The 115,343-nt window shown below is 58.0% G+C and carries 99 protein-coding genes (2 of these 99 only partly in view); 57 read left to right on the top strand and 42 right to left on the bottom strand.

The features are described 5' to 3' along the window. On the bottom strand, nucleotides 1–1,026 hold the 5' portion of the coding sequence (locus FRH_RS10335) for a hypothetical protein (protein ID WP_139525270.1). Its footprint begins 384 nt before the window's first position; the window shows 1,026 of its 1,410 coding nt (coding positions 1–1,026); it begins with the start codon at nucleotides 1,024–1,026; the stop codon falls past the left edge of the window. A gap of 111 nt (nucleotides 1,027–1,137) precedes the next feature. On the opposite strand from FRH_RS10335, the gene FRH_RS10330 reads away from it, so the two are divergent. After that, nucleotides 1,138–2,127 (top strand): DnaJ domain-containing protein, encoded by a 990-nt coding sequence (locus FRH_RS10330; RefSeq protein WP_281996828.1) that lies wholly within the window; start codon nucleotides 1,138–1,140, stop codon nucleotides 2,125–2,127. A 31-nt stretch (nucleotides 2,128–2,158) separates the two neighbouring features. Next, complete coding sequence (locus tag FRH_RS10325; protein ID WP_139525268.1) at nucleotides 2,159–2,590, top strand: hypothetical protein; 432 nt, start codon at nucleotides 2,159–2,161, stop codon at nucleotides 2,588–2,590. Here FRH_RS10325 and FRH_RS10320 read toward each other — a convergent pair. Continuing rightward, entirely contained in the window at nucleotides 2,507–4,933 is a 2,427-nt protein-coding gene (locus FRH_RS10320; protein WP_281996827.1) for a mechanosensitive ion channel family protein, read from the bottom strand. The two genes, FRH_RS10325 and FRH_RS10320, sit on opposite strands and share 84 nt — an antisense overlap. 126 nt (nucleotides 4,934–5,059) lie before the next feature. Between FRH_RS10320 and FRH_RS10315 the strand changes: the two genes are divergently transcribed. Both FRH_RS10315 and FRH_RS10310 read left to right on the top strand, forming a co-directional pair. After that, the gene (locus FRH_RS10315; RefSeq protein ID WP_139525266.1) at nucleotides 5,060–6,067 is read left to right on the top strand and encodes an amidoligase family protein; all 1,008 of its coding nucleotides are present in this window, start codon (nucleotides 5,060–5,062) and stop codon (nucleotides 6,065–6,067) included. A gap of 46 nt (nucleotides 6,068–6,113) precedes the next feature. Then, nucleotides 6,114–6,797, top strand: a complete 684-nt coding sequence (locus FRH_RS10310) for a type 1 glutamine amidotransferase (protein ID WP_139525265.1) — start codon at nucleotides 6,114–6,116, stop codon at nucleotides 6,795–6,797. On the opposite strand, the gene tpx is transcribed toward FRH_RS10310, so the two are convergent. Then, a complete protein-coding gene (gene tpx, locus FRH_RS10305) occupies nucleotides 6,787–7,290 on the bottom strand; it encodes a thiol peroxidase (RefSeq protein WP_139525264.1) in 504 nt (167 codons plus the stop codon). The two genes, FRH_RS10310 and tpx, sit on opposite strands and share 11 nt — an antisense overlap. Nucleotides 7,291–7,402: 112 nt before the next feature. Between tpx and FRH_RS10300 the strand changes: the two genes are divergently transcribed. Continuing rightward, nucleotides 7,403–8,113 (top strand): glutamine amidotransferase, encoded by a 711-nt coding sequence (locus FRH_RS10300; protein ID WP_139525263.1) that lies wholly within the window; start codon nucleotides 7,403–7,405, stop codon nucleotides 8,111–8,113. Here FRH_RS10300 and nfi read toward each other — a convergent pair. Together nfi and FRH_RS10290 are read right to left on the bottom strand one after the other, a co-directional pair. Further along, the gene (gene nfi / locus FRH_RS10295; RefSeq protein ID WP_139525262.1) at nucleotides 8,110–8,814 is read right to left on the bottom strand and encodes a deoxyribonuclease V; all 705 of its coding nucleotides are present in this window, start codon (nucleotides 8,812–8,814) and stop codon (nucleotides 8,110–8,112) included. The genes FRH_RS10300 and nfi overlap by 4 nt on opposite strands. 133 nt (nucleotides 8,815–8,947) lie before the next feature. Continuing rightward, entirely contained in the window at nucleotides 8,948–10,660 is a 1,713-nt protein-coding gene (locus FRH_RS10290) for a DEAD/DEAH box helicase (protein ID WP_139525261.1), read from the bottom strand. A 519-nt stretch (nucleotides 10,661–11,179) separates the two neighbouring features. Between FRH_RS10290 and FRH_RS10285 the strand changes: the two genes are divergently transcribed. Together FRH_RS10285 and FRH_RS10280 are read left to right on the top strand one after the other, a co-directional pair. Beyond that, on the top strand, nucleotides 11,180–11,377 hold the full coding sequence (locus FRH_RS10285) for a CsbD family protein (protein WP_139525260.1): 198 nt from the start codon (nucleotides 11,180–11,182) through the stop codon (nucleotides 11,375–11,377). Between the two features lie 96 nt (nucleotides 11,378–11,473). Next, the gene (locus FRH_RS10280) at nucleotides 11,474–11,953 is read left to right on the top strand and encodes a PRC-barrel domain-containing protein (protein WP_219863009.1); all 480 of its coding nucleotides are present in this window, start codon (nucleotides 11,474–11,476) and stop codon (nucleotides 11,951–11,953) included. A 78-nt stretch (nucleotides 11,954–12,031) separates the two neighbouring features. On the opposite strand, the gene FRH_RS10275 is transcribed toward FRH_RS10280, so the two are convergent. Continuing rightward, entirely contained in the window at nucleotides 12,032–13,030 is a 999-nt protein-coding gene (locus tag FRH_RS10275) for a glutathione S-transferase family protein (RefSeq protein ID WP_281996826.1), read from the bottom strand. An 81-nt stretch (nucleotides 13,031–13,111) separates the two neighbouring features. Further along, entirely contained in the window at nucleotides 13,112–14,032 is a 921-nt protein-coding gene (locus FRH_RS10270) for a LysR family transcriptional regulator (RefSeq protein WP_139525664.1), read from the bottom strand. A 617-nt stretch (nucleotides 14,033–14,649) separates the two neighbouring features. Here FRH_RS10270 and FRH_RS10265 point away from each other — a divergent pair. Continuing rightward, nucleotides 14,650–16,344 (top strand): peptidoglycan DD-metalloendopeptidase family protein, encoded by a 1,695-nt coding sequence (locus FRH_RS10265; protein WP_281996825.1) that lies wholly within the window; start codon nucleotides 14,650–14,652, stop codon nucleotides 16,342–16,344. 88 nt (nucleotides 16,345–16,432) lie between these two features. Here FRH_RS10265 and FRH_RS10260 read toward each other — a convergent pair whose 3' ends face one another. Continuing rightward, nucleotides 16,433–18,064 (bottom strand): L,D-transpeptidase family protein, encoded by a 1,632-nt coding sequence (locus FRH_RS10260; RefSeq protein WP_153842225.1) that lies wholly within the window; start codon nucleotides 18,062–18,064, stop codon nucleotides 16,433–16,435. 170 nt (nucleotides 18,065–18,234) lie between these two features. On the opposite strand from FRH_RS10260, the gene FRH_RS10255 reads away from it, so the two are divergent. From FRH_RS10255 to FRH_RS10225, 7 genes are all read left to right on the top strand, one after another. Next, entirely contained in the window at nucleotides 18,235–18,963 is a 729-nt protein-coding gene (locus FRH_RS10255) for a murein L,D-transpeptidase catalytic domain family protein (protein ID WP_153842224.1), read from the top strand. Between the two features lie 154 nt (nucleotides 18,964–19,117). Next, nucleotides 19,118–20,215, top strand: a complete 1,098-nt coding sequence (locus tag FRH_RS10250) for a CZB domain-containing protein (protein ID WP_281996824.1) — start codon at nucleotides 19,118–19,120, stop codon at nucleotides 20,213–20,215. Nucleotides 20,216–20,299: 84 nt separating this feature from the next. Continuing rightward, nucleotides 20,300–21,319, top strand: coding sequence for a patatin-like phospholipase family protein (locus FRH_RS10245; protein WP_153842222.1), 1,020 nt, complete (start codon nucleotides 20,300–20,302; stop codon nucleotides 21,317–21,319). A gap of 336 nt (nucleotides 21,320–21,655) precedes the next feature. Further along, nucleotides 21,656–23,008 (top strand): NarK family nitrate/nitrite MFS transporter, encoded by a 1,353-nt coding sequence (locus FRH_RS10240; RefSeq protein ID WP_139525252.1) that lies wholly within the window; start codon nucleotides 21,656–21,658, stop codon nucleotides 23,006–23,008. Nucleotides 23,009–23,086: 78 nt separating this feature from the next. Then, nucleotides 23,087–24,352: a nitrate regulatory protein gene (locus FRH_RS10235; protein ID WP_153842220.1), complete on the top strand. Its 1,266-nt coding sequence runs from the start codon at nucleotides 23,087–23,089 to the stop codon at nucleotides 24,350–24,352. A 76-nt stretch (nucleotides 24,353–24,428) separates the two neighbouring features. Then, on the top strand, nucleotides 24,429–25,115 hold the full coding sequence (locus FRH_RS10230) for an SDR family oxidoreductase (protein ID WP_139525250.1): 687 nt from the start codon (nucleotides 24,429–24,431) through the stop codon (nucleotides 25,113–25,115). Between the two features lie 110 nt (nucleotides 25,116–25,225). Beyond that, nucleotides 25,226–26,218, top strand: coding sequence for an LLM class flavin-dependent oxidoreductase (locus FRH_RS10225; RefSeq protein ID WP_281996823.1), 993 nt, complete (start codon nucleotides 25,226–25,228; stop codon nucleotides 26,216–26,218). 10 nt (nucleotides 26,219–26,228) lie between these two features. Here FRH_RS10225 and FRH_RS10220 read toward each other — a convergent pair whose 3' ends face one another. Then, a complete protein-coding gene (locus FRH_RS10220; RefSeq protein ID WP_139525248.1) occupies nucleotides 26,229–26,861 on the bottom strand; it encodes a LysE family translocator in 633 nt (210 codons plus the stop codon). A 109-nt stretch (nucleotides 26,862–26,970) separates the two neighbouring features. Between FRH_RS10220 and FRH_RS10215 the strand changes: the two genes are divergently transcribed. The 4 genes from FRH_RS10215 to FRH_RS10200 all read left to right on the top strand — a co-directional run bounded on the left by FRH_RS10215 (nucleotide 26,971) and on the right by FRH_RS10200 (nucleotide 33,190). Beyond that, complete coding sequence (locus FRH_RS10215) at nucleotides 26,971–27,474, top strand: GNAT family N-acetyltransferase (protein ID WP_281996822.1); 504 nt, start codon at nucleotides 26,971–26,973, stop codon at nucleotides 27,472–27,474. A gap of 343 nt (nucleotides 27,475–27,817) precedes the next feature. Next, nucleotides 27,818–29,494 carry a methyl-accepting chemotaxis protein gene (locus tag FRH_RS10210; protein WP_281996821.1) on the top strand — a complete coding sequence of 559 codons (1,677 nt, stop codon included), beginning with the start codon at nucleotides 27,818–27,820 and terminating at the stop codon, nucleotides 29,492–29,494. Nucleotides 29,495–29,728: 234 nt separating this feature from the next. Next, entirely contained in the window at nucleotides 29,729–31,405 is a 1,677-nt protein-coding gene (locus tag FRH_RS10205; RefSeq protein ID WP_281996820.1) for a methyl-accepting chemotaxis protein, read from the top strand. A 129-nt stretch (nucleotides 31,406–31,534) separates the two neighbouring features. After that, the gene (locus FRH_RS10200; RefSeq protein ID WP_219863000.1) at nucleotides 31,535–33,190 is read left to right on the top strand and encodes a diguanylate cyclase; all 1,656 of its coding nucleotides are present in this window, start codon (nucleotides 31,535–31,537) and stop codon (nucleotides 33,188–33,190) included. On the opposite strand, the gene FRH_RS10195 is transcribed toward FRH_RS10200, so the two are convergent. Both FRH_RS10195 and FRH_RS10190 read right to left on the bottom strand, forming a co-directional pair. Beyond that, nucleotides 33,168–33,734, bottom strand: a complete 567-nt coding sequence (locus FRH_RS10195; protein ID WP_281996819.1) for a DUF1415 domain-containing protein — start codon at nucleotides 33,732–33,734, stop codon at nucleotides 33,168–33,170. The two genes, FRH_RS10200 and FRH_RS10195, sit on opposite strands and share 23 nt — an antisense overlap. A gap of 90 nt (nucleotides 33,735–33,824) precedes the next feature. Next, nucleotides 33,825–34,493 (bottom strand): FCD domain-containing protein, encoded by a 669-nt coding sequence (locus tag FRH_RS10190; protein ID WP_139525242.1) that lies wholly within the window; start codon nucleotides 34,491–34,493, stop codon nucleotides 33,825–33,827. A gap of 188 nt (nucleotides 34,494–34,681) precedes the next feature. On the opposite strand from FRH_RS10190, the gene FRH_RS10185 reads away from it, so the two are divergent. From FRH_RS10185 to FRH_RS10145, 9 genes are all read left to right on the top strand, one after another. Beyond that, entirely contained in the window at nucleotides 34,682–35,239 is a 558-nt protein-coding gene (locus FRH_RS10185; protein ID WP_139525241.1) for a chromate transporter, read from the top strand. Further along, the gene (locus FRH_RS10180; protein WP_139525240.1) at nucleotides 35,236–35,766 is read left to right on the top strand and encodes a chromate transporter; all 531 of its coding nucleotides are present in this window, start codon (nucleotides 35,236–35,238) and stop codon (nucleotides 35,764–35,766) included. Before FRH_RS10185 ends, FRH_RS10180 begins: the two co-directional genes overlap by 4 nt. A gap of 124 nt (nucleotides 35,767–35,890) precedes the next feature. Then, nucleotides 35,891–36,871, top strand: a complete 981-nt coding sequence (locus FRH_RS10175; protein WP_281996818.1) for a tripartite tricarboxylate transporter substrate binding protein — start codon at nucleotides 35,891–35,893, stop codon at nucleotides 36,869–36,871. Between the two features lie 69 nt (nucleotides 36,872–36,940). After that, nucleotides 36,941–37,411, top strand: a complete 471-nt coding sequence (locus FRH_RS10170; RefSeq protein ID WP_139525238.1) for a tripartite tricarboxylate transporter TctB family protein — start codon at nucleotides 36,941–36,943, stop codon at nucleotides 37,409–37,411. 16 nt (nucleotides 37,412–37,427) lie between these two features. After that, nucleotides 37,428–38,933 carry a tripartite tricarboxylate transporter permease gene (locus tag FRH_RS10165; protein ID WP_281996817.1) on the top strand — a complete coding sequence of 502 codons (1,506 nt, stop codon included), beginning with the start codon at nucleotides 37,428–37,430 and terminating at the stop codon, nucleotides 38,931–38,933. A gap of 32 nt (nucleotides 38,934–38,965) precedes the next feature. Continuing rightward, nucleotides 38,966–40,573 carry a gamma-glutamyltransferase family protein gene (locus FRH_RS10160; RefSeq protein ID WP_281996816.1) on the top strand — a complete coding sequence of 536 codons (1,608 nt, stop codon included), beginning with the start codon at nucleotides 38,966–38,968 and terminating at the stop codon, nucleotides 40,571–40,573. A gap of 106 nt (nucleotides 40,574–40,679) precedes the next feature. Next, nucleotides 40,680–42,518, top strand: a complete 1,839-nt coding sequence (locus tag FRH_RS10155) for an ABC transporter ATP-binding protein (RefSeq protein WP_281996815.1) — start codon at nucleotides 40,680–40,682, stop codon at nucleotides 42,516–42,518. A gap of 133 nt (nucleotides 42,519–42,651) precedes the next feature. Next, nucleotides 42,652–44,334, top strand: a complete 1,683-nt coding sequence (locus FRH_RS10150) for a methyl-accepting chemotaxis protein (protein ID WP_153842209.1) — start codon at nucleotides 42,652–42,654, stop codon at nucleotides 44,332–44,334. A 166-nt stretch (nucleotides 44,335–44,500) separates the two neighbouring features. After that, nucleotides 44,501–45,652 (top strand): EAL domain-containing response regulator, encoded by a 1,152-nt coding sequence (locus tag FRH_RS10145; RefSeq protein ID WP_153842208.1) that lies wholly within the window; start codon nucleotides 44,501–44,503, stop codon nucleotides 45,650–45,652. 78 nt (nucleotides 45,653–45,730) lie between these two features. On the opposite strand, the gene FRH_RS10140 is transcribed toward FRH_RS10145, so the two are convergent. After that, the gene (locus FRH_RS10140) at nucleotides 45,731–47,986 is read right to left on the bottom strand and encodes an ATP-binding protein (protein ID WP_281996814.1); all 2,256 of its coding nucleotides are present in this window, start codon (nucleotides 47,984–47,986) and stop codon (nucleotides 45,731–45,733) included. 25 nt (nucleotides 47,987–48,011) lie between these two features. Further along, on the bottom strand, nucleotides 48,012–48,518 hold the full coding sequence (locus tag FRH_RS10135) for a molybdopterin-dependent oxidoreductase (RefSeq protein ID WP_281996813.1): 507 nt from the start codon (nucleotides 48,516–48,518) through the stop codon (nucleotides 48,012–48,014). Between the two features lie 155 nt (nucleotides 48,519–48,673). On the opposite strand from FRH_RS10135, the gene FRH_RS10130 reads away from it, so the two are divergent. Beyond that, on the top strand, nucleotides 48,674–49,390 hold the full coding sequence (locus FRH_RS10130; protein WP_139525230.1) for a response regulator transcription factor: 717 nt from the start codon (nucleotides 48,674–48,676) through the stop codon (nucleotides 49,388–49,390). 99 nt (nucleotides 49,391–49,489) lie between these two features. Here FRH_RS10130 and arfA read toward each other — a convergent pair whose 3' ends face one another. The 3 genes from arfA to FRH_RS10115 all read right to left on the bottom strand — a co-directional run bounded on the left by arfA (nucleotide 49,490) and on the right by FRH_RS10115 (nucleotide 53,514). After that, entirely contained in the window at nucleotides 49,490–49,639 is a 150-nt protein-coding gene (gene arfA, locus FRH_RS10125) for an alternative ribosome rescue factor ArfA (protein WP_074210948.1), read from the bottom strand. Nucleotides 49,640–49,946: 307 nt separating this feature from the next. Then, entirely contained in the window at nucleotides 49,947–50,831 is an 885-nt protein-coding gene (gene cobA, locus FRH_RS10120; protein ID WP_139525229.1) for a uroporphyrinogen-III C-methyltransferase, read from the bottom strand. Further along, the gene (locus FRH_RS10115; protein WP_281996812.1) at nucleotides 50,791–53,514 is read right to left on the bottom strand and encodes a nitrate reductase; all 2,724 of its coding nucleotides are present in this window, start codon (nucleotides 53,512–53,514) and stop codon (nucleotides 50,791–50,793) included. The genes cobA and FRH_RS10115 overlap by 41 nt, the downstream gene beginning before the upstream one ends. Before the next feature lie 634 nt (nucleotides 53,515–54,148). Here FRH_RS10115 and FRH_RS10110 point away from each other — a divergent pair. Genes FRH_RS10110 through nirD form a run of 3 tightly spaced genes read left to right on the top strand, consistent with a single transcriptional unit; the run spans nucleotide 54,149 to nucleotide 58,402 of the window. Continuing rightward, on the top strand, nucleotides 54,149–55,456 hold the full coding sequence (locus FRH_RS10110; RefSeq protein WP_281996811.1) for an FAD-dependent oxidoreductase: 1,308 nt from the start codon (nucleotides 54,149–54,151) through the stop codon (nucleotides 55,454–55,456). A 17-nt stretch (nucleotides 55,457–55,473) separates the two neighbouring features. Then, nucleotides 55,474–57,999, top strand: a complete 2,526-nt coding sequence (gene nirB, locus FRH_RS10105; RefSeq protein ID WP_281996810.1) for a nitrite reductase large subunit NirB — start codon at nucleotides 55,474–55,476, stop codon at nucleotides 57,997–57,999. Nucleotides 58,000–58,027: 28 nt separating this feature from the next. Beyond that, the gene (nirD, locus tag FRH_RS10100) at nucleotides 58,028–58,402 is read left to right on the top strand and encodes a nitrite reductase small subunit NirD (RefSeq protein WP_153842204.1); all 375 of its coding nucleotides are present in this window, start codon (nucleotides 58,028–58,030) and stop codon (nucleotides 58,400–58,402) included. A gap of 88 nt (nucleotides 58,403–58,490) precedes the next feature. Here the strand turns inward: nirD and FRH_RS10095 are convergent, their stop codons facing one another. After that, on the bottom strand, nucleotides 58,491–59,327 hold the full coding sequence (locus tag FRH_RS10095) for an alpha/beta hydrolase (protein ID WP_058578652.1): 837 nt from the start codon (nucleotides 59,325–59,327) through the stop codon (nucleotides 58,491–58,493). A 46-nt stretch (nucleotides 59,328–59,373) separates the two neighbouring features. Then, on the bottom strand, nucleotides 59,374–59,928 hold the full coding sequence (locus tag FRH_RS10090; RefSeq protein ID WP_281996809.1) for a GNAT family N-acetyltransferase: 555 nt from the start codon (nucleotides 59,926–59,928) through the stop codon (nucleotides 59,374–59,376). 129 nt (nucleotides 59,929–60,057) lie between these two features. On the opposite strand from FRH_RS10090, the gene FRH_RS10085 reads away from it, so the two are divergent. Beyond that, nucleotides 60,058–60,996 (top strand): cation diffusion facilitator family transporter, encoded by a 939-nt coding sequence (locus FRH_RS10085; RefSeq protein ID WP_058578654.1) that lies wholly within the window; start codon nucleotides 60,058–60,060, stop codon nucleotides 60,994–60,996. Between the two features lie 44 nt (nucleotides 60,997–61,040). Here the strand turns inward: FRH_RS10085 and FRH_RS10080 are convergent, their stop codons facing one another. From FRH_RS10080 to FRH_RS10065, 4 genes are all read right to left on the bottom strand, one after another. Further along, complete coding sequence (locus FRH_RS10080) at nucleotides 61,041–62,537, bottom strand: alanine/glycine:cation symporter family protein (protein WP_058578655.1); 1,497 nt, start codon at nucleotides 62,535–62,537, stop codon at nucleotides 61,041–61,043. A gap of 90 nt (nucleotides 62,538–62,627) precedes the next feature. After that, nucleotides 62,628–63,395 (bottom strand): metallophosphoesterase, encoded by a 768-nt coding sequence (locus tag FRH_RS10075; protein WP_281996808.1) that lies wholly within the window; start codon nucleotides 63,393–63,395, stop codon nucleotides 62,628–62,630. Between the two features lie 43 nt (nucleotides 63,396–63,438). Continuing rightward, entirely contained in the window at nucleotides 63,439–64,242 is an 804-nt protein-coding gene (locus FRH_RS10070; protein ID WP_139525221.1) for an alpha/beta hydrolase, read from the bottom strand. 63 nt (nucleotides 64,243–64,305) lie between these two features. Continuing rightward, entirely contained in the window at nucleotides 64,306–66,018 is a 1,713-nt protein-coding gene (locus FRH_RS10065) for a thiamine pyrophosphate-dependent enzyme (protein ID WP_139525220.1), read from the bottom strand. 574 nt (nucleotides 66,019–66,592) lie between these two features. Here FRH_RS10065 and FRH_RS10060 point away from each other — a divergent pair. After that, complete coding sequence (locus FRH_RS10060) at nucleotides 66,593–66,715, top strand: hypothetical protein (RefSeq protein ID WP_255303821.1); 123 nt, start codon at nucleotides 66,593–66,595, stop codon at nucleotides 66,713–66,715. 54 nt (nucleotides 66,716–66,769) lie between these two features. Here FRH_RS10060 and speG read toward each other — a convergent pair whose 3' ends face one another. Together speG and FRH_RS10050 are read right to left on the bottom strand one after the other, a co-directional pair. Continuing rightward, nucleotides 66,770–67,324, bottom strand: a complete 555-nt coding sequence (speG, locus tag FRH_RS10055) for a spermidine N1-acetyltransferase (RefSeq protein WP_139525219.1) — start codon at nucleotides 67,322–67,324, stop codon at nucleotides 66,770–66,772. A gap of 124 nt (nucleotides 67,325–67,448) precedes the next feature. Next, nucleotides 67,449–68,807, bottom strand: a complete 1,359-nt coding sequence (locus tag FRH_RS10050; RefSeq protein WP_231125514.1) for an FAD-dependent oxidoreductase — start codon at nucleotides 68,805–68,807, stop codon at nucleotides 67,449–67,451. Here FRH_RS10050 and ltaE point away from each other — a divergent pair. Next, on the top strand, nucleotides 68,806–69,816 hold the full coding sequence (gene ltaE, locus FRH_RS10045; protein WP_239296462.1) for a low-specificity L-threonine aldolase: 1,011 nt from the start codon (nucleotides 68,806–68,808) through the stop codon (nucleotides 69,814–69,816). The genes FRH_RS10050 and ltaE overlap by 2 nt on opposite strands. A gap of 40 nt (nucleotides 69,817–69,856) precedes the next feature. Here ltaE and FRH_RS10040 read toward each other — a convergent pair whose 3' ends face one another. Both FRH_RS10040 and fhuB read right to left on the bottom strand, forming a co-directional pair. Beyond that, a complete protein-coding gene (locus tag FRH_RS10040; protein WP_054645171.1) occupies nucleotides 69,857–70,468 on the bottom strand; it encodes a LysE family transporter in 612 nt (203 codons plus the stop codon). A gap of 117 nt (nucleotides 70,469–70,585) precedes the next feature. After that, nucleotides 70,586–72,565 (bottom strand): Fe(3+)-hydroxamate ABC transporter permease FhuB, encoded by a 1,980-nt coding sequence (gene fhuB, locus FRH_RS10035; protein ID WP_281996807.1) that lies wholly within the window; start codon nucleotides 72,563–72,565, stop codon nucleotides 70,586–70,588. A 161-nt stretch (nucleotides 72,566–72,726) separates the two neighbouring features. Between fhuB and FRH_RS10030 the strand changes: the two genes are divergently transcribed. The 3 genes from FRH_RS10030 to fhuF all read left to right on the top strand — a co-directional run bounded on the left by FRH_RS10030 (nucleotide 72,727) and on the right by fhuF (nucleotide 75,002). Continuing rightward, on the top strand, nucleotides 72,727–73,284 hold the full coding sequence (locus tag FRH_RS10030; RefSeq protein ID WP_281996806.1) for a cytochrome b/b6 domain-containing protein: 558 nt from the start codon (nucleotides 72,727–72,729) through the stop codon (nucleotides 73,282–73,284). Nucleotides 73,285–73,350: 66 nt separating this feature from the next. Next, nucleotides 73,351–74,118, top strand: a complete 768-nt coding sequence (locus FRH_RS10025; RefSeq protein ID WP_139525215.1) for an ATP-binding cassette domain-containing protein — start codon at nucleotides 73,351–73,353, stop codon at nucleotides 74,116–74,118. A 110-nt stretch (nucleotides 74,119–74,228) separates the two neighbouring features. Next, a complete protein-coding gene (gene fhuF, locus FRH_RS10020; RefSeq protein WP_281996805.1) occupies nucleotides 74,229–75,002 on the top strand; it encodes a siderophore-iron reductase FhuF in 774 nt (257 codons plus the stop codon). Nucleotides 75,003–75,010: 8 nt separating this feature from the next. On the opposite strand, the gene FRH_RS10015 is transcribed toward fhuF, so the two are convergent. Beyond that, nucleotides 75,011–76,666: a multidrug ABC transporter permease/ATP-binding protein gene (locus tag FRH_RS10015; protein WP_281996804.1), complete on the bottom strand. Its 1,656-nt coding sequence runs from the start codon at nucleotides 76,664–76,666 to the stop codon at nucleotides 75,011–75,013. 156 nt (nucleotides 76,667–76,822) lie between these two features. Between FRH_RS10015 and FRH_RS10010 the strand changes: the two genes are divergently transcribed. Continuing rightward, nucleotides 76,823–77,689, top strand: a complete 867-nt coding sequence (locus FRH_RS10010) for a LysR family transcriptional regulator ArgP (protein WP_281996803.1) — start codon at nucleotides 76,823–76,825, stop codon at nucleotides 77,687–77,689. 160 nt (nucleotides 77,690–77,849) lie between these two features. Beyond that, the gene (locus FRH_RS10005) at nucleotides 77,850–79,646 is read left to right on the top strand and encodes a diguanylate cyclase (protein ID WP_281996802.1); all 1,797 of its coding nucleotides are present in this window, start codon (nucleotides 77,850–77,852) and stop codon (nucleotides 79,644–79,646) included. Between the two features lie 12 nt (nucleotides 79,647–79,658). Here FRH_RS10005 and FRH_RS10000 read toward each other — a convergent pair whose 3' ends face one another. The 3 genes from FRH_RS10000 to FRH_RS09990 all read right to left on the bottom strand — a co-directional run bounded on the left by FRH_RS10000 (nucleotide 79,659) and on the right by FRH_RS09990 (nucleotide 81,951). Continuing rightward, complete coding sequence (locus FRH_RS10000) at nucleotides 79,659–80,390, bottom strand: hypothetical protein (protein WP_281996801.1); 732 nt, start codon at nucleotides 80,388–80,390, stop codon at nucleotides 79,659–79,661. A 42-nt stretch (nucleotides 80,391–80,432) separates the two neighbouring features. Then, nucleotides 80,433–80,990 carry a cytochrome b gene (locus FRH_RS09995; protein ID WP_281996800.1) on the bottom strand — a complete coding sequence of 186 codons (558 nt, stop codon included), beginning with the start codon at nucleotides 80,988–80,990 and terminating at the stop codon, nucleotides 80,433–80,435. A gap of 88 nt (nucleotides 80,991–81,078) precedes the next feature. After that, nucleotides 81,079–81,951, bottom strand: a complete 873-nt coding sequence (locus tag FRH_RS09990; RefSeq protein WP_281996799.1) for a LysR substrate-binding domain-containing protein — start codon at nucleotides 81,949–81,951, stop codon at nucleotides 81,079–81,081. A 134-nt stretch (nucleotides 81,952–82,085) separates the two neighbouring features. Between FRH_RS09990 and FRH_RS09985 the strand changes: the two genes are divergently transcribed. Then, nucleotides 82,086–82,964, top strand: coding sequence for a DMT family transporter (locus FRH_RS09985; RefSeq protein ID WP_139525207.1), 879 nt, complete (start codon nucleotides 82,086–82,088; stop codon nucleotides 82,962–82,964). On the opposite strand, the gene FRH_RS09980 is transcribed toward FRH_RS09985, so the two are convergent. From FRH_RS09980 to FRH_RS09970, 3 genes are all read right to left on the bottom strand, one after another. Then, complete coding sequence (locus FRH_RS09980) at nucleotides 82,947–83,426, bottom strand: NUDIX domain-containing protein (protein WP_139525206.1); 480 nt, start codon at nucleotides 83,424–83,426, stop codon at nucleotides 82,947–82,949. The two genes, FRH_RS09985 and FRH_RS09980, sit on opposite strands and share 18 nt — an antisense overlap. A 138-nt stretch (nucleotides 83,427–83,564) precedes the next feature. After that, nucleotides 83,565–84,356 (bottom strand): RsiV family protein, encoded by a 792-nt coding sequence (locus FRH_RS09975; RefSeq protein WP_244992985.1) that lies wholly within the window; start codon nucleotides 84,354–84,356, stop codon nucleotides 83,565–83,567. Nucleotides 84,357–84,469: 113 nt separating this feature from the next. Continuing rightward, a complete protein-coding gene (locus FRH_RS09970; RefSeq protein ID WP_281996798.1) occupies nucleotides 84,470–85,912 on the bottom strand; it encodes a hypothetical protein in 1,443 nt (480 codons plus the stop codon). Between the two features lie 333 nt (nucleotides 85,913–86,245). On the opposite strand from FRH_RS09970, the gene FRH_RS09965 reads away from it, so the two are divergent. The 3 genes from FRH_RS09965 (at nucleotide 86,246) to FRH_RS09955 (ending at nucleotide 90,651) form a co-directional block, all read left to right on the top strand. Continuing rightward, on the top strand, nucleotides 86,246–86,638 hold the full coding sequence (locus FRH_RS09965; RefSeq protein ID WP_044629795.1) for a septal ring lytic transglycosylase RlpA family protein: 393 nt from the start codon (nucleotides 86,246–86,248) through the stop codon (nucleotides 86,636–86,638). 190 nt (nucleotides 86,639–86,828) lie between these two features. Continuing rightward, nucleotides 86,829–87,833, top strand: coding sequence for an NADP-dependent oxidoreductase (locus FRH_RS09960; RefSeq protein ID WP_281996797.1), 1,005 nt, complete (start codon nucleotides 86,829–86,831; stop codon nucleotides 87,831–87,833). A 274-nt stretch (nucleotides 87,834–88,107) separates the two neighbouring features. Continuing rightward, nucleotides 88,108–90,651: a glucose/quinate/shikimate family membrane-bound PQQ-dependent dehydrogenase gene (locus FRH_RS09955; protein WP_139525203.1), complete on the top strand. Its 2,544-nt coding sequence runs from the start codon at nucleotides 88,108–88,110 to the stop codon at nucleotides 90,649–90,651. A gap of 90 nt (nucleotides 90,652–90,741) precedes the next feature. On the opposite strand, the gene FRH_RS09950 is transcribed toward FRH_RS09955, so the two are convergent. Further along, the gene (locus tag FRH_RS09950; RefSeq protein ID WP_139525202.1) at nucleotides 90,742–92,784 is read right to left on the bottom strand and encodes a TonB-dependent receptor; all 2,043 of its coding nucleotides are present in this window, start codon (nucleotides 92,782–92,784) and stop codon (nucleotides 90,742–90,744) included. Between the two features lie 174 nt (nucleotides 92,785–92,958). On the opposite strand from FRH_RS09950, the gene FRH_RS09945 reads away from it, so the two are divergent. After that, a complete protein-coding gene (locus tag FRH_RS09945; RefSeq protein ID WP_044629799.1) occupies nucleotides 92,959–93,132 on the top strand; it encodes a YqaE/Pmp3 family membrane protein in 174 nt (57 codons plus the stop codon). Between the two features lie 102 nt (nucleotides 93,133–93,234). Here FRH_RS09945 and FRH_RS09940 read toward each other — a convergent pair whose 3' ends face one another. Together FRH_RS09940 and FRH_RS09935 are read right to left on the bottom strand one after the other, a co-directional pair. Beyond that, nucleotides 93,235–93,711: a nucleoside deaminase gene (locus FRH_RS09940; protein WP_139525201.1), complete on the bottom strand. Its 477-nt coding sequence runs from the start codon at nucleotides 93,709–93,711 to the stop codon at nucleotides 93,235–93,237. A 27-nt stretch (nucleotides 93,712–93,738) separates the two neighbouring features. Next, entirely contained in the window at nucleotides 93,739–95,004 is a 1,266-nt protein-coding gene (locus tag FRH_RS09935; RefSeq protein WP_139525200.1) for a dicarboxylate/amino acid:cation symporter, read from the bottom strand. 184 nt (nucleotides 95,005–95,188) lie between these two features. Between FRH_RS09935 and FRH_RS09930 the strand changes: the two genes are divergently transcribed. Then, nucleotides 95,189–95,404 carry a TIGR02450 family Trp-rich protein gene (locus FRH_RS09930; RefSeq protein ID WP_054641275.1) on the top strand — a complete coding sequence of 72 codons (216 nt, stop codon included), beginning with the start codon at nucleotides 95,189–95,191 and terminating at the stop codon, nucleotides 95,402–95,404. Between the two features lie 216 nt (nucleotides 95,405–95,620). Continuing rightward, complete coding sequence (locus FRH_RS09925) at nucleotides 95,621–95,827, top strand: cold-shock protein (RefSeq protein ID WP_054641274.1); 207 nt, start codon at nucleotides 95,621–95,623, stop codon at nucleotides 95,825–95,827. A gap of 106 nt (nucleotides 95,828–95,933) precedes the next feature. Here the strand turns inward: FRH_RS09925 and FRH_RS09920 are convergent, their stop codons facing one another. Continuing rightward, complete coding sequence (locus FRH_RS09920) at nucleotides 95,934–96,797, bottom strand: putative RNA methyltransferase (RefSeq protein ID WP_139525199.1); 864 nt, start codon at nucleotides 96,795–96,797, stop codon at nucleotides 95,934–95,936. Then, nucleotides 96,794–97,564, bottom strand: coding sequence for a helix-turn-helix transcriptional regulator (locus FRH_RS09915; RefSeq protein ID WP_139525198.1), 771 nt, complete (start codon nucleotides 97,562–97,564; stop codon nucleotides 96,794–96,796). Before FRH_RS09915 ends, FRH_RS09920 begins: the two co-directional genes overlap by 4 nt. A gap of 136 nt (nucleotides 97,565–97,700) precedes the next feature. Here FRH_RS09915 and FRH_RS09910 point away from each other — a divergent pair, with 136 nt between their 5' ends. Further along, nucleotides 97,701–101,165, top strand: coding sequence for an acyl-[ACP]--phospholipid O-acyltransferase (locus FRH_RS09910; RefSeq protein ID WP_139525197.1), 3,465 nt, complete (start codon nucleotides 97,701–97,703; stop codon nucleotides 101,163–101,165). Between the two features lie 58 nt (nucleotides 101,166–101,223). Here the strand turns inward: FRH_RS09910 and FRH_RS09905 are convergent, their stop codons facing one another. Further along, the gene (locus FRH_RS09905; RefSeq protein WP_139525196.1) at nucleotides 101,224–102,993 is read right to left on the bottom strand and encodes a mechanosensitive ion channel family protein; all 1,770 of its coding nucleotides are present in this window, start codon (nucleotides 102,991–102,993) and stop codon (nucleotides 101,224–101,226) included. 143 nt (nucleotides 102,994–103,136) lie between these two features. Next, complete coding sequence (locus FRH_RS09900) at nucleotides 103,137–104,084, bottom strand: pirin family protein (protein WP_139525195.1); 948 nt, start codon at nucleotides 104,082–104,084, stop codon at nucleotides 103,137–103,139. A gap of 229 nt (nucleotides 104,085–104,313) precedes the next feature. On the opposite strand from FRH_RS09900, the gene msrP reads away from it, so the two are divergent. The 6 genes from msrP to FRH_RS09870 all read left to right on the top strand — a co-directional run bounded on the left by msrP (nucleotide 104,314) and on the right by FRH_RS09870 (nucleotide 111,142). Beyond that, a complete protein-coding gene (msrP, locus tag FRH_RS09895) occupies nucleotides 104,314–105,330 on the top strand; it encodes a protein-methionine-sulfoxide reductase catalytic subunit MsrP (protein ID WP_054641270.1) in 1,017 nt (338 codons plus the stop codon). Further along, nucleotides 105,330–105,962: a protein-methionine-sulfoxide reductase heme-binding subunit MsrQ gene (msrQ, locus tag FRH_RS09890; RefSeq protein ID WP_139525194.1), complete on the top strand. Its 633-nt coding sequence runs from the start codon at nucleotides 105,330–105,332 to the stop codon at nucleotides 105,960–105,962. The genes msrP and msrQ overlap by 1 nt, the downstream gene beginning before the upstream one ends. Nucleotides 105,963–106,076: 114 nt before the next feature. Then, nucleotides 106,077–107,870 (top strand): S8/S53 family peptidase, encoded by a 1,794-nt coding sequence (locus tag FRH_RS09885; RefSeq protein ID WP_281996796.1) that lies wholly within the window; start codon nucleotides 106,077–106,079, stop codon nucleotides 107,868–107,870. Between the two features lie 95 nt (nucleotides 107,871–107,965). Continuing rightward, entirely contained in the window at nucleotides 107,966–108,184 is a 219-nt protein-coding gene (locus FRH_RS09880; protein WP_139525193.1) for a DUF1656 domain-containing protein, read from the top strand. A 40-nt stretch (nucleotides 108,185–108,224) separates the two neighbouring features. After that, the gene (locus FRH_RS09875; RefSeq protein WP_139525192.1) at nucleotides 108,225–109,109 is read left to right on the top strand and encodes an HlyD family secretion protein; all 885 of its coding nucleotides are present in this window, start codon (nucleotides 108,225–108,227) and stop codon (nucleotides 109,107–109,109) included. Between the two features lie 2 nt (nucleotides 109,110–109,111). After that, nucleotides 109,112–111,142, top strand: coding sequence for an FUSC family protein (locus tag FRH_RS09870; protein ID WP_281996795.1), 2,031 nt, complete (start codon nucleotides 109,112–109,114; stop codon nucleotides 111,140–111,142). 10 nt (nucleotides 111,143–111,152) lie between these two features. Here the strand turns inward: FRH_RS09870 and FRH_RS09865 are convergent, their stop codons facing one another. Next, nucleotides 111,153–112,079 carry a LysR family transcriptional regulator gene (locus FRH_RS09865; protein ID WP_139525190.1) on the bottom strand — a complete coding sequence of 309 codons (927 nt, stop codon included), beginning with the start codon at nucleotides 112,077–112,079 and terminating at the stop codon, nucleotides 111,153–111,155. A gap of 144 nt (nucleotides 112,080–112,223) precedes the next feature. On the opposite strand from FRH_RS09865, the gene FRH_RS09860 reads away from it, so the two are divergent. The 3 genes from FRH_RS09860 to FRH_RS09850 all read left to right on the top strand — a co-directional run bounded on the left by FRH_RS09860 (nucleotide 112,224) and on the right by FRH_RS09850 (nucleotide 114,536). Continuing rightward, on the top strand, nucleotides 112,224–112,616 hold the full coding sequence (locus tag FRH_RS09860; RefSeq protein ID WP_054641267.1) for a RidA family protein: 393 nt from the start codon (nucleotides 112,224–112,226) through the stop codon (nucleotides 112,614–112,616). 175 nt (nucleotides 112,617–112,791) lie between these two features. Continuing rightward, complete coding sequence (locus FRH_RS09855; protein ID WP_139525189.1) at nucleotides 112,792–113,220, top strand: hypothetical protein; 429 nt, start codon at nucleotides 112,792–112,794, stop codon at nucleotides 113,218–113,220. After that, entirely contained in the window at nucleotides 113,217–114,536 is a 1,320-nt protein-coding gene (locus FRH_RS09850) for a sorbosone dehydrogenase family protein (RefSeq protein ID WP_281996794.1), read from the top strand. Before FRH_RS09855 ends, FRH_RS09850 begins: the two co-directional genes overlap by 4 nt. A gap of 17 nt (nucleotides 114,537–114,553) precedes the next feature. On the opposite strand, the gene FRH_RS09845 is transcribed toward FRH_RS09850, so the two are convergent. After that, nucleotides 114,554–115,343, bottom strand: partial view of an SO_0444 family Cu/Zn efflux transporter gene (locus FRH_RS09845; protein WP_281996793.1) — the 3' portion only. Its footprint extends 236 nt past the window's final position; the window shows 790 of its 1,026 coding nt (coding positions 237–1,026); the start codon falls outside the window, past its right edge; the stop codon is at nucleotides 114,554–114,556.

Here is a 115,343-nt window from a genome sequence, read left to right as displayed (position 1 = left end):
GTCAAACCACTCAAGCTGCCGCCCCACCAGGGCATTGCGGGTAGGGTCGATATACTGACGTCGCCATTTGGGACGGCCACGACGCAACCAGCGCCATAGCGTGTTGCGCAGATCGTCTTTGAACACTTCCCGCAACGCATAGAGCAGCGCCATGGCCAGTACGAACAGGGCGGTGATATCGCCCAGGGCGCTGCGCAGTTGCAGCACGCCCAGCGAAACGAATGCCATCACCACCGCTGTTGCCAGGGCTTTCACTGCTTTCTGCTCGCCATTACCCAGCTCCAAAGCACGCTGTTTCAGGGTGATGGGATGCTCGATGAGACGTCGCAATAAACGCATTTTATTCGACATGCGAGTGGGGTCTTCCACCACTCGCTCAGCGTTGTACTCCTGCGTCTGACGATACTCCCCTTCGCGCTGACAAACCGTCAAGAAGCGCCGTTTGATGTCGCTAAATCGCCCTCCCCTGGGCATGTGCGCGATCAGCGCCAACAGCTGCTGCTCGGTGAACCAGGAGAGGTAGTTGTCGATATTGGCAAAGTATTTATAAAGACGATCGTCGCTGGGCGGGTTGCGCCGCAGGCGTTTGAGAATGCCGTCACTCAGGTCACTCATTTCCGCGAGCCGTTTGGTCAGTGCGTTGGCCTTCTCATCCCAGGCGTCTGGCTCATCGGTTGGATCGCGACGCAGCTTACGGGCGTCAGCCAGCAAGGCTTGGGTGGTGCGCTCCAAGGCCCCCACGTATTGATAGGCGTAAAGGCTGAGGCTCAAGCGGTAAGAGTCGCTGCCCAACTGGTTACGGCTAGCCAATCGGCTATGCACCAGCGGCAAGTGATACTCGTCGCTGTAGTAGGTGCGCGAGACACTGATCGCACCATGATAAAATGCCTCTTCGGAAATGACGTGAGTGCTCAACCCAAGCTCTTTGGGCACGAACAAATACACATCGAGCGTATGCGAGGTTTCTTCTTTTAGCCGCCGCGATAGGCGCAGTTGGAAGCTATTTTTACGCTCAACGTTGATCACCTCACGAATCTCCTACTTCATTGCCAAACACGATGATATACCATGGTGAGCTCGCCATAGTGGTCTGCTAAACAGAGGCTACGGTTTACTACTTCGCCTTGGAGCTAGGGAATGTCCATCGCCCGTTTTTCACCCTTTGAGCTGCTGCTGCTCAAAAGCCGCAGCCAAGTGGATACGGCCACACTACTACTGCTGGGCTGGGTGCTGGTGCACCGCCAGCACGTCTCGGAAGGCCAGCGGCGTCGCCGCTTGGCCCAGGTGACATCGCAGTTTCGCCACGGACACGAACTGGGGCCGGTGATGAGTATTGCCCACAGCCAAGACCTGCACGCCATTCAGCTGGCCGCCGAGGTGGTACGCAAAGAGTGTTCTAAAGAGCGTAGCCTGAGTGTGATGCACCAAGCGATTACCGTGGCCACGGACGACGGCGATATTTCGTTGGCTAATCATTACATTCTGCGGTTTTTAGCCGATTTGTTAAACGTGACGCCCACGACCCTGGGTACGCTGTTCCAAGAGCTGACCGGCCAGCCGCTGCGCCAGCCGGAAGACCCGAGCCGCGACGCCTACTGGCAAGCTCACGACCCGGACTACTATGCCCGCAAAGCGCGGGAAGAAGCCGAGGCTGCACAACGCGCCAAGGCATCGCAGGCCGAGCAAGAACAGCAGCAGCGGGCCAAAGCCGATAAGCAGCAGGAAAAAAAACAGAAGCAGCAGGAAAAAAAGCAGCAGAAAGAGGACGCCCGCCGCGCCAAAGCGCGGGCGGAACAGTCCAGCGCCGAACAGGCCCGAGCCGAACAAGCGCGTCAGGAGCAGGCACGCCAAGAGCGAGCACGCCAGGAGCAGGCGCGGCAAGAGGAGTCACGACGACGCCAGCAACGTAGCAGCCCACCGCCTCCCGATCGCACCACTCGCGCCCTCGCCGTCCTGGGGCTGACGCCAGGGGCGAGCAAAACCGATGTACGCCGCGCCTATCGCCGCATGGCCCAGCTTCACCACCCAGATCGCTTCTACTCCGAGAGCGAGCACCAGGTCGCTCTAGCGTCGGCGCGTTTTCAACGCATCAAAAATGCCTATGATTATTTGATGCAAACCTACTAATCACTACGCTTGGAAAGAGACTTCCTGGATTATGCGCGACCTGTACCAACGCCTCGCCCTGACACCAGAGGCCAACGACCAGCAGATCAAGAGTGCCGTGGACCGCTGCCCCAATAGCGCGCTACGCCAGGATGCCACGTCCGTGCTCGCCGTGCCGCCTCACCGGCAAACCTACGACACCCTGCACCATACGCTGAGCGACATTGGCCGCCTGCGCGCTCGCCTAGGCCTGACCCACGGTGCCCATTGGCAGGGCGACGTGGCCAACGACTTCTCTTTACCGCCGGATCATGCAATCTCTCGCCACGATGAACTGGTCGATCGCGTCAGCCATGCGGTGTCGCTCTACAACCGCTGGCGCCGCCTGCGCGGGCCATGGCTACTCATCGCCGTTTTCACCGTGGGGGCGAGTATAGGCCTCGCTCTGGGGTTTGTCCTGAGCATGGGGCTTGGCTTGGGCTGACGTGCCGTGGCGCTCCCGCTCGTCCTGACGGATTTCCGCCTGAGTGGGGCGTGGTGCGGGCTTCGGGGGCGTCGGCTTTTTGTGCGCCTCGTCTGCCGAAGAGGAAGCACTCTCCTCCCCTCGCTCCAGGCTTAGGTCGGTGCCGGAGGCGTCTTCCATACGCGACTCGGAGCGTGCCTCCATGCTGACACTCAAACGCGGCACGCCCAGGTCGATCTCTTGCGCTTCCATGCGCTGCTTCAGCAGCAGATTGAAGGCACGAGAGACATCCCACTGCATTTCCGGTGCGGTGCGAAAACGCATCCGCAGGATGGGGCAGCCCTCTTCGAAGCCCTGCACGCCCTGCATCTCTAGCGGCGACCAGATGTAGTGACGCATCATCGGGTCCTTGCGCAGCTCCTGGGCGGTCTCCTGCATCAGAGTAATCGCATCGTCGATTTTCATATCGTAAGGAATGCGAATACGCATCAGCGCAATACCGAACTGGCGAGACATATTGTGGATCGATTCGATGCGGCTAAAGGTGATGATGTGCACCACGCCATCCAGGTCTCGCAGCCGCACGGTGCGCAGCGTCAGACCTTCTACCGTGCCCATATGCCCGTTGATCTGCACGAAGTCGTCCACCGCTAGCGAGTCTTCGATCAGTATGAAGATACCGGTGATCAAATCCTGCACCAGGGTTTGCGCACCAAAACCGATGGCCAGACCGATCACACCGGCACCGGCCAGCAGCGGCGTGACGTTTACCCCAAGATTGGCTAGCCCTGCGATCACCGCGATGATGAGAATCGCTACGAAAATGACGTTGCGAATCATCGGCGTGATGGTTTGTGCACGGGCTTGATTTACCCGCCGCCCGCGTGAGCGGGCCGACGAGGTCAGCGCCCGCTGAATGGCCGTATCGGCAAAGATCCATACCAACCACGCCAGTAAGATCGTTGCCCCAAGGCTCACCAGTGCTTGCCCGATGCGGGCGCTGGCCACCGCCTGCTGGCCTAAACCAAACAGCGAACCGCCCCACACTTGCATAGAGAGCTCGGCGAACACCATCCACGCGCAAATATGTGCCAGCACGAACCCGAAACGTTCCAAACGCTTGCGGTACTGGCTGAAGCGGCGGCGATGGCGGCGCTTGTTGAGCCGCTCGGCTTGGCGGCGCAGCAGCCCGGTCACGACTAGCGTCAGCACCAGTAAACTGGCAGAGACAATCGAGCGCGCCAGGGCCGTCCCCACATCCCCCACGGTAATGAAAATCGCCAGCAGCGAGCCGCCCACCATCAGTAGTGCCGGAATATGCCATAGCCCGCCAAGCGCCCGTACCATCTCGACGGCGGTGCTGGCATCGCGTCGCTGTTTGTAGGGTCGGTTACAAATCAGATGACGGATCGGCCGCTGAAATTTGAAGATGAAACGAGCCGACAAGAGCGCTGCCAGCATGTTCGCCAATACCGATACGAGGCTGGAGAGCTCTGCCCCCAGCAGCTCCACCAGCCGCGTGGAGTTCACCGCATCGCCCAAGGCAATCAGCGCGCCGATGACGAACAGACCTCGTAGCGCTTTGTGCTGTAACACCTGCACTGCCGGGAAGCGGTGCCCATGGCTAAAGAAGGCAATGACGGTCTCGAAAACCACCGAGAGCGCCCGACCACATAGGCAGATGTACGCCACCACCAATACCACTGCCCGCCCGGGGCTATAGGGGAGAATTTGCCCGATACCGAGCGTAATGGCGAAGGCCAGCGTCCAGGGCAGCATTCGACGCAAAAAGTGCACTGCCAACAGCCACGCTTTGGGGTCCCTTGGCAGGTCCAGCGGCCAGTGACGTCGCGTGGCGATCAAGCGACCAAAGGCGATCATGACGACCAATAACGCGCTCCACACGAAGGCCAACACCGCGCCGTCGGCTATCGCGCGAATGGCTTCTCCTTGATCTGCACCATCGTTCAGGGCGCGTAAGTCCTCGACGCCCTGCACGAGCTGGCGGGACCACTCATCGATGGGCGAGTCGCCCGCTTGAGCCTGCTCGCCAATGTCGGTCAACGTGTCGGCCAGCGCGCCTAACAACCCCTGGCGAACGACGCCATCCTCCTCGGCGGCCTCGGTGCTCACCTGCAGCTCGCGCAGCGAGTCCAGTAGTGCGGTGCGCTGCTCCTCGTTTTCGAGCATCGAGATCACATCGCTCAGCGAGCTCTGAAACTCCTCGTTGCTCACCTCCGCCTGCTCCGACGACTCACTGCCGGTCAGGTTGGGCAGCGAGACACTTTGCGCAGACGCCGCAGAACCGAGCAGCAGGCTGAGTAAGATGCCGACGATGATCTTGGTTATCCAGTGCTGTCGCACGCATTGCTCCCGACATAGACCGGCCAAGGGAACCGGTGATTAACATTGAACACGCGGATGGCGCTCAGCCTCGACGCGTGATTATGATAGGCTGACGCTACAAACGTTCACCTCAAGGATACCGAGATGACGCTGCAAGCCCCACCCAAACGCGACAATAAAGATGGCCAGCGGCGCCGTGTCGGCGTCGAAATCGAATTCGCTGGTTTACCGCCACGCGAGACCGCCGAGCTGGTGCGCATGCTGTTTGGTGGGGAGCTTAACGTGGTCAGCCCTCATCGGCTACAGGTGGAAGGCACCCGTTGGGGAGAGTTCGGTATCGAGCTGGACACCCAATATGCCCACCCCGATAAAGCCCTGCTGGAAGAGCATCACGAAAGCGATAGCGAGTGGGCACGTCAACAGCATCAGCGTCGGGTCGAGTTCCATCAAAAAACCCGAGAACTGATTGGCGACATGGTGACCGGCTTGGTACCCACCGAAATCGTCTGCCCACCCATTCCATGGGACGAGCTGGAAACGCTGGATACGCTCTTCGAAACGCTGCGAGAAAAAGGTGCCAAAGGCACCGATGCCAGCCTGCTCTATGGCTTTGGCCTGCATCTCAATCCCGAGGTGGAGAGCGATGAGGTGGATTATCTGCTCGCCATGATGCGCGCTTATCTGCTGCTGGCCAGCTGGCTACGCGAAGAGATCAAAGTCGATATCACTCGGGAAATGCTGCCCCATGCCAACCCGTTTCATAAAGAGTATGCGCTGAAGGTGCTGGACGCCCGCTACCAGCCGGACCTGGATACTTTCATCGAGGACTACCTGGACCACAACCCCACCCGCAACCGAGAGCTGGATCTGCTCCCGCTGTTTGCGTATCTGCGTCCCAACCACCCGCACCCGCTGCTGCATGGCGAGTTGACCAAGCCGCGCCCGACCTTCCACTATCGCCTGCCCAATGCCCAGCTCTCACAGCCAGGCTGGGGATCGGTACTGGAGTGGAACCGCTGGGTCGAAGTCGAGAAGCTAGCCGCCAACGATGACGTGCTGCGAGCGCGCTGCGATGAATACATTGCCGAGCATGGCAAGCCTTGGTGGGAACGCTTGAAGGCAGCGCTATCGAGGCCGTTTGGCGCCTCATGACTCTCCCCTGCCTTCATTCATCACAGCAATAAGAGACGCTCGCCGCATGCCTCGACCGCTGATCGGAATCACCACCTCGGATCGTAAAAGCCAACTTGCCTGGTGCTTTGACTGGTTTGCCGTCTGGCGACATGGCGGCAAGCCGCTTCGCCTGTCGCCCTCTCGGGCTCTCCCTGACCACCTGGACGGTTTGATCATTGGCGGTGGCGACGACATTCAAGCGCACCTTTACGGCGGCGAAGTTCAGTTCGACGTGCGTTTGGACCCCGCCCGAGACGAGCTGGAGCTGAGCCTGCTCAACCGCTTCATCCCGCAAAACACGCCGGTACTCGGCATTTGTCGCGGTGCGCAGTTGATCAACGTGCACCTAGGCGGCACGCTGGATCCCGATATCTATACCACCCATGAAGGTTTGAAGCGGCGGCGTACCGTGCTGCCCCGTAAAACGGTCGATATCGTCGGCGGCAGCCAACTGTATCAATTGCTGGGCGTCACTTGGTGTCGGGTGAACAGCCTGCATCACCAGGCCGTCAACCGCGCGGGAAAAGGCATCCAGATCGTTGCACGGGATCGCGACGGATTGGTTCAAGGGATCGAATCAGAGGACCACGACTTTCTGATCGGCGTGCAGTGGCACCCGGAGTGGCTGATTTTCAACCGTCCCCAGCAGCGCCTCATTAGCGCGCTGGTGACGGCGGCCAAACAGAGCCGCGAACGGGCTAGCGCTTGAGGGCTGCCAGCGCCGCGTCGTAATCCGGTTCGTTTTTCAGTTCGCTCACTAGCTCGCTATGCAGCACACGGTTGTCCGTATCCAGCACGACCACGGCCCGCGCGCACAGTCCTTCCATGGCGCTATTGCAAAGCGCCACGCCCCAGGCCTTTTGAAATTCGCGATGACGAAAGGTGGAGAGCGTTTCGACATCGTCCAACCCTTCGGCGCCACAAAAGCGTTTGGCGGCAAACGGCAGGTCTGCGGATACGACAAGCACGATGGTATTCTCCAACTGGGAGGCCAGCTCGTTGAAACGCCGAGTGGACATCGCGCAGGTAGGGGTATCGACACTGGGGATGATGTTTAGCACCTTACGCTTGCCCTGATAGGTCTCCAGGGTGACATCTTCGAGGTCGGTGTTTGTCAGCGTCATCTCGGGGGCAGCTTGACCTACCGCAGGCAGCGTGCCCGCAACGTCCATCGGCGCGCCCGCGCGGGTAATCTGTTGCATCTACAGCTCCTAATGTATGGTAAAACGTTGGTCGAGGAAGACGTTTTAGCTTACAGCGGAATCACCCGATTCGGCTATCTTTCCACTGCCGCGATACGATAACGAGAATGCCATGGCCTCTTTAGTCATCATCAAAACCGGGGATGCCTTCCCTGAAGTGGTCGACCAACACGGTGATTTCGAGCAGCTGTTCACACGCCGATTGAACGAGGCGCTTCCTTCGGGAGTCACGCTCGAGGTATGGGATGCGCGGCTGACGTCGACCCCACCCGACGACATCGTCGGCGCCGTGATCACCGGTTCGCATAGCATGGTAAGCGAGCAACCCTCCTGGAGCGAGGCGCTCAAGCCGTGGCTGCAGCAAGCCCTTGCCGATGACCTGCCGCTGCTGGGCGTTTGTTACGGACATCAGCTCATGGCAGCGGCCTTTGGCGGCATCAGCGACTACCACCCTGCCGGGCGAGAATCGGGCACGCGCACGGTGCGATTGACCCAAGCAGGCCAGCAAGACCCACTCTTTCGCCAGCTACCCGAGCACTTTCCCGCGCACCTCACCCATGCCCAGTCGGTAATGCAGCTTCCCCATGGCGCCACGATTTTGGCCCACAACTGTCACGACGCTCACCAAGCGCTGCGTTACGGGCCACGCCAATGGAGCGTGCAATTTCACCCGGAGTTCTCTTCCCCGGTGATGCGTGCCTATATCGAGCGTCAACGCGCCGCCCTACGCGACCAGGGCGACGATCCTGATCGACTGCTGGACGACATTCGTGAAACGCCAGACGCCACCAGCTTGCTGCAGCGCTTTCTCGGCTTTATCTAAAGCAGCCGCCTTTGGCTCGCTTTATGGTCCCTCCGTGACGCCAGCCGATCGGCCAACCGGGTCGGCTCGGGCAGCTTGGTGCGTCCCAGACATCGCAACACCCACTCGAGCGACGTTTCCAGCGTGAGCCGATGCCCCGGCGAGACGAACACCGGCTTGACGTTTTCCCGCGAGCGCAGCACGGCACCGATCACCTCTTGATCCGCCATCAGCGGCACCCAATCACCCCGCGCGTCGCCTACCGCGCCATGCGTGCCGGTTAAGCGTGACTTGGCGATACCGATGGTAGGCAGATCGAGCCACAGCCCCAAGTGTGCTGCTACGCCAAGTCGCCTTGGATGGGCAATGCCTTGGCCATCGACCATAACCAGCTGTGGCCGCGTTTCGAGCTTGGCAAATGCGCCTAGCGCGGCAGGAATCTCCCGAAAGGAGAGCAAGCCGGGAATATAGGGCATGCGGGTAGGTTCGCGATGCACCACCTGCTCGACCACGGGCAACTGAGGAGCCGCCTCAGGTGACCACTTCAATACGACCACCGCCGCCCGCGTTACCGCTCCCTCCTCCTCGAAGCCAATATCCACCCCCGCGATATACCTCACCGGATCGATGCGATCACGGCTCTCCAACTGCTTGGCGAGCCGTGACTGCAGGGCAATCGCCTGTTTGGGTGACAGGTTCCATTCGTGTAGCGCAGCGTCCATGCAGGCTCCTTGTATCCAGGTAATGAATATTTAGCGTAGCCAAAAAAAATCCCCCTATGCCAGCAGGCACGGGGCCAGTGGCATAGGGGGATGTGACTCATCGGTTAGGCGCTAACCAGCGCCTAGCAATGAGTTATGCGCGTTCGCGACGGCGAACCGGGGCATCGCCATCGTCACGACGACGGCGCGGGGCGCGCTCCGGCGCACGGTCTTCGCTGATTTCCAGCGGGCGACCGGCCACACGGGCGCGGGCCATTTTCGCCAGAATCGTGGAGGGCAACCCGCTGGGCAGCTCGACCACGGAGAAGGCGTTACGGATATCGATACGGCCGATACGTGCGCCTTCGATACCACCTTCGTTCGCCAGCGCGCCGACCAGTTGGCCCGGCTTCACGCCGTCTTTATGGCCTACCGAGACGCGGTAGCGGGTCATGCCTTCGCTGGGCGCGCTGGAGCGCTCGCGGCGGGCACCACCCGGCTTGCCCGGTGCGCCATCGCGCGGGGCACGCTCTTTGCGCGGTGCCTGAAGACGACCAATCGGCGCTTCGTCAGCACGGGCCATGGCGGCAAACGCGCAGGCCAGCTCAACGGCGTCATGCCCCTCTTCCACCAGGCGCTCGACCAGGGCGCGCTGCTCTTCAGCGCCTTTGGTCAGTGCAGCCACCACGCGGTGATGGAATACGTCGTCACGGTGAGCGCGGATAGCGGCTTCGTCAGGTAGCGGCATTTCGGTCATTTTCTGACCGGTGGCCTGCTCCATCCAGCCCACTTTGCGACCTTCACGGAAACCCGCGAACGTAATCGCGATGCCGCTACGGCCCGCACGACCGGTACGACCGATACGGTGGGTGTAGGCTTCTGCATCTTGCGGTAGGTCGTAGTTGATCACGTGGGTGATACGCGGAACGTCGAGGCCACGGGCCGCCACATCGGTCGCGATCAACACGTCGACCTTGCCACGCTTCAAGCGGGTAATGGTGCGCTCGCGCAGGCTCTGATCCAGATCACCCGATAGGCCAGCGGCGTTGACGCCACGAGCGGTCAACTGCTCGACCAGCGTGGTACAGGCCGCACGGGTGCGCACGAAGACGATAGCGGCATCGACCGGCTCGACTTCGAGAATACGCGACAGCGCTTCCAGCTTGGCACCACCGTCGACACGCACGAGGCGCTGCTCGATGTTTTCACCTGTGGTCGTGCGCGACTCGATCGCCACCTTCACCGGGTTGACCAAATAACGGTTGACGATGCGCTCGATTTCCGTCGGCAGCGTGGCCGAGAAGAAGACACGCTGGGCATCTTTCGGGGTATCGGCAACCACGCGTTTGACGTCGTCGATAAAGCCCATGCGCAGCATTTCGTCGGCTTCGTCCAGTACCAGTGCGGAGAGACCGTCCAATTTCAGGCTGCCGCGATCCAAGTGGTCGATCACTCGGCCCGGTGTGCCAACGACCACTTGTGCGCCACGCTTCAACGCACCTAGCTGTTCACGGTACTCTTGACCACCGCAGAGGGTAGCCACTTCCAACCCCTGAAGGTTTTGGCCATAACGGCTAAAAGAGACGGCGACCTGTTGAGCCAGTTCGCGGGTCGGCGCAAGCACCAGTACCTGGGGCTCGCGACGCTGCATGTCGAGACGCGACAGCAGCGGTAATGCGAAAGCAGCGGTTTTGCCGGTACCCGTTTGCGCTTGGCCCAGCATATCGCGACCTTCCAGCAACGCAGGAATGGTCTGCGCCTGGATGGGTGAAGGAGTTTCGTAGCCCTGTGCTTCAACAGCAGACAGAACGGCAGGCAATAGAGCCAGATCGCCGAAGCTCGGCGAGGCGACAGAAGTCGAGGTCATTAATCACACCTTGGTAGGCCGGAAGAACCGGCAAAAAACATCGTAAGCGTCTCTGACTCTGTTTTCATGCAGCGCGTAACAGTACGCTGCAAAAGAACAAGGCTCCGCATCGCGGATATCGTCATCAGTGGAGTCGGAGACGCCGGTCGCACCTGGCATTCGGCTGGCAACACCGCATTTGCGGGCCAACCGCTGTGGCGACCTTCTGCGCCGATTTCACCCGTTTGGTGAAATACTGGAGGCGCGCCATCTTCACAGCAATGAACATCTGCAGTCAGTGAGATGTTCCCGCAAACGTTTCGACTGGCGTGGCACGTACTGCTCAGCGTCAGTGATGAACGTTTATCGTCGTGATGGAGGGGTCAACACATGCGAGGAGCGCGCATCCTAACACCCCCCACGGGTTCTGACCAGCCTTTTTGTTTTAACCCATATCAATACCCGAGCTTGCACATGTGCATATGTCGTCTAACCTGAGAAATGCCTGATGACGTTCACGAACTTCAAGGAGTGATAAACATGAACTGGGATCAAATCGAAGGCAGATGGACAGAAGTGAAAGGTAAAGCCCGCGCGAGTTGGGGTGAGATTACTGACGACGAGCTGGATCAGATCGGCGGTAAAAAGGATCAATTGGTCGGTAAGCTTCAGCAAAAATACGGCTTGGAGCGTGAAGAAGCTGAGCGCCGCGCGGATGATTGGGCCAACGGTCTCTAAACTCTGTCGTACGACGACCTTTCACTAAAGGTCTTAATACCGAATTCACCAAGAGTAGCATGACGCTACCTACCGATAGCCACATGGAGAGAAGCTATGCGTAAATCCATTCTAACGACTGCCATCACAACGGCCCTCTTAAGCGGCATGGCGTTTGGTGTTCACGCCCAAACCGAGCCTCAGGGTATGTACTCCGCTGAAGACATCCTCGATGCAGACGTCTTCTTTGCCAATGGTTCTGGCGAAGAAATCGGGGAAGTCGACGATATTCTGTTCGATGAAGAGATGCGAATTTCTGCACTTGTCATCGAGAGCGGTGCGGTATTGGGCTTAGGTGGCCGTGAAATCGTCGTTGACACGGACAATTTCACGCTCGAGACGCACACTGAAAGCGATGGTGAAACCGAACACCGCATCATGCTTGAAGCCACGTCAGAAGAGGTAGAATCCTTCCCAACGTATGATCGTGATTGGTGGGAACAGACCAAAGCCAATGCGCGGGATGCGTGGCAAACCACTAAAGAAGGCGCCCAGAGCGCCTGGCAGACGACTCGTGAAGCCGTGAACGACGAGTAATAGGTTCTAAATTCGTCCTGCTGTGACAAAGTCAAAGGCCATCCATGCGGATGGCCTTTTTATATTTGAAGCACGGGGTCAGGATGAGTGGCGACGTATTCCCTGGCCTGGCAAACGCTCACGGTCATGAGAACGAGTAAAGTCCAACAGCGGCCCAGCAGGTACGATACGGGTAGGGTTGATCGTATCGTGACTATAATAGTAGTGACGCTTGATGTGATCCATGTTGACCGTCTCGGCCACTCCCGGCCACTGATAAAGCTCGCGTACGTAATTCGAGAGATTGGGGTAGTCATCAATGCGTTTGAAATTGCACTTGAAGTGGCCAAAATAGACCGCATCGAAGCGAATCAGCGTAGTGAAGAGACGAATATCCGCTTCGGTCAGCCACTCACCCGCCAGATAGCGTTGCTCTCCAAGCCGCTTCTCCATGCGGTCTAGCGCATCGAACAGCGCCGTCACGTGCTTCTCATAGACCTGCTGATCCGTGGCAAAACCGGATTTGTACACCCCATTATTGATGTGGTCGTACACATCATCGTTTACGTCATCAATGACACTGCGCAAATCGTCTGGATAGAGGTCCAAGTCGTTGCCAGTCAATTCATCGAAGGCGCGGTTGAACATGCGCAACAGATCGGCTGATTCGTTATTGACGATGGCGCCGCGCTTTTTGTCCCATAAAACCGGCACAGTGACCCTGCCAGTGTACGTTGGGTCTGTCATGGTATAGAGCTGATGGTGAAACTCAGCATGGTTGATGGGGTCACCGCTTGACCCTTCGTCTTGATGATAGGTCCAGCCGTTTTCCAACATCAGCGGACTCACGTGGGACGCGCCGATCAGCGACTCCAGCCCTTTTAGTTTACGCATGATGAGCGCCCGGTGCGCCCAGGGGCACGCGAGCGATACGTAAAGGTGGTAGCGATCGGCTTGAGCCGGGTAGCTATCCCCGTCAGAGGCTTGGTCGCTACCCACCCAATCGCGCAGCTGCGCGGATTCGCGAACGAACTCCCCGCCATGCTTTTTGGTGTCGTACCACTGATCGACCCATTCGCCGTTGACTAACAGTCCCATCGGGCATCTCCTGCATTGAACGTTTTTCGATGTTTATACCGTTCAGCATACCCCCGACGGGATAAGGCTCAAGCGGATGTTTTACGGCTGTTCATTCGAGGGAATCGAACGTTGCTCGCATACCTCTTTCACTGCTCGCTTCAGCGCTGCCGCCATGGCATGGGCGGCTGGACCCGCACGATCACGATCACGAAAAATAAGCTGAACAGGGACCTCGCGAACGCCTCCCGCAGTGAGCGGCAGCGGCTTCAAGGCTCCGCTGGCCAGTTCGTCGGCAATACGGGTTTCCGGAATCCAAGCGAAACCGAGTCCGCGTCGCAGCATGTCCAATGAGGTGCCCACATGCCCGACGGTCCAGCGCTGCTCGGCTTTCAACCATCCCGCATTGGTGGACTGACGCAGCGCGGAATCGCGCACCACTAGCTGACGATGTTGGGCTAAATCACGCAAATCCAGCGAGCGCCCAAGTTGATGCAGAGGATGACGCGGATGTGCTACCGCCACGAAACGAATATTGACCAGCGGCTCTCCCAAAAACCCTTGGGCCTCGATACCTGAGACCACTAAGTCGGCACGGCCATCGTAGAGCATCTCGGTCCCCCCGTTAAGCACGCTCTCGTGGAGCTGCACGCGTACCTGAGGATAGGTTTCCGAAAAGCGTTCCAGTGCTTTGGCTTGCGCCGCTGCAGGAAAAATCTGATCGATCGCCACGACGATCTCTGCTTCAAGCCCCGCCGCCAAGCGCGAGGCGACGTCTTCCAGAGACGCCGCGCTTTCGATCAGCTGCCGGGCCCGTCGAAGCAGCAACTCACCCGCTTCGGTCAGCCGCACCTGCCGCCCGATGGGCTCGAGCACCTGGATACCCAACTGTTCTTCTAATTTATGCACCGCATGATTCAGCGTAGAGGGGCTTTTATGGATCGCCTCTGCCGCCCTTGCGAAGCCGCCATGATCCACCACGGCGGCCAGCATTTGCCACTGCGCTAGTGTTACCCGAGACATTTCGATTTCCTCGACGCCATACAGCGAAACCATCCGCTTCATCTTCGAAAAACAATCCTAGAATGCCAGGAAATGATGGTGAGTACTTGTTTGTTAGCGAATTTCGTTGACTCACTGCTCCATCTCACGGAGTCATAGTCCCCAAAAAGCCCCAAAGAAACTCAATGAAACATTAAAATACAAAAAATTACCCTATTACTATTAGCAACTCCGCTGGATACGCCTTGCACTCATACGATTGACGCGGCGTTGCATTTTTGAATCGTTAACCGGTGTTATGGATGTTATTAATGCGGGCTTACATGCTGATATGGGCACAAAACGCTCGTTTATTTAGACGCACGTTATATTTCCCTGTCACAAGACTTCATTTGCGTCTATGGTGAAGGTGAATACACCGTTTTGTTGGCTTTAGAAAGCTGCGGCCTTTTGGTTACTTTTGTTAGCAAACGGTGTTCATGGCTGAATAAGAACCCTTCATATTTGCGCTATTCAGCGGAAGTATATTTTGTGTATGAATGTACAGTCTATTCACCCCCTTTCCCTTGGGGTATGGTTCCCGAGTTTGCTTACTTTCATGTTACTTTTATTTCACGAACTCGGCGGCCTATTTACTCATGTTGCGAATCCTCCATTCGCTGCCTCGCACGCACAAATTATTACTGTTACCCGTGGCCACCATGGTCACCGTGCTGGGCGCACAAAAACTCATCACCACCTATCATGACCTGAATCAACCTCAAACACCGCTGGAGAGCGTGCTCGTTCCGCTACCCAGCGACTCAGCCCCCGGCGTCCCGTCGCTTCGTCAAGAGCGAACGCCAGTGGCAGAAGCGATCGACCGCGCTTCTCGCGCCCTCGACGCGACCCGCGAACACATCCCTTTGAGTGAACTCACCGCCACCGAGATCGTCGATCTCGATGTGATTCCCAGTGCCGAAGCGTCCATGGCAAGTGATGCAGCCTCACACGCTGCGCATCCTCGGGTCGCGCTGAGCGACAGCCCGTTGGATGATGGCGCGCTGCATATGGCGATCGTGTTAGGTACGATTACAAGCGGCATGCTCAATGTCGACGACTCCGTCGAAATCGCTGATGCCACTTCTTACGAGGATTATGGGGTCGAACTCTACGAGGACGATGTGTCGTTCCTGGAACTGGAGCTGGCAGCCGAAGAGCCGTTCGTTCCTGAGTGGGAAACTCATATCGTCGAGCCTGGCGAGACGTTTGCCGTGTTAGCGCAAAACGAGCTGGGCTTGGGGTACAGCGAAGTGCTCGCCCTGCTGGACGACCTACCCGATCCTCGTATGTTGACGCATTGGCGTGCAGGTCACAGCTTCGACTACCAGTTGGACGAAACGGGCCGGTTGTTGGCACTGCGCATGATGAAGAACACGCGCGAAGGCGTTCTACTAGAGCGGGATAGTGACCAATACGCCATTACGGCTATCGAACGTCAGGGTGAGCCCGTACAGCGCCTTTATGCCGGTAGCGTAACGGGCAGCTTTGCTCGCTCAGCCCAAGCCACCGGCTTGAGCAGCAGCTCCGTCACGGAGCTTACGCGCATCTTGCAAAAAAAGCTGGACTTCCGTCGTGACAGCCGCCGGGGGGATCAGTTTCAGGTCTTGGTCGAATCTGACATGATCGATGGCGAGACACTTGATTCGCGTGTACTGGCCGTTAAGTATGACGGCGAGCGTATGGACCTGACCGTCGTGCGCAATACCACCGACGATAATTTTTACACGCCCGAAGGCAGCAGCCTCGATCCGGCCTTTGCGCGTCGTCCTTTCGAAGGTAATTATCGTCTTAGCTCCAACTTCAACCCACGCCGCCTACATCCGGTCACTGGGCGAGTGAGCCCGCACAACGGCACCGACTTTGCGATGCCCATTGGTACCCCCATTACCGCGCCTGCGAATGGTCGTGTCGAGCGTGTCGGCAACCACCACGCTGCCGGTCGTTACATTGTCGTGCGCCATGACAACGGCTACCGCACCCGCTATTTGCACTTGTCGCAACCATTGGTCAGCCAGGGCGAGCGCGTCACGATGGGCGAGCGTATTGCGTTGTCCGGTAATACCGGCCGCAGCACAGGCCCCCACCTGCATTATGAAGTCATCGTCAATAACACGCCGGTGAACGCGATGACGGTCGAACTGCCCGAGAACACTAGCCTAAGCGGCGATACGCTTATCGCGTTCCAACGCCAAGCCGAGCCAATGTTGGCCGCGCTGGAGAGTGGCGAAACCGGCACCATCAGCGTGGCTAACTATGAGCGCAATAACGACAGCGACGAAAGCCTCCAATAAGCACTCTCCACGGCGATACAAAAGAGCCGCTCCACACGACGTGGGGCGGCTTTTTTGACACTACCAGTCCTGATGAATGACGAGCGACTTACACTGCCTCGAGCGCTGCGAGCAGCGCCGCATCGCGGTGATAGATATCCTCTCTGAACACTACGTCTCCTTGCCCGTTGGGCCAAGCAGTCAGGTAGTGCAGCGCTACCGGAATACGGTTAGGCAAGTTCACGTTTTGATCGCTGCGGCCATTCGCGATCAGCGTATCGAGCTGATAACGGCTGCCGCTGTCTTGCAGTAGGAGCTGGGCAAATTCCGTTACCCCCTCAACCCTCACACAGCCAGAGCTCAGTGCCCTGTGCTCACGCTGAAAGAGCCCTCTTGCCGGGGTATCGTGCAAGTAAATCATGTCGTTATTGGGAAAACGCACCACGACACGTCCCAGAGGATTGCTGCTCCCTGCCACTTGGCGAAGCATCACGCCTCCCGGACGCTGCCAATCGATCGTGCTCGCATCCAGCGTTTCTCCGGATAGGCTCACTACCTGAATGTTCTGCCGCGCCAGATACTGCTCGTCCTGGCGGATCCGTGGTAGCACATCTTCCCGCATGATGGTCGGGGGGATCGTCCAGCTTGGGTTGACGGTCAAGTGGCTGATCGAGGAGTGGATGATCGGCGTTTCACGACTGGGCGAGCCCACCACCACTCGGGTATCCCAATGCTGGCCATTGGGGCGCGTATAATGCAAGCGATAGCCTGCAATATCGACCCACACGTTGGGCGTGCGCTCCAGCGAAGGGCGAATCCAGCGGGCTCGCTCCAGGTTGATGCGCAGTTGGTTCACTCGTGCGGAGACGGGCATGTTCAGTGCCAGCCGTGTGCGCTCTCCCACTACGCCATCTTCTTGCAACTGGTGGCGTCGCTGAAAACGCATGACCGCTTGCGCTAACTCTCGGTCGAAGCTGCGAGGGTCAGCTCCTGACGCCTGCACGTCGACCATGGGGTAAGCGCTACTATCTGCTGCCAGCAGGTGGGGCTCGCCCCATAGCGTCAAGCGCTGGCGAAGCGTTTGCACGTCATCGTCGATATCGCCGGGGCGCAGCGACTCATCGCGTCTTGGTAAATAGGGCACGCTCATCTGATCGGCCAGCCGACGATAGTGCACCAACGCTTCACGAAGCTGGGCATAGGCCGCCATATTCGGCCTCGCCAGTGACAGCGCTTGCTCGACCCTCCCCTCCTCGACGGCTTGCACTACACGTGGCAGCGCATAACGCCGCTCAGGTCGCTGCAGATCCCAATTCGGCTCGACGCGTTTAGGATCCACTTTACCGATCGATAGATGATCCAACGCCAAGAGCAGGGCCCGAGTGGCTCGCACGTCGAAATTGGCCTTCGCACGATCGTCCAATTGCTGGCTTTGCTGGAAGTCACTCAGCAACGACGAGGCTTGATAGTCGTCGGGCGTCAACCCGTCATCGGGCAACGTGTTCAACGCGCTGACCAGCGACTGAACGCGTTGAAGCTCTTGCCACGCCGGCTGCCCACCGCGCAGTTCATAGAACGACGCGATGGGCAGCGACCCTTCATGGTGTTGAAGATGCTGCGCGAGGGCTTGCTGCAACGCGGCGCTGGCTGGCTCATTGGCATCGGCCATTATCGGGCCGCTCAGCGCCAGACAGAGCGCCGCTCCTATCGCCCATCGTCTTAGTGGCTGGTGGTCGTTCATCGCCTCTCCTTGCGTTACTATGCTGCGTTGTAATGTGGCTTCACTCTTTTTGCTTACCGTCGTATCAGTAGTTCCCGTTCTGATACACGTTTTTTATCATAGCCGCTTACGCTGACTCTTGATGTATCGACCTCGTTACGCTTTTGACTCCTTCAGCAGGATAACGCCCCATGCTTTTTCGATCACGCATGATGAATGTACTGTTTTCTTTATCCATCGTACTGTTTTCTTATCCTCTTCAAGCCGCTGGCTTTTTCTCTCAAGTGGCCGCCGCCCCAGCTGCGGGGGTATCCCCCCTTCATCATCAGTTACTGCAGTTAGCGCCTAATGCCACGCCAACTGCCCTCAGGTTAGCGGCCCAGGCATTGAGCTGTGCCGATCCATCCGCAGAGCGGCTGGCCGTCATCGATTACTCGCTGCCATCCACAGAGCCGCGCATGTGGGTGTTCGATCTTCACCAACATCAGCTGCTGTTCGAGGAATTAGTGTCCCATGGACAAGGATCTGGCGATGCCGTGGCCAACGCGTTTTCCAATGTTCCCGATAGCCATCAATCCAGCATCGGTCTGTTTCGCACCATGAACAGTTACTACGGCCGCAATGGCTATTCACTACGCTTGGATGGCCTGGAGCCTGACGTCAACGATCTGGCCTTCGAGCGAGCGATCGTCATTCATGGCGCGGACTACGTAAGCCACGATTTCATCACCCAAACCGGTCGCCTAGGGCGAAGCCATGGCTGCCCGGCGGTACGTGAGGACATCACTTACCCGCTAATCGACAGTCTAAAAGAGGACCAGTACGTCTTCGCCTACTATCCGGATGAAGAGTGGTTAGCCACGTCAGCGTTTTTACGCTGTGAGTCGTCGACGCCCATGCACCTAGCCGAGATGAAATAGCGCAGGCGAGTGGTATGGCGATGCTCCTTTTTTGCGATGACAAGAGGCTGATTTTCATCAGCTAAGGCCACGCTTCACAGGCAAACATAAAAACCTTCTGCAATACTTTGTGACAAAACATCACAAATTGCGTCATCACTGAAGGTACCGGTCAATGTTTGCCTTTATGCACCCCTATCAAACGATCCGCCGCCTGGAGCAGCAAGTCGCCGAGCTACACGCTCAATTGGCCGTGGCCAAGAGCACGCGGGGCTGCCGCACGATTAGCTTAATGACGCCCCTGGAGTCGGTGAGTATGCTTCAGTCCAAAGGCGCGGATATGCTCACATCCCTAGAAGAGGGCGCCGAACGGCACGCCGAACAGCTTGCCAGTGAACGCGCCACGCTCACCGACCTGTTTACCCGGCTACATGACGCAGAAAAAGCGTCTCAACATCTTCAACAGCAGTGTCAAAGGCACCAGCAGGCCGATACGCATTACGCGGCGCCACTCGCCAGCGACACGGCCCTTCACGAGCTGCGCGGCATGAGCGTCGAACTCGCCCGTATGGCTGGTCATACCCGAGCCTTGGCGATGAGCACGGCACTCGAAGCGGTTCACGTTCAGGAAGCGCCCAGCGGCCTCACCGCCGTGGTGAGCGACATCCAGCACCTGGCCGAGCGCACCCAGCAGTTGGCGCACCAGTTGGATCAATGGGTCGAGCAAACGGCTACCATGCTGAAGGAGGATGCTCGGGTCCTTGGCCATCAACGCGAAAGCGCAAACGCTTTGGCGCGCGCCGCGCAAGACGCCGAACAAGTGATCGAACAGCTCACCGACCAAGCACGCCATATGTACAAGGTGATCCACCACAGCACTACGACGGCCTGTCTACACGCGGCCAAAGTGGAACATGCCGTGTGGAAAAGTCGTCTTTACCAGCAACTATTATCAGCTTCCCAAGAAGTTCCTCTTACGGATCAGCACCACTGCGCGCTGGGTCGCTGGTACTTGGCAGGTGACAGTCGCCGCTATCAGCAAAGCGATGCTTACCGTGCACTGGCCGTGGCTCACCGCCGTTTCCATGAGAGCGGTCTAGAGGCCTTGCGCTATTCCCGACAGGGGGGCCTGACCGGCGAGCTGGCCTCGCTGGCGCTCATGGAAGAGGCCAGCGTGACGCTGGCCCAGCAGCTCGACCGGTTGATGGAGCATGCGGTGTACGACCAGCCGCTGCCCCAGACCCGTTCATCACCGTTGGCCGACGCTCCCTAGTCTGCGGGGTAGTTCCCCATTCTTCCGTCCGGCGACTTTTATGCCATGCTAAAGGCACTTCCATCAAAGACGGAAAGGATGACGATGGCACCGGTAAAAAAGCTCGACCTCGCGCTACAGGGCGGAGGTGCTCATGGCGCGTATACCTGGGGGGTGATCGACCGCCTTCTGGAAGATGATCGCATCGAGATCGAGGGCATCAGCGGCACCAGCGCAGGCGCCATGAACGGCGTGGTGATGGCTGATGCTTTGACTCGAGGCGGAAAGCGAGCGGCGCGTCAGGCACTGCGGGAGTTTTGGCAGGCCGTTAGCCGCGCAGGCATGGCCAGCCCCATTCGCCGCTCCCCTATGGATATTCTGACCGGCAACTGGAGCCTCGACCACTCGCCGGGCTATATCGCCATGGACTTGATGACGCGCCTGGTATCACCTTACCAACTCAACCCACTCAATTTGAATCCGCTACGGGATATCGTGGCGGCTCATATCGACTTCGAACGCGTACGCCAGTGCGACCAGCTCAAGCTTTTCGTCGCGGCTACCAATGTACGCACGGGCAAGCAGCGCGTCTTTCGCCGCGAAGAGATGAGTGTCGACGCCGTCATGGCCTCCGCTTGCCTGCCGTTCATGTTTCAAGCGGTGGAGATCGATGGCGAAGCGTATTGGGACGGAGGCTACATGGGCAATCCGGCGCTGTTCCCTCTCATGGAGGAGTGCAGCGCGCGGGACATCCTGCTGGTGCAAATCAATCCGATTCGTCGCGAAGAGCTTCCCACCTCCGCCTCGGCGATCATGAACCGCCTCAACGAGATCACCTTCAACGCTGCGCTGATCAAAGAGGTACGCATGATCGCACTACTCAAGCACGCTCTCGAAGAGCAAGGTATCGAGAACTGCTATCAGCAGGCCCTCTTTCACCGCATTAGCGGCGACCAAGCCCTGGATAACCTATCGGTTTCCAGTAAGCTCAACTCCGAATGGCCCTTCCTTTGTCACCTATTCGAGCAAGGCCGAGAGGCGGCCGAGCATTGGCTCGCCACGCATTTCGATGCCCTTGGCAGGGTGTCCACACTCGATATCGATGCGGTCTACCTACACGAATAAGCGCGCTCACGCCCAGCCACTGCCCCAACTTAGCGCACGCTGCCCAAGCAGAGTGCGCTAAACGAGCGTTAAGTGCTCTACTCTCCCCCGTCTTTGCCACTTGCCAAGCAGTCTCCTATCTAAGCAAAATCTTTAACCAACTGTTTTCACTGATTTAAAAGAGTGATGGCGGAGTATTTGCTTATTTTTTCTACATGGTGATAGGCGTGGACCAGGCCCAACAGGGTACGAGTGCGTCGGACCTGACCTTCAACGATGAAGGCATGTTCCCGTAACCACGTAACGCCTGCGCGTTGCGTCTCGACAAACTCGTTCGTACGCTGTGAGGTCACTCCCATGGAGATCCGCAACAAAGCCAACCGTATCCGGTTGCTCAATTTCTCGACGCCGCAAATGCGGGCCTTTCACCTCTCCTGGTTTGCATTCCATATCTGCTTTTTTGGCTGGTTCGGTATCGCACCACTCATGGCCGTGGTGCGCGAGGATCTCGCGCTAACGCAAACCCAAATCGGCAATACCATCATCGCCTCGGTGGCGATCACCGTGATCGTTCGGCTGCTGATCGGTGTACTCTGCGACCGTATCGGCCCACGCAAAACCTATACGGGCCTGTTGATGCTGGGCTCCATTCCCGTAATGGGAATTGGCCTTGCCGACAGTTTCGAGACCTTCTTACTGGCACGCTTGGCGATTGGCGCCATCGGCGCATCGTTCGTCATTACCCAATACCACACCACCTTGATGTTTGCGCCCAACGTGGTAGGCACCGCCAATGCCACCAGCGCTGGCTGGGGCAACCTGGGCGGCGGTACCACCCAAATCGTCATGCCGCTGATTTTCGCCGGCGTTCTGATGCTCGGCGTGAACGAAGCCCTCGGCTGGCGACTCGCCATGGTGGTGCCTGGTGTGGTGCTGTTCTTTACCGGTATTGCCTACTGGCTGTTCACACAAGACGCCCCCAATGGCAACTTCAGCGAGCTGCGCGCACGCGGTGAGCTGCCACCCGCTACCGGTGAGCACGGTGCCGCCCAAAGCTTCCTGGCGGCGGCGAAGGATATCCGCGTATGGGCACTGTTCGTCGTGTATGGGCTCTGCTTTGGCGTCGAGCTAACGATCAATAACATTGCCGCCATCTACTTCTTCGACAAATTCGATCTGACCCTGGCGACCGCTGGGCTCATTGCCGGACTCTTCGGCTTGATGAACATCTTCGCTCGCACACTGGGCGGCGTATTTTCCGATCTGTTCGCCAAACATGGTGGGCTCAAAGGGCGCGTTCGCTGGCTTTTCATAGCGCTGGTGTGCGAAGGCATTGCCCTAGTGGCGTTTTCCCAAATGCACGTGCTCAGCCTAGCCATTGGCATCATGCTGGTATTTAGCCTCTTCGTGCAAATGGCCGAAGGCGCCACCTTTGGCGTCGTGCCCTTTATCAACAAAAAAGCCCTGGGGGCCGTGGCCGGTATCGTAGGGGCCGGCGGCAACGTGGGCGCGGTGTCTGCGGCGTTTCTGTTTCGTAGCGAAAGCTTGAGCTACCAGCAGGGCCTTTTCTACCTGGGCCTGACCGTGTTGGTACTAGCGTCTTGCGTACTGGTGGTGCGTTTTAGCGAGGCCACCGAAGCCGAAGAGGCCAGCGCATACCGTGATGCCGTCGGCGACGATACGGGGGCAGGTGCTCTCTCACTACGCTAATATCGGTGAATATTGCCCCTGCCAGTGTGCTGCTGCGGGGGCGTTTGACTTTTGGCGGCGAGTATCAAGGAAATCACCATGTCTTCTGCCCAACAGCTTCTCTTTACTGCCCTGCGCTGCGACATCGATAACCTTCACCATCTCGCTACGACCGTGGATATCGTGAGCGATATCAGCCAGTTCATTCATGTGCTGCAGCGCGAACGCGGCGCCTCGACGATTTACCTGGCCTCACAAGGTAAGCGTTTCAAAACCCGCCGAACGACCTACGTTCAACATAGTCAATCGGCCGAAGCCTCGATGCGCCTGCGTTTAGAAACGTTCAGCCAGGAAGCTCGACCTCAAGCCACCGCACGCTTGCTGCGCCGCATTGCCAGCGTTTGGCTAGCGCTGGATGAGCTCGATGCCCTGCGTCGAGCCATCGATACCTTTCATATTTCACCGGACGCGGCCACGCAGGCATTCAATCACCTGATTAGCGGTTTATTGGCGATCGTCTTCGAGGCCGCAGACACGGCTGTCGATCCAGACATCACCCGCGCTCTGGTAGCCACGTTCCACCTCATGCAAGGCAAGGAGCTTGCCGGACAAGAGCGTGCCTGCGGTGCCTTTGGGTTTACCCTAGGCCATTTCGATGACGCTCATCGCACGCTGCTCAACGAACTCGTCGAGTCCCAGCAACGCTGCTTCGATACGTTTGCCGAATTCGCCACCCCAGAAGCACTGAGCGCTTGGGAACAGTCGCTTTCGCCCCGAACGCTGGCCGGTATTAGCCAGCTACGCGACATCGCCTGCCAACGCTCGGAACATCGAACGGCGTCGGGCAACACCTTGGGGGAAACCTGGTATGAGCTGACGACCCTACGAATCGATACCATCAAAACGGTGGAAGACACGCTCAACACGCAGCTCATGGCCCTATGCCACCATAAAATCGCCCACGCACAAGCGGCGCTGGATCACGCCTCGGCCACACCCGACAGACCACTTCCAGCCCCCTGCGAACAGTTGCTGGCGCTTAGCCCCTCTCAACCGCTGGGCGATTTGACCGCCACTGCTCTCCATTCGCCGCTGAGTCGTTCGCTGCTGGAATTGACGCATGCGCAGTCGAGTCGTCTGCAAGGACTCAGCGACGAACTGGAAAACACGCGCAAAGCGCTGCGGGAGCGGAAGCTGATCGAACGAGCCAAAGGCCTCATCATGGCCCATCAGTCGATGAGCGAGGAGGAGGCGTACCGTTTTCTGCGCAAAACGTCGATGGATCAAAGCAGAAGCATGGCCGATATGGCACGCTCGATCCTAGATCTCTCTGCCATGCTGCAACGACAGCAAGATACACCCTAGCGAGGGCGCTCGTTTGCAACCGCACTCGGTTTTGGCCATGCTGAAGGTTCATGTATGACAGCAAGGAGAGCCAACGATGCAAGACCGCGTACTGTTAATTACCGGCGCTTCCAGCGGCATTGGCGCGGCCACCGCCCGGGCAGCGGCCCGAGAAGGGTATCAACTGGTGCTGGCCGCGCGTTCTGCCGATAAGTTGACCTCCCTTGCCCAAGAGCTCGGCCCAGAGAACGTGCTCACATGCGACGTCGATGTCACCGACTTACACCAGCAGCAAGCCATGGTGGAGCACGCCATCGAAACGTTCGGCCGTATCGACGCGGTATTCGCCAATGCAGGCCGCGGGGGCTCGCCCGGCGGTTTTAGCAGCGCCGACCATAACGCTTGGCGGGAGATGATTTTGACCAACATTTACGGCGTTGGCCTAACCTTGCAAGCCTGCCTGCCGGAGCTGAAACGCCGTCAAGGACACGTGCTGTTGACCGGTTCGGCCGCGGGACGCACGACCATCCCCGGTTCTATGTACAGCGCCACCAAATGGGCGGTCACGGGCATTGGTTACAACCTGCGCGAAGAGTTGCGCGGCTCCGGCATGCGGGTCACATTGATCGAACCCGGTATGGTCGACACACCGTTTTTCGACGAGCCGCCCGAGTATGCGCTGCAAGACCGCGATATTGCCAATGCGGTGATCTACGCGCTCGCTCAGCCGCCACACGTCGATGTCAATGAAATCTTGGTACGCCCGACGCCCCCCAAAGAGTGACCCCAACGCCACGGCGGTTGTAATTGCACTTGGCCGCCCACATAAACGCTGCATTATGAAGCGTGCTAACAAAAATAGCCCGCTGACCATGCACGTTTATTAGGTGATTTATGAGCCAACTTGCGAGCACCGCCCTCTCCGTTCTGGATCTTGCGCCCATTCGTCAAGGCGGAAGCGCAGGCGAAACGTTCCGTGACAGCGTATCACTGGCCCAGCATGCAGAATCGCTGGGCTGTCGGCGCTACTGGCTAGCCGAGCACCACAACATTGCCGGTATCGCCAGCGCCGCCACCTCGGTCTTGATTGGTCACGTGGCGGGGCAAACGTCCACGATACGCGTGGGTAGCGGTGGCATCATGCTGCCCAATCATCCACCGCTGGTCATTGCTGAGCAGTTTGGCACGCTTGAGACGCTCTATCCTGGGCGCATCGACCTGGGCCTTGGCCGAGCCCCTGGGTCGGATGGGGCGACCATGCGAGCAATGCGCCGTCACGCCCATGCAGGTGTCGACGACTTTCCGGAGCGGTTAGAAGAGTTGCGCCGCTATTTAGACGACGAGGATCCCCGCCAAACCGTCAAAGCCGTGCCCGGTCAGGGCACACACGTGCCCATTTGGCTACTGGGTTCTAGCGGCTACAGTGCCCAGCTTGCGGCGAAGCTGGGCCTGCCCTTCGCATTTGCCGCCCAGTTCGCCCCGGGCTATCTGTTCGAAGCACTCCGTCTCTATCGAGACAACTTCCGCCCCTCCGCACATTTAGAGTCACCCTATGCCATGGTCGGCTTGCCGGTCATGGCGGCTGATAGCGACGAGATGGCGCACTACTTGGCCACCACCGCCCAGCAAAAATTCTTGAACCTGATCCGGGGGAAGCCGACCCAATCGCTGCCACCGGTCGATGCCTTGGATTGGTCACCCATGGAACGCGCCCAGGTGGAGCAGTTTTTGGGAGCGGCCATCATCGGTGGCCCAGAAACGATCAAAGCACAGCTAGCCGCGTTTCAAGAACGCACGGGGGCCAACGAGCTGATGATCAATAGCGATTTTTACAGTCACGCGGATCGCTTGCGGAGTTATGAGATCGTCGCCGAGGCGGTTCGTTAAACTGTCTGCCTTAACCTTTAGCAACCAGAAAAGCGCCTGCTGCGAACATCAGCGAACCGGCCGTGCGGTTGGTGCCTTTTTGTGCGCGCTCGGACTGAAAGAAGCGGCGCGCGGAAGACGCACATGAGGCGACCAGCATCAATCCCATCATCAGCCCCACCAGCGTCAACCCGACCGCCAACACCATATCGCTGCGGTCGAGCACGGTGAGATCGATAAAGGTCGGTAAGAAAGCGATATAGAACAGAATGACTTTCGGGTTGGAGGCCGAGATCATGAAACCTTGCAGAAAACTCTTTGCAGCATCACGACGCCAAGCGCCACGGCTGGCTGGGAGGGCGTCGAGCGTTTGCGGGGATACCTCGGCGGTCCACATTTTCCAGCCCAAATAGAACAGGTAGATGGCGCCAGCGTAGCGCAGTAGCGTAAAGGCGTCTCCCCAGTGTTCCGCCAGCGCCGCCAAACCGTAAAACGCCAGCAGCAGGTAAATCACATCGCTGACCGTCATTCCCAAGGCTAACGGGATACACGAGCGCGCTCCCGATGCCATTCCCTTCGCCAGCAGGGCAAAAATACCCGGTCCGGGGGTCACGGCGAAAACGAAAATCGCCAGAAAATACGTCAGTGCACTCTCAACGGTCATGGTCTTGCCCTCTTGCGGTTCAGTGGTTCACTTATCAACGTACCCGTCGCGCAGATACGCATTGGAGTGTGCTAACGTTACGCATGACGACACCCATGGAAGACACCTCATGTCCAGCCTTCAGTTTTCGCCGATGACCGCCAAAGAGTTCGCGCTCTTCTGGCCTACGTTTCAAGCCATTGTAGCCGCCCAGAAAACCTACGCGATAGACCCCCACATTAGCCAAGAGGAAGCGTTTGCGCTGTGGTGTCAAACGCCACGTCTTAGCATGGCGGTAAAAGATGAGCAGGGAGCACTGCTGGGCAGCTACTACTTGAAGGCCAACGCCGCAGGCCCCGGCCAGCATGTATGTAACTGTGGTTATATGGTCACGCCGCAAGCGCGGGGCAAAGGGGTGGCAAGCGCCATGTGCGAACACTCACAGCAAGAGGCCGTGACGCAGGGGTTCAAAGCCATGCAGTTCAACGCCGTCGTCGCCAGCAATCACGTGGCCGTGGGCTTATGGCAACGCCTTGGCTTCGAGATCGTCGGTACCGTGCCAAACGCCTATCAGCATGCTTCATTAGGATATGTGGATACCCACGTCATGTACAAAGCACTAGTCCCACACTAACCAAGCGCTTCTACCCTGACAGCACGCCACCGCCCTACCGTCATTCAACGCTGCAAACGACAACATCGTCGCGCGAGAGTATCCGTGGTGTTCATTCTCTCTCGCGACCACACACAAATAGCACACAAACGCTATTCACTCCCTGATCTGGAAACCTTAACGCTTACTTAAGACACTTTTTGAAACAATCCCCAATCTTTTTTTCGTAAAACAATCAAAAATCATCGTTTAACACAATCAACGCACGCTTCTATTTTATTAATTTATATTAAAATATCACTGCTACCTTTAAAGTCCCGAGCTAACGCCACGTCAGGTGTTGGGGGCAAAAAAGGTAATGGACATGCAAAAAATATCGGTCAAAAACTTGATAGCAGGAGCTCTTGCGATCCTTCTTCTCATGCTGATGGCAATAGGACTTCTGGGTTATTTAGGGGAGCGTAAAGCCGCGGCCTATTTGGAAGAGGTCAATAGCATCAGCGCCGTGCAATCAAGCTCGGCCGCTAGGGCAGAAACCAATTTGATGGAAATGCGCGTTCGTTTAGAGCGGCTTTCCCAGTACTACCAAAATGGATTGACCGCGCGGGTTGCCGATGCGCTGGCCTCGGCGAACGAGAGCCTCGGTGTTTCGGATGCAAGGATCGATGCCATGAATAGCGTACCAACGGCCTCTGAGGACGCGCGTTTTTCCTACCTTTCTACGATCAATGACACCTACGACGCTGCAGCATCAAGTGAACTTAGAAACATGCTCGCCAATGCAGATATCGAGGGACTGATCGACTATAAAGAGAACATCAACCCAGCATTTTTAGCGTTTGGCCAAGCGGTAGGCGACTTTAACCGCTTTGCGTTGGACTATGGCAATACAAAAACGGCAGAAACACTGCGCGATAGCCAAGTGCTAGGGATCACCGTCGGCCTTTTGGTAGTGCTAGCACTGATTCTCTACGTCACGATGCAGGCCACGATCAACAAGTTCTTACTCTCCCCGTTACAACGCGCCGTGCAAATTTGTGAGAACATCGCAAAGGGTGATCTCACCAGTACGATCGAAGAGCGCGGCAGCAATGAGATTGGCCGCCTTTACGCGGCGATGGACGATATGCAAGAGCGACTCGAAGAGATGATCGGCACGCTCCATCAAAGCAGTGAAGCCGTGGCCAGCAGCTCCAAACAAATTGCCAGCGGCAGTCAGGATTTGGCATCGCGTACCGAGCAGCAGGCCGCCGCGCTTCAGCAAACCGCCGCAAGCATGGATGAGATCTCCTCGATCGTACGCCAGAATGCTGACACCGCCGGGCAAGCCGAACGCCTCACCCAAGACGCGGCTCAAAAAGCCTCCAACGGTCAACAGGCGTCCGAGCATACGCGTCAACTGATGCATGAGCTCGAAGAGACGTCACACAAAGTACATGACATCGTTCAGGTCATCGACTCGATTGCTTTCCAAACCAATATACTCGCGCTAAACGCCTCGGTAGAGGCCGCTCGCGCAGGCGAGCATGGCCGAGGCTTTGCCGTCGTCGCCAATGAAGTGCGTTCGCTCGCCACCAAGACCTCCTCATCCTCCAAAGAGATACGTGAGTTGATCGAAGACATCTCGCAGCGCATTACTCAAGGGGCCGAGCATACCACGCGTAACGGCCAAAGCATGGCGGACATCAACACGTCAATTATGCAAGTGAACGATATGATGCAGGAATTGGCGTTGGCAGCTAAAGAGCAGGATTCCGGAATCAATCAGGTCAGTACCGCGGTTGCGCAAATGGATGCAGCAACCCAAGAGAACGTGTCGCTCGTCGAAGAAACCAGCACGGCCTCCGCCTCACTCCAAGACGAAGCCGGCCGTTTGGCCGAGCTAGTGAACGAGTTCAAGCTAAAACGCCTTGTACAAAACGCGCTCAATAGCCAGATTCCACTTGCCGTTCAGCAAACGTTCAACACGGCTTACGTCTCTCCCCTGGTAGGATCGCCCCCTTCGCGGACGGCGGCTACGCCTGAGTGGGAAGCTTTTTAGCCGATTGCTTCACATCGTTTGTGTCACGATGCTCATTACTTAATAGGGCTGGCTTGCTGGCCCTTTTTAATAGATGCACAAGCTTTCCCTGCTTAACACCACGACCTTGCAAAAAAGTGTAAAAAAAACTGATCAGCACCTCTCAATGTCTCTCTTTTTGTGTCGATAATGTACAGGGGAGGCTCCCCTCCTTGCAGGTGTTCCCCCCCTCCTTTTCCTCCCGAGAGAGTCATCATGAGAAACTTCTCTGTCAAACACTTGTTGGCAGCCGTGCAAGGGCTAATGGTGATCGCCCTGCTGGCCATCGCAGCGACAGGTATCGTATCCAAAATGAGTGTGATGGAGAGCTTGCGAGAGCTCGATGAAGTCGCGGCCCAGCAAGTGGCGTCGATCAACCGCGCAGAAGTCAATTTAATGGAAATGCGCTTACGCTTGGCTCGCTATACCGCTTATGTCGAGGATGGTGAAAATCCCTCTGCGCAAGAAGCGCTCGAACTCGCACGCGCAGCGCTCCAGCGAGCCGATACACGCTACGCTGAGTTTACCGCCATTGAAGTACCGCCTACGGCCGTTCGTGCACCGCTCATTGCAGCCATTGATAATTACTACCCGCAAATGATCAACGAGGCGTTTCGCAGCGATTTAGCGGCTGCCAATTACGCTGCGATCGTGCAGCACCGCGAACGCTTCAATGTGGAGTTCGACAGGCTTAGCGATGCCATTCGTGCGTTCAACAGCCGCGCGCAAGCCCTAGCAGCCGAAAACATTGCTCACGCCGAACAGGGACACAGAGTGACCATGCTGTTCAGCGGTGCATTGATTGTGCTGGCGCTTCTGTTATCGCTGGGCGTCCAAATCGGTATCAATCGCCTTATCGTGCGCCCGCTGCAGCGCGCAGTGGAGCTTTGTGAGCATATCGCCAAGGGCGATTTGACCCGCCATATCGAATCGCTGGGTAACAACGAAATTGGTCGGCTCTACAGCGCCATGCATGATATGCAGAGCAAGCTGCAAAGTATGGTAGGCACGCTTACCCAAAGCAGTAGCGCCGTGGCTGCCAGTTCCCGCCAAATCGCTGGGGGCAGCCAGGATCTCGCCTCACGTACCGAGCAGCAGGCCGCCGCGCTGCAACAAACCGCTGCCAGTATGGATGAGATTTCCTCCATCGTCCGCCAAAATGCCGACACCGCCGCACAGGCGGAGCGTTTGACCCAGGATGCTTCCAAAAAAGCAGCCCATGGTAAGCAGGAGTCGGAGCAAACCAGTGTGCTGATGCGCGAACTGGAAGCCAGCTCTCAAAAAGTGAATGAAATCATTCAGGTCATCGACTCGATCGCCTTCCAGACCAATATTCTAGCGTTGAACGCCTCGGTGGAAGCCGCCCGTGCAGGCGAACACGGCCGCGGTTTTGCCGTCGTGGCGAGTGAAGTTCGCTCGTTGGCAACGAAAACCTCCAACTCCTCGAAAGAAATTCGCACGATGATTGAGGATATCGCGGGCCGCATTGCACAAGGTGCCGATCAAGCGCTGAAAAATGGCGAGAGCATGGACGACATCAACCAAGCCATCATCCGAGTCAACGATATGATGCAGGAGCTAGCGCTGGCGGCGAAAGAGCAAGAGTCTGGGATCAGCCAAATCAGTACGGCGATTGCCGAAATGGATTCTGCTACCCAGGAGAACGTTTCTTTGGTGGAAGAAACCAGCACGGCTTCAGCCTCACTACAAGATGAAGCCTCACGGTTGGCAGAGTTGGTCGCCGCGTTCCGGATCAACGCCTCCGACCGTCACCCTATGCTTGCCCCATCCACCGCTTCAGCGCCTGCCCAGCGTTTGCGCACTCCCTCACAAACTGTCAGCACGGCTCAACGCCAGCGGCCAGCAGCCGAGCCTGAGTGGGAAGCGTTTTAATCGAGCCTCCAGGCTGCGTGTCGAAGCACATCCGCTGTCCCACGCAGCCTCCGTTGACCCTATCTATTCGTGCCATAACAAAAATTGCGTTAGGGTGACTCTCTTGACGACGACTCGCTTGGCCTATCGATGCCTAATCACCCTTCACTGCTGACGCGTATCTCTTTGCGCACCCGCATCATTGGCTTGATCACCTCGTTAGTGATTGCCATCACGCTCCTGCTGAGCTGGGTCGCTTCCCGCGAGGCGGCGCTACAACTCGAGGAAAATATCGGGTACCGCAGCGCTGATACCGCGTATCAAATGGTGGATAAACTCAGCCGCAGCATGGATGCGCGGGTTAAAGAGGTGCGCCTACTGTTGGGCATCAAAGAGTTTGCCGATCGCACCGATCCCTCCTCGGTGCGCGCCCAGCTCGAACATCTGCAGCGTAACTATGACGTGCCGTCTTGGATTGGCGTAACGAATGCCAGTGGCACGGTGATCGCCTCCACCGGAGGGCTTCTCGAAGGATCGTCGATTGCCCAGCGGCCGGTATTTATCGAAGGGCGACAAGCGTTATGGGTGGGGGATGTTCATGATGCCGTCATGCTATCCCAGCTACTCCCCAACCCCACGGGCGAGCCCATTCAGTTCGTCGATATCGCCGCTCCGCTCACCGATTCGAGGGGCATCTTTACTGGTGTGCTCGCCGTCCATCTCAGCTGGGAGTGGGCAAAACAGGTGAAAAACTCAATGCTTTCACCGCAACTGCGGGCCCAGCAAACCGAACTACTGCTGCTCTCCTCGCAAGGCACGGTGATTCTTGGACCCACTGAACTTGTCGGTGAATCGCTGGCGTTCATGGAAGGGACCCTCAGCAGCGCCACGCCCAAATGGTCCATCGAAACCTGGCCAGATGGGCAGCGTTACGTCACGGGAATAGCGCGTAGCCAAGGGTTCGGAGACTTCCCAGGTTTGGGCTGGGTTGCTGTGAGCAGGCAGCCCGTGAGTACTGCTTTCGTGCCGGTAGACCAGCTTTACGAACTGATTCTCGGCACGGGGCTACTGGTGGCCTTGATGTTTTCCATCATCGGCTGGATCGTGGCCGCTCGCTTAGTCGCACCGCTCACGCGGCTGGCGCGCGCGGCTGACAACATCCAGACGGCCACCAGCCGCAGCGAATTGACGCTGGAAACCGGCTCCCCCGAGCTCAAACGGCTATCGACGTCCATGCGTGACATGGTCGAGCGCTTGATCGATCAACGCCGCACCATCAGCCGTTTAGAAGACTTGGCCAATACCGACCCGCTGACGGGGCTGGCTAACCGCGCCTTCCTCAACCACTACCTGCAGCATACGCTGCCCGAGGCACGTCGACAGCACCAAAGCGTCATCGTACTGCTCTTCGATCTCGATGGCTTTAAACGGGTCAACGATGAGCTTGGCCATCATGCGGGGGATTTACTGCTGATCGAGGTCACCCAACGGCTCAAGTCGACGTTGCGCAGCGGTGACGTAGTGGCACGTCTAGGCGGAGACGAGTTCGTGATGATTCTTAAAAGCACCACAGAACAAAGCGCCCATGTGGTGACGGATGTCAGCCAGCGGCTACTGCAGCGTATCGCCAGCCCGGTACGGCTGCCTGGAGGGCACCAAGCGCAGGTAGGTTGCAGCCTGGGAGCAGCGTGGTGGCCGCAACACGGCCACGATATCGAACACGTCATGCAGCTAGCCGATATGGCGCTTTATCAGGCCAAAAGCAAAGGTAAACACCGATTGGTCATTTACGGGGAATCGTCTTGAAACATTCCTGCAACTGCGCTTCAGCGACATCGCTGCCCAGTGCAGTCAAGTAGGCAATGTTTCGTTCAGGGATGGCGGCCGTATCTCCGTAAAACGCGATGGCTCGCTCGACGCTAGCCTCGCGCAGTACGTGCACCATGGGATAGGGCGAACGATTGGAGTAGTTGGCGGCATCGTCGAGGTCTGCGCCATCGAAGCAGTAGTCAGGGTGAAACGTGGCCAACTGATACACACCGTCGTAGCCTAGTTCGATCAATAGATTTTCCGCCAGCTCGACGTAATCCAGATAGTGGTCGAAACTTTTAAACAGCGTCGGAAACGTCAATAAAGTCGTCTCTGTTTCAGGGTGCTCGTCGAGCCAAACCATCTCGGCAGCCAGCTCCTCCAACGCTACTTCCACTTTTTTAGAACGCACCACCTCCACACGTATCGTGTCGTTCTCTAACTCCCGTTTGGCAAAAGGGCAAATCTCGTGTCCTATGATAAACCGGCGCACCCAAACGAGTGTCTGCTCCACGATTTGCTGATCGGCGTCTTGCGTCATCTCCACTCCCACATTGGCCTGCTGTAAGCACTTTTTAGGTGGCGAGTGCCTCGCGCTGGCCACCAGTGTACAGCGAAGTTCGCTACCCCGTCAGGCGTGCTGCTGATAGCGAGCCAGCGCGACCTCGTAGGATTTATGAATATGATCATCCATCAATGCACGGGCAGCACGCGCATCGCGCTTGAGCGCCAGCTCCACCAATTCATGGTGCTGCTCATCCAGTTCTTGTCGAATGGTGGGCATCTTGGGGCCTAAACGCCGGTATCGATCGAATTGGTCGTGCAACTGCTCGATGAACCGCAACAGCCACACCGAGCCGCAAGGCGCCACCAGGGTCCGGTGGAAGTGGGTGTGCAGACGCTCCCACTCCTCGCCTTTGTCCAGCGTAATATCCGCTCGCTTCAATCGATGTGCCGCCGCCAGCAAATCGGCTTCCCACACAGCATCGCCGTGGGCAATGGCGCGCTCTAGCGCCATTCCTTCCAACTCGGTGCGAAGGCGCGCAATGTCATCGAGCTCTTCACGAGTAAGCTTGGGTACCCTAAACCCTCGCTGATTCTCTTGAACCAGCAAACCATACGCTGCCAGTTTATTCAGCGCCTCACGCAGAGGGCTGAGCCCCACCTGATACTGCTCTTTGAGCGCATTGATGGCGAGCTTTTCGCCTGCTTTGAAGCGCCCCCCCACCAAGTCTCGACGCAGCACATCGTAGATAGAACTAGAGGCGCTGCTGGTGGGAAGCTGCACGTGCTTATTCATTTCGGCGTCCTTTTGCGTCACATCGCAAGGCTTCGGTTATCGGAACGTCCAACACTAGGTGTTGACGCCTCTTGGTAGGCTCACCTATATTCTATTTTAGACAAAATAATCGATTTTTTAACCAACAAACGATAAATAGGGACATTTATGCTGTTGACCTCATCGATCTCCTTACAGGCGCTGCCTGCATGAAGCAAACTGCACTCTTTTGGGCTTTTTTCCGCGTCGGTATTTTCGGTTTTGGCGGCGGCCCGGCCATGATACCGCTGGTCAGAGCGGAAGTCGTGACACGCCACCAGTGGCTGACGGATGAAGAGTTTGCCGATGTGTTGGCCATTGGCAATACCCTACCCGGGCCTATCGCGACCAAAATGCCCGGCTATATCGGCTATCGAGTCGCGGGCATCAGCGGCTGTGCTGCCGCGGTGATCGCCGTCATTCTGCCCATGATCGTGGCCATGATCGTGATGCTTGGCATTTTTAGCCGCTACCGCGACGTCGCCTGGATTCGCGGTATGGGGCAAGCGGTCATTCCCGTGGTCATGGTCATGATGGCGCAACTGACCTGGGACTTCTTCGATAAGTCCAAAGCCGCCCTTGGCTGGTGGGTCAGCATTGTGATGGCGGTCGCGTCGGGTGCGGTGATTTACTGGCTCGGCGTGCACCCTGGCTGGGTCATTGGAGCCATTCTACTCACGGCACTGCTACGCCCTTCGCGTAAGAAACACGTGGAGGGCACCGCATGATTTACTGGGATCTATTTCTAGCGTTTTTCATCCCCAACATCATTGGTTATGGCGGCGGTCCTGCCATCATTCCGCTTATTGAAGCCGAGGTCGTCGGCCGCTATGGCTGGATGACTTCACAAGGTTTTGCCGAAACCCTAGCCCTTGGCAACGCGCTGCCTAGCCCCATCGCCACCAAAATGGCGGGCTATGTAGGTTACGAGGTAGCGGGCATCGGCGGCGCATTCGTCGCCGTGGCCGCCACGGTAGTTCCTTCACTGCTGCTCATGCTTGGCGCACTCGGGCTTCTATATCGCCACCGCGACTCCCCGCGCGTCAAGCGCATGAGTCAGTGGGTACGCCCCGTTATCGCCATGATGATGGCGTGGCTCACCCTCGGCTTTTTTATGGAAAGTATCGACGCAAGCGGCGCACTCCACACACTGCTCTTGGGTGTCGTGGCGGCTCTTGCCCTGGTGCGCTTTAACACTCACCCCGCCTTTGTCGTTATCGGCGCCTTGGTTTATGGAGGGCTCTTTCTCGGTTGACCTGTTGTGCACTAAAGACGATTCACTGCAGACAATAAGAACCCAAAATGGGACCACGCGCTCACCTCACCGCTGCTTGACGCAGCGGATCACCACACCAACTCCATCAAAAAGGTGTATAAAAATGACGCGTTCTAAACTTGCTCTAAGTACCACACTCGCCGCCATTGGGCTGACGTCCAGCCTGGCGCTCCTATCCACTGCCCACGCGGATTATCCCGAGCAGGATATTCGTTTGATCATTCCTTATGGGCCCGGTGGTGCCACGGATATTATTTTCCGTTTGGTATCACAAGAAGCAGAGCAGCACTTAGGTGCTTCGATCGTTCCGGTGAATATGGCCGGGGCGGGCGCAACGCTTGGGTCACGCAACGTCAAGGACGCCACGCCCGATGGCTACACGCTGCTGGGCAGCCATGACACCATTGCGCTTTCAAAGCTCGCCGGTACCGTCGATTACTCCTACGACGCGTTTGAGCCCATCGCCCTACTCACACAAACCATCAATATTCCAACCACGTATGCCGGACACCCCGTAGAGAGCGCGGCAGATATTGCTGACTACGTACGCGAAAACCCAGGCCAAGTTCGTTTCAGCATGATTCCAAGCTCTACCGATCATTTCTTTTGGGCACAGTTTTTCCAAGAGGCTGGCATCGATATGGCCGATGTTCGTCTAGTGGGCTACCCCGACACTGGCCAACAAGTATCGGCATTGATGGCAGAGGAAGTGGACTTTGCCATGTTCAACCTGCCTTCTGGGGGCGCTTTTTATGAAGATGGTACGTTCAAGCCTCTCGGGATTGCGCATCCCGAGCGTTTAGACAGCATGCCGGATGTAGCGACCCTTCGGGAGCAAGGTATCGAGATGGATCACTCCACCAGTCGCGGTATCTTTGCGCCCAAAGACACACCTCAAGAGGTACTGAATGCCGTCGCAGAGGCCTATGGTCAAGCACTGGAGGAGGAGCAAGTACAAAGCCGAATCGAGAATGAGTTCGGCTCGGTTGTACGCTTCCTGGCAGGCGAGGATTACCAAGCGTTCTTAGAGGAAAACGAGGCGGCGCTTTCGGCGGCGGCTGAAAACATCGATTTCCAAAACTAAGCGTTTCGACGTCATTTCTCGCTCATGCTCCCAGGGCAACGCGCCTGGGAGCACCTGGAGGCTATGCTAATGCTAACGCTTACCAAAGACCGCGCGCTGGCGCTCGCGCTGCTTGTAATGGTGGCTGTCATGTGGGTGGAGTCGAGCTCCATTCGCCCGCCGACAAGCTGGCAGCCTTATGGATCTGCCCTGTTCCCACGCATGTTACTCGTCACGATCGGGCTTTTATCGCTTTTGCTGCTGATCCGCTCTCTGTTCACCCGCGTTGCTCCCGTGGCGTCCTGGCGAATGGAGATCAGCGGTTGGTTCGCGCGGCGTAAGTCCGTCGTAGCGCTCTTTATACTGTTTGGGCTTTATGCCGTACTGCTGCCCTTACTGGGCTATATCGTGGCCACCATCGGTTTTTTAGTGGCCTCTTTTGCTTTGCTGTTAGGCGTCGACACCAAGCGTAAATGGCTGATTAACCTAGGGATCAGCTGCACGTTCGTGCCGCTGGTATTCGTGATTTTCCGCTATGGCCTGAACGTATGGCTGCCCTAACGCTGAGGAACGACCAATGACTCATTTCTTTCTTCAAGCACTCAGCGAGGTCGGAAGCATCTCCGTCCTGGGCTTGATCATCCTCGGCGTGCTGTTCGGTATTGTCGGGGGGAGCATCCCGGGCTTTACCGTGACCATGGCCATTCTAGTGGTCTTCCCTTTCACCTTTGCCATGGACCCGGTTAGCGGCGTATCACTCATGGTCGGCGTGTTTGTCGGCGGATACTCAGGCGGTATCGTATCGGGTGTCATGTTGGGTATACCGGGGACACCTTCATCGATAACGACCGTTTATGACGGCTATCCGTTGGCCCAAAAGGGCGAACCCGGCAGAGCCCTAGGCATTGGCGTGATGGCCTCTTTTCTGGGCACGATTATCAGCGTGGCCGTGCTGGTCTTCTTTGGACCGCTGATTGCCAGTTTCAGCATGAATTTCCGCCCTTGGGAAATTACCGCGCTGATTCTCTTTGCCCTTACTCTAGTAGCCGGGTTATCGAATGGCGCGCTCTTGAAAGGCCTCTTGGCCGCCGCGCTAGGCTTGTTGATTACCACCGTCGGCTATGACCGCAACAGTAACCTGCGGTTTGATTTTGACCTGCCTGCGCTTAGCTCGGGATTTGAGATGCTACCCGTAATGATTGGCGTCTTTGCCTTCTCCCAACTGCTCGGCAATATCGAAAAAATGCGCGACGGCCCTGACGGCGGCAAGGGCGTGGATACGAACGTGGCCATTCCTTACCGCCAGATCATGAGGGATATGGCGGGCCAAAAACTCAACACCCTACGCTCGTCATTGATCGGCAGCCTAATCGGCGCGCTACCGGGCACCGGCGGTACCGTTGCCAACTTTGTGAGCTACGATCAGGCGAAAAAGTTTTCCCGCCATCCTGAAACGTTTGGCACCGGAACGCCTAACGGGATCGTTGCCTCTGAGGCCTCCAATAGCGCAGTAGCGGGCGGCGCGTTCGTGCCGACGTTAGCACTGGGCATACCGGGGGATCTCCCAATGGCCATCATGATGGGCGTGCTGATTCTTCACGGCATTACGCCAGGCCCGATGATGTTTGAGCAAAACCCCGTTTTGGTCGGCGCCATCTATGCAAGCCTCTTGATCGGTGCGGTAGTGATGGTGCTGTGTAATCTGCTGCTGGTGCGCTGGTTCGCCAAAATTTCGTTAATTCCGCAACAAATATTGGTGCCCGTCGTACTGATGCTCTGCGCGATCGGCGCCTATGCACTCAATAACAACCTCTTTGATATCTGGGTGCTGTTTATTTTCGGGATCGTCGGCTACTTGCTGTGGAAGGCGGGGGTTCCTCTCACACCGCTCATTCTCGGCGTGGTGTTGGGCAATAACTTGGAACGGCAGCTTTTCCGGGCGCTCGAACTCGACCCTAACTGGCTCACCTTTCTCACGCGGCCACTCTCTGCCCTGTTCTTAGTGTTGGCGGTCGCTTCGGTCGTCTTCTCGCTCTATCAAGACCGCAAACTGAAACGCCTAAAACCCGTGACATCCCAATAGTGATGACTCATCGACGCAAAGGATTCTACAACATGCATAACGACGCTCTCTATTACCCTAGCGCCTCGCGGCGTATGGCCACTTTTGGCAAGCGTGGCATGGTCGCCACTTCTCAACCGCTTGCCGCTCAGGTCGGTATTACTATGTTGCAGCAGGGCGGCAACGCCATTGACGCCGCGATTGCCACGGCTGCCGCACTGACCGTCGTGGAGCCGACCTCGAACGGTATTGGCAGCGACGCGTTCGCGATCGTATGGGTCGATGGGAAGCTACACGGTCTCAATGCCAGCGGGCCTGCCCCCCAGGCGGCCACGATAGAGGCCCTCGAATCTCTGGGGCATGACACCATGCCCAACCACGGCTTGTTACCAGTCACCGTGCCCGGCGTCCCTGCCGCCTGGGCTGCACTCTCCGAGCGCTTTGGCAAACTGCCGTTTGCCGATCTGCTCGCCCCGGCCATTGCACTGGCGGAAGAGGGATTTGCCGTGACGCCAGTGATCCATCAAATGTGGGAAGACGCCTTTCATAACTACGCCACTTACCCAGATGCGGCATTCAAGCCCTGGTTCGATACCTTTGCTCCCAAAGGCCGTGCGCCGCGTCCAGGCGAGCTATGGTCGTCACCCGGCCACGCAAAAAGCTTATCTGCCATTGCGGTTACCAAGGCCGAGGCGTTTTACCGTGGTGAGCTGGCTGAAGCCATCGATGCGTTCTCCCGCGAGCACGGTGGTTTGATTCGTAAAGAGGATTTAGCGGCGTATCAGCCCGAGTGGGTCGACCCGATCAGTGTGCGTTATCAGGGCCACGATATTTGGGAAATTCCGCCCAACGGCAGCGGCATGATCGTGCTGCAGGCACTCGGCATGCTGGAACGGTTAGACCCGTGCCCAGGGGATGCCGTTGAAACCCTGCATCGTCGGATCGAAGCCACCAAGCTTGCCTATATGGATGGCTTCAAACACATCACCGAACGCAGTGAGATGGTGCCTACCACCGAGCAAATGCTCGACGATGCTTACCTCAAGGCACGCGCGGCGCTGATCGGTGAACACGCGGTGGATCCTGCCCACGGCAACCCATTACAGGGAGGCACCGTTTATCTCGCCACCGCGGACGACGATGGCAATATGGTGTCGTTCATCCAGAGTAACTTCAAAGGCTTTGGTTCTGGCATGGTAGTACCCGGCACCGGGATTAGCCTACAAAACCGCGGTTGGTCGTTCTCGCTAGATCCTGAACATGCCAATGCACTGGCCCCCGGCAAGCGCACTTATCACACCATCATTCCGGGCTTCATCACCAAAGATGATCAGGCCGTTGGGCCCTTTGGTGTGATGGGCGGTTATATGCAGCCCCAGGGTCAGGTGCAAGTGGTCACGTCAATGATCGAGGATCAGTTGAATCCGCAAGCTGCGCTGGACATGCCGCGCTGGAAATGGACCACGGGTAGAACGGTCGAGGTGGAAGCCGACTTCCCCAACCACTTGGCGCTGGCGCTCGCCCGGCGCGGCCATAAGATCGTCAAGGTAGCCGACTCCATCAGCTTTGGCCGTGGTCAAATCATTCTCCGCGACCCTGTTACTGGCGTGCTGCAGGGCGGCACTGAACCCCGCACCGATGGGGCAGTGCTGCCGCTATAGTGCTTTTCAGCTCATCACCTGCTGCCCGAGTAAAGGCAGCAGGCTGGCTATCAACGCCAAAGCACCGCATCATGGCAGCCTATTGAATTGATGCTGCTACGCCACGATGCCGTACTCTCCTTCTTCTTCCCCGTTTAATCGCTTTTTCAGCGTGTTTCGCTACAGTCGCCGTGCTCTGTTTCTGGTATGGGAAACCTCACGCTGGATGATGCTGGGCTTGGCGCTTTGTACGCTGGTGGCAGGCGTGCTGCCCGCGGTGGCCGCCTATGTGGGTCAACTGATCGTCGATGGCGTGTTGGCGGCCATGGAGAGTTATGAGGCGGCCCGTCAACCGGATGTATGGGTAACGCTAATGCCGGTACTGGGCCTAGTAGCGCTCGAAGGCGCTATCATTGCGTTGATGGCGTTAGCCCAGCGTGGTCTCTCGGCCCAACAGTCGCTGTTAAGGGCATTGCTCGGTCAGAAAGTGAACGTCATGATTCTGGAAAAAGCGGGCACCCTATCGCTTAGCCAGTTTGAAGACTCAGAGCTTTACGACCAGCTCACTCGGGCTCGGAGAGAGGCCTCGACCCGCCCACTGGCATTGGTCAACAAAACCTTTGGGCTGCTGCAGAATGCCATTTCACTTGGCAGCTTTGCTTTTCTACTGGTGCAGTTTTCACCCTGGGCGCTACTGATCTTGGTGGTGGGCGCGCTACCGGTATTTTTCTCGGAAGCGAAATTCTCTGGCGATGCTTTCCGGCTATTTCGCTGGCGTTCACCGCAAACCCGCATGCAGATGTACCTAGAAACCGTACTGGCCCGAGAGGATAGCATCAAAGAGGTCAAACTGTTCGGTTTGGAGTCGCGTTTCCTGCAGCGCTACCGGGATATTTTTCATCAGCTCTATGGCGAAGACCGCCGCTTGACGTTGCGCCGTGAAAGCTGGGGCTTCGTGCTGGGCCTACTCGGAACGCTAACGTTCTACGCGGCCTATGGTTGGGTCGTCGTCGAAACCGTTGTCGGCGCGCTAACACTCGGGCAGATGACCATGTACTTAATGGTTTTCAAGCAAGGCCAAAGTGCGCTGTCGGCCAGTCTCACCGCCGTTAGCGGCATGTACGAAGATAACCTCTACCTTTCCAACTTGTATGAATACCTGGAACAGCCCACCGAAGCCGACGCTGGCCATGTGACCCAAGGTGCCGTGCAGGGCGACGGTCTGCGTTTCGAGCAGGTGAGCTTTGCCTACCCCGGTGGCCATGACGTGTTGCACGATATTTCGTTGCATATCCCTCCCGGCAGTAGCCTTGCCTTGGTGGGCGAAAATGGCTCGGGCAAAACAACGCTGATCAAACTATTGACGCGGCTTTACCGACCGACCCGGGGACGCATCTTGCTGGATGGCAGCGATCTCAACGACTGGGATACCCAAACGCTCAGAGCAAGAGTGGGGGTCATTTTTCAAGATTTCGTACGTTACCAGCTAAGCGTGGGTGAAAACCTTGGGGTAGGAGACATCGCGGCCTTCGATGATCAACAGCGCTGGCAACAGGCCGCCAAAGATGGCCTAGCCGATGGTTTCATCGCTCGCATGCCCGATGGCTACCACACCCAGCTTGGACGCTGGTTCAAAAATGGCCAAGAGCTCTCGGGCGGACAGTGGCAGAAAGTAGCACTATCCCGCGCTTACATGCGCCAAGAGGCCGATATACTGGTACTGGACGAGCCCACCGCCGCGATGGATGCCGCCGCAGAGGCGGATGTCTTTGCCCGCTTTCGTGATCACAGCCGCGACAAGATGACGATTCTGATCTCCCATCGTTTCTCGACCGTCCGCAGCGCCGACCACATCATCGTCATCGACCAAGGGCGCATCATCGAGCGCGGTACCCATGACACGCTCATGGAGACGAACGGGCGCTATGCGGCGCTGTTTCGTTTGCAGGCAGAAGGGTATCAATGACAAATATTCACACTTTACCCCGAGCCATTGTTCAAACGTAAACAATAGTGACACCGGCTTGTCCGTTATCGCCAGCCCTTTTATCTAATCGTATAGTTGGAGCATCCCAAAAAAGGCACGGGGGTGCTGCAAAATGAAAACCATTCACAAAATCAGCTTTAAATACGCGGCTGCTTTTATCGTTGTCGCTTTATCGCTCTTAGCGGTCGTCATTGCCGATGCGATGCTCGTCAACATGGTCAAAGGCCGACTCAATACGTTTATCGAAAACTACATTCCTGCCATGTCGGCGACGCTCAATGCCGATCGCGACTTATACCAAGCGCGTGTAGCGCAAATGGAATACGTATTGACGGAGCCGAGCTCCGAAAAAAGTACTGAACTGCTTGCAAGCTATGAAGAGAATGCACAACAAGCCTATGACAGAATGCAAGTGTATGCTCAGAAAATGCAAAACTACCCTTTACTCACAGAACACCTGCAAAACTTTGAACCTCTTTATGACAGCTGGAGGGTAGAGAGCCAACGGGTCTTTGAATTATATAATGCGGGAAATATCGAAGCCGCTTTAACTGCATTATCGGGTAGCTCCCTCGAGAGTTTCGAGCGCCTTCGCGAACTGTACGACATCTCTGACCAAAGCATTGAACGGGCAACAATAGAGGCAGAAACGACCGTATTAAACAGAATCAAAGCGCAACAAACAGCGACACTCGCTTTTTCGGGCATCGTCTTTTTAGTTGTCTTATTGATTGCTTTCATCGGCCCTAAATTGATGTCTAAAGCGATACGACAAGTGAGCTTCCGAATTAAAGAAATTACCGATGGCGATGGCGATTTAACCGCGCGTATTCATAATCAGCGTAAAGATGAGCTGGGAGAACTGGCGGTAGCGTTCAACGCCTTTATCCAGCGTATCGATGAGACCCTGCAATCCGTCAGCAGCAGCACGATTAGCTTACAGCACGCGTCAACGGAAATCGCTAAAGGCAGCCAAGAACTGGCCACACGTACCGAGCAAGCGGCTGCAAACTTACAACAAACGTCTGCCTCCATGGAGCAAATTGCCGCCGTAGTGAATAACGCATCCGACGCTGCCCAGCAAGCGAACCAGCTAGCGCTATCGACCCGAGACATTGCCCATCAAGGTTTGAATGCCATGCAGGGCGTTCAGAAAACCATGGGCAGCATTAGCGAGTCGTCCGGCCAGATCAGTGACATCGTCACCATGATCGAAAGCATTGCCTTTCAAACCAATATATTGGCTCTCAACGCCTCGGTCGAAGCAGCCAGAGCAGGAGAGCATGGCAGAGGCTTTGCCGTGGTGGCACAAGAGGTACGCATCCTGGCAAGCCGCACGAGTGAAGCGTCGAAGAGCATTTCCGAGCTCATTAGCACGTCGGCGGAACGCACCCACTCCGGCGTCTCGCAAGTAAAAGCCGCCAGCGACACGCTGCACAGCATGATGCAAAGCATCGAGCGGGTTGCCGATGTGGTGGCAGAAATCAGTGCCGGGGCAAAAGAGCAAAGCGTGGGCATTGGTCAAGTCAATGACGCGGTGAACGAACTCGATAGCATGACGCAGCACAATGCATCGATGGTGGAGGAGTCTAGCGCTGCCGCTGCGGAACTGCGCGAGCAGGCAGATCGACTCAGTACGCTGGTGGGCTCCTTCAAATTGAGCCACAGTGATTCGAACGTTGATTCGAAGCGTCAAGCCTTACTTGATCAAACAATGAAACGCACACTACCTTTATCAACTACAGTGCCTAAGAATTTAGTGAGTCGCCCAGCCCCTCAATGGGAGTCTTTCTAATGTCATCAATGATACTTCTCGTTTGAATTAACGGCGTTTCCATGCGTCTTCGGGTTTCTCCCCTGGCCCCCGAAGGCGCTTTTGCGCTGCCGGGACTGGCCATGCGTTTGTTGAGAAACACTGACACCACTGCCCTACAAACGCTTCTTATATGCAAGGACACATCATGCCTCCCAGTGCGTTAGTGATCGATGATGACGTCGATATACAGTTGCTTGGAAAAATGCTGCTGAGCCGACATGGGTTTGATGTCGCCACCGCCGGTTGTCTAGGAGAACTGGCGCGCCAACCTGGCCTTCTCAACACGCATCTAATCGTGCTCGATTTTGGCTTGGGTGACTTTACCGGGCTGGATATTCTCGACTATCTCTATGATCTCAAGATTCTTGCCCCTATCTTGCTACTGAGCAGTTGTTCGGACGAAACGGCCGCCCATGCGATTGCCGAAGGTAAAGCTAAAGGGCTAAAGATGTTGGGGTTCCTCCCCAAAGCGAAGCTCATGACCGGGCTTGGCGACTTTATCGAACAGATAGAGGCGTCGCCGAAACCACCCTCGGTGGGGGAATTAGCCCAGGCCATCAAGCAGCAGCATATTTGCCTTGCGCTGCAGCCTAAGCTCTCACTGGCAACTGGCATCGTCGTGGGGGCTGAAGCGTTGGTGCGCTGGGAAGATCCAACGCGCGGGACGATTTATCCCGACAGCTTCATTCCTCTCGCTGAAAAAAGCGGGCTGATGGTACCCCTGACGTGGTGTATTCTAGAGCTCGCTTTTGCACAGCTGGCCGATTGGCACGCTCGGGGGCTGCCGCTGAGCATCGCCGTCAATGTGCCGGCCGCGTTCATCAAAGCCGAAAACATGCTGTCCATGTTCGACACGCTCTGTGGCAAATACCCTATCGATATGACAAAGGTCACATTGGAGCTGACGGAGTCGGTAGGCGTAGAGTGTCTGGGGTATGCTCGACACATTTTGGACGAACTGCGCAAACGAGGGTGCAAGTTAGCCCTAGACGACTTCGGTACCGGATACTCTTCGCTGACCCAGCTCTACCGATTACCGTTCGATGAATTAAAACTCGATCGAAGTTTCGTTTCTTTCATCGACAGCGAGCCCAACGCTCAGGCAATTACGCTCTCCATCGTCGAGCTAGGCGCGCGTTTGGGAATGAGTGTCGTGGCCGAAGGTATCGAAAACGCGGAGCAGCAGACACTACTCACCAAGGCAAAGTGTCCGGTTGGTCAAGGCTATTTCATCTCTCGCCCTCTTGCCCCCACTCAGTTCGAGAAGTGGTTAGGGCACCAAACGATGGTGGCCTAAAGCGCTTCGTCCTCACCCACCGAATATGTAGCGGCTGCTTTCAAAGCGACGTTTAATCAACTCTGGAAGCGGCAGTTCCTATATGGCTAGCAAACCATGATCCAACAAGGCTTGCTGCGTGGTGAATTTCAGCGCTTCTAACGTATCTAAAAATTCCACGATCGATGCATCACTCTCCTGGTGAGCGCCTTTTTCCAAAAGAGCGGCTTGTTCAGCAATCGCAGCACAGCCCAGCGAGGCGGCGGCCCCTTTGAGGGAGTGTGCCTCTTTACGTAATGACTCATGGTCCCCTGCAAGCCAACATGCGCGAAGCCGAATCAGACGCTCCTCTAAGCGAGCTAGAAAGGCGTTCAGCAGCGCGTTGAGCGATACCGAGTCAAACGCTTCCTGCAGCTCGGCACATATTTTGCGATCTAGCAGGTCCAGCACACCACGCTCACTTACAAAGGAAACTGCTGCGCCCTTTTGCTCGCTGACGTCGCTGCCATGTCGTTCAAGACGCCCCATGCTGACGTTAGCGCTGGGAACAAAGCGGCTAATCAACTGATACAGTTCTTCTCGCGTGAACGGTTTGTTGATCATGTCATCCATGCCGCTTTCGAAGCAGCGCTCACGGTGCTCGGGCATGACGTTGGCCGTCATGGCCACGATGGGAAGCCTCGGCAGAGCATTTTCCTTTTCGAAGGCCCGCCAGCGCAGCGTCGTGTCAGGGCCATCCAACACCGGCATCTGCATATCCATCAACACGAGATCGATGAGTGCATACTCCTCTTGAAGTTGCTGCAACGCTGACTGGCCATTCTCGGCAATCGTGACACGCTGCCCGAGCTGTTCCAGCATGACTTTCGCCACTGTCTGGTTGATCGGGTTATCTTCCACGACCAGGATATGATGATCGTCCACCAGCGTGGCTTGCTGTTCGCTGCGATGATAGACCTCCAAACCCTCTGTTGCCGGTAGCGCGACCGAAAACCAGAAACGGCTGCCCAAACCTACTTGGCTGGCGACACCGATCTCGCCCTCCATGGCATGAACGAGCCGTTTGCAGATAGCTAATCCAAGCCCCGTGCCTTCGTGACGGCGCGCGATCGACGTATCTACTTGTGAAAAAGCGCAGAACAGTCTTGCTTGATCTTCTGCATCGATACCGCATCCCGTGTCTTGGACCTCGAACAGTACGTCATGCCCCTCCCCCGGTGACGCATGAAACGTCACGGAGCCCTCCTCGGTAAATTTCAGCGCATTGTTGATCAGGTTCATGATGACTTGACGAAGGCGAGCGATATCGCCGACCACGAAACGAGGCAGCGAGGGGTCGATGGAGTAATTGAACACGACCGGCTTACTCTTCTCTTGCAGCACATACCCCGTACAAAGCGCTTCGATACACTCATGGAGATCGAAGGGGCGAGCGTCCAAATCGAGCCGACCGCTCTCGATTTTGGTGTAATCCAGAATATCGTTGATCACGGCGCGCAAACTCTCGGCACTGCGTTTGAGTGCCGACAAATACGCGTAACCTCGGGGTGAATGCACTTCTTCACTCAGCAGATCGGCCATGCCGACCACGCCGTTGAGGGGCGTACGAATCTCATGGCTCATTACCGCCATGAACTGGGATTTGGCTTGGCTGGCGATTTCAGCGCGCTTGGCCGTCTCTTTTAGCTCTCGGCTCTTCACCTCTAGCGCTTGGGCCTTGCGAATACTGATTTTGCCTTCGATGAGCAGGGCGCGAACTAGCAGACCGCCCGATAGCATGAGCGAGAGCAGAAGGATCAAAGCTAACCCATAAAGCTGGGTCATCTTTTCCCGCTCTAACGTGCGCAGTCGCGCAACGCTCGCATTGGTATCGATTAAGATAGAGCCTGTCATTTGTTGCAGACGGGCCGTATGGTCGATTGCCCGACGGATCATCTCGTCATTTAAACGGCTTGAATCCTCCCAAAGGGGCTCGATCAATCGGTCGATGTCATCAATCACGGCGGCGGCTTTTTCGACCAGTGCATTGACGCCCTCGATTTTAGACACCGCCAAATTTATCTCTCCCTGCTGGAAGAGCGTTTTCCGACTAAACAGTATTTCAAAGCGTAGCAATAGGTCTTCTGCCGTCGCACTGCCTACTTGGTTATCCACCAGCAACAAATGAAACTCGCGCACTTCCCTATCGAACTGATACCCCGTCCATACGAGGTTTTCCAGTAACCGATTTTCGATGGCGTGTTGCCGCTGGAAAATCACGCCGCCTGTGATGATGGCCGACAGAAAAAAGAGGATCGCTGAAAACGTCGCGACCCTCACACGACGCGAAAAGTAGTGTTTCAAGACAGGCAACATGGTCTTTACCTAGACATCGCGACGACTACTTGACCTCGATCCGCTTGATTTGCCAGACGGAGCGTGTAAGGACTTCTTCGTTCAACAGCGCAGGAGTTTCATCGAAGGGATAAATGATGAACAGCGGCCCATGATCGCGCACTCTCAGCGGCTGCCCATCGGCGCGCATCGCTAAAATGACCTCATGATCATAAAAATCGCTAACCGGCACCTTGGAGGAGTAGTCGTTGAGCGCCACGACGTTGAGCTGCTCGCCATCGGCCCCCACAGCTTCCAATAACGCCCTTCCCAACGGCCCTTCAAAGCTCACCACCCCATCGTGCCAAGGCGTGCTAGTGTTCGTGGTACGCTGCGTCAATGCTTCCAGCATAGCTTTATCGAAATGTGCTTCGTCACCGACGTTAGTTTGGGAAATGTTGCCCGCCACTTCTAAAATCACCGTGCCAGTAGGCGCATCGAGGGCTTGCGCAGCGTTGAAGACACATGTCCCCACTAAAACGAGAAGAGTTTTATTAATCAGACGCTTAGCCATTTTATACCTCCTAAATGATGAACGAAGTATAGCGCTACGACTTAAGCGTTAACTGTAAACCTTTGTGTCGTTCCCCCTACCTAAACTAGAATTAACGCATGAGTTTTCCATCCATGGTGTGAGGTTGATCACACGATAAAAATAGGTAACTCACTATGCATATCGGTGTGCTGGAAGATGATCTCGACCAACAGGCATTTATTGAGCAGTGTTTGCTATCAGCAGGGCATCAGGTCTCTCTTTTTGCTAGGGCAAGTGAGCTCAGGCGCGCCACGCAAGAGCAGCGCTTCGACTTTCTGATTATCGACTGGCGACTGCCCGATGGGTGCGGCATGGACGTGGTAAGCCACCTTCGTCAAAACGACGGCTGGCGTGGCCCCATTCTATTTATTACCGCCAGCCAAGGTGAAGACGACGTCGTTAAAGCACTGGAACAAGGCGCCGATGATTTTCTGGCGAAGCCGCTGCGCCCCAAAGAGTTTTTAGCCCGCATTAGCGCACTGGGCCGTCGAGCCGGCTACGATACGCCCCGCCCCTCCGTTTCCTGCCCGCGCGCTTTTGCGATCAACACCGACGAGCACACGATCAAAGTCGACGGTCACGCCGTGGAGCTAACCGAGCGGGAATATCGCCTAGCCACGCTGTTTTTTTCCAAAGTGGGTGAGCTGTTGAGCCGTGCACATTTGCTGGAGCTGGTTTGGGGCATTAAAGGTGACGTATCGACACGAACGGTAGATACCCATGTCAGCCGTCTTCGCCGGAAATTGGAGCTAGATGGTCGCCATGGGCTGCGCCTGCGCAGCGTGTATCAGTCGGGTTACCGTATGGAGGTGTGCAGCACCTCTGCCGTCGAACAGCGAGTCGCCAATTAAAAAAAGCCGACCTAGCGGTCGGCCAAAAGCTGATGAGAGTCTGCAGACTGGCAAATTGCCTGCAGCGATGCCTGGGGAAGGCATCGCCAAAACGCTGGTTCAAGCGGCTTGGCGATGCCCTCTTTGAGCATGACGCCCTTTACGAGAGTAGCTGCCCTTCCCTTTCTTCGGCGTTTGCTGCTGCATTTTGAACATAGGGGTACGTAACTGCGCTTTGAGCGCGTTTTCGCCAACCTTGTGTTTTTTCATAGAATACTCCTGGTTTATTAAGAGACGCTTAACCGGGCAGTGGAAGCCTTCGCTCCTATGAACATTCGCGTCGCCATCGGTTCCTGCCAGCACGGTAGTTTTCAACAAGCCCCATGAGATGCCGAATGGCCGACCGTACTGCTGCTGGCCAACATCGCGCCTAGAGACATCGTCGTGCACTCCTGACTCTCCTCTCCACCGCCTGGTTGATAGCATGTTAACGAATATGGGGAGAGCCTTTGAAGACTTCAACCCCAGCGTTTTAAACGCTTCGCAAAAGAACACGACTCGGCTATCAACGCTGCTTTCAGCACTGCGTTTGAGAGAGTCGAGCGGCGGGGCTGTGGGCCACCATGCTCACCACGCTGCCCACCATGATTAGGCAAGGCGATGGCAGCGGCCGAGCAGCGAGGCGTTCGGGTATGTCGGAAAGCGTGCCCACCAGTGACTGCTGCTCGGGCTGGCTGGCGTTGGCTACCAGCATGACGGGCCACGTATCGGGCAGACCCGCTTGGCGCAAGCCATGGCAAATGGCCGCCACTTTGGAAAGCCCCATGTAGAACACCAGGGTCTCGTCCTGACGCGCCAGCGACGCCCAGTCCGGCATCCCGCCTTCCCGGCATAGCTGCGCCGTAATGAAACGCACCTGCTGGGCGTGGCCGCGATCGGTGAGCGGAATCCCCATCCCCGCCGCTGCGGCGGAGGCGGCGGTAATGCCCGGCACGATCTCGGCGGGCAGCCCCGCCTCTGCCAGGGCTGCAAGCTCTTCGCCCATACGCCCGAAGACGCCGGGATCGCCGCCCTTCAACCGCACCACCGACTTGCCTGCCTGGGCCAGGGAGACGATCAGCGCACCGATCTCCGCTTGGGGCATGCTGTGATGCCCGCTGGCTTTGCCGACGTAGTAGCGCTCGGTGCCCGGCGGAACGAGCCCCAACACGTCGTCCCCAACCAGGCGGTCATACACGACCGCGTCTGCCTGCATCAGCAGTCGCGCGGCTTTGAGCGTCAGCAATTCGACATCGCCGCTACCCGCGCCGACCAAATAGACGGTGCCTGGCTGGCAGGCACCGCTGAGCGGCAAGCGCAAGCGTGGGGCGTTATCGCGGCTCAACGGCGCCCACGCCCGCTGGGCCAGGCGCCACAGCGCATCAGGCCACTTCTGTGTTAGCTGTTTGCTTAGCGCGCGCATGAGGCCGCTCCTCTTCGAGTATCGCTTTTAGTTCGGGTAGGCAGCTGCCGCACTGGGTGCCGCAGGCCAATCGTGCGCCTAACGCTTCGACGCTGGTATCGCCTGCATGAATCGCCTTGACGATAGAGGCTTGGCCGACCTGGTGGCAGCTACACACCACCGGCCCCGTATCGACAGCGCCATCGTCGCATCCGGCCAGCAGGCGTCTACGGTGCCGTGTCTCCAGGGTAGCGTCATTGAAGCGCGCTTCAAGCCAGGCTAGCCCCGGCAGCTCGTCGGGGAGTCCCACCATCAGCCACCAGCAAAGCCGACCGTTCACCACGCCCGCTGCCCGCAGCCTGCCGGTTGCCGGGTCGTCACACCACAGCGAAGCGGGCACGCCGCACCACGCCGCCACCTGCGCCAGCCAATCCGCGACCGGCTGACTATCCGCCAGCTGCCACCGCGTGCAGCTGGCCATCGGGATCCGCGCCCAGTAATCGCTGCGACACCACGGCGACGATGGCGCATCCAACCCGTTGGCGAGCAGCAGCGTCGCCTGCCACGCAGCGGGAAGTTTGCTCACCGCCACCGCCCCCTGTTTGGCTTCCGGCTGTCCGGAGAGCGGATCCGTATACCCCTGAATCAATGCGCCGCTGCGCCCCTGCTTGGTAAAGCAGTCGGTCCAGTGCATCGGCACGAACACCTCGCCTCGGCGTTGGGCGTGGGAGACCCGAACCCGCCCACGGTACTCCCCGGCGGCAGCGGTCAACTTGGCCAAGCTTTGATCCGTTAAGCCCGCCTGGGCGGCATCCTCCGGGTGCAGCTCGATGAAGGGTTCGGCGCGGTGGTTCATCAAGCGCGGCGCACGGGCGGTACGCGTCATAGTATGCCACTGATCCCGTATACGCCCGGTATTCAAGCGCAACGGGTAATCGTCACTCAGCGGCTGCGCCGGCGGTCGCGGCGTAATCGGCAGCAGTTTCGCGCGACCGTTCGGCGTCGCAAACCGGCCATCTTCGAACAGCCTTGCCGTTCCACGGGGGGCCTGCTGAGTCACGGGCCACTGGATCGGAGCGAGCGCATCATAAGCCGATTGGCCCAGGCCTGCCAGCCCTGAGATGTCGAATAGCCGCTGGGTATCGCCGCTATTTTCATAGCCTGAAAGGCGCGCGTGCTCATCGAAAATCTCCCATGGCTGGGTGTAATCGAAGGCTTCGCCCCACCCTAAGCGTTTTGCTACTTCGCAGAGTATCCACCAGTCGTGCTTGGCCTCGCCAGGGGCCGGCAGCAACCCCCGCTGGCGGGAAATGCGCCGCTCCGAGTTGGTCACCGTGCCATCCTTCTCCGACCAGCCCGACGCGGGCAGCACGATATCCGCAAAGGGCAGCAGGTCGGTATTGGCGACGCACTCCGAGACGATCACCAGCGGGCATTTTGCCAGCGCACGGCGCACTTTCTCCCCATCCGGCATACTCACTGCTGGATTGGTGGCCATCACCCACAGGGCGGTAATCTCGCCGCGCTCGATGGCATCAAAGAGCTCCACCGCCTTGTAACCCGGGGCGTCCGGTAGTACGGGCGTTAAGTGCTGGGTAGTCCAGAAGCGGCTAACCAACTCACGCGCGCCCGGGGTGTGGTAATCCATATGCGCCGCCAGCTGATTGGCCAACCCGCCTACTTCCCGCCCGCCCATGGCGTTGGGCTGGCCGGTGATCGAAAACGGCCCCGCCCCCGGCAGGCCGATTTTTCCGCCCGCTAGATGGCAGTTGATGATCGCGTTGCACTTGTCGGTACCGCTGGAGGATTGATTCACCCCCTGAGAGTAGAGCGTGACCACGTGAAGCTGGCTGGCAAACCAGTAATAGAAGGTTTCCAGGCGTTCAGGATCCACATCACATTCGCGAGCAACGGCTTCCACGCTGCCTGCACTCTGCTTGGCAGCGCCCAGCGCGTCGTCTAACCCCTCGGTGTGGCGTTCTAAGTACACGGCATCCAATCGGTTATGGTCGTCCATCCACGCCAGCAGCCCGTTGAACAGGTACGCATCGCTACCCGGACGAATACCCAGGTAAAGATCGGCCATTTCACAAGTGTCGGTCACGCGGGGGTCGATCACCACGACCCGCATCAACGGGTTGCGCTCTTTGGCTATCTTCAAACGCTGATAGAGCACCGGATGATTCCAGGCAAGGTTGGACCCCACCAGCACCACCAGTTCCGCTTCTTCGAGGTCTTCATAGCTGCAGGGTACCGCATCGGCCCCAAAGGCGCGTTTATAGCCCGCCACGGCGGACGCCATGCAGAGCCGCGAGTTGGTATCCAAATGCGGGGTGCCCAAGAAACCTTTGAACAGCTTGTTGGCGACGTAATAATCTTCGGTCAGCAGCTGGCCGGATAAGTACGCCGCCACCGTCTGCGGGCCATGGGCAGTGCGCTGGGCCTGCAAGCGTTCGGCGGTGACGGTGAGTGCTTGCTCCCAGGAGACCTCCTGTCCATCCACGCGGGGCATCAGCAAGCGCCCCTGTGCGCCGAGCGTTTCGTGCAGCGCGGTGCCTTTCACACATAGGCGGCCGTAGTTGGCTGGGTGCTCGCGGTCCCCCTCGACGGCAATGAGCTGGCCGCTTTCAAGCGTTGCAGTCACGCCGCAGCCGACGCCGCAGTAGGGGCAGGTGGTTCGGGCGAGCCGATTGACCTGTGGCATGGCAGTTTCCTCCCGCGTTAAAAAGCAAAAAGCGCCCAAGCCAGCTTCAAAAGAAGCCTGCCTGGACGCCGTTGTCTCAGGGGCACCATTTACCCGGTGCCGTACTCATCAGTGATTTGCTGCCGTTGGTATTGTTCGACGCAATTTATGGTTGTGATCGTTATGAGCAAAGACCCTGCACTGAGCCGTTGTTCCTTGTTACTTGAACAAATGCAAACCCTGCGCCCACTCGGCCTTAAAACCATTAAATATTATAAAAACAATAGCTTATAAACATGCTTGTATTTTCATTACTCGCTAAAGGAATGCTCTTTGTCGAATAAGCGGCTAAAGGGGGTGCATGAATCGTCGCTCAAGCACCAAAGTAGGGCACGCCCACTCAACTATGCGCGGCCCACCGAATCCTCAAAAACGCTTAATACGCTGATTAAGCTGAATTAAATCCACCTGCGGCAAGAGCTGGCGGGCTTTTTGCTGACCACTAGGATAAGACAGTTCGGCAACCAACGGCGGTTGCTGTGCGTTATCGACGACGCCAACGGGCAACGACGCCCCTGACACTCCCTTCTTGAGAGGGCTGTGCCAGGGGCGTTTTTATTTGCTGAACATGATGCTTCAACCAAAGGAGCTACCCATGGAAATCGCTTCCCGGTGCTCACAGACAGACCACCTCGTCATCATCGGTAATGGCATGGCGAGCCAGCGACTACTCGACGCGCTGGTTCACCATCCAAAGCGCCCCAGCCGCATAACGGTGGTGGGTGAGGAGCCGGTGCCTGCCTATAACCGTATTTTGCTCTCCCCTTTATTGGCAGGCGAACTGGCGCCCGAGGCGCTCACTCTGCAAGACGCCTCCTGGTACGCCGATAACGACGTCACGCTGATACTTGGCGACCGCGTGACCGCCATCGACCGCGAACGCCGCCTGCTCATCACACATCGCGGCAACACGTTACGCTATGACCGCTTGGTCTTGGCCACTGGCTCGCGCCCCGCGCTGCCAGCGGTGCCCGGCATCACGCTCGACGGTGTTCACACGTTTCGCGACCTGCGTGACGTCAGCGCCTTGGAAGCCATTGCTCGGCAAGGCGGCAACGCCGTGGTGATTGGCGGCGGCTTGCTTGGGCTGGAAGCCGCCGAAGGGCTGCGCAAACGGGGCGGACGCGCGCTCACCGTCAGCGTTTTGCAGCGCAGTCATCGGTTGATGAACCGTCAGCTAGACACCACCGCCGCTCAGTTGCTGGAAGCCACGCTGCGCGAGCGCGGCATCCTCATTGAAACCGGCGCATCGCTCGCCGCCTTGGAAGATAACGGCCACGGGGAGGTGCAGTCGGTCACCCTGAGCGATGGCCGAAAGCTCCCTGCCGATAGCGTCATCGTGGCGGCGGGCATTACCCCGAATGCGGAGCTAGGACAGCAGAGTGGACTCGTCTGCGATCGCGCCATCGTCGTGGACGGCCACCTGACCACTTCCGACGCCCACATCCATGCGCTAGGCGAATGCTGCCAGTTCGAGCAGCACACTTACGGGCTGGTGGAACCGATTTGGCGGCAGGTGGACGTGCTGGCCGCCGTGCTGTGTGGTGAAACGCCCGCGGCGTATCAAGAAGCCCCCACGGCCACCAAACTCAAGGTCAGCGGTGTCAGCCTGTTTGCCTTTGGCCCCACCGAGGCCGCCGCCAAGCACGAAGAGCTTCGCTATCAAGACCCGGAAACCGGCGACTACTGCCGCTTACTGCTCCAGCAAGGCCGCCTCGTCGGCGCGGTGCTGTATGGCGATACCCGCCACGGCCCCTGGTACTTCGAGCAAGCGCTGGCCGCGACCGATTTAACCGCGTGCCGCCACCTGCTGCTGTTTGGCGCCACCGATGCCCAAACGGCGCTCGATGCGCATCTCGACACCTCGTCACCCTCTTTATCTCTCCCCCGTGAGGCGGCTTAGCTATGGTGAATCACACAATGTCTACTCCCACTACGTCTTCCAACAAACAAACGCTGATCATTGTAGGTAACGGCATGGTCGGCCACCATTTTGCCGAACAGCTGGTGGAAAGCGGCGCGCTGGCCGGGTTTGACGTCACTATCTTTGGCGAAGAGCGCCATCGCGCTTACGACCGGGTGCATCTATCCGAGTACTTTAGCGGGCGCGACGCACAGTCGCTGGCCCTGTGTGATGCCGATTACTACCGCAGCCACGGCATTCGACTACGCAGCGGCGAAGCGGTCACCTCGATCGATCGCGAACAGCAGCGGGTGGTGACCGAACAAGGCCACTACGCCTATGACCAGCTCGTGCTGGCCACCGGCTCTTTTCCCTTCGTACCGCCCATTCCCGGCAACGACAGCGACGGCTGTTTGGTCTACCGCACCCTGGATGACCTGGATGCCATTCAGGCAGCGGCCAAAAACGCCACCAACGGCGTGGTGGTCGGTGGCGGCTTGCTCGGCCTGGAAGCCGCCAACGCGCTGCGCGGCCTGAACCTGGACACCGCCGTGGTGGAATTCGCCCCGCGTTTGATGCCCATGCAGGTGGATAGCGAAGGCGGCGAGCTGCTCAGAGAGAAAATCGAAGCCCTGGGCGTTCAGGTCCTCACCGAGCGTGCGACTCAACGTATCGAACCCGGCGACACCAGCCGCCTACGCATGGTTTTCCAAGACGACAAGGTGCTGGAAACCGACCTGATCGTCTTCTCCGCCGGTATTCGCCCGCAAGACAGCCTCGCCCGAGAGTGCGGTTTGAGAATCGGCGAACGCGGCGGCGTGGTGATCGACGACCAGTGCCGCACCAGCGACCCGAACATCTTCGCCATTGGCGAGGTAGCGCTATGGAATCAGAGTATCTTCGGCCTCGTCGCCCCTGGTTACCAAATGGCCAAAACGGCCGTCGCCACGCTAACGGGGGGCGATGACCGTTTTAGCGGTGCCGACATGAGCACCAAACTCAAGCTGTTGGGTGTGGATGTCGGCTCCATTGGCGATGCCCATGGCAACCAACACCCTGGTGCCCGCATGTTCCGCTACCTCGACCCGCTCACCCAGGTCTACCGCAAACTGGTCGTCACGGGCGACGGTAAGAAGCTGCTGGGCGCCATGCTGGTAGGCGATAACAGTGTGTATGACACGCTGCTGCAGTACTACGCCAACGGTATCGAGCTGCCTAAGGAACCCGCATCGCTCATTTTGCCGCAACAAAGCGGTGCCGCCCCAGCCCTGGGGCCGGATGCCCTGCCGGACACGGCGATGATTTGCTCCTGCCATAACGTGACCAAAGGCAGCATCTGCAGCGCCATCGACGCGGGCGCGGCGGATCTTGGCAGCGTCAAAGGCGCGACCAAAGCCAGTACCGGCTGCGGCGGCTGCGCGGCGCTGCTCAAAAGCGTGGTGGACCACGAACTGGAGGCCCGCGGCGTCGAGGTGGATACATCGATCTGCGAGCACTTCGCCCATACCCGCCAAGGGCTTTACGACATCGTGCGTGTCGAAGGCATCAAGACGTTCAGCGAGCTGATGGAGAAGCACGGCAACGCCGAGACGCACCAACTAGGCTGCGATATCTGCAAACCGGCGGTGGCCTCGATTCTCGCCTCCTGCTTCAACGAGCCGATCACCGATGCCGCCCACGTGCCGCTGCAGGATACCAACGACACCTTCATGGCCAATATGCAGAAAAACGGCACCTATTCGGTGGTGCCGCGCATTGCCGGCGGTGAAATCACCCCGGATAAACTGGTCGTTCTCGGGCAGGTGGCCCAGAAATATCAGCTCTACACCAAGATTACCGGCGGGCAGCGCATCGACCTGTTCGGCGCGCGGCTGGAAGACCTGCCGGCCATTTGGGGCGAACTGATCGAGGCGGGCTTCGAGACGGGCCACGCTTACGGCAAATCGCTGCGCACCGTGAAATCTTGCGTCGGCAGTACCTGGTGTCGCTACGGCGTGCAGGACAGCGTGGGCATGGCGATTCAATTGGAGAACCGCTACAAGGGCCTGCGTGCCCCGCACAAGATCAAGTTTGGCGTTTCCGGCTGTACCCGGGAGTGCGCCGAAGCGCAGAGCAAAGACATCGGCATCATCGCCACCGAAAACGGCTGGAACCTCTACGTGTGCGGCAACGGCGGCATGCGCCCGCGCCATGCGGAACTCTTCGCCACCGATTTGGATGACGAACAGCTCTACCGCACCATCGACCGCTTTTTGATGTTCTACGTGCGTACGGCCGACCGCTTACAGCGCACCTCGGTATGGCGGGAAAACCTGGAAGGTGGCCTCGACTACCTCAAAGAAGTGATTCTGGAGGATAGCCTAGGCCTAGGTGACGAGCTGGAGCGTCAAATGCAGCACGTGGTGGAGAGCTACCAGTGTGAGTGGGCCAACGCCATCAGCGACCCCGAAAAGCTCAAGCGCTTTAGAAGTTTCGTCAACGATACGCGGCCCGACCCCTCCATCATCATGACGTCGGAGCGCGGCCAGCTCCGCCCTGCGTAATCCAGTGACCACCGAATCGAGGATGACCATGACCGCCACCGCACTCAAACCAACGAACCGCAACGCTACTTGGCAACCGCTCTGCACCAAAGCAGACCTCGTGGCGTTTTCCGGCGTCGCCGCATGGCTGACGACATCGGCAGGCCCAGCCCAAGTGGCGCTGTTCTATCTGCCCGGCCACGCCCAAGAGCTCTATGCCCTGGATCACTTCGACCCTTTCTCGAAGGCCCATGTGATTGCCCGTGGCATCGTCGGCGATATCAAAGGCAGTCCCGTCGTGGCCTCGCCACTCTACAAACAGCACTTCCGCCTAGAGGATGGCCAATGCCTGGAAGAAGATGAGGTAAAGCTGCGCACTTGGCGCGTCGCTTTCAAGGGAGATAAGGTGTGGGTGGAAGGCTAGCCAAACGCATGCTTCTACAGCGCCACCCTGCCATGCAAACAGCCGCACCGCCTTTCCAGGCGGCGCGGCTGTTTGAGAGGGACGCTCTTTATTGATCCAAAAACCGGATCAGCGCCTGGTTGAATGCCTCGGGATGGGTGGCGTTCAGCCCGTGTGGGCCGCCCTCGATCACCTCTAGCGACGCGTTGGGTAGCAGCTCAGCGGCGCGTTTGCCGCTCACTTCAAATGGAACGATGCCGTCAGCATCCCCGTGTAAGACCAGCGCCGGAATGTCGATCTTGGGTAAATCCTGGCGAAAATCGGTGTAGCTAAACGCCTTGATACAGTCGTACGTCGCCTTAGGCGAGGCGAACGCCGCGATATCGCGGTGGTAAAGCCGGTTCGGCTCGCTGATCAGGTCGCTATTGTCGTTGGCGGTAAAGAAATTCTTGGTGAAATCGTCCAAGAACGCGATACGGTCGCCTTGCACCCCCTGCAGGAACTGGTCGATGGTGGCATCGTCCAGCCCGCCTTCCGGGTTATCGTCGGTTTTATACAGATAAGGCGGCACCGCCGCAGCCAGCACCGCTTTACTGACACGCTCGGTGCCGTAGCTCGACAAATAGCGCGCGACTTCGCCGCCCCCCATGGAAAAGCCCACCAGGGTCGCATCGTTGAGATCCAGCACGTCCAGCAGCTTTTTGAGATCCGAGGCGAGTGTATCGTAATCGTAACCACCATCCGCTTGCGTCGAGCGGCCAAAGCCACGGCGGTCATAGGTCACCACTTTATAGCCTGCTTCCACCAACGCGGGTACCTGCTTCTCCCAGGAGCGCCCACTCAATGGCCAACCGTGGATCAGTACGACCGGTTTACCTGCCCCGTGAACCTCGTAATAAATCTCGACCGGTGTGCCCTGCTCGGTGCCTGCATTCAGAAATGGCATCGCATCAACCTCCTGGTTTGGCGTTTACGGAAAACGTCATTCAAGGCTAGTACAACGTGTTATTAGCTGCCAAACCATGGGACAAGGCAGGTGAGTACTCGAATATCCAGCAATCTCTAGGCGCTCCACTTACCCTGGAGTAGCGAGGCAATCGCTTCTGGGCGGTAAATCCACCTTTTGCCAGGACACGTTGGGAAGCTGCGTTGTCCACCGCCACGACGGCTTCCAACTGCGTAACACCGTACACGCAACGCGCCTCCGTCAGCAGGTGTTTAAGTGCGCTCTGCGCCACCCCCCGACCACCGGCACCCTGCGCAATCCGATATCCCACCCAGGCATGAACATCGGCAATGTTACGTAGGTTAGCGCGTCCCACGATGACACCTCGCTGGCGAATGATGAGCGGATGCATCTTGCGCTGCGCATTGAGTGCTAAACAATCGATGATGTGTTTAGCCACCCCTTGTAAGGTGTAAAAGCACTCGGGCCTGGCCTCGATATGCTGCTCGAACCACGCACGCTCTGCGCGCTCGAACTGCAGCAGCTCAACCGCATCTTCGTGCGTTAACAAATGGAAGGTTACGTCTTTGACATGGCGCATCTCCACATCCCTCCTTGGGTGCAGTGCAGGGGTAAGCTCATGGCGGGGCATAAATCACTGACATTCCCTAGCGTGATATTGCTATGCTTGCCAGCCTCTTGATTCGGTAGGCATGGGAGCCATACGTTCGTGAAGACAGAATCCAGTACCTTGGCCTTTTCCGCCTTCATGGCACTGCTGATTGGCTGTGCCGGTATTGTGGCCACCTTGGCCTCGAACTCCCAAGCCATCCTATTGGACGGCTTGTTCAATCTTATCTACTTTAGCGTAGCGCTGGTGACCATCAAGGTCAGCAAGCTGGCCAGTCGCCCAGATAGCGAGTCGTACCCCTTTGGTTACAGCTACTTCGAGTCGCTGGTTAATTTATGCAAAGGTTTGCTGATTTTGGGGGTATCCATCTTCGCGCTGGTAGATGCCGTGGCCGCTTTGCTGACGGGTGGGCGGGAGATTTCTGCAGGGCTTGCGGTAATGTATGCGCTGTTTGCGACCGCCGCTTGCTCGCTCACTGCCTGGGTCATGCAGCGTAGTCAACGCCATGTCAGTAGCCCCTTGGTGGCCGCCGACAAACTAAACTGGCTGGTCAATAGCGTGATTTCAGGGGCCGTACTGGCGGCTTTTTGCCTAGTGATGCTGTTTGATCGTCTCGGCTGGCGGACTGTTCTTCCCTACATCGATTCGGTCTTGGTCATTGCGGTCGTCGTCCTCTGCCTGGGGGTCCCCGTACGCATGGCATCGCAAGCGCTAAGAGAGCTGCTCAACAAAACTCCGGAAGAAGCCGTCGCCGAACCGGTGCGCCAAGCCGTTGCCCGTGGCCTTGCCGATATCGACACCCTGGAAGTGCGCGTGCGTATGGTGCGCCCCGGCCGCCTGCTCTACGTCATCGTCCATGTGGTGCTGCCCAAGGGCCTCCCCGAAGCGACACTGGCGAAACAGGACGCGCTGCGTCAGCGCATCGACGAAGAAGTACGCCGCGACTATTCGCCCGTGGTGTGCGACGTGGTCTTTACTGCCGACAACCGCTGGGCGGCGCCCTCTTGTGGGCTGTTGGTAGAGAAACCTGCTAGCTAACCCCTAACACGTCAAGAGCGGCTCGAAGGCCGCTCTTGACGCGCTTACCGATCGACCGGCTTTTCATCTTTTACCGGCCACACATCCTCATCCACCAGCTCTGGATTTTTGAGTATGGCGGGGTCGAACAGCGGTTCCTCGATGCCCTGTCGCCGCTGACGTTCGTAATCCTTCAACACCGAGACCGCAATCGGCGCCATCAGTAGAATGGCAAACAGGTTGGTCGTGGCCATCAGGCCCATGGCGAGGTCGGCAAAATCCCAGACCACGCTGAGTTCAGCGACAGAGCCCAGCAACACCATGGCGATGATAACGATCTTGAATGCGCCCACCGCTTTTTTGGCGTGGCGGCGGAACAGGTATTCGATGTTTACCGAAGAGAAGGAGAAGTTGGCCAAAATCGAGGTAAAGGCAAAAAACAGTATGGCAATGGCAATAAAGATCTCACCAAAGCCCCCTAGATGATCCACCATGGCATCTTGGGTAAGCTGGATGCCCTCGATGCTCTCCCCCGGCGACTCGGATAGCAGCCGTTCATAAACACCGGAAAGCAGAATCACCACCGCCGTGCAGCTACAAATCACGATGGTATCGACAAACACCCCAAAGGATTGCACTAACCCCTGGGCTGCTGGATGCTTCACAGTGGCCTGGGCCGCCGCATTGGGGGTCGAGCCCATACCGGCCTCGTTAGAAAAGAGGCCGCGCTTGATGCCGTTTTCCATGGCGGCCTTGATGGCGTAACCCGCCGCGCCACCGACCGCCGGGCCTAACCCAAAGGCACTCATCACGATCAACGACAGCATGTCGGGCACGGCGGAGAGGTTGGCAAACAGAATCCATAGCGCCACCAGCAGGTAGGCAATGGCCATGACCGGTACGATTTTCTCAGCCGTGCGTGCCACCGACTTTAACCCGCCATAGATCACGACACCTGCCAGTGCCGCAATCACCACGCCGGTCAGCCAGTTAGGAATGCCAAAGGCACCGCTCATGCCCTGGGCAATGGTGTTGGATTGCGCCGCATTGAATGCCAGTCCGTAGGCAATGATCAAGAACACCGCAAACAGCGACCCCAACCAGCGCCAACCCAGACAGCGCTCGATATAGAACGCAGGGCCGCCGCGAAAGACGCCATCTTCGTTGCGGTGCTTGTACACCTGCGCCAACGTCGACTCGATAAACGAGGTCGCAAACCCTACCAGGGCCGTCACCCACATCCAAAAAATCGCTCCCGGCCCGCCAATCCATAGTGCCAGAGCGACACCCGCCAAATTACCGGTTCCGACCCGCGCCGCCATGGAGGTCGCGAATGCCTGAAAACCACTGATGCCATCTCCCGCTCCGCGCGCGGTAAAGGTCACGTGGGCCATGTGCCGAAACATGCGAAACTGCATCCCGCGCGTCATGATCGTGAACAGCAGGCCTGCTCCCAGTAGCAGGTATACCAGGATATAGCTCCAGATAAAGTTGCTGATGGGCATCATGACGGCATAAAGGCCGTCGCGAAGTGGCCCTAGCACCGTTTCTAATAATTCCATGGCCTTTCACTCCCTGTGGTTATATGAGCAACTGTCATCGTCACAAGTAGGAGTGTAGCTAGGTTATAGAGCAGCGCGTCATTTCAGCACTTATTCACCTACCGTGACCACCCAATCAGGCCGAAACAGCGGCGGCGAAAACTCCTCTGGATAACCGCCCGGGTTGGCGATAACGCGGGTGCCATCGCACCACGTATCCACCGGCTCGTGAACGTGACCATGGATCCAGAGATCCATCTTGCCCATTAAGTGCGGCAAGTGGGAGGCAAAGGCTGGGGACAACGAATCGCCTAAGTACTGCTCTGGAATACAGCGATGTAAGGGCGCATGGTGTGTAATCACCACGCGGGGGCCATCAAAAGCTTGTTGGAGTTCATCTTGCAGCCACGTCAGTGCTTCCCGGTGCATGTATTGGCTGGCTTGAGGCGTGAACACTTGGCCGGGGGCCGTGGTAATGATGCGAAAATCAGGCATGTAACGCAGCGCTTTAGACTCGGTATCGGCAGAATTGCGTGTGGGGTCATCGGCATAAAGCGCGAAATCCGTCCATAGCGTGGTGCCATAAAAGCGCACGCCTCTTAGGGTCACGCAGCGATTATCCAGCAGTTCGATATCATACCGAGCGGCTTCCAGCGCTAACTCTTGGCGCAGCAGCGGCATGCAGGTGCCATAGAACTCATGGTTGCCCGGCACGTAAAGAATCGGCAGGTCGGGAAACTGCTGGCGTGCCCACGCCAGCCCTTCTGCTCTTCGATGAATATCCCCTGCCAGCACCACCACATCCGCGTCGGCAGGGGGCAGCTCGCGGTGACCATCAAAATGCTCTAAATGAAGATCGGATAAGACTCTTAAACGCATAGAACGTCTCACGTGGTGCCTACATGGGCTTGGTATCGGGTCGTCAATCGTCAAGGCGAAAAATAAACTGACGGATGAACTCCACCACGACGGCTTCGGCCTCCCGGTGTGGCACATGACCGATGCCGGGCAACATTTCGCAGTGGGCGGGGCCTTGGGTGTAGCGGGCAATGCGTTCAGGCTGACGGTGAGAGCCGTATTCATCCTTCTCGCCATGCAGCACGAGCGTAGGGCACCGCACACGTTCAAGCGCAGGAGTGAGGGACCACGCCGCAAATTCGGGGCTTAGCCAAGTATCCGTCCAGGCATCGAACACCCAACGGGCTTTGTTGCCGTGGTACTTGACCAGCTTAGCGAACTGTTCCGGCGTCTGAAACGTCGCTTTTGCCTCTTCGATCCCTTGTCGCGTGCGATTTTCATTGAACGCTTGGGCGGCGATGGTGACGAGCCCCTGGCACTGCGAAAAATAATATCCGGCGCAGTGCACGGCCATACAGCCACCCACGCTATGGCCTAACGCAATAAAGCGAGTCACCTGTAGCGCATGACAGATGGCCGCAAAGTTGCCCCTCGCTTCATCGTCGATAAAACTGAGCGGCAATGGTGTTGAAGATGCATCGGAGCGGCCAAAGCCGAGCCGGTCATAGGCAATGACCCGTTGCCGCGTTGCTGCGCATAATGCTTCGGGGAAGTTGCGCCACAAATCCACGCATCCGAGAGAGTCGTGAAACAGTAGGATAGGAACCTCTGACCGTATGCGATCTGGTTCCCAAGTGCGCGTAAATAAACGACCGTTGGGGGTACTCACCCAACGGTCATAGTGATGAATAGCTGGCGTTAGCGTCATAGCATTGCTCTTGATATTGTCAGTGTGTCATGCGCCACTGCCAACATAGCATGCGATAACCCACTAGCGTTTCAAGAAGTTGCTTTTGACTAAGTGAACGACCTCATCCATGCGCCCGCTCAACACGGCTTTAGCGGAGTAGAGGGCGGTCGAGGCGACCTGCCCGGCCTCGACCTTGGGGGGCATCACCAGCTCCATGGGATTCACCACCACATCCAACAAGGCAGGCCCCGGCTGGGCGAGCCACTGGCTAATCGCGACGTCCAGCTCGTCTTCTTGCTCGACTCGGCGGCCCCATAATCCCATGGCAGCGGCAACCTCGCCAAAGTTGGGGTTTTCGAGCTCGGTGTAGGCATCGAGCATTCCCTCTACTTTTTGTTCTAACTCCACAAAGCTCAAGGAACTGTTGTTATACACCACGATTTTTAGCGGAATTTGCTGCTGTACCAGGGTCAATAAATCCCCCATCAGCATGGTTAACCCGCCATCCCCGCACATGGCAATGACTTGGCGGTGGGGATGCGCGAGCTGAATACCCAATGCCTGAGGATACGCATTGGCCATGGTGCCATGCTGCAAGCTCGCGAGGGTGCGGCGCTGCTGGGAGGCGTGAATATGGCGCAGCATCCATACGTTGACACTGCCAGTGTCTGCCGTAAACAGTGCGTTCTCTGCCGCGTGACGGTCAATCGCCAATGTCAGCTCTTGTGGGTGGATCACTTGGCTATCATGACTTCCATGGGCAGACTTTTCCAACGACTTGGCGTAGCGCTTGCGGCACTTCTCTAGCCAGTGACTGCGCGTATTTTCCTTGACGACTTGAACGAGCGCCTCGCAAGTATCCCGCGTACTGCCGACGATGCCCACGTCCACCGGATAGCGCTTGCCAATTTGTGCGGGATCTCGATCTACCTGAATGATCGTAGCGCGCTCCGGATAGAACTGAGTGAACGCAAAATTACAGCCGAGTAGCAGCAGCGTGTCGCACTCGGCCACTGCATGGTAGCCGCCTTCAAGTCCATAAACGCCCGTCATTCCCACGTGATAGGGATTGTCGTGCTCCATGAAATCTTTTGCCCGGGATGTCCAGGCAATCGGTGCTTGCAGCTTTTCGGCAAGTGCGATCACCTGCTCCCGCGCATCGTCGCAGCCAGCGCCTGCAAAAATAGTGATGTTGCCGCCTTTATTGAGCTGCTCGACGGCGGGCACTAGCGACTCTGCCGTCGGGCGTATCGAGTAGCTAAACCGGTGCGTGCGATAGCCCAGCTGATTCTCCGGGGTTTGTGTCATCACATCACCCGGCACGATAAGGACCGCAACGCCACCTCTGGCAAGCGCCGCTTGGGCGGCTAACGCGGCCATGCGCCGCGCCTGCTCGGCGGAGACGACGGTTTCGCAAAACACGCTGTACTGCTTGAAAATAGCGCTTTGATCGACTTCCTGCGGGAACTGACTGCCCGTTTCGCCTAGCGCGATTTGCGAGGCGATAAGCACGACAGGTGAACCATTGCGATGCGCATCGAACAAGCCGTTCACGAAGTGCAGGCTACCAGGGCCACAGGAGCCTGCGCAGAGCGCTAGCTCCTGTGTCATATAGGCTTCGCCACCGGCGGCAAAACCACCGACTTCCTCGTGGCGAACGCCCACCCACTGGATATCACTTTGCCGTAGGGCGTCCGTAAAGTGGTTCAACGTATCGCCCACCACACCATAGCAGCGCTTGGCGCCGGCGCTTTGCAGGGTTTCGACGATGATCTCAGCAACGTTTGCGCTCATGTGCGACTCCTTTCGCGGGGGAAATGGCACGTCCACCACCAAGCCTAGACCGAGACGATGAGTTTTGCCGGGCGGTCAGAGAGTAGCGCACCATGCTGCGTCGCAGCATAAATGGGTCTACACTGAAAAGGGTGCCCTATAGGAGGACCCTGCGATGACCAACTCGAGCGTCATCACACCCGTGAGCGATGAGGTGCTAGCGTTTTGGCAATGTCAGGCGTATTGGCTGCGCGCCGCCAACGATGCCATCGCCGATTTTTACGGATAGCCAGCGCTTATGCGCCTGTATTTGCCTACTTAGACGAAAAGATAACCTGCAAAGCCGACACAGCGTGTCGGCTTTTTTATATTATGAAAACCTTTTCCATTCAATGATCTAACAAGCATCTTCGTATTGACGCCCCTTTTTGTAAGCTATTTCTTACGCGACATGGCAAATCACTTACATCTTTTGGACTAGAAACGCTCTGCAAAAGCGCCTAATATTCATATCACAGCTATCTTACTGCACTGCACAAAGCAAGCTGCGTATAACAAAAACGATTCCTCTACCTCTGCACCAGGAGTGTTCGCCATGAAGGATGCCATTACTCATAATGCGGCCATGGAAGTCGACGTCATGGAAGTCTGGGCAAAACGCGCGCAGCAGCAACGCGCCGCGTTCGACGCCCTCGCTGCCTATATGCGCCAGCAGTGAGGCACTGACTACGTCTTGGTCAGCGCCTTTGGCAAACGACCAAGACGTGGGGTGTCATGACTCCCAACCGCCCTCGTCAATGGGCTGCTGATCCAACTGCGCCAGATACGTCTCCTGCAGGATATACATACGTTTGACGTCACGGTATTGGCCGTTGATGAAGAATTCCTGTACCAAGTGGCCCTCTTCGATGAACCCGCTCTCCTCGTAGAGATGGATCGCTTTGACGTTCTGTACCGCTACGATCAAGTAGACCTTGTGCAGATTCAAAATCGTGAAGGAGTAGTGCAGCGCTTGGCGAATCAGTGAGCGTGCGAACCCTTTGCCCTGGTGCTCTGGGGTAATGATGATCTGAAACTCGGCGCTGCGGTGGATGTAGTCGATTTCGATCAGTTCCACCAAACCAATCGCGTTACCGGCGCTGTCTTCGGCTACGAAACGCCGTTCGGCGTTGTCGTGTATGTGCTTGTTGTACAGCTCTTCGAGTTCATCGAAAGATTCGTAAGGCTCCTCGAACCAGTACGACATGATGCTCTGGTTGTTATTGAGTTCATGGACGAAGCGCAAATCATTGCGCTCCAGGGCACGAAGGAACAAAGCGGGACTCATGGTCGACACTCTCTTAATTCATCAAACGAGACAATGCCATCACACGGGCAATGTGGCAGGTCAGTCATTTTAACGACGGGGTTGACGCAACTGGGTGTGTTAGCCCTCGTAGTGTAGCGTTTTATTAACGGCGCGTTGACGCCATCGAAGGCTCTCGCTGAAAGGAGAACAACGCCCCAAGGGGGTGCTCGCGACCTTCGATCAGTGCACGCAGCAGTTGGGCACCTATCATGCTATACGTGATGCCGTTACCGCCGTAGGCCATGGCGAAATGCACTCGAGGACCTAGCGCCTCGTGAGGCCCGAAATAGGGCAAACCGTCGTCGGTTTCCGCGAACGTGCCACCCCAGCAAAACGTCGGATTGATCTCAAGGTCAGGCCACAGTGTTTCTACCTTGGCCGCCAGCGTTCGCGCTTTTTCCATCACCCGTGCGTCCCGACGCTCGGCAATGTCTTCATCGTCATCCTCTCCGCCGATCAATAACCGCCCTTCTTGCGTGGAGCGCAGGTAGAGATACGGTCGTGCGGACTCCCACACCAGCGTGTGTCCCAGCTTGCCCAATACCTCGCTAGGCAAGGGGTCGGTCACAAACGCATAGCTACTACGATTGGCAGCCACTGGCGCTGGCAACCACGTTTGGCTTTCGTACCCAGAAGCGATAATGACCTGTTGGCAACGCAGCGTAGCCCCATTACGAAGCCGAACGTTGACGCCGTCGTCATCAGTTATCAGCTGCTCCACCTGGGTGCGATCGAACACTTGGCTGCCCCGACGGACGACGTTTTCCAGTAAGTGATATGCCATGCGGTATGGGTCGATACGGGCGGCCAACGAGGACAGGATCGCCCCTGGCGCTGAAAAGCCGTAGTCAGCCTCAATCGCACGCTGTTCCAGCCAAGCGACATCGAAGCCGAAGCGCTTGCGCATCGCAAGCTCAGCCTTCAACGCGTCGACATCCGCTTCTTGGCTCGCGAAGTAGAGGCTCTTCTGGCGACTGAAAGCGACGTTACCCAACTCGGCAGCCAAGCGCTCTAGCGAGACAATCGCCTCGGCGCAGCTTCGATAGGCCATCACGGCATTGGCCTCACCGTACTGCTCGGCCAAATGCACCATATGGGTGTCGATTTCATACTGCAGTAGCGCCGTACTGGCCGCAGAGCTTCCCCACCCTACATCACGCCTCTCGAGCACTACGACGCGATGGCCGTGGCGGCTTAGCTCGTCGGCGATCAAAGCACCGGTAATACCGCCGCCAATAATCACTGTTTCCGCTTGCAAATCCTGGTTAAGCTGCGGAAAAGGGGTCAATAATCCATTTTTTACCGTCCAGAACGGATAACCACTTTTAAGATCCATCTTATTGCCTATGCTGGATTGCCACACGGTCAGACCGGGCAGATAAACGTTGGGTGTCGCACCCATTAACCATAGTGGATGATTGGCAGCGTGCCCTGTCTCTGCCTCAACCAGGAGTCGTTCCATGAAGATTGATTTAAGAAGCGATACGGTGACACGCCCTACCGCCGCCATGCGAGACGCCATGATGGCGGCCCCGCTGGGCGACGACGTATGGGGCGACGACCCGACGGTGAACGCCTTTCAAGCCACGCTGGCCGAGCGTGCGGGTAAAGAAGCGGCGCTGCTGTTCCCCAGCGGCACCCAGAGCAACCTGGTGGCTTTGATGGCCCACTGCGAGCGGGGTGATGAGTACATCGTCGGCCAGAACGCCCATACCTATCGCTACGAAGGGGGCGGTGCCGCGGTATTGGGCAGCATTCAACCCCAGCCGATCGAAAACGCCCCAGACGGCAGCCTGCCTCTCGACAAAATCGCCGCCGCCGTCAAGGCCGATGACTTCCACTTTGCCCGTACTCGACTCTTGGCGCTGGAGAACACCATAGGTGGCAAGGTACTGCCTGCCGAGTACGTGCAGCAGGCCACCGCGCTGGCCCGAGAACATGGTCTGGCTACCCACCTAGACGGTGCCCGGCTATTCAATGCCGCCGTGGCCACGGACACCTCTCTCAAACAGCTTTGTCAGCCTTTCGACAGCGTGTCGCTATGCTTCTCGAAGGGGTTAGGCACGCCCATGGGCTCGGCACTGGTGGGCTCTCAGGCATTGATCGACCGGGCTCGACGTTGGCGAAAGGTCGTGGGTGGCGGTATGCGCCAAGCAGGCCTCATCGCCGCCGCCTGCCAGCACGCCCTGGATCACCAAGTGGCAGATTTGGCTCACGACCACCGTCGTGCGGCACGCTTGGCCGAAGGTTTGGCAGCCTTTTCCGCCATCGAGGTGACCTCCCAGGCCACCAATATGGTATTCGTGCGCATCGACCCAGCGCATGTCGCGCCGTTGGCTAAGTGGCTCAAGGCGAATGGCGTGCTGATAGAACTTCTTTACGCTACGCGCATGGTCGTGCATCGAGACATTAGCGACGACGATATCGAACAAGTGCTGACCATCGTCCAGCGCTACTTCGATCAGGCGTAGCCGGAGGATGCGTTTCTTGCACGTTGCTTAAACACGTTGCTTAAAACAGTACCGAGTCGAACGCAAGGTGCACTGCGATGGCCGCCATCATCAGGCCGATCAGCCCATCGATGGTGCGCCATGCGCCGGGACGGGAGAGCCATGGCGATAGCGCCGCCCCGCCCCAGGCCAACAGGCTGAACCAGAGAATCGACGCTGTCGACGCCCCCGCGACGAACACGCCAGCACTCTCCTGCTGGGCACCAATAGCGGGAATCAGCAGCAGCGTATCGAGGTAGACCTGCGGGTTGAGCACCGTCACCGCTAGTGTCGCCAGCAGCACACTGCGCAGGCTGCGGGCTTTGACGCCGTTGACTTTCAAGCCTTCACGGCCGCTGACTGCACGCCATAGCGCTTGTGCCGCCAGCCAACTCAAGAACAGCACGCCCACCCAGCGCATGGCTTCCATGGCGCTCGGCATGGTGAGCAAAAATGCGCTGGCACCAAACATGCCGGCCGTCAGTAGCACGACATCCGCACTCATGCACAGTCCCGCCGACCACCAGTGGTATTCGCGGCGAACGGCCAGCCCCAGCACGTAAGCGTTCTGCGCCCCAATCGCCATGATGATGCCGCCACACACCACTAACCCCGTTAGGTAGCTTTCCCACATTGCCGTTCGCCTTATGCTTGAGTAAAGATGGCGCTAGGGTAAGGGAGGGCTCATATAAACAAAAATCATCTTGCTAATGATGCATTAGTAAAATTCATACATACCGAGACTACGTGCTCATAACCGCCGCAGCCCCCACATGAAGTAGGCACCGCCCAGCAACGATGCTACTAAGCCTGCCGGAATCTCATAAGGGAACATGATCTGGCGGCCCACCCAGTCGGCCAATACCATCAACAACATACCGATCAAGGCAGCGCCTACTAAGTGCTGGCGGGCGCGGGAGAAGCCCAGTAGCCGAGCCATGTGCGGGGCTAATAAGCCAATGAAGGAGAGCGGCCCCACCACCAGGGTGGCGCAGGCGGTGAGCAGAGCGACCAGCAGCAGTAGCGCTAGGCGCGCATGGTTTAAGCCAATGCCCAGTGAACGCGCGGTAGCGGCGCCCATCGGCATGATGTCTAACCAGCGAGTGAACGGCAGCGATATCAGCGCTAGTGCCGCTGCGATTCCTCCCACGAGCAGCGCACTACCCACCTCCACGTAATAGGTAGAGCCTGCCAGCCAGGCGATGACTTGCTGTCCGCGCGGGTCACCACCTGCCAGTAGCACACTGCGCACCGCATCGAACAGCGCGCTAATCGCCACACCGCTGAGCAGGAGCCGCTCCGGTACGAAACCACTTTTACGATTGAGCACTACCAATACTAGTAGCGTCGCCAGTGCCCCTAGCGCTCCTATCGCCACTAATAGTGCATGACTGGGGGCAGGGAGTAGATAAATACCCAAGATCAGCGCAATAGCACAGCCACCGCTAATACCCAACACTTCGGGGCTCGCCATGGGGTTGGCCGAAAGGCGTTGAAGAATGGTCCCCGCTATTGCCAGCATCAAACCGCTAGCCGCTGCCGCCATTACGCGCGGAAAGCGCCACTCAATCACCCCCCAATTCGTCGGGGCGATGATGCTCCAGCCGTTGGCCCCTTGCCCCACTAAATGGCCCACCACCATGGCTGCCACCAGCGCCAGCAGTAGCCCTGTGATTAAACGGTGGGGCGCAGCGTGACGCGTGATCACCACCCCAGATGCCTGGGGCGGACGGTCCCCCTGCAGCTTAAGGCGGGGAATCAACCACATGAGTAGTGGCGCGCCTAACGCTCCGGTCACGGCCCCGGTGGGAATTAGCGTCGCTACCATGCCGGAAAAGCGCTGCAGCAAGAGATCCGTGGTGGCCAGCAGCACAGCGCCTAATAACGTCGACCAAAGTATGCGCGCGCGCAATGTGCGTGCTCCCGCCATACGGACGATATTGGGAGCCGCTAACCCTATGAAGCCGATGATCCCGACCACGCTCACCACGCTACCGGTGAGGAAGACCGCCAGCCCTAACCCGGCAAAGCGCAAATGCTTGAGCGAAATCCCCAGGCTTTTGGCGCTGGCGTCGTCAAGCTCTAACACGGCTAAAGGGCGAAGCAACAGCCACGCGGCCAAACCGCAAAGAGCCAGTCGTGGCGCCAGTGACGCCACGCCATCCCAGCCATTCTGCGCCAGAGAGCCTGCCCCCCAAATCAGCAGCCCCGCCAGGGTTTCATGATTGAACAACAGCAAGGCTGTAGAGAGCGCGCCCAGATACAGATTGACCACCAACCCCGCCAGCACCACCGCGATGGGCGCCAATCCACGCCGCCACGAGAGTGCAAACACCAGCCCCATAGCGGCAGCGCCACCTAGCAGCGCAATCCACTCACTGCCTATCGCAAGCATGCCGGGGGCCAATAGCGTCACCGCCATCAGCGCCAAGTTGGCGCCCGACGCCACGCCCAAGGTGGTGGGCGATGCCAGCGGGTTACGGAGCACCTGTTGCATCAGCACCCCAGCCAGCGCTAGACCGCCACCGGCTAATAGCGCAATGGTAAAGCGCGGCCACCAAGCGAAGTGCAGCAGCAGCTCATCGACGTTATCGAACGTGGGAGACAACAGCGCCTGTGCGCTCTGCGCGATACCGCCCTGCTGCTGCAAGCTCAGCCACAGTAATACCATCAACGGCAAGCTCAGCAGTAAGCAGATAGGAGCGGGAGAACGGCGACGCATCAGGTGCATGACAATATCCCGTCAACGAGGACAGCGGAAGCACGGGCAGGCATTGTCATGGGCGTGACCTTGGCAATCGAGAAAGCAGAAAATAAATCAAAGGGCGAGATTCTAAATGATAAGTATTAACACTACAATCTTGTCCAACGCCCAGACTCATGAGCCTCATTATGTTGAAAGCAGTGTCAAACTCTGCCGCCTTGCCCAACACATGGCGAGATACGCCCTTTCGCTACGGCCTGGTCAGCCGCTCGTTTCACTGGCTCACGGCGCTGTTGGTACTCACCCAGTTTTTCGTCGTGGCCATGTGGCGTGTGTTGGGCGAAACGAGCGTGACGTTAATGCTGTCACGGCTAGCGCCACACGGTGCGATCGGACTACTGCTAATGGTCATCACTTTAGGGCGATTACTTTGGTGGTATAGCCAGCGTCATCAGCGGCCGCAGCCACCGAAAACGCCACGTGGCCAACTGGCGCGCATCGTGCATGGGGCGTTTTATGCCCTGTTAATGCTGATTGCCAGCCTTGGCTTAATCAGACACTACGCTGGCGGCTGGCCACTCAAGGCGTATGGCTGGGAGCTGATTCCTGGTGCAGAGAACGATATTCCGGCGCTCATGCTCCCTGCCGACCTGCTGCACAGTCCGCTCTCTTGGCTACTGCTTCTGCTGGTGGCCGGGCATATCGTCATGGCCATTATAGGCGGCCGGTCACGGAAAAATTTCTAAATGATAACTATTAGCGATACAATATATCTTTCATTTGCTCGATGCCCGCTTGGTCAGGAGTGACGCATGTTTAACGTTCAGGGTGCCACCTTCGCCATCAACGGCAAGCCCCTTCTTCAACCGATTCACCACACCTTTGAAGAAGGCAAGGTGTATGGTCTGATTGGCCATAATGGCTCTGGAAAATCGACGCTGATCAAGCTGCTGGCCCAGCAGCAGCCCGTCAGTGAAGGCGACATTCATTTTGATGAACGCCCTTTGCAGGCGTGGGGGCATCGTGAGTTTGCCCGTCAAGTTGCCTACCTGCCCCAGCATCTACCCAGTGCCGAAAATCTCACCGGACGCGAGCTGGTGGCGTTTGGGCGTTACCCCTGGCACGGTCTACTGGGTCGCCATAATCAAAAAGACAAAGAGGCGATCGAGCGGGCGATTGCCCTCACCCACACGGAAGCCTTCGCTGACCGCTTAGTGGATACGCTCTCGGGCGGAGAGCGCCAGCGGGTATGGCTAGCCATGCTGATTGCCCAGGGCAGCCGCTTTCTACTGTTGGATGAGCCGCTCGCGGCGCTGGATATCGCCCACCAAATGGAAGTATTGGCGCTGATTCGTAAGCTCTGCGACGAGCTGAACCTGGGCGTGATCATCGTTCTTCACGACATTAACATGGCCTCGCGCTATTGCGATGAACTCATGGCGCTTCACAGTGGCCGCCTGCTGGCCCACGGCACGCCCGATGCCCTGATGCAAAATACCACGTTAGAAGCCATTTACGGCCTACCCATGCAGGTCATGCAGCACCCCAATGGCGGACACCGCATAGCCGTGGCGCAATGAACGCCACGGCTGGAAGAAGAGTCGTTCTCAATTAACTCTTCAACTGATAAGCATTATCGCTTATGCTGAGACTCTACTCACGTGCGCTTATCACGTCTTGGAGTTCGGTTATGCCTCTCGCTTTGCGCCAACCCGACACCGTCTTGCCACTGTCTCTCGCTGATTGCTATCAAGGGCCACTTGAGCATTTTACGCCGCCATTGATCGAAGGAGCGGTGCCACAGGGGGCTATCAAGGCGTCTCGCTGGCGCAATGCTGCGCTGCTCGAAGAGGACATGGCGCGCTACGCCAGCCGCTACCCGAATGGAGACAAGCGCGCCATCGCCTCGCTTTGGTCGAAATGGCACTTCAGCACCCTCACCGTTCCCACGCTGACCGCTCATCTGCTGCTGAATCGCGACCTACCCGTCGGGCTGGATGATCTCTATGTGATTCAAAATGAGGAAGGCTGTACTCAAGCGCTTTGGCTACCCCATGAAGGCGAGCGTTTTACTACGCTGGACACCGCTGCTCGCTTTGCCACGCTCATCGAGCAGCACTGGGCCCCGCTCATCGAGCGCCTCTCGGCCATTTCCGGGGCCGCACCACGGGTATTTTGGAGCAACGCAGGCGGCTACGTGGATTACTACGTCAATGCCCTGGCAGCACACCCGCTGGTCAACCAAGACGCCCTGGCCGCCACGCGTGCACTGCTGGAGTCGCGCACCCTCAACGGACAGCGCAACCCGTTGTATGAGCCAGTACGTACGTACCAACCCAGCGGCAGCGGAGAGGTCAAGCGGGTGCGCAAGCTCTGCTGCCTGCGCTACCTGCTCGATGAGTTTGACGTATGCGGTAATTGCCCGCTAGAAGGGTGCGACCGCCAAGCGCGTCGCAAAGGATAAGCCGCTCGTTACGAGCTGATCTGCGCCACCGCATCTTCACTGGCCTGTGCCCGCTGCTCTCCCGTCAGCTCACTCAGCTGCCCCTTGGACATTTCCAGTAAACGATCCGCATGGACGAAGTAGCTGTCGTCATGGCTAATGGCAAACACGGTTTTGCCCATCGCTTTCAAATGGGGTAACAGCTCGCGGTAAAACAGCCGCCTGAACTGTGGGTCTTGGTCGGCCGCCCACTCGTCCAGCAGCAGAATATCCCGCTCCTCGGCAATCGCCAGCAGTAGTGCCAAACGCTTGCGTTGCCCTTGCGAGAGCTGTGTATTCACCACGCGATCAGCCTGCCACTCCAGCTTCTGGTGCATTTGCAGCCGCTCGAGCCAGGTCGTGACCAGCGCGAGGTCGGCCACGCGGCCACCCGGCCCCATGGCTTGGTCGAACTGGTGGAAATCGGTAAAGACGCTGGCAAAGCGCGCCCGAAACGCCGCCCACTCTGGTGCGCCAAGCTCCTTGCCATCCACGCTGATTTGGCCACTTTGCGGGCGGTACAACCCTGACAGCAGGCGCGCCAGCGTCGATTTTCCGCTGCCGTTACCGCCAATCAGAAACACCTGCTCGCCACGCGCCAGCGTAAGATTGAGCGGCCCCACCTGGAAGCCTTCACCCCCGGAGGATGGCGTGTAGCGATACACCACGTTGGTGAGCGTCAAGCGCTGCCAATCGTGGAAGCGGTCCTCCACCTCGAAACCCGGCTGGTACTCGGCCAACGCCAGGCTGGCCAGTTTATCGAACGCCACCTGGGCGCTGATCAGTGTAGGCCATGCCCCCACGGCCTGAATCAAGGGCGTGCGTAAAAACAGCAGGGTCAAAGCAAAAGTGGCCGCCACCGCAGGGCTTGCCCACCCCAGCACGTTGGCCATGAAAAACACCACGCCAATGGCGCCCAGCATCATGATGTTGGACCAGTTATTGGCGCTGAGGTGGTAGGTGTCTGCGCGAATAATATGATGACGGTACGCTTTGGCGTTCTCCGTGTAGGATTCATCAAAAAAGCGCCGTGCGCGGTCACGGTTAAGCGCCAGCTCTTTGCGGCCTTCTATCGCCGATTGATAATCCTTATACAGCCGATCCTCGCTTTCGCGCACCTGATGAAAGTGGCGATACACCTTCGACACCAGCACCCAGCCAACGCCCATGGTGAAGGCCATCCAGAGCACGGTAATCACCACCATCTGCGGTGAGAGCCACGCAAGGTACGCCACCGAGGCCAGCGTGAGTACCACGCCCTGCACCAGCTCCGGCAGGCGAACGAAACCGATGGTGATATTGCGAACATCGCTGGAAAGACTTGCCAGCAGGGTGGCGTTACCTAGCTGCTCTAACCGTTCGATATCGGTATCCAGAATCCGCTTCACCAGCCGGGAGCGCACGTCGAAGACGAAATGGTGGCCCAACAAGGTGAGCGCTAGCTGTGTGCCAAGCGTGACCGCCAGCAGCAGCGCCAATAGCCCTAAAAATTGAGGCAGCGCAGAGAGGGCACTACCCGCTTCGATCAGCCGCTGGTTGATGAACGCAATCACCCCCACGCCCAGTCCGGCGCTCATCATGCTCAGCGCCAGCGCGCCCAAAAACGGCCAGCGGTAATGGTGAAACACCACTCGCAATAATTCCATACCCCATCCCCTTTACGCACAGGCGGCGAATTGTGACGCACTTCTCTGCCAAGTCAAACAAAGAGACTGATTTTCATTTACGCAGTTTGGCTCACGCGCCTTTACTCATCGCGGCAGTGTTGCTTAACTGCCCTAGCCAACCACTGAGAGAACGCCATGGTGGATTACAAATTACTGCATGCCCTAGCCACCGTGGTGGAGTGCGGCGGCTTCGAGCGGGCAGGCGACATGATGGGCCTCTCGCAGTCGGCCATTTCACAGCGGATAAAGGCGCTGGAAGTCCGCTTGGGCCAGCCGGTGCTGGTGCGCCACCCCTCGCTTGCACCCACGCCCGCAGGCCAGCGGTTGCTTGCCCATTATCAGCAAGTGCAGCTGCTAGAACGGGACTTACACGAGGCGCTTCCGACCTTGGAAAAAGCCGCGCCGCGACTGCGCATCGCCATCAATGCCGACAGCGTCGTGACTTGGTGGGCCGATGCCGTGGCGGATATTTGTCAGTCGGAAGGGGTGCTGATGGACTTGGTCATCGAAGACCAGGACGTTGGACTGAAGCGACTGCGCGATGGCGACGTGGCAGCCTGCCTGTGCGCCACTCCCCAGCCCATCGCCGGCGCTCGCTGCCTGCACGTCGGTGACATGCACTATCAGCCGTTGGCATCGCCTTCCTACGTGGCACGCTATTTCCCGGCCGGCCCAAGCCTGAATGCGTTTCAACACGCACCGGCCATCGTATTTGGCCCAAACGACCAGCTACAGCATCAGTTTTTAGCGCAGTGGGGCTATCAGGGATATTTCCCCTACCATTTATGCCCCTCATCAGAGGGCTTCGTTCGGCTGGCAGCCGCTGGCATTGGCTATGGCATGATTCCCCAGCGGCAGGCCGCCGAGTCGCTACAGTCAGGTCAGTTGGTGAGCATTGCACCAGGGCATGGATTGACCGTCCCCCTATATTGGCACTTTTGGCGACACAGTGGGCAGTTGATACAACGGCTGACCGAAAGGCTGAGCCATCTCACGCTTTAGCATCATTCTCATCTACTCGGGGACAAACGCGTCTACAATCAAAATGTTTTTAGAACGATGTCATGCTGTTTGATAGGACGGGGCGTCATTATCTCGCCTTTTCGTTAGCGATCAGGGTTGCCTGAGCGGAGTAACAACAAACATCAAGAAAGCGAACGCTATGGATGCTAACGGTTGTTTGAAGCGCCTATTTGCCACTTTTCTTACGCTCTTACTCATTGCAGGCAGTCAGGTCAACGCTGCTGATACGCTGTCGGCGTCTCCCGAACACGACCGTTACTCGCTTAATAACGTGACCCGCTATTGGCATACCGATACCCCACTGACGCTGCGTGATGTGCTAGCCCGCACGGACGATTTTCAACCCGTTACAAGTGAATCTGATTTGCACTTTGGCTATACGCAAGGCGACACTTGGCTAACCACGCGCTTGCATAATCCCTCCCCACGCCCTGCCACGTGGCTGGTCACGTTCGAATACCCTTTTTTGGATCACGTCACGCTCTATACGCTGAGGGCGCACTTTACCGACGTGCAGCAAAGCGGCAGTGCCCTGCCGCTATCAGAGCGCGCCCTCGCTCATCGTCAGGCCATTTTTCCTGTGACCTTAGCAGGCGATGAAACCGTCACGCTGTATAGTCAAGTCTCGGCTGCCGGTAGCAAGGTATTGAATTACAGCGTCATGACGCCCGAAGCGTTCTACGCCCAAAACGACCGCCACAATTTTTGGCTCGCCACGTACTTCGGCATGTTGCTTGCGTTGGGGCTGTATAACTTTTTGCTTTTCTTTGGCCTCAAAGAACGCGTCTTTCTCTACTACTCGCTGTTTGCCTTCGGCTTCACGTTGGCGATTTTGACCTTCAACGGTTTGGGGACGCTGATTTTCTGGAGCTTTCTTGGTGAGCAGACTGCCCGGCTCGTAGCCATTGGGTTTACGTTTGCTTCGGCTATGGCCACGCTGTTTGCCCAAAGTTTTTTGAATACGTGGCGTTATAGCCCACGTTGGCACCGGACGCTCACGCGATTTCGCTTTGTGTGCTGGGGGGTGCTCATCACGGTATTCGTCATCCCTATCCAACCGGCGCTGATATTGATGGATATCGCAGGCTTTACGGCTGCCCTACTACTACTGGTTTGCGGACTCTATTGCTCATGGCGACGCGTCCCCAGTGCTCGCCTATTCGTTGTGGCATGGTCGATCTTTTTACTCGGCGCAGCCGTGTTTGCACTGCGTAATATGAGTATATTGCCCGCCAACTTCGTAACGCTCCACGGCATTCAGATTGGCTCCGCCATCGAAATGTTGCTGCTCTCCTTTGCCTTGGCGGCACGTTTCAATAAATTGAAGAGGCAAAAAGAGCAAGCGCAAGCCGATACCGTGGCGATGCTGAAAAAACAAGAGGCCATTTTAGAAGCCAAAGTGGCGACTCGGACCGAAGCACTAGAGAAGCTCGCCAATTACGACATGCTGACAGGGCTACTCAACCGACACGGTTTAGTTCGGCATGCCGATGCTGCCCTGGCGCGTAGCCATACTCACGGGGAACCGCTCGCGCTCATCATGTGCGACTTGGATCGCTTCAAACCGATCAATGACCAGTATGGGCATGAGGCAGGGGATTTCGTGCTTCAGCAAGTAGCCAAACGGTTAGAACATATTGCACGCGAGGGAGATCACTGTGCTCGCTTTGGTGGCGACGAATTCATTTTGCTGCTGGAGAAAATTCAACACCCCAGCCTGCTGGAGGACATCTGCAGCCGCATCACTCAAGCCCTGAGCGACCCCATCAAACTACCCTGCGGAGCGATGGTCCATGTAGGCATCAGCATCGGCGTCAGTCGTAGCCATGCCGACAACGCCACGCTCGCCCAACTGCTCAAAGAGGCCGATCGCCAGATGTATGCTGATAAATCAAAGCGCTGCTCTTCTTACCGCTACTTCTCAACAGGCTGTTGACCGACCGACGCTTCACGCAAACGTTAACAGCAGCGTGCACGCAAAAGCCCCCGCTGCAAACGGCCAAAAACGACTACAGCGCTGTTCGGGTAGTTCCTCTTTCAATACGTTGAGAATCAAACCGCCTGCAACGAACGCATACACCAAGCTTGTGACGGCCTCAGCCACTTCGACCAGGACGCCCACGGCCCACCCGGCAACGATCGCCGCTGCCAAGATCCAGCGACCCTGAGTGGCATAGAGCGAGCGGTGATGCGAGGCTAGACCGTAGTCATTCACTAAAAAGTGGAACCCCATCGCCAAAAAAAAGAAAAGCTCACTGGGCAACTGGGTATTGCGATAAACGAGCAAATAGCCAAACAGCGCGTTGTAAATGGCAAAGGCCACCACATGCACCCAGAAAACGCTTTTTTGATTCTCAACTCTCTTCGTGCCGGTCGACGCGATGGTTGGTTTCCGCGAGCGCCGCTTGACCCAGTGTTCCAATCCATAAAAATAAGCTAAACCGAGTAACGCCACGATATACGCGTTGTGCTCGAGTAAAACAAGCACGCCATGATCAGAGATGGCTCGATGAGCGGCATTGAGCTCTGGAAATATGTGAATGAAGACATACCCGACCGAAAATCCGCCGGCAAACGAGAGCCAAGCGCTTCGTGGCAGGGTGTCCAATCGATGAAGTTTACCTGCGAATAAATGAATCGCTGCCAATGCCATGGCAAAGGCCAGCTGCAACACCTCCATACTTGACGCTCCTTGTCATTATCGCTTCCTTACGCACGACCGTTAATCAAACAGGCTCATGCGCTTCATGACGTTATCGCGCTTGATTCGCCAATGAAATAGCGCGCCCGCCACGTGCAGTGTGATCAATACGACCAGTGCCCAGCCCAAACGCTCGTGCCACATGAAGAGGGTGTCTGAGAGTGCTTCGTTCTTGCCTAGCAGTCCCGGCAAATGCCAGTGAAAGAACTCCACGGGAAAACCGCCCGTTGCCGTGGCGGCCCAGCCGATCAACGGCATCGCTACCAGCCCCGCGTAAAGCAGGTGATGAACGCTGGTACTGAGGACACGCTCGAAAGCGTTCAAAGGCGGGTCATGGTCCGGCACCACGAAAGCGGCCCGCGTGATGATGCGAAGCGTCATCAGCAGCAGAATCGCTACTCCCAGCGTCTTATGGCTGGTATAGAGCACGTTGGTCAGCGTATTCCCGACCAGCGCCAAGGTGCGTTCATAGCCCAAAAACCCCAGTGTCAGGCCGCTCGCCAGCGAGAGCAGCACCGCCAGTGCCACCAGCCAGTGCAGCACCCGGTGTGGATAGATGTAGTGATCTAACTCGTGCATTCAAGACTCCCTGCCCAGCCATGTCGTCACCGTCAGCATAGTGCAACGTCGACCCGTTAGAAAAATAATGATTAGCCAGCGGTTTACCTTATAACGCTTCGCTGGGAGCCGCTAGCTGTTCGCGGATCAATTCTCCAAGCCGACGAGCGGGCTCGGAAGGCCGATGAGGTGCCCGGTGGAGCGCCAGCTCGATCATCGGCAGTGCAGGCAACCCGCTGCTCTCATCCAGCGGGCGCAGCATAGGCGTGAGCATGCTGCGCGTGACCACCACTACCGCCAGCCCTGCCGTGACAATCGGCGCTAGCCCCGCCATGGATTGGCTCGTATAGGCCACACGCCAATCTCGCCCGGCGGCTTGCAGCGCCTGCTCGGCCACTTCGCGAAATACATCCGCGCCTGGGGTGTAAAGCGCCAGTGGAATAGGGTCACTCATGGAGGGCTGCTGATGCACCCCCACCGCCCAGACCAGCGGCTCACGGCGAATCACATCGCCCCCGGGGGAGTGCCGCTGGCGCGTTACCAGCGCCAAATCCAACGCCGAGGCTTTCACCTGTTCGACCAAATGCGCGCTGGTACCACACTGAACCGTCAGCCCCACGGCCGGGTAGAGCTGATGAAAATACGCGAATACCGACGGCAGCAACGAGGCGTAATCCTCAGGAATGCCCAGCGTAAGATCGCCGGTAATCTGGCGGGCCTGCATATCGCTCCAGGCGTCATCATTGAGGGCGAGCAGTTTTCGCGCATGGGCTAGCAGACGCTCTCCTTCTGGGGTAAAGCGCAGCCGCCGCCCTTCTCGTTCATGCAAGCTGACCGTCAACTGCGCCTCCAACCGCTGTAGCTGCATGCTGACGGTGGACTGCGTATACGCCAGCCGTTTGGCCGCAGCAGTAACGCTGCCGGTATCTGCAATGGCCACCAGCGTTCTCAACAGCGTTAGGTCAAAGGTAGGCGCCCTCATATATCACCATTATCGATGTTATCGATCAAAAAAGATCGTTATCTTGATGTGTTTGTGATGAGTATGCTGCGAGTCATGAAGGTATTTCAAGGCTCGCTGCCACCAGGGTGAGTCAACACACAAGGAGACGCGCGATGCAGACCCGTCACTCATCGATTTTGCAATCCCCGTCCTACAGTATCGGTGCGGCCCTGGTGGCCGTCACATTATGGAGCATGGCACCCCTGATGGCGGAGCTTGCCCGTGCCACCGCACCCCTTCAGCTAACCGCGCTGACACTGTTGGCAGGCGCACTGGCGACCCTCCCGCTGAGTCGCCGCGTGCCGATGGCCCGCTGCGCGCTGAGCTGGACGCTGGGCGTTTGGCTAGGTATTCCGCTGCTGATCGTAGGCGCCGTCAGTAGCTACTTCATTGGTATGCGTCTTGCTCCCGCCGCGGAGGCGGCGCTGATCACCTATACATGGCCTGTACTGTTCGTCTTGTTGAGCCAGTGGAGCCGCTGGGGCCGGTTGCATTGGGCCAGTGTGGCCGGGGCGCTGATTGCTTTTTCGGGCGCGGCTATATTGCTGCTGCCCCAAGCGCTCAACGGCGGCTTCGGTGGTGTGGCCTCGGGCTATGGGTTGGCCTTGCTTGCGGCGTGCTGCTGGGCACTCTACTCATGGCTGGGTCAAGCGGCTCCCATCGCATTGACGCCGCTACTACCGAGGTTGCTGCTAATAGCCTGCGCCTTCACCTGTCTTGGGAGTGTCTGGCTCGAGGGCGGCGTTGCGCTTCCTCGTGGTGAAGCGTTGGTGGCCGGTATCGCGTTGGGCTTGGGGCCCTACGGCATCGCCATGGTGGCGTGGGACAAAGCGCTGCGATTTGGTCAGGCTAGCCTCGTGGGGAGCTTGGCTTACGGCGTGCCCATTCTGGCAGCGCTCCTGCTGGTGCTGGCCGGTATGAGCGCATTTGACTGGCGGCTTCCCACCGCCGCACTTTTGGTGGTAGTGGGCTGCTTAAAGGCGGGCCGCTGAGGTGGGCATCATCATCTCGCTAAACAGTACGCTGGCCAGTAGCTCGGGCAACCAGGAGGGCGAAAAGGCCTCCTGTTCGGCGCTCTGCATCTGCGCGAGCGACCACCATGCAAAACGAGGCGCAGTGCCGCCGCCGTGGGCCAATAACCGCGTGCCTTGAAGGCTTCTGTGGGGGGGCGGCTGAGTGTCGGGGCAGCGCACCAGGAAAAAGCGCTCCTCGAAGGGCTGGCCTGCGCTATCGGTTTGTCGGCGCTGACGAAGTAATGGCCCCAAAGGACAGACAAGCCCGACATCTGCATAAAGCAGGCGTATCGCTGCAGCTGGATAATCATCATCGTGTGCTAATGCGCTGCCCAATGGCGTCCAATGGTCAAGCGACTCATCGCGTTTGAGCAGCAAATGCCCCTTTGGGTCAACGACCAGTAGCTGCACCTGCCGAGCGGCTTGCGTATCGAGTGTCATAAGCGGTCCATGCCTATCGATCTACGTGGATGAATAAAAAAGCAGCGGCCAGCACGTCTCATGCGGGCCGCTGCTTCTCAGCGTAGCCGATCATCGGCGATTTGTTTTAAGCCATTAGGCGCGATTGCTCGAGTCGCGTCATTGCCCTAGGTAGCGGGGCTTGGCTATCCCCGCCAACGCATCAAGAGGGAGGGTGAGCGTGGGTTGGCCCACCGCATAAGGCGCAATCTCATAGACGTTGTAGGTCACTTCCCAGCGATCCTCCAGCGGCGCAATGTTGCGACTCGGGCTAAGCGGCCAGTCAACGGCAAACTGCTCATCGAAGCCCGCCTCGGTGATCCAGCGCCGATGTGCCTCTGCCAACAGCGCATCGAAAGCAGCCGCTTGCCCCTCTAACAGCATCTCGTCGGGCTCGACGACACGATGTTCGCGCTCATCAATGACCATATAATCCGTCAGCGGCAGTCCATGAGCCTGACCTGCGTGGTACACATAGCTGTTCAGCTCGATCACTAGTAGATCGTGGTGACGCGCGTAGACCGACGCTTCCAACAATGCCTCGCTGGTCATGTTGCCTGGCGCAACACGATTATCTTCCGCCGCCATGGCCAAGAAACGATCGGCGTACTCGTCCCAGCTCTGTGCAGGCTGCGCCGCTTCCTCGTCGCTGATGGGCATGCCCAGAGTGAGCAAGCGTGTTCGCAAGGCGTCACTCAGTGTGGACGATTGAGGAAACGTCAGTGCCGAGACAGTCACCGTCGAGCACTGCTCGGCATGGCAACCTGACGCCACGTACTGTTTTTCCACGGCAAGCGAGGCCAGGGCAATCGGCTCGCGGGGAGATTTATCAGCGGCCAAACAGCCACCTAGTAATAGCGTTCCGACGAGTGATAGTCCTGCTCCTAGCGTTTTGAACGTGCGTAACATCATAACCTCCTTGTGGATCATGCGTCCTGATAAGGCGAGCGGGTCGTGGTAGAACGGCAGCGCCCCTGCAGTATGGCAGGGGCGCTGTTGTAAACACCGTCACGCGTGGGCGATTCTTAGGTGTCCGGCTGCATTTCGGTGGGCTCTGTCTCCACCTGCAGTTCGAACATCCCACTGCCGCTTGCACTGAAGCCACGTGCGCTCACCGTGTAAGTACCAGGCAGTAGCGCCTGCTCCAGGCGAGCATTGGTGCCACCGCCGCTGTCGTCATCAGTATAGGACACGCCTTCGCCATACAGCTCGAGGTACGTATCGAAATCGTTGGACGTCATGGTCAGTGTGACCAGCGAACTCTCCTCTAGCGTGAGCTGGTAGGTCAACGCTTCACCGCTGTACCAGCCGTTGAGCGTTTCGTCTGGCGTGATCGCGCCGTCGTTACGCAGCTCGACCCCGTTCGGTAGTTCGCGGGGTTCGATGGCCAGGGTGAAAAGTCCACTGTCGGTGCCATAGGCTGTGCGCGCGGTTAGCTGGTAAGAGCCCGGCGCTAGGAAATCTGCAATGCGCGCATCCAAGTTACCGGCGCTGTCATCATCTTCGCGGAAGTAACCGTTGGGGCCTTCGAGTATCAAATAAGCGTCTACATCGCTGGAGCTCATATCGATTTGATACATGCCCGCTTCGTCGATTTCTAAGTCGTACGTTAGGTCTTGGCCACTGAACCAACCGCTTAGCGTCTCGTTGGGCACGACGGTACCGTCGTTACGTAGCTCTCCGTCACCCGGCAGTTCGCGGGGGTCGGCCGCCAAGGTGAACAGGCCATTGCCGTCACCATAGGCTGAGCGTGCGGTCAGGGTGTACTCACCCGGGGCGAGAAAATCGGTAATGCGTGCGTTCAAATTACCGGCGCTGTCGTCATCTTCGCGATAGTAACCGTTGGGGCCTTCCAGCTCGAGATACGCATCGAAGTCATCTGCGCGCATCTCGATTTGGTACATGCCCGCCTCTTCGATGGTCAGCGTGATCTCGCGCTCCCTGCTATCGAGCCAACTGTCGACGGGGGTGCCCACGGTCATGCTATCCGCATCGCTCAGCTCGATGGTACGGCTGCTGACGTTGAACGGACCATAGCTATGAGCATCGGCACCGCTTACGACGACGATGTAATCGCCACCCTCTTCGATACGATGACGCACCGTCTCTGCGTTAGCCAATAGCTGGAGCTGATCGTCATATAGCGCTACCGTGCCTTGTAACGCACCGCTCAACGATACCTCGACCAGTGCCTCTTCCTCTAATGAAATGGCATAACGCGTAAAGCGGCTGCCATCTTTGCCATTGAGCTCGCTGGCGGAGGTGATTTCGCCCCGCGAGCGCTCACCCAAGGTGAGATAGTCCAGGCCTTGAAGGGCCGCAGGCATCGCTTCCTGTTCGGTAGTGATGTCTGCGTCGGGCTCTTCTGACGAGGGGGTCACGCTGGGCAACGTTTGCGCGGCGAAGTAACCAACGGCAGCGCCGCCGACCGCCACAACCAAAAGAGTCAGTGAAGAAGACTTAGCCATAGGGGCATCCTTGTTCATTGGCGAGGGTGGGTTGAGTGATAGTCAATATCAATGATGTTGATAAATTATAAGGTGTCTAACGAGTTAAAGTGAGCGTTTGATGAAAAATATGGCGGCGCTGACGCAGGGTCATTACTCCGATTCATTGGGGGATGCCTAACTTACTGAAACGCAAGGGTGTAGCGCGTATTGGTAAAAAGCGTAATTATGGGGGTAATTGCGCCTATCTTCTTAAAGCTTGCCGACCCCTGCATGGCAAGCTACTATCCATACGCCTATCGGCACCTCGTCGACGAATGCGGAGTCCGCTTTACGAACCACTGAGGTACTCCTATGGGAGCCCATAAACACCGACTACGAACGACCTGCTTGGCAGTCGCACTGCTTTTTTTGACGGCCAATCAAGCAGTTGCTCATCAAACCAATGCGCAAACTGAGTTACAAGAAGGGGTGGCTTCTTTCTATAGCGACCGCTTCCAAGGGGCCACCACCGCCAGTGGCGAGCCCTTCGATCAACAAGCGCTGACTGCAGCGCACCCGAGTCTGCCCTTCGGTACCAAGGTGCTGGTCACCCGCCCCGATACCGGGCAAGAAGTCGAAGTCATGATCAATGATCGTGGCCCGTTCGTAAAAGGACGCGTGATCGACCTTTCTAAACGGGCAGCGCGAGCCCTCGGGATGATTCGCCGAGGTACGGCCCCCGTGATGATCACTCTGGTAGATTAACGGATAACACACCCGCAAGCGTGTGATACCCCTTAAACGATCAGCGCTGCCATGTAGCAGCCCCTGCTGAACAAAGCGGCCCGCTCGGGCCGCTTTTTTATGTGTCTTGGTCACCTGACGAACTTGCAAGCTTGCTAATGGTCTCTACTCTGCAAGGAACACGACGCTTACTTCAATGCAGGAGGCAGCCATGCAATCTCGTTTTTACACGCTTACCGACTATCCCACCGGCTTACCCAAGCGCGAGTTGTTTTCGCTAGAGACCCAGGAGTTACCCAAGTTAGCGGATGGCGAAGTGCGCATTCGTAATCACTGGCTATCGGTCGACCCGTACATGCGAGGCCGAATGTCGGGCATACGCACCTATGTCGCCCCTTTCGAACTGGGCCAACCCATGGAGGGTGGAGCCATCGGTGAAGTCATCGCTTCGAAGCACGCTGACGTCAAGGTGGGCGATAAAGTTAGCCACATGGGGGGCTGGCGCGATATCGCACAATTGTCGGGAGATGGCGTCACGGCGCTACCCGATTCGAACGTGCCCGACCAAGCCTATCTAGGCGTATTGGGCATGCCCGGTATGACGGCGTGGACAGGCCTCAATCTGATTGCCGAATGCAAGCCAGGCGATAATGTCCTCGTCAGTGCTGCCAGTGGCGCCGTCGGCTCCCTGGCGGTACAGCTGGCCAAAGCAAAAGGCTGTCACGTGGTGGGTATCGCAGGCGCTGCTCACAAGCTTGCCTGGCTAGAGTCGCTGGGCGTCGAGCCGGTCAGCTACCGAGATCGCAGCGCTCAAGAGCTCAGCGATGCCATCAAGCTCGCCAGCCCGAATGGTATCGATGTTTATTACGAGAATGTGGGCGGTATCTGCCTCGAAGCGGCACTCAGCCAGCTCAACGAGGGTGCGCGCATTGCCGTCTGCGGCATGATCGATAGCTACAACGCCGAAACGCCTACACCTGGGCCGAGCAACCTGTCGCAATTGGTGGTTCGCAAAGCCAAGATGCAGGGCTTCATCGTCGCCGATCACTGGTCCAGCTATCGCTACTTTTTGAACGAAGTGGCTCCTCAAGTAGCCGATGGCAAACTGGACTACAAAGAGACGATCAAAGAGGGATTGGAGAGCACCCCAGATGCCTTCTTGGCACTCTTCGAGGGCGGCAATACCGGTAAGATGCTGGTCAAGCTATCGGCCTGACCACCCCGCTTTCCAGCCCGTTACACTAGGTTAAATCTGCTCCTCCTCACTTTTTACCCCGCCAGGCCGCGCTATGTTGAATAGCGCGGCGTTTTTATGGGCATTGATTAGCCAGCAAATCATTAGACCAAAAGCGAATTGATTATTAAAATCACACCCAATCAATGTGTGTTTTAACCCATCGGCGTTGCCGATGGGTTAGGGCACGTTGTGGAGCCGCCGCACACCTTGACCGGCAAGCGGCATCAACTCGTTGTTAACAGGGGTTTACCTCATGGATGAACACACACGTGCTCGCAGCAAATGGCCAGCGCTACTGCTGGGCTTGCTGCTGGCGTTAGCTGGCATCGCCCTGGCCGTGGGTGGCGTTAAGCTGCTCATGCTAGGCGGCAGCGCTTACTACGTCATCGCGGGGATCGCCGTGGCCGTCGCCGGACTGCTGCTTGCCCTGCGCAAAGGCGCAGCGCTTTGGCTGTACGCCCTCATTTTGTTCGCCACCCTGGCATGGGCGCTCTGGGAAGTCGGCCTAGACTGGTGGCAGTTGGTCCCCAGGGTCGCCATTCCATGCCTCATCGGCCTCATCATGCTTTTGCCATGGTGGCGCAAACCGCTCAACTCGCGCGGTGGCAGTCTCGCCCTTATGGCCAGCATTGGCGCCGCTATCATCGTCGCCATCGCCAGCCAGTTTAGCTACCCAGGCACCATCGAGGGCAGCATCGAGTCCGCCAATAACACCGAAGCCGTCAACCCGGCCCAGGTCGCGGGTGACGATTGGCCTGCCTACGGCGGTACTAATGCTGGTACCCACTATTCGTCACTCGACCAAATTACGCCCGAGAACGTTAGCGAGCTGGAAGAGGTGTGGCGCATTCAAACCGGCGATGAGCCTGGCCCCAATGCGCCGCCGGAAATCACCAACCAGAATACGCCGCTGAAAGTGAACGACAGTCTGTACATCTGCACGTCGCATAGCCGTGCCATGGCGCTGTCACCGGAAACCGGCGAAACTCTGTGGGAGTTCGATCCCAATATCAGCACCATGGGTGCCGACGACTTCTCCGGCTGGGCCCACATGACCTGCCGCGGCCTCGCCTATTACGATGCTGCAAACTACGCAGCCGAGCGCACCGAAAGCAGCCCGAACGATGACACTACGTCACCCGCCGACGATACCGCTTCGGCGCGCTCGCTGTTCGATGATGGCAGCCAGTTCGATCTGGATCTAGCCTTTCTGCTTTTCATCAGTGGTTTGGCCGATGATTCCTCGCTGGCATCCGACGATGACGCTGCCATGCTCAGCGCCACGGACGTGATGTGCCCGCGCAGGCTCTATTTGCCGACGGCCGATGCCCGTCTGATTGCGCTGAATGCCGATACCGGCGAGCGCTGCGAAAGCTTTGGCAACAACGGCGAGATCGATCTTACCAATAACATTGGTGAATTCGCCCCTGGCGGCTACTATTCCACCTCGCCGGCCACGGTGACGGAAGATTTGGTCATTTTGGGCGGTCATGTCACCGATAATAGCTCCATCGACGAGCCCTCCGGCGTGATTCGCGCTTTCGACGTGCACACAGGCGAGCTGGTGTGGAACTGGGACAGCGGCAACCCCGATAACACCGCCCCACTCGACGAGGGTGACACCTATACCCGCGGCTCTCCCAACGTGTGGGCCCCCATCAGCGTCGATGAAGAATTAGGGCTGGTGTATCTGCCCATGGGCAACGCCACGCCGGATCAGTACGGTGCCGATCGCTCTGAAAACGATGAAACGTATAGCGCAGGACTCGTAGCGCTGAATCTGGACGACGGCCAAGTGGCCTGGGTTTACCAATTCGTTCACCACGACCTGTGGGACATGGATACCCCGGCACAGCCGGTTCTGATCGACCTAGCAACGGCTAACGGCACCCAGCCCGCCGTGATTCAGCCCACCAAGCAGGGCAGCCTTTACGTCCTCAACCGGGAAACCGGCGAGCCGATCGTGCCGATCGACGAAGTGCCCGCGCCGCAGGGGGCCATCGACGGCGACTGGACCGCAGAGACACAGCCTCGCTCAGCGCTGAACCTGCTACCACCGCCGCTCACCGAACGGGATATGTGGGGCGCATCACCCTTCGATCAAATGATGTGCCGCATCCAGTTCCGCTCGCTGCGTTACGAAGGCCAGTACACGCCGCCCTCCTTGGAAGGCAGCATCGTATACCCCGGTAACGTCGGCGTGATGAACTGGGGTGGCGTTGCGGTCGATCCTGAGCGCCAGGCGCTGTTTACCGGTGCGAAGTACCTCGCGTTCGTATCGACACTGGTCCCCCGCGACCAAGTAGAAGAGGGCCAGGGCTCCGCCAGCGAGCAGGGCCTACAGCCCAACGAAGGCGCGCCCTATGCGGTAGAGCTAGGCCCGCTGCTTTCCGTACTGGGCTTACCCTGCCAAGCGCCCTCCTGGGGCGATGTGGCAGGTATCGACTTACAAGAGTCGGAAGTGGTGTGGAAACATCGCAACGGTACCACCCGCGACAGCATGCCCTTTGGCCTGCCGATTGGGTTGAACGTCGGCGTTCCCGCCTTGGGCGGCCCGCTGACCACCGCTGGCGGCGTCTCTTTCTTGAGTGGGACGCTGGATCAGTACTTGCGCGGCTACGACATCACCACGGGTGAAGAGCTTTATAAAGCGCGCCTACCCGCCGGGGGTCAGGCCACGCCGATGACCTTTACCGGCGCCGACGGTCGTCAGTACGTGGTGGTGACGGCGGGCGGTCACGGTACCTTTGGTACCAAGATGGGTGACTACGTGATTGGCTACGCGTTACCGCAGTAACCGCTCGCTCCACGGAGTCAGCTAGATAGACAAGGGGCGGCCATGGGCCGCCCTTTTCGTGTTATGCGGCAGTCTAAAGCGTCGTCAGTTTTAAAAACTCAGCTCTAGGCCACCGTAGACGCTGCGCCCTGGAGCAGGTTCGTAAAAGCGCCCAAAGGTGCCGTTCAAGCGCACGTTTGAGTAGTGCTCTTCATCCAGCAGGTTACGCAGGCCCACGTAAGCGCTTAGTCGCGTCTGTGGGCTCAGCTGCCAGCCGTCGCCTACCCGCAGGTTCACCAGCCAGTAGCTATCCACCGCCGTCTGGTTGGCGTTGTCGGCCACCAAATCGCCCACGTACTCGGTCTCCAGCGTGGCAAAGCGCTCGTCGAGGTTTTCCCACGTCAGTTGGTTGACCCAGGTTTGCTCCGGTAACCCAGGTATGCGGTTGCCATCGAAACGCTCAGAAGGCGTGGCAAACTCATCGAACTCGTAGCGCGCCAGGGTGAGCGCGCTGTCCAAGCGCCACTGGTCGGCCAGCTGCCAGCCCAGCGCCAGCTCGATCCCGTCACGGTTGGTATCCCCGGCGTTCTGGTAGAACGTGCGGCCGCCTTCGTCGTAGGGCACCAGCTCATCGCGCACGCGGACGGAGAAGAACGCCACATCGTAATCCAGCGCCAGCGGTGCGATGTAACCACGCAGCCCCACTTCACGGTTCCAGGCTTTTTGCGGTTCCACGCTAGGATTAAAGCCACCCCCTGCCGGGTTGGCAAACTCAGAGAACGTGGGGGTCTCAAAGGCCGTGCCGGTGTTGATATACGCTTGGTGCTGCGGGCGGTAGCGGTAACTCAGCCCGGCAGAGCCGCTCCACTCGTTAAAGGTGCGCTGGCCGCTCTGGTCGCCGTCGGCGGCAAAATCGTCATCGACATCGAGATCCACCCGATCAAACCGCGCGCCCAACGACAGCGTCAGCGGCTCAGACAGCGCTATATCTCCCTGGGCAAACACGCCAGTGGAGGTCGCGGTTTGGGTTTCATCGGCGAGCGGCTCGCCCACCGCCCCTTGCGAATTCACAGCGTTACGGAAGCGCTCGTCTTTCTGACGCGCGGCATCCACCCCGACGATGTAATTCAGCGGCAGGCTGCCTAGCGTGACTTCATGGTGATACTCGGCGCTGGCCCCCATGTAATCGCGCTGATAACCCAAGCGGCTGCTGCCCACGAACGGCAGCTGCTGCTCGAAATCCCGTTGGGCGATGAAGCCTTTCAGATACAGCTCCCCATCTCCGGCCGCTAAATCCTCATACTGCAGCCCGATCAACTGCTGGTCGACGGTTTGACCGGCATCCAACGCCAGCGAGTTCGGTGCGGCTTGGTCGCGCCCTTCGGCAACCTCGCGGGCGTTGAGCGCGCCGGGGTCTTCCGAGCGAGGGTTATCCAGCAAGTTGATGATGGCGGTGAGTGCTCGATCACTGCCCAACTCACGGCGCAGCTTGGCATTGAGTAGATACTTCTCGGTAGAACTCTGCTCCCGGTAGCCATCCACGTTCAGCGCGGTGAGGCTGATATGGTGCGACCAATCCCCCTGTACGCCACCATTTTGCAGCGCCACTTTCTGATACCCATCGCTTCCAGCGCCTACACGCAGCCGCGTGCCAGGGTTGTCGCGCCCGTCAGCGGTGGTAATGTCGATCACCCCTCCCGCCGCGTTGCCATACAGCACGGACGACGGCCCACGAATCACCTCGATGCGCTCGGCGCTGTCCAGATCGATGGCGTCCAACTGGGCCTGCCCATCCGGCAACGTATAAGGGATGCCGTCCACCATGACCGTAATGCCCCGCACCCCAAACGGCGCACGGGCACCAAAGCCACGAATCGAGATACGTTGCCCCTGGGCAAAGTTATCGCGATTCTGCAGGAACACGCCCGGCACGCGATCGAGCGACTCATCCAGGCGCACCCGCTGCTGGCCTTGGGCAATGGCATCGCGATCGATGGTTGAAACAGCGGCCGGCGTGGCATAGAGCTCTCGCGACAACCGAGGCGCGTTGACTTCGACGGTGGGGAGCGCGGCCTGGGTCGCGGTTTGCGCCCATACGGGCGTTGTTAGAGCCGAGCTAATGAGCAGCAGCGAAGGGGTGAAGTAGCGATTCATGGCATCCTTTCCAAACGATATTCAAGTGAATAATCAGCGCTCTAGCGCTCTGTAGGGAACAATCAAACGGTAACGTAGTCATACAGCCAAGTGGCTCGTTCGCCAAGTGACTGGATTCGCTCTACACTGGCGCAAGGGTGATTTCACCTTCATCGTGTAAGCAAAGGAGGCTACATGGCATTTACCGCGACTGACCCGATCAAGATGATTTTTGCAGTGATCTTTCCCCCACTCGGGGTATTTTTCGAGGTCGGCTTTAAGGGACATTTCTGGCTCAACATCCTGCTGACGCTCTTTGGCTTCATTCCAGGCATCATCCACGCCTTCTACGTCATTCTTAAGCACTAGCCACTCGTGACGTATTGAGTTTAACAAACGCCGCCTTGCCTTGCGCAAAGCGGCGTTCTCTTTTAACCCTAGTTCTCTTTAACCCTAGCTGATACGGCTCGGTTACTTGCCGTGCAAACGGCGATGCAAAGCGTGAACCTGCTCGTCCAGGCCAGGTACCGGACCTTCTACCGTAAGCCCTGGCACTACTTCGTTGATCGATAGCGTTGCCACGGGCGGTGCGGCCACGCCCCACTCGGCGAGCCACTGACATAACTGTTCGGTCGAACTGACGTAAACAATGCGCCCCAGCCCCACCCAGCCATGGGCGGCCGCGCACATGGGGCAATGTTCACCCGAGGTATACACCGTCGCAGCCGCACGCGCTTCCGGCGTGAGATGATTCGCCGCCCAACGCGCTAGAGCAAATTCAGGGTGCTGCGTCGCGTCACCGCCAGCAATGCGGTTGCGGTCTTCCGCCAGTATCTCGCCTTGAGCGCTGACCAATACGCTGCCAAAAGGCTCGTCTCCCGCATCGAGCGCCTCTTCAGCTAGTACCACGGCACGCTGCAAATAACGATACTCACGTTCGTAAATCATGGTGTACTCCTATCGTCAAAACGCGTATCAACCGTTTTCCGCCGCCTGACCGCCCGCTTCGTCAGGCGTTTCAGCGAGTGAATGCCCTTCACTTTTGGCAATCACAGAGGTACCCACCAAATCCCCCGTGACATTCAACGCCGTTGCCCCCATGCCGACCAACGCATCGATGGCAGTGAGTAGCGCCACGGTTTCAATGGGCAGCCCCACTTGCGCGAACACGGTGGCGATCATGATAATGCCCGCACCCGGCACCCCGGCGGTGCCCACCGTGACCAGCGTACCAATCAGTACGATTTGCACCATGCTCATGAAGTCGAGAGGAGCTCCCATGACGTTGGCGGCAAACACCGCTGAAATGGCAATACGGATGGCGGCACCGTCCATATTGAGCGTTGCCCCCAGCGGCAAGCTAAAGCCATAAATGCTTTTCGGAATGCCCAGCCGCTGTGCGGCGTTGATCGTGATGGGTAACGTACCGGAGCTACTTTGGGTTGCGAATGCAGTGGCCATCGGCGTGCGCGCCTCACCGAAAAAGGTGCGCAACCTCACACCGAACAGCAGCATGACCGCACAGTAAATCAATAGCTGCGCTCCGAGTGCGATATACAGCACCATTACCATATCGCCCAACGACAGCAGTGTTTCCATACCCTGCTGGCTCACCGTTTCGGCAACGATGGCAAAAACGCCAATGGGCACAAAATGCAGCACGCCCGACATCACTTTGAGCGTGACGGCATTCAGCCCCTCGATCACTTGGTAAAGCTGCTCACCCAGCGCATGCTGCTGCTCCGACTGACGCATTTTGAGCAGCGCAATACCAAACACCAGCGCGGTAAAGATGATGCCCAGCATATTGAGCTCGGCAAAGGCACCCACGATGTTGTTCGGCACGATGTTGAGCAGAGCATCGACCACGCCAGGGTTGTCGGGCACCGAAAAACTCGCGCTGTCGTTGAGCGTCATGCCGCTGCCCGGGCTAAATAGAGTGGCAACGGTCAGCCCCACCGTAATGGCCAGCGCAGAAGAGCCTAAGTAGTAGAGGAACACCTTACCGCCCACACGGCCGGCACTGCCTTCCCGTGATTGGTTCACCCCAACCATGAGGGTGAACAGCACGATGGGAACGATCAGAAACGTCAGTAGCCGGAGCAGTAAATCCCCCACGGGCGCTAGCCAAACGGTCACTTCGTCACCACCCACGATGCCCACCAGCACGCCCAGTATCAGCGCAATCGTCACACGGAGGATGAGCGATGCTTGAAGATAGCGCTTCCAGAGATATGTCATTGAATGTCCTGTCCAGATAAATCCGTGGAACCTACCATGCCATGAACCATCACTATGAATGGCTGACATAGAGAGCGATAGCGCGTGAGCATGTCACGTAGGTGAAATAGCTTAGCACGGCCCCTTTGACCACACGCACAGCCTCCTTCACGAACGCTGCCGATCTACTGAACTTGGAGCCTTAATGAACCGCATCAACCCCAACAAGTTACACCACAGCAAATGGACTGCCGTGACTCCCCGACATAAGGAGAAACACTTCATCGTGACGCAACTGCTCCGTGACGAGGAGGAAAATGTCGTTGACGTGGTGCTTGAAGCGGTGCACTCCCACCGAGAAAGCACGCTGCCCTGGCAAGCACTCAAAGATGCCAGCATTTGGAAGATGGGCTGGAAATGATTGACGCTCAGCGGTCATCGTAAAATAAACGCGAAAGGCTTTGACCTAACCCTGGAAGCATGACACTGTAGCGCCAGTGGTTAGCAAGCAGCATGGTTTCAGAAGCGTACGATCTTTTTCGGCTGCCTGATCTTGTATTCCTTGTTTCACCCGCTACTTCATCTGGGTCATACCAGGAACTTTACGACAGCGCATTCGCGCAAAAGGATCTACACAATGGCAACTGGCACAGTTAAATGGTTCAACGACACCAAAGGCTTCGGCTTCATCGCTCCTTCTGACGGTGGTGACGACCTGTTTGCACACTTCTCCGAAATTCAGGCCGACGGCTTCAAAACCCTGCAAGAAGGCGCTAACGTCTCCTTCGACGTTACCCAGGGCAAAAAAGGCCTTCAGGCGTCTAACATCAAGCAAATCTCCTAAGTTCTATCGCTTTCGATAGCACTGATAAGATTGCTAGAACCTTTGCCCTCTAGGTGAACGGTTCAACAAAAAGGCCCGCCTCGGCGGGCCTTTTTGCGTTTATACGTCAATCCCTCTCCCATACGGTGAGCTGGGCATCGATCGTGAGCGTCAGCTGATCTAAAGCAGCCGCTTTTTCGCGCCCCTCCGCACTGGCACGATACAAATGTGGCGTCATGGTCAGCAAATCGCGGATAACGTCTCCCCCTTCTAACGAAATAGCGTAGCAAATCTGCTCGGAAGCGCGGCGGGCAAACCCTTCCGGTACGTTGGTTTCTTTCTCACGAGTAGGTTTTAAGGTGGGGTAAATAATGTCCCGTAGCTCGCGCAGGTGCTGCGGCCCCGCGTCAACCTGAATCAGCTGCCCGCCCGTTTTAAGCACACGCGCAAACTCGCTATACACCGGAAAGCCAAACATGCACAGCACGCTATCCACGCTTGCCGACTGAATCGGCAATTGGGCATTACTGCCGACAACCCAGCGACAAATGGGTGCCTGTTTATCGTCCTGCTTCGCCGCCGACTGCACCGCCCACTTCGAGATATCCAGCCCCAATAGTGACAGCGCCTGCGACTCGGGAACGTTGTGGGCCAACTGGCGTAAGTAGTACCCCTCGCCACAGCCAGCATCCAGGCAGCAATACGTCTCTGCCTGTGTCTGATCGGCGTGGCTCACGACCGCCTGGCTCAGCGCCTCGGCAATGGGCGCATACTCACCCGCCGCCAAAAAACGCTGACGTGCCGCCACCATGGCTTTGCTGTCGCCGGGGTCGGTGGAACGCTTCTGCTGAACGGGCAGCAAATTCACGTACCCCTGTTTGGCCACATCGAAACTGTGGTTTGACGCACACCGCCAGGTGCCGCCTTCCAAATGGAGCGGTTCGCCGTCTAACGGGCAGGCCAGAGCCTGAAAAGGAGATCGATGGGTCACAAAGAAGTCTCGTTAGGGCGTTTGTTGGGCATGGCAGTGCGGGACACATCTTTAAATAGCGTGGACTGCCACTGACGCACCGCCAGCACCGAGGTGGTGCCAAAGCGCTGTTGCAGGGGCAGGTTGCTTTCTCGTTCGCACAGCGCGTGAAACTCATTGGCTAGGCGCTGCATGATCTGCTGCCATTCGGCGCTGCCCGCCTGGGAGAGCAGGCCATTGAGCACCATGAGCTTTTCGGTATCGCGATCGAACCGCGACTGAAAAAACTCGGTGGCGATGTGCTGCTGGAAAAATTGCTGAATCGGACCGCCGGGGCGCCAGCGAAAATTCGCCGCCACCCGTCGACGAATACGATTGTCTGGCAGCAGCTCGATGAGCTTCAACTGCTCGAGGGTCAGCAAATGGCGAATGCACTGCGCCTCGCTCAGCCGATATTGGTGGTGAATCTCTTCGAAGCGATAGCCGTTGATCACACATACCGCCACCAAAAACAGCTCACGGTCGTCGACGATGCGCTGCTCTTGCGCTTGGGTCAATTCCTGCACCCGCTGCTCATCGGCGTGCATGGCGCTGATCAATTCAGAAAATTCCAGATTGAGCCGGTCGCAAATTATTTCCAAGCGCTCTAAGGTAACGTGCTTATCTGCGAACAGCCGCTTCACCGACGCTTCGCTCAGTTCAAGCCACCGCGCCACATCGGCATAGGTGTAACCTTGGGCGCGCAGTTGGCGCTTCAACGTATCGATAAGCGCGCTGGTTTGGCTCACAGGGCCTCCGACACGTGGAAAAGTAGCGTATAACGATACCGGAAAGCCCCCATAACGCAACTTGAACGGTGAGTATTGCAACGCTCACCCCATTTGCCGACAGTGCCTACACTTTCGGCGATTAAGGCGACACACCATGCAACCTTTGCTGCGCATTGCAGGCGCTTGGCCCTACTTGATGGCCATTTTTCTCAACGCTTTCGTAGATCTCGGGCATAAAATCGTCATTCAGAATACGATTTTCAAAAGCTATGATGGCGCGACTCAAGTCGTGCTCACCGCCTTGGTGAACGCGCTGATTCTGCTGCCGTTCATTTTGCTATTCAGCCCGGCAGGCCATGTGGCCGACAGCACGCCCAAAGTACGCGTGCTCAGGCTCTCCGCCTGGGCGGCGGTAGCGGTATCGCTAGGCATCACGGCTGCCTATTACCAAGGCTGGTTTTGGCTTGCCTTTGCAATGACGCTGCTGCTGGCCATTCAGTCGGCGTTCTATTCGCCCGCCAAGTACGGCTTAGTGAAAGGACTGTTTGGTAAACCGAGGCTCGCCGAAGCCAACGGGCTCGTTCAGGCGGTGACCATTGGTGCCATTCTGGCCGGAACGGTGGCATTCACCGCCCTTTTCGAACACTGGGTGACGTCTAGCGTCCACACGCCAGGTGAGCTGTTACGCAATATTGCCCCGCTGGGCTGGCTGCTGGTGCTTAATAGCGGCCTGCAGGTCGTCGCTCTTTATCGGCTCAAGCCGGACGACGCGCAGCCGGCGGCTACCCCGCTCACCTGGGCCCGTTACCGTAGCGGCGCCGTGCTGAAAGAGAATTTAAGCATTCTTGCCCATCAGCCTGTGCTACGGCTCTCCATCATTGGCTTAGCGACGTTCTGGTCGGTCGGGCAAGTGCTGCTGGCCGCCTTCCCCGCTTATGCCAAAGAGGCGCTCAGCATCGAGAACACGCTGGTGCTACAAGCCATTCTCGCCGCCAGCGGTATCGGCATCGCCCTGGGCTCGCTGTTAGCCAGCAGGCTCTCCCGCAATCGCATCGAAACCGGCTTAATACCTCTGGGGGCCGTGGGCGTCGCGGTGGGATTGTGGTGTTTGCCGTTGTTCACGACGCCCACGAGCCAAGCGCTGAACTTCGTGTTCATTGGCATGATGGGCGGGCTGTTTATCGTGCCGCTCAACGCCTTGATTCAGTTTCATGCGGCAGACCACGAGCTAGGCACGGTACTCGCGGCCAATAACTGGATACAAAACCTCTCGATGCTGGGCTTTTTGGTGCTCACTGCACTATTTGCGCTGGCAGGCGTGGACAGCCATTACTTGCTGCTGTTGGTCGCTAGCGTGGCAATGGTGGGCGGTGGCTATACGATTTTCAAACTGCCCCAGAGCCTAGTGCGCTTCATGTTGAGCTTTTTGCTCACCCGTCGCTATAAAGTGGACGTTCACGGGCTCGAGAATCTGCCCGCCCAGGGTGGCGTGCTACTGCTGGGCAATCACATTAGCTGGGTAGACTGGGCCATGGTGCAAATTGCCAGCCCGCGCCCGGTACGCTTCGTCATGCTGAAAAGCATTTATCAGCGTTGGTACTTGCGTTGGTTTTTCAAAGCGCTGGGCTGCATTCCCATCGAGCGCGGCGCTGGGGCAGAGAACGCCCTGGCAGCCGTTGCCGAACAGCTCAACGCCGGTGAAGTGGTGTGTCTGTTTCCCGAAGGAGCGATCAGCCGCAACGGCCAGCTCGGCGAGCTGCGCCGTGGTTATGAGCGTGCTTGTCAACAGACCCACCCAGACGTGCGCATCGTGCCATTTTATCTGCGCGGCTTGTGGGGCAGCCAGTTCTCACGCTCGTCGAGCAAGCTCAAAGAGCTACGTAACGCGCCGCTGCACCGCTCGGTCGTCGTCGCTTTTGGCAAACCGCTGCCTAACAACACGCCTGCCGATGTGTTGAAGAGGCGCATTTTCGAGCAAGCCACCCGCTCCTGGCAGCATGCCATCGATGAGCTCCCCACACTGCCCAGCGCTTGGATTCGCAGCGTCAAGCGCCGTCCCAGGGCAGCGGCGTTGGCCGACACCTTGAGCCGCCCGCTCAACGCAGGCCAAGCGCTCACTGCAAGCCTGCTGCTCGCCAAGCGCTTTCGCCATCGCAGCGTCAATGAATCGACGCTTGGCCTACTGCTGCCTACCAGCACCGCCGGAGTGCTGGCCAATATGGCTACGTTGCTGGCGGGCAAAACGCTGGTGAACTTGAACTACACCACTAGCCAAGCCGCCCTGGCCTACGCGCTGCAGCAAGCCGATATACGTACCGTCGTGACCTCGCGGCGCTTCGTGGAAAAACTGAGCCAGCGGGGGCTGGCGGTCGACGTACTCCTGGAAGGCCAGCAGGTGCTCTACTTGGAAGACTTGCAGGCAGGCTTCTCCCGATTGGAACGCATCGGAACGTTTCTTGCCGTACGCCTGCTGCCCGCTTGGTTGTTACAAGCGCTGTTCTGCTATAGCCGGGATGCGGACGCCACGGCGGCTATTCTGTTCTCCAGCGGTAGTGAAGGACAGCCAAAAGGCGTCATGCTCAGCCACCGTAACTTGATGGCCAATATCAAACAGACCTCCGACGTGCTCAATACCCAGCACGACGATGTGGTGATGGCCTCACTGCCGCTCTTTCATGCGTTTGGCTTTACCGTCACCCAGTTACTCCCACTGATAGAGGGGCTGCCGCTCGTCAGTCATCCCGACCCTACCGATGTCTCGGGTGTTGCCAACGCGGTCGCCAAACACAGCGCCACCATCATGTTCGGTACGTCCAGCATGCTGCGACTGTTCAACCGCAGTTCGAAGGTCACGCCCGATAGGCTCAAGAGCCTGCGCGTGGTGGTCGCCGGGGCAGAAAAACTCGACGATCGCGTGCGTGAAGGGTTTGCGGAAAAATTCGGCAAAGCTATTTATGAAGGCTACGGCGCGACGGAAACCGCCCCCGTGGCGGCCGTCAATCTGCCCGACGCCGCAGGCGTTCACTACCAGCAGGTACAAAAAGGCAATAAGCCCGGCACCGTCGGTATGCCGCTCCCCGGCACCAGCATCAAGGTCGTCGATCCTAAGAGCTTCGAGGAGCTGCCCACCCTTGAGCCAGGCATGATCGTGATCAGCGGGCCACAGGTAATGCAGGGGTATCTCGACGACCCTCAGCGTACCGAGCAGGCACTCAAAACCGTCGACGGTCAACGCTGGTACGTCACTGGCGATAAAGGCTTCATCGATGAAGATGGCTTTTTGACGCTCATCGACCGCTACACGCGTTTTGCGAAAATCGGCGGCGAAATGGTGAGCCTCAGCGCCGTCGAAACCGCCGTCAAGGCGGTCATCGAGGAGCCTGACACGCCAATGATGGCCGTCAGCCTGCCCGATGCCAACAAAGGCGAACGGATCGTCCTACTGAGCGAAGCCGCGCTAGATGCCAAAACGCTCAAGAGTGCGCTCCGCCAGCAAGGCACGTCCGCGCTGATGATCCCCAGTGACTGGCTCACCGTGGAAGAGATACCTCGCTTGGGGTCAGGAAAAGCCGACTTTGCAGGCGCAAAACGGCTTGCCGAGACGCAACTGGCCTCTTAGGTCAGACAATCTCCCTAGTAACAGGGCAGCGGTCTAGCCGCTGCCCTCTCTGATGAACTTACTCCGCACTGCCGTCCGGCGAATCACTTGAGTCGTTTGACTCGCTGGTCTCTCCAGTCGCTCTCTTTTGCTGGCCGCTCGTTGGTGCGGCACGCTCCCCACGCGCGATATCATGATGGCTAATCACCACCACGTCGCGGGGCCACCAATCGGGGTGTTCGTCTCGTATGTAGGCCATCAGCTTCTCGCGGACGTTCATTTCCGCGGTCCAGCCTGCCATGGGGTCTGAGGTCATCAGATAACAGGTGACCGTTTGCGCGTGCTCGGTTTGGCCAGTGACATAGCAGAGCAGCTTGTGGTGCTCGATCACGCTATCTTCTTCCTTGGCGAATTCGAAAAACTTCTCGCGTACCTGGGAGATATCCGCACTGAGGTGCAGGGTTAACTCCATAAAGCGATACATTTTGGTGCTCTTGACCGAGAGGTTTTCGAACGGCTTGGAGGTAAAGTACGTAACGGGGACGATCAGCCGCCGCTCATCCCAGGAGCGCAGGCGAATGAAGGTATAAAAAATCCCTTCCACGTAGCACCACTGTCCTTCGAAGATCACCAAGTCGCCAATACGGATTGGTTTGGCCAACGAGAGCTGAAACGAGGACAAAATATTGCCCAACACCGCCTGACCCGCGATACCCACCAGTACCGCTAACACGCTGGCAGACGCCAGAATGGATAGGCCTAAAGACTCAAACAGCTGGATTTGCCCAAGTACATAAACCGACACCGACACGACGGTGATCAAAATAATCACCCGACGCAAAGCGTAAAGCGAGGTTAACAGGCGACGCTTGTCTCTAGGCTTGGTGTCATCGATCTCACCCACCAAGCGGCGCGTCATGCGCAGCATGATGGTATCCACTAATCGCAGCGCAATGGTGCCAGCACCCCAGGCCATGATCGCAATCAGCAGTACTCTAAACGTCGTGGTAGCCACGGCCGAAAACGACACCACATAATCGAGCAGCATCTGAGTGACCAGCGACATCACGATCAGCGCGACCGGCACGCCGATTTGATCGGCAAAAATGGTCGACACGCCAGAGGGCAACACACGCGCAATGAGCCCGACAAGGTAATAGGTGGCGACGCCAACGATACCAATGATGACCAGAAAGACAGGAATTGCCAGCCACTCCCAGACTTTCAGGACGCCAAACGAGGACTTGAAACGTTCTGGGATGTAGCTCTCCAGCATGGAGGGGCCGTACTCTTCATAAAGCGTCGGAATCGACGACACGCTCTCCGGCATGATCAGCCAAACGGGGTCCTCTTCGCCAACGCGATAGCGACCCAAACGCACATCGTAGGCTTGTCCGTCTACGCGTAACGCGGCTAGCTCGATGTTGCGCCTGGGTTGGCCTGCCTGCGGGTTCTGGCCGGAAGGGTCCTCGATGGCGGCGTCCTGGCGTCCGGGCAAGTTAGACGCGTTTAGCCACTCGCCGCGGCGTAAGACCTCGGCAAGTTGTTTAGCCAACTCAGCCCCACGCGTTGCTTGCTCGCTGGGATCGATATCCGCAAGATTGAGCAAATGCGCCGCATCGGCGTAATTTTCCTCTTCGGTGAAATTCAAAAAGCTGCGAATGCTCTCCCTCGGCGACATGCGCTTCGCCTCTTCGGGTACGTCATCCAACCCGGTGTTGATCGCATCCATGGTAAACCAACGGGAGTCTGCGCTCTCCTCGCCTTGTGACTGCGCCATGCTTACGCTGGTAAAGAGCAGCGTAACGGCCAGCACACACCACATTGGCCACGCGCTGTGATTTTTCATACTTGCCTTATTGAGTGAAAGTGAGCCAATAATCGTCCATCAACCCGCGGCTTGCGCCGCCCGCTCACGCCCTCTCGTGAGCTATCCGTGTCGATGTTGGACCAAAGTACAGACCACGTTTCTCCATCAGGCAAGCGCGCAGATTAATGTTCAGGCTGTCCGGGAAAGGGAACGAACTCGTGCTCATCTCCTGGCGGCAGCTTGAAACGGCCGTGCTCGAAGTCACCCTCGACCCACGCCTGCTTGGCGGCGTCCAGCTTTTCACGTGAGGAGGCAACAAAATTCCAAGAGATATAGCGCGGGCCATTGAGGGTTTCGCCCCCCAGAAGCATCAACCGCGCGCCCTGCTCGCCCGCCATCACGGTCATCGCATCACCCGGCCGAAACACCATCATACGTCCTGCCTCGAACGTCTCGCCTGCCACGACAATCGCGCCAGAGGTAACATAAAGCCCACGATCTTCATGATGATCAGGCAGCGGTAGCTTGGCACCAGGGGCCAACACTGCGTCGGCATAAAACATTTCCGAAAAGGTCTGCACGGGGGAGCGCTCGCCCCAGGCACTCCCCAAAATCAGACGCACTTCTTTGCCTTCGCCGCGAAGCAGTGGAAGCGTCTCTTCACCGTGATGAGCAAAGCTAGCGGGCTTATCCTCATAAGCCTCAGGCAGTGCTACCCAGGTTTGAATGCCAAACAAGGAGTGATCCCGTTTACGGGTAGCGGAACTCGTTCGCTCCGAGTGGGTGACGCCGTTACCCGCGACCATCCAATTCACTGCGCCCGGATGAATCATCTGGTTCGTACCCAAACTATCGCGGTGCTGAAACTCCCCCTGGTAAAGATAGGTGACCGTCGCTAGCCCAATGTGCGGGTGCGGCCGCACGTCAATGCCCTCTTCACGCAGGAATTCGGCCGGGCCCATTTGATCGAAGAAGATGAACGGCCCCACCATTTGTCTTTTCGGAGCAGGCAGCGCTCGACGCACCTCGAAACCGCCGATGTCGCGGGCTCGGGGAACGATCAGCGTCTCAATGTCCTCCAGTCGGCCAGCATCAGGACAGTTTGGCTCGATATCAGGCATCCAACTCATTATCCGGCTCTCCACCATGTTTGCGTTCTGCGTCATAAGGGTATAGCGGATACAGAGCGGCACTGCCTTGAATAAACGTGTTGTCTCTCTCCTCGTCACGTTAGGCAATACGCTCAACTTATGCACAGACGACGCCACTAAATGTCATGATACAAGGAGCGTAGAACCTTTTTTCTCCGTCAACGTCAAACGGCGACGGCTTTTCGGCGAGCACAAACAGGATACTTCCATGCTGATCAAAATTGCCAAACCGAGTGATCTACACGAATCCGACGTCACGCCTGAATCGATCTATCTCTCCCGGCGACGCTTCATGGGCGGCATGGCGGGCTTGGGTGCTGGGCTTGCGCTCTCAGGGCGTGTCCACGCCAGCGATGCGTATACCGACGTTCCCGAGGGCAATGCGCCGCCTTGGCTCCAAGAAAAAATCAGCGAGACCGAATGGCGCAGCGTCACGCCCACTGATCCGGACAAAGATCGCATTGCCCCCTTCGATGATGCCAGCGGTTACAACAACTTTTTCGAGTTCGGCACGGACAAACGGGATCCGGCCCGCCACGCGGGCAGCCTACAAACGCAGCCCTGGAGCGTGGTCGTCGACGGCGAAGTCAATAACGGCGGGCGCATAGCACTCGAAGACCTTGCCAAACCCTCCCAGTTCGAAGAGCGCATTTATCGCCTGCGCTGCGTCGAGGCCTGGTCGATGGTGATTCCCTGGCTGGGCATCCCGCTGGCGGACATCATCCGGCGTGCCGAGCCCACCAGTAACGCCAAGTACGTTCGCTTCGAAACCCTGGTCGACCCAGAGCAGATGCGCGGCCAGCGCTCCTCCTTCTCGATCATCGAATGGCCCTACGTGGAAGGCTTGCGCATGGACGAAGCCATGCATCCGCTGACGATCTTGGCGCTGGGCATGTATGGCCGCGAGCTTCCCAACCAGAACGGCGCGCCCCTGCGCTTGGTCGTGCCCTGGAAATACGGCTTCAAGAGCATCAAGTCGATCGTGCGTATTTCACTGGTGGAAGAGCAGCCGCTCAACTCCTGGCAGCAGATCGCTGCCGACGAGTACGGGTTCTACGCCAACGTCAACCCCGAGGTCGACCATCCCCGCTGGAGCCAAGCCACCGAGCGTCGACTGCCCAACAGCCTGTTCAACACCAACACCATCGACACGCTGATGTTCAATGGTTACGCCGACGAGGTAGCCGAACTCTACGCAGGTATGGACTTGAGGAAGCACTACTGATGGGCAGCCACACACGTCGCTCCCCCCATGGCCAGACGAAATGGTGGATATGGCGGGCGGGCGTTTTTTTAGCCGCGCTCGCGCCGCTGCTCTACTGGAGCTGGATGGTCGCCAACAACGCCGCTGGCCCCGAGCCAGGGCGCTATCTGCTGCTCAATATCGGCACCGGGGGGCTGTGGATGCTGCTGCTCACCCTTTGCCTGACGCCGCTCACAAAGCTCACCCGCTGGAAAGGCTTTGCACTGATCAGACGCCAGCTAGGCCTCTGGGCGCTTACCTACGCTACGCTGCACCTGCTCAGCTACGCCCTGTTCATTTTAGGCCTCGACTGGTCTCGGCTGGGAAGCGAGATCATCAAACGGCCCTATATCATCGTTGGCATGATCGCGCTGATCGGTCTCGCCGTGCTGGGCGCGACCTCTAACCGCTGGGCGATGAAGCGCCTCGGTAAACGCTGGAAGCCGCTGCACAAATGCTCTTACGGCATTTTGGGGCTGGTGCTGCTGCACTTTTTCTGGGTGGTACGCGCCGACATGCAGGAGTGGGCCATGTATGCCGCCCTCGCAGCGCTCATCATGGCAACGCGCCTGCCGCCGGTGGCTCGCACGCTGCCTAAGCTCCGCACCCGCTAGGACGGCCAAGACCGATAAGGACACTGCCCGATGAGGAGGACGTGTTCACGCTGCGTTCAGCTTACGCGATGTAGGCTAGGTGAGATCCAAGGATGATGGAAAGGAGTCAGTAGGATGGCAGGACGGTATGTGGACGCGAAACGCTGGAACTGGGGATGGATGTCACTGTGCGTCGGCGGCATGGTGATGATGACACCAGCGGCCGACGCCGATGCGCCGTTACGCATCGAAGCGCTACAGCGCTGTGGCAACTTACTCACCCTGGACACGCAGGAATTCTGTCTCGATGTCAGCGGACTCAACGGCGCCGCGTACCGTGTAAAACTCGACGGCGAACCGCTGCCAGCCGATCACATCGAGCGGCAGGGTGACCTTTTACGCCTGCACATCGACGCGACGCAGGCCGAGAGCGGCCCGCTATGGATCGAACAGCAGGAGAGCGCCAGCAATCCGGTATGGCTGACGCTACGAGGCAGCCACGTAATCGCGGCCACGCAAGAGGACGTCGCCGATAACATGGACGGCATTAGCACCTATGTGAATCTGGTCAGCCTGATCATCGAAGAGAGCCACAACGGCGCCGAAGAGGCACGGCGCTTGGCGGATAAGTACGGTGCCGAGGTCGTGGGCATGATCCCCCCGTTGAACACCTACCAATTGCGTCTGCCCGCGAATGATCTGGATGAGAGGGATGCCCTGGTGCTGCGGCTCGGCAATGAGGTCAGCGTCGATGCAGTGGTCACCGAAGAGTCCGGCGCCGAGGAGAGCATCGAGCGCGAACCGAACGATACGCCCCCTGCCGCCGAAGACGATCGAGAGTGGGCCGCCAACCGCTTTCTCGATGCGGTGAACTTCTATCAACGGCGCATAGGGCGCGCGGGCGATGAGATCGACACCCAGCCCATTCGCATTGGGGTGATCGAGCGCAACGTCGATTTTGACGCCCCAGATTTCGCCGACTATCTGGGTGACTGCCGAGCGGACGCGCAGCGCACCTGCGTGTACGGCCGCGACGCCGACAAACCGGATGGCCACGGCACCACGGTCGCGGGGGTCTTCGCCGCCGCCTGGAACGAGGGCGGCAACAGTGGCTTTCTGCGCGGGCTAGATGACGTTGGCCCAGGATTTGACGTGATCGTCGACCGCAATTCGGATGCAGGCATTACCGCCAACGTCGCCGCTTCGGTGAATTTGGTCGAAGACGGTGCCCGAGTGATCAACTGGAGCTGGGGCATCCACCGCGTCGGCGCAATCGACATCAACGGCGATGAAGTCGACTCCCTAGTACGCTCCGGCATCGCCATGAGCGGCTACGAAGAGCTGCTCGAAGAGTTCTTCCTATGGCTACGCGAGGAGCACCCCGACGTGGTGGTGGTCAACTCAGCGGGGAACGCCTCGTCGTTTTCCAGCCGAGACGAATACCGCCTGCCCTCCTCGTTCGTCACCGACCAGCTCTTCGTGGTGGGCGGGCACGAGCGCAGCGAGCAAGACGTCCCGGTCAACGACCCCGGTTATGCAGTCAAACGCAACGCCTCCAATATCGATATGCGTGTGGATATTACCGCGGCCGCCTGCGTGCATGGCTCCACCGCCGTGGCGGGGGAAACGGGCGAGGCCCACTGCGGTACGTCTTATGCCACGCCGCTGGTCGGCGGCTTGCTGGCAGCGATGATGTCGATCGACCCCGCGCTCTCTCCGGCTCAGCTACGCATGCTGCTAAGGCGCAGCGCCATGACCATCGGCGAAGAGTACGACTTCGAACCCACCGATGCCGACGATCTCACCGCGCCGATTCTCCCCTCGGAACGCGCCAACGAGCTGAATCATCCCGATATTGGACGCTCTGCGCGGCTCGATATGTACAAAGCGCTCGACTTGACCGTGCAGAGCCTGAGCCGCGAACGCTAAGCGTGATACAAGTCAGCATCATGACGCAAAAGTCAAAGTGGCCCGCAGCTCGGCCTTCGCCTATTCTTAGAGCGTTTTCAAAGGGATGACGACGAATGGGACTTCAAGAGATCGCCATCGGCGGTATTTTCATAAGCCCGCTGCTGGTCTATGCGCTGATTGGCCTCATTGCCACCCTGGTCGTGCGCTCGCTGCTGCATCGGGTGGTGGGGCACGTCGCGCTTTGGTATGAGGCGTGGTTCGATATTTCGCTGTTTATCATCTTGACCGCCGCCACCACTTTTTTATTCGCGACGGTGCTCGCACATCCCTAATGGGCTGAGCCCATGTTTTTTACCTGATCGAGACACGCCTATGCGCCCATCGCTGAGAGTGCTGCTGACGCTACTGATCGTCGCCATCGCCATCGCCGCAGGGGCGTGGCTATGGCGCTACTATCTTTACACCCCCTGGACACGGGACGCCCGGATTCATGCGGACGTGATCACCATCGCCCCCGACGTCACCGGCTGGGTAAAGCGCCTGGACGTTGCCGATACCGACTATATTGCCCAGGGCGACACGCTGTTTACCATCGACGATACCCGCTACCAAGCCGCCGTCGATAGCGCCCAGGCGACCCTGGAGCATCGGCAAGCCACCCTGGAGCTCAACCGTGCCGAAGCAGGCCGTCGCAACCAGTTGAGCAACCGCCAGGCCATTAGCGCCGAGGCCCAGCAGATCGCCCAGATCAACTCGCGGATAGCCGAAGCCGATGTCAAACAGGCGCAGTCGGCGCTGGAGAGCGCGCAGCTCGATCTCGCCCGTACCCAGGTCGTCGCCCCTGTGAGAGGGCATGTACTCAACGTTCAACTCACCAGCGGCAACTTCGTCAATCGCGGTACGCCAGTGATGGCGCTCATCGCCGATGACTCCTACTACGTCATGGGCTATTTCGAAGAGACCAAAATGGCCTCCATCGAGGTGGGTGACCCGGTCGAAGTGGTGCTGATGAATGGCAATACCCACTTGAACGGACGCGTCGCGGGAATTGGCCGCGGCATTGCCGACAGCAACACGGCGCTCAATCAACAGCTGCTTCCCCAAGTACAGCCCACGTTTAGCTGGGTGCGACTAGCGCAGCGTATTCCTGTGCGCATCACCTTGGACGATGTTCCCGACGACACCCTGCTCAGCGTGGGCATGACCGCCACCGTGCGCGTACGTCCTGAACCGAGTGCTCAGGCCACTTCGCCGTAACCATGCCGCCCTTCTTACGCACCTATCTCACGCCCAGCGCCACGGCGGTAAAATTTGCCATTAAAACCACGCTGGCCATGATGCTGGCGCTTTATGTGGCGCTGGCCTTCGACGTGGAGCGCCCCTACTGGGCGTTGATTTCGGCAGCGTTTCTACAAATTTGCCCCATGAGCGGCATGGTGGTCGAGAAAGGCATTTGCCAGCTAGGGGGCACCGCGCTGGGCGCCCTGGTGGGTATCTTCATCATGGCGCTGTTTGCCCAGGCACGGGTGCCTGCCCTGCTGACGCTGACCTGTTGGATCATGCTGTGTACCTACGTCGGCTCGCTGTGGCGCAATAACTACACCTACGGCTGCCTCATGGCGGCCGTAACGGCCATGCTCATCGTGGTCATTTCCAGCGGCAGCACCCCGGCGGGCATTTTCGATATCGCCGTCGCGCGCATGACCGAGCTGGGGCTAGGCGCCCTGTGCGCCATGCTGGTCAGCGCGCTACTGTGGCCATCGCATGTGGGCACGCATTTAGCGACCCAAGCCGACACGGTGATCAACGAGGCCTTCACCCACGCGGCGTTGCGGTTAGATGCCAGCGACGACGTCACCGCCATGCAACACGCATTGCGCGGCAGTCTCACCCCGCTCACCGTGCTGGAAACCGACAGCCAAGCTGCCCGCTTTGAAGGCCCTGCTGGCCCAGGCCGGGTGCGCGCCACCCACGTACTCACCCGGCGCACGCTACGCTTTTTCGCCACGCTGCAGGCACTTCACCAACTGATGCTCGACCACGCAGACAGGCTAGCCCCCCACAGCATCGAACTCGCCCGCCGCATCGCCCAAGAGTTTCGCGATGCCGAGCACGTCAAGGGCGTGACCGAGGCCAGAGCGGCCCTGCAGACGCTGCGCACCCATGTACATACATGCGATGAGCCAACATCGGAAGCGCCGTTGGATCGTCGCGTTCGTTTGGGCCTGCGGGAGACGATTGGCCACGCCATGGTCATGCTGGATGCCCGCGAGGCCATTGCCCACCCGAGCCGCCATCGGCTGCGCTCCACCCCGCTGGCCTGGCACCGCGACCACCTCTCGGCAGGCATCAACGCCCTCCGCTCGGGGCTGCTGTTTGCCCTATTGGCCACGTTTTGGATCGTCACTGCCTGGCAAAGCGCCATGATCGCGATGATGCTGGGAACGCTGTTCTCTGCGTTTTTTGCCAGCCGCGACAACCCCATTGCCATCACCATGATGTTTTACAAAGGCATGCTGGCCGCGATTCCCAGCGCGTTTCTGTTTGGCCATGTGCTGCTGTCGCAAGTCAACGGCTTCCCGCTGCTGGCGCTGATTTTTGGTACCCCGCTATTTCTGGGGCTACTCGGCGCCACCCAGCCGGCCACCATGGGGTACTGCCTCGCGTTTACGATTTTCAATATTCTGCTGACCATGCCCGGTAACGGCATGGATTTCTCGTTCGATGCCTTTGCCAACCGGGCAGTCGCGGTCGTGATTGGCTTGACCAGCGTGGTCATGGCCTTTCGCTTGCTGCCGGGGCCCGGTGCCAAGCTGCGTAAACGGCGTCTGATCAACGCCATTACCCGCGACATTAACGACCTCAGAAAGCGCGCCACCCATCAAGCGGAAACGCGCTTTAGCGGCCATATGGCCGACCGCCTGCTGCACCTAGCCCAGCACGATGACCTGCTGCCAGAAGAGCAGCGCCACCTCTTCGTACTGGGGCTCACCGGGCTCGACGTGGGTACGGCCATCCTACGCCTGCGAGATCAATTAGATACCGCGCCGCACCCACACATTCGCGAGGCCCACGCGCATTTGCTGCGCACGCTTGCCAACGGTTTTGAAGCGGGTGCGAACGGGCGCCCTCCTCAGGGCATTCTCGACGCGGGGCAACAGCTGGATGATGCTCTCGCCCGCCACGACAACGTGACAGGCGATCGCCGCGTGCTGCTGAAAGGCTTGGTCGAGCGACTAGATCTGGCGTTGGAGCGGTTGGCGCGCCTCATGGCGGAACGAACGACATAACTCTTCGTGCTCATTGACGACGTCGCTCCACCCGAGGCGCATGCTGAGCCATTAATGCCTCTACCCAGTTCATGAACACGCGCAGCTTGGCACTCACGTGCCGATTCGGTGGAAAAGCGATATACATGGGCATCGGATCAATGTGCCAATCGTCAAACAAACGCACCAGGTCACCGCGAGACACATGCTCTCGGGCCATATAATCCGGGAGCCAAAGGACACCGAGCCCCGCCAAACCAGCGGCCAAACCCGCGTTCCCGTCATCAACCGAGATCACGTAGCTCCCTTGCACGGTGACACTCTCGTCATCACGCCTCAAGGTATTGAGAAACGCCATATTTGTCCGCTCCCACCTGAAATTCACCATGTAGTGGGGTGGGAGTGACAGCGCCTGCGGGTGCGCCGGATAACCACGCATTTCCAGATAACCAGGTGTGGCATAAACCCCCATCGTCAAATCCCCCACCCGACGTGCCACCAACGATAAGTCCGTCATCTCTCCGCCGCGAACGACGCAGTCCACGCCTTCTTCCAAAAGGTCCACTCTGCGATCACTCACCCCTAGATCGAGCTGAATCTCGGGATACCGAGCGTAGAAAGCGGGCAAGGCTGGAATCAAGATCATCCGAGCAAACGGACTGGGCACGTCGACCCTCAGTCGGCCGCGTGGCTGCAGCGACGCAGCAGAAAGGCTTGTTTCGGCATCGTCCAGGTCGGCCAGCAGCTTGATGACTCGCTCATAGTAAGCGGCCCCATCTGCGGTCACATTCACCTTGCGGGTGGTGCGATTCAACAGCTTAACGCGCAGCCGCCCCTCTAATTGCTGCACGAGCTGCGTCACGCTGGTCTTACTCAAGTGAAGTGTTTCCGCGGCCTTGGTGAAGCTGCCCGTTTCCACGACACGGGCGAATGCTTGCATAGCATTGAAACGATCCATGGCTGAATCAAACGCCTCGACATTGTTTGAAATATCCAAACAATGTTGAACAGAATTGGCCGTTTATCCACCCCCTGTCGCCGCCATAAAGTGATATCACCGTCAGTAACGAGTCATTTTTTAATTACGAATGGAGATAGTTACATGGCTAAGCGCGACGTCGTTTTCCCCAAGGGCCGCCAGGCGCTTTATGAGCAGAACGCCTATTCGGCGGCTGTCCGCACCGGTGATTTTTTATTCGTGTCGGGCCAGGTTGGCAGCCGTGAAGACGGCTCCCCCGAGCCAGACTTCGCTGCCCAGGTACAGCTCGCCTTCGACAATTTGCAGCGAGTTTTAACAGCGGCAGGCGCTAGCTTCGAGGATATCGTCGATGTGACGAGTTTCCACACCGACCCCGACACTCAGTTCGAGACGGTGATGGCCGCCAAAGCACGTGCGTTTCCAGAAAAGCCCTACCCCAACTGGACGGCGGTCGGGGTGACGTGGCTGGCGGGATTCGACTTTGAGATCAAGGTCATCGCTCGGCTCCCTGCATAACCGTTCGTCATACACTTCAGCGGCCACCTTCAGGCGATGCTTGCTTCGCTTTGGGTAAATCTTGGCGGCTGTCCTACACTGGGTAGGCACTACAGGACACCATTGCTTGGCAAGGAGGCTCAGCATCACTTCTGCCAGGTAGTGCCATTCGCTAGATCAGCATAAGGAGCATGCCGTGACAGCTACCCGTACGCATACCTATCAACGTGGGCTGCCCCTCTTTCATTCGGTGTTTTTGGTGGGGTGTCTGCCGCTGTTTCTAGGCGCCACGCTCAGCGACTACGCCTACGCCAATAGCTATCAAATCCAGTGGGCCACCTTCGCCGCTTGGCTAAATGCCGGTGGATTGGTGTTTGCGGGGCTCGCATTGCTTAGCGCCCTCATTAGTTTCTTCCGTGCCAGGTCGCGCAGCATCATTCTCCTGATCTATCCCGCACTATTGCTGCTCACGTGGGTGCTCGGCTTTGTGAACGCCCTGATCCACTCGCGAGACGCCTGGGGCATGATGCCGATTGCTTTTGCCCTCTCCATGGTGGTCACCATTTTTGCGGGCACCGCCGTTTGGATGGGATTTTCCCGTTTTGGCCACGGAGGTAAACCATGAAGCGCGCTCTACGACGTCCGCATTGTTATGCCGCGCCGCTCTGTTTGATGCTGGCAGCCGGTAGTGTCAGCGCCCAAGAGTTCACCCGCTACGGGCCAAACCCCACGCTACCCGAGCCTTCCCGCGGCCTGCTGCCCAGCATGAGCGTGCCCGAACCCGCCGAGTGGGGCGACACTCTCCCTAACGTGCCCGAGGGCTACACGATTACCGCGATAGCCACCGACTTGCAGATCCCCCGCCAAACCCTGGTGCTGCCCAATGGCGATATTTTGGTGGCAGAAGGCAGCGGTGGTAACGCCCCCTCTCTCAAGCCAAAGGATTTCGTGGCTGGGCTGATCAAATCACAAGGCACGACCTCCGTGCAGAGCGGTAACCGGCTGACACTGTTACACGATGGCGATGGCGACGGCCGCTATGAAGAGCAAACCACCTTTGCGGAAGATCTTAACGCTCCCTACGGCCTCGCGCTGATCGATGACACCCTCTATGTCGCCAACCAGGATGCCCTGGTACGCTTCGATTACGAAGAGGGCCAAACCCAGGCCATCGGACCACCCGAGGTGGTTACCCAGCTCCCCGCCGAGATCAACCACCACTGGACCAAAGCGATGACCGCCAGTGCCGATGGGGAGTTTCTGTATGTAGGGATTGGCTCCAACAGCAACATCACCGAGCGCGGTATGGAGGCAGAGGTCAATCGCGCCGAAATTTGGCAGATCGACCCTGACACCGGCATGCACCGGCCCTATGCCACGGGGCTTCGCAACCCCACCGCCATGGCGATCCAGCCCGACACCGACCAGCTATGGACGGTGGTCAACGAGCGTGACGAGCTAGGCCCAGATCTCGTGCCTGATTACCTCACTACCGTTCAAGAAGGCGGCTTTTACGGCTGGCCCTACAGTTACTGGGGCCAGCATGTCGACCCCCGCGTGCAGCCTCGCAACCCGGAGAAAGTCGAAAGTGCCATCGCGCCGGATTATGCCCTAGGCTCCCACGTGGCACCGCTCGGCCTGGCTTTCTCGAACGCGTCCATGGGTGATGAGTTTGCCAACGGGGTGTTCATTGGCGAGCACGGTAGTTGGAACCGCGCCGACCCCGTTGGCTACAAAGTGGTGTTCGTACCCTTTAGTAATGGCCAGCCCAGCGGTGACCCCGTCGATTTCGTCTCGGGCTTTCTCACCGATGACGGCAGCACCCGTGGTCGCCCGGTGGGGGTGACCGTCGACCCCGACGGTGCACTGATCATTGCCGACGATCTCACTAACGCCATTTGGCGCGTGACCCCGGACGACGCGTCAATGAGGCGCGAGTGACCAGCCCGTGCGCTTGTTTAAAACCCCATCACGCGGCGGCGCACCGGCCTAATAGCCACCAGCGCCAGCACCACCAACGCTAACCACTCCAACCAGTGGGGCAGTAGCTCTTGCACTTGGCTGGCCTGCTCCACTGGGTTCCAACCGGCCAAGGCAACGGCCGCATCGAACAGCCAGCCGACTAGCACGGTCACGGTGAGCACGCAGACAAGGTAGACCGCCAACGCGGTATTACCCAACTCGCGGCGCAAAATGGCCAGCGTTGCCAAGCTGGTAATCGGCCCTGCCAGCAGGAACACCAGCGCCATTCCCGGCGAGATACCGGCTAACAGCAACCCAGCGGCCACCGGGGTAGCCGCCGCCGCACAGATATACAGCGGGACCCCTACCACGGCCATCAGCATGAGCGCCAACACACCGCCCGAAAACTGCGCCAGCGTATCCGGCGGCACCAGCGTCACCAACACACCCGCCAGCAACAGTCCGGCAAACATCCACGCGCTGATATCATCCAATAGGTCGCTAAAGGCATAGCGCAGCCCCGCTTTCAAGCCACCCGGCTCATCGGCGTTAGCGTGATGGTCATGGCAACCGCTCGAGGAGCAACAGCCAGCGGAAGCGACGGCGGGGCTGGCTTTTGCAGCATCGCGGGTAAAACCGACCAGCAGGCCCGTCACAATGGCCGTTGCTAACGCGCCAGCCACACGGACCACCGCCATCAACGGGCCTAGCAGCACGCTGGTGAGCAATATGGAGTCCACACCTACGCCTGGGGTACTGATCAAAAACGAGGTCGTTGGCCCGCGT

It is taken from the genome of Halomonas sp. A020, from assembly GCF_027943625.1.
Lineage (GTDB): Bacteria > Pseudomonadota > Gammaproteobacteria > Pseudomonadales > Halomonadaceae > Vreelandella > Vreelandella piezotolerans.
The sequence above is the reverse complement of the archived record's forward strand: the minus strand, read 5'-3'. Positions and strand labels throughout refer to the sequence as shown.

What these genes read in the sequence shown, in the direction of transcription:
- FRH_RS10330 (WP_281996828.1), top strand. Translation starts at nt 1,138, where the DNA reads ATGTCCATCGCCCGTTTTTCACCCTTTGAGCTGCTGCTGCTCAAAAGC.
- FRH_RS10325 (WP_139525268.1), top strand. Translation starts at nt 2,159, where the DNA reads ATGCGCGACCTGTACCAACGCCTCGCCCTGACACCAGAGGCCAACGAC.
- FRH_RS10315 (WP_139525266.1), top strand. Translation starts at nt 5,060, where the DNA reads ATGACGCTGCAAGCCCCACCCAAACGCGACAATAAAGATGGCCAGCGG.
- FRH_RS10310 (WP_139525265.1), top strand. Translation starts at nt 6,114, where the DNA reads ATGCCTCGACCGCTGATCGGAATCACCACCTCGGATCGTAAAAGCCAA.
- tpx (WP_139525264.1), bottom strand. Translation starts at nt 7,290, where the DNA reads ATGCAACAGATTACCCGCGCGGGCGCGCCGATGGACGTTGCGGGCACG.
- FRH_RS10300 (WP_139525263.1), top strand. Translation starts at nt 7,403, where the DNA reads ATGGCCTCTTTAGTCATCATCAAAACCGGGGATGCCTTCCCTGAAGTG.
- nfi (WP_139525262.1), bottom strand. Translation starts at nt 8,814, where the DNA reads ATGGACGCTGCGCTACACGAATGGAACCTGTCACCCAAACAGGCGATT.
- FRH_RS10290 (WP_139525261.1), bottom strand. Translation starts at nt 10,660, where the DNA reads ATGACCTCGACTTCTGTCGCCTCGCCGAGCTTCGGCGATCTGGCTCTA.
- FRH_RS10285 (WP_139525260.1), top strand. Translation starts at nt 11,180, where the DNA reads ATGAACTGGGATCAAATCGAAGGCAGATGGACAGAAGTGAAAGGTAAA.
- FRH_RS10280 (WP_219863009.1), top strand. Translation starts at nt 11,474, where the DNA reads ATGCGTAAATCCATTCTAACGACTGCCATCACAACGGCCCTCTTAAGC.
- FRH_RS10275 (WP_281996826.1), bottom strand. Translation starts at nt 13,030, where the DNA reads ATGGGACTGTTAGTCAACGGCGAATGGGTCGATCAGTGGTACGACACC.
- FRH_RS10270 (WP_139525664.1), bottom strand. Translation starts at nt 14,032, where the DNA reads ATGTCTCGGGTAACACTAGCGCAGTGGCAAATGCTGGCCGCCGTGGTG.
- FRH_RS10265 (WP_281996825.1), top strand. Translation starts at nt 14,650, where the DNA reads ATGTTGCGAATCCTCCATTCGCTGCCTCGCACGCACAAATTATTACTG.
- FRH_RS10260 (WP_153842225.1), bottom strand. Translation starts at nt 18,064, where the DNA reads ATGAACGACCACCAGCCACTAAGACGATGGGCGATAGGAGCGGCGCTC.
- FRH_RS10255 (WP_153842224.1), top strand. Translation starts at nt 18,235, where the DNA reads ATGCTTTTTCGATCACGCATGATGAATGTACTGTTTTCTTTATCCATC.
- FRH_RS10250 (WP_281996824.1), top strand. Translation starts at nt 19,118, where the DNA reads ATGTTTGCCTTTATGCACCCCTATCAAACGATCCGCCGCCTGGAGCAG.
- FRH_RS10245 (WP_153842222.1), top strand. Translation starts at nt 20,300, where the DNA reads ATGGCACCGGTAAAAAAGCTCGACCTCGCGCTACAGGGCGGAGGTGCT.
- FRH_RS10240 (WP_139525252.1), top strand. Translation starts at nt 21,656, where the DNA reads ATGGAGATCCGCAACAAAGCCAACCGTATCCGGTTGCTCAATTTCTCG.
- FRH_RS10235 (WP_153842220.1), top strand. Translation starts at nt 23,087, where the DNA reads ATGTCTTCTGCCCAACAGCTTCTCTTTACTGCCCTGCGCTGCGACATC.
- FRH_RS10230 (WP_139525250.1), top strand. Translation starts at nt 24,429, where the DNA reads ATGCAAGACCGCGTACTGTTAATTACCGGCGCTTCCAGCGGCATTGGC.
- FRH_RS10225 (WP_281996823.1), top strand. Translation starts at nt 25,226, where the DNA reads ATGAGCCAACTTGCGAGCACCGCCCTCTCCGTTCTGGATCTTGCGCCC.
- FRH_RS10220 (WP_139525248.1), bottom strand. Translation starts at nt 26,861, where the DNA reads ATGACCGTTGAGAGTGCACTGACGTATTTTCTGGCGATTTTCGTTTTC.
- FRH_RS10215 (WP_281996822.1), top strand. Translation starts at nt 26,971, where the DNA reads ATGTCCAGCCTTCAGTTTTCGCCGATGACCGCCAAAGAGTTCGCGCTC.
- FRH_RS10210 (WP_281996821.1), top strand. Translation starts at nt 27,818, where the DNA reads ATGCAAAAAATATCGGTCAAAAACTTGATAGCAGGAGCTCTTGCGATC.
- FRH_RS10205 (WP_281996820.1), top strand. Translation starts at nt 29,729, where the DNA reads ATGAGAAACTTCTCTGTCAAACACTTGTTGGCAGCCGTGCAAGGGCTA.
- FRH_RS10200 (WP_219863000.1), top strand. Translation starts at nt 31,535, where the DNA reads ATGCCTAATCACCCTTCACTGCTGACGCGTATCTCTTTGCGCACCCGC.
- FRH_RS10195 (WP_281996819.1), bottom strand. Translation starts at nt 33,734, where the DNA reads ATGACGCAAGACGCCGATCAGCAAATCGTGGAGCAGACACTCGTTTGG.
- FRH_RS10190 (WP_139525242.1), bottom strand. Translation starts at nt 34,493, where the DNA reads ATGAATAAGCACGTGCAGCTTCCCACCAGCAGCGCCTCTAGTTCTATC.
- FRH_RS10185 (WP_139525241.1), top strand. Translation starts at nt 34,682, where the DNA reads ATGAAGCAAACTGCACTCTTTTGGGCTTTTTTCCGCGTCGGTATTTTC.
- FRH_RS10180 (WP_139525240.1), top strand. Translation starts at nt 35,236, where the DNA reads ATGATTTACTGGGATCTATTTCTAGCGTTTTTCATCCCCAACATCATT.
- FRH_RS10175 (WP_281996818.1), top strand. Translation starts at nt 35,891, where the DNA reads ATGACGCGTTCTAAACTTGCTCTAAGTACCACACTCGCCGCCATTGGG.
- FRH_RS10170 (WP_139525238.1), top strand. Translation starts at nt 36,941, where the DNA reads ATGCTAACGCTTACCAAAGACCGCGCGCTGGCGCTCGCGCTGCTTGTA.
- FRH_RS10165 (WP_281996817.1), top strand. Translation starts at nt 37,428, where the DNA reads ATGACTCATTTCTTTCTTCAAGCACTCAGCGAGGTCGGAAGCATCTCC.
- FRH_RS10160 (WP_281996816.1), top strand. Translation starts at nt 38,966, where the DNA reads ATGCATAACGACGCTCTCTATTACCCTAGCGCCTCGCGGCGTATGGCC.
- FRH_RS10155 (WP_281996815.1), top strand. Translation starts at nt 40,680, where the DNA reads ATGCCGTACTCTCCTTCTTCTTCCCCGTTTAATCGCTTTTTCAGCGTG.
- FRH_RS10150 (WP_153842209.1), top strand. Translation starts at nt 42,652, where the DNA reads ATGAAAACCATTCACAAAATCAGCTTTAAATACGCGGCTGCTTTTATC.
- FRH_RS10145 (WP_153842208.1), top strand. Translation starts at nt 44,501, where the DNA reads ATGCCTCCCAGTGCGTTAGTGATCGATGATGACGTCGATATACAGTTG.
- FRH_RS10140 (WP_281996814.1), bottom strand. Translation starts at nt 47,986, where the DNA reads ATGTTGCCTGTCTTGAAACACTACTTTTCGCGTCGTGTGAGGGTCGCG.
- FRH_RS10135 (WP_281996813.1), bottom strand. Translation starts at nt 48,518, where the DNA reads ATGGCTAAGCGTCTGATTAATAAAACTCTTCTCGTTTTAGTGGGGACA.
- FRH_RS10130 (WP_139525230.1), top strand. Translation starts at nt 48,674, where the DNA reads ATGCATATCGGTGTGCTGGAAGATGATCTCGACCAACAGGCATTTATT.
- arfA (WP_074210948.1), bottom strand. Translation starts at nt 49,639, where the DNA reads ATGAAAAAACACAAGGTTGGCGAAAACGCGCTCAAAGCGCAGTTACGT.
- cobA (WP_139525229.1), bottom strand. Translation starts at nt 50,831, where the DNA reads ATGCGCGCGCTAAGCAAACAGCTAACACAGAAGTGGCCTGATGCGCTG.
- FRH_RS10115 (WP_281996812.1), bottom strand. Translation starts at nt 53,514, where the DNA reads ATGCCACAGGTCAATCGGCTCGCCCGAACCACCTGCCCCTACTGCGGC.
- FRH_RS10110 (WP_281996811.1), top strand. Translation starts at nt 54,149, where the DNA reads ATGGAAATCGCTTCCCGGTGCTCACAGACAGACCACCTCGTCATCATC.
- nirB (WP_281996810.1), top strand. Translation starts at nt 55,474, where the DNA reads ATGTCTACTCCCACTACGTCTTCCAACAAACAAACGCTGATCATTGTA.
- nirD (WP_153842204.1), top strand. Translation starts at nt 58,028, where the DNA reads ATGACCGCCACCGCACTCAAACCAACGAACCGCAACGCTACTTGGCAA.
- FRH_RS10095 (WP_058578652.1), bottom strand. Translation starts at nt 59,327, where the DNA reads ATGCCATTTCTGAATGCAGGCACCGAGCAGGGCACACCGGTCGAGATT.
- FRH_RS10090 (WP_281996809.1), bottom strand. Translation starts at nt 59,928, where the DNA reads ATGCGCCATGTCAAAGACGTAACCTTCCATTTGTTAACGCACGAAGAT.
- FRH_RS10080 (WP_058578655.1), bottom strand. Translation starts at nt 62,537, where the DNA reads ATGGAATTATTAGAAACGGTGCTAGGGCCACTTCGCGACGGCCTTTAT.
- FRH_RS10075 (WP_281996808.1), bottom strand. Translation starts at nt 63,395, where the DNA reads ATGCGTTTAAGAGTCTTATCCGATCTTCATTTAGAGCATTTTGATGGT.
- FRH_RS10070 (WP_139525221.1), bottom strand. Translation starts at nt 64,242, where the DNA reads ATGACGCTAACGCCAGCTATTCATCACTATGACCGTTGGGTGAGTACC.
- FRH_RS10065 (WP_139525220.1), bottom strand. Translation starts at nt 66,018, where the DNA reads ATGAGCGCAAACGTTGCTGAGATCATCGTCGAAACCCTGCAAAGCGCC.
- FRH_RS10060 (WP_255303821.1), top strand. Translation starts at nt 66,593, where the DNA reads ATGAAGGATGCCATTACTCATAATGCGGCCATGGAAGTCGACGTCATG.
- speG (WP_139525219.1), bottom strand. Translation starts at nt 67,324, where the DNA reads ATGAGTCCCGCTTTGTTCCTTCGTGCCCTGGAGCGCAATGATTTGCGC.
- ltaE (WP_239296462.1), top strand. Translation starts at nt 68,806, where the DNA reads ATGAAGATTGATTTAAGAAGCGATACGGTGACACGCCCTACCGCCGCC.
- FRH_RS10050 (WP_231125514.1), bottom strand. Translation starts at nt 68,807, where the DNA reads ATGGAACGACTCCTGGTTGAGGCAGAGACAGGGCACGCTGCCAATCAT.
- FRH_RS10040 (WP_054645171.1), bottom strand. Translation starts at nt 70,468, where the DNA reads ATGTGGGAAAGCTACCTAACGGGGTTAGTGGTGTGTGGCGGCATCATC.
- fhuB (WP_281996807.1), bottom strand. Translation starts at nt 72,565, where the DNA reads ATGCACCTGATGCGTCGCCGTTCTCCCGCTCCTATCTGCTTACTGCTG.
- FRH_RS10030 (WP_281996806.1), top strand. Translation starts at nt 72,727, where the DNA reads ATGTTGAAAGCAGTGTCAAACTCTGCCGCCTTGCCCAACACATGGCGA.
- FRH_RS10025 (WP_139525215.1), top strand. Translation starts at nt 73,351, where the DNA reads ATGTTTAACGTTCAGGGTGCCACCTTCGCCATCAACGGCAAGCCCCTT.
- fhuF (WP_281996805.1), top strand. Translation starts at nt 74,229, where the DNA reads ATGCCTCTCGCTTTGCGCCAACCCGACACCGTCTTGCCACTGTCTCTC.
- FRH_RS10015 (WP_281996804.1), bottom strand. Translation starts at nt 76,666, where the DNA reads ATGGAATTATTGCGAGTGGTGTTTCACCATTACCGCTGGCCGTTTTTG.
- FRH_RS10010 (WP_281996803.1), top strand. Translation starts at nt 76,823, where the DNA reads ATGGTGGATTACAAATTACTGCATGCCCTAGCCACCGTGGTGGAGTGC.
- FRH_RS10005 (WP_281996802.1), top strand. Translation starts at nt 77,850, where the DNA reads ATGGATGCTAACGGTTGTTTGAAGCGCCTATTTGCCACTTTTCTTACG.
- FRH_RS10000 (WP_281996801.1), bottom strand. Translation starts at nt 80,390, where the DNA reads ATGGAGGTGTTGCAGCTGGCCTTTGCCATGGCATTGGCAGCGATTCAT.
- FRH_RS09995 (WP_281996800.1), bottom strand. Translation starts at nt 80,990, where the DNA reads ATGCACGAGTTAGATCACTACATCTATCCACACCGGGTGCTGCACTGG.
- FRH_RS09990 (WP_281996799.1), bottom strand. Translation starts at nt 81,951, where the DNA reads ATGAGGGCGCCTACCTTTGACCTAACGCTGTTGAGAACGCTGGTGGCC.
- FRH_RS09985 (WP_139525207.1), top strand. Translation starts at nt 82,086, where the DNA reads ATGCAGACCCGTCACTCATCGATTTTGCAATCCCCGTCCTACAGTATC.
- FRH_RS09980 (WP_139525206.1), bottom strand. Translation starts at nt 83,426, where the DNA reads ATGACACTCGATACGCAAGCCGCTCGGCAGGTGCAGCTACTGGTCGTT.
- FRH_RS09975 (WP_244992985.1), bottom strand. Translation starts at nt 84,356, where the DNA reads ATGATGTTACGCACGTTCAAAACGCTAGGAGCAGGACTATCACTCGTC.
- FRH_RS09970 (WP_281996798.1), bottom strand. Translation starts at nt 85,912, where the DNA reads ATGGCTAAGTCTTCTTCACTGACTCTTTTGGTTGTGGCGGTCGGCGGC.
- FRH_RS09965 (WP_044629795.1), top strand. Translation starts at nt 86,246, where the DNA reads ATGGGAGCCCATAAACACCGACTACGAACGACCTGCTTGGCAGTCGCA.
- FRH_RS09960 (WP_281996797.1), top strand. Translation starts at nt 86,829, where the DNA reads ATGCAATCTCGTTTTTACACGCTTACCGACTATCCCACCGGCTTACCC.
- FRH_RS09955 (WP_139525203.1), top strand. Translation starts at nt 88,108, where the DNA reads ATGGATGAACACACACGTGCTCGCAGCAAATGGCCAGCGCTACTGCTG.
- FRH_RS09950 (WP_139525202.1), bottom strand. Translation starts at nt 92,784, where the DNA reads ATGAATCGCTACTTCACCCCTTCGCTGCTGCTCATTAGCTCGGCTCTA.
- FRH_RS09945 (WP_044629799.1), top strand. Translation starts at nt 92,959, where the DNA reads ATGGCATTTACCGCGACTGACCCGATCAAGATGATTTTTGCAGTGATC.
- FRH_RS09940 (WP_139525201.1), bottom strand. Translation starts at nt 93,711, where the DNA reads ATGATTTACGAACGTGAGTATCGTTATTTGCAGCGTGCCGTGGTACTA.
- FRH_RS09935 (WP_139525200.1), bottom strand. Translation starts at nt 95,004, where the DNA reads ATGACATATCTCTGGAAGCGCTATCTTCAAGCATCGCTCATCCTCCGT.
- FRH_RS09930 (WP_054641275.1), top strand. Translation starts at nt 95,189, where the DNA reads ATGAACCGCATCAACCCCAACAAGTTACACCACAGCAAATGGACTGCC.
- FRH_RS09925 (WP_054641274.1), top strand. Translation starts at nt 95,621, where the DNA reads ATGGCAACTGGCACAGTTAAATGGTTCAACGACACCAAAGGCTTCGGC.
- FRH_RS09910 (WP_139525197.1), top strand. Translation starts at nt 97,701, where the DNA reads ATGCAACCTTTGCTGCGCATTGCAGGCGCTTGGCCCTACTTGATGGCC.
- FRH_RS09905 (WP_139525196.1), bottom strand. Translation starts at nt 102,993, where the DNA reads ATGAAAAATCACAGCGCGTGGCCAATGTGGTGTGTGCTGGCCGTTACG.
- FRH_RS09900 (WP_139525195.1), bottom strand. Translation starts at nt 104,084, where the DNA reads ATGAGTTGGATGCCTGATATCGAGCCAAACTGTCCTGATGCTGGCCGA.
- msrP (WP_054641270.1), top strand. Translation starts at nt 104,314, where the DNA reads ATGCTGATCAAAATTGCCAAACCGAGTGATCTACACGAATCCGACGTC.
- msrQ (WP_139525194.1), top strand. Translation starts at nt 105,330, where the DNA reads ATGGGCAGCCACACACGTCGCTCCCCCCATGGCCAGACGAAATGGTGG.
- FRH_RS09885 (WP_281996796.1), top strand. Translation starts at nt 106,077, where the DNA reads ATGGCAGGACGGTATGTGGACGCGAAACGCTGGAACTGGGGATGGATG.
- FRH_RS09880 (WP_139525193.1), top strand. Translation starts at nt 107,966, where the DNA reads ATGGGACTTCAAGAGATCGCCATCGGCGGTATTTTCATAAGCCCGCTG.
- FRH_RS09875 (WP_139525192.1), top strand. Translation starts at nt 108,225, where the DNA reads ATGCGCCCATCGCTGAGAGTGCTGCTGACGCTACTGATCGTCGCCATC.
- FRH_RS09870 (WP_281996795.1), top strand. Translation starts at nt 109,112, where the DNA reads ATGCCGCCCTTCTTACGCACCTATCTCACGCCCAGCGCCACGGCGGTA.
- FRH_RS09865 (WP_139525190.1), bottom strand. Translation starts at nt 112,079, where the DNA reads ATGGATCGTTTCAATGCTATGCAAGCATTCGCCCGTGTCGTGGAAACG.
- FRH_RS09860 (WP_054641267.1), top strand. Translation starts at nt 112,224, where the DNA reads ATGGCTAAGCGCGACGTCGTTTTCCCCAAGGGCCGCCAGGCGCTTTAT.
- FRH_RS09850 (WP_281996794.1), top strand. Translation starts at nt 113,217, where the DNA reads ATGAAGCGCGCTCTACGACGTCCGCATTGTTATGCCGCGCCGCTCTGT.